Source organism: Micromonospora sp. D93 (assembly GCF_018070365.1).
Lineage (GTDB): Bacteria > Actinomycetota > Actinomycetes > Mycobacteriales > Micromonosporaceae > Micromonospora > Micromonospora ureilytica.
Window position 1 is genome coordinate 1 of the sequence record NZ_JAGPXW010000033.1, and the last position, 81,619, is coordinate 81,619.

Consider the following 81,619-nt stretch of genomic DNA (forward strand, 5'->3'; position numbering starts at 1 on the left):
GTGAAGTGCGGGGGGGGGCGCCCCCTGGGGGGCGCGCCCCCACCACTCAGAAGATCAGGGTCAGACGCGGGTGAGGCGTACGGCGTCGGCGATGACCAGGCCTGTGGTGTTGCTCCACCGGCTCACGCCGACCCGGTTGGCGTCGCCCGACGGCAGCGTGAACGTGCCGAGGACCCGCCACTGCCCGCCGGTGGCCCGCTGGTCGACCCGGACGGTCTGGTTCCCGGCGCTGGTGGCGACGATGTACGGCGCCGCGCTGTTGTAGCCCGAGTTCGCCGGCCACCAGGCCTCGACCCGGTAGCTGGCGGTGGCCGGGACGTTGAACCGGTACCACGCGACATCGCTGGCGGCGACCGGGTCCGCGTAGCGGTAGTCGGCGCCGTACCGCTGCCCGGAGTACGACGACACGCCCCAGTTGGCGCCGGCGGTGAACCGACCGCTCGTCGTGTTGTCCACGGTGGAGGACCACGCCGTGCCGCCGGCCATCTTCGCCGCCACGTCGGCGCGCATCACGTTCAGGTCGATGAACGACGGGTCGATCTTGCCGGTGGTGCTGGTTTCCCGGTGCCCCCGGGCATAGCTGCTGTCCCGGCCCAGGCGGGTGAGCACGGCGGCGGTGGCGGCCAGCGACGCGCTGTACTGCGCGCTTGTCATCTCCTGGCTGACGCCGTTGTAGTCGATCTCCCACCCGATCATCAGTGTGTTGCCGTCCCCGGCCGGGATCGGCCCGCTGCCGCCGCTGACCCCGGCGTGGTTGCACCGGCCGGCGGAGATGACGTGGAAGACGCCGTTGTAGTCGACGAGAGCCTGGCACAGCGGGCCCGGCAGGTCGGACCGGCCGTTGATGCAGATGCCGAGCGCCGGGTGCGGGTTGCCGGCGCTGGAGGTCGAGGCGGTGTGGTGCCAGAGCACCCCGATCGGGTCGAAGGAGCCGGGTCGCATCCGGTTGAGCCAGTCCCCCTCGACCACGACCTGGACCCCGGCGGCGCGCAGCACGTCCACCAACCAGGGAATCGTCGCCATCAGGCGTCCTGAAGCAGATCGGCGAGGCACTCGGCCTTCGGCGCGGCGCTCGCCGGGGCGGGTCGGGCGACGACAGTCAGCGCGGCGGCCACCAGGGCGGGAATGCCGAGCACCCCGCGACGGCGCAGACGGATGGATGGGGAACGGGCCATGACGATCCTCCAGCGAGGGCGGGTACGAACGGATCGACGATCGTGATGACGGGCACGCTATACCGTCACAAGCGTCGATGTCGATACCCTTCAATCCCAAGTCACGAGCTGAAGGAAACTACCGGTTCAGGCATTCCTGCGCACCCAGACCAGCACGTCCCGGTCGATCTGAACCTTCACGCCGCCGCACCGTCGGCCCGATCGGCCAGCAGCGCCTCCACCTCACGAGGATCGACCCCGAGCGCCTCCAGCGCCGCCGACAGCGGCACGAACTGGCCCTCGGCACGGGAATGGGCGATCACCGCCGAGTCCCGGCCGTCCCGAAATGCCTCGATCTCTTCCCACTCGTCGATGCCGACGAGCACGGCGACAGGCTGTTCGTACTTGGTGATGATGACCGGCTCACCGGTGGAGCAGCTGCGCCGTTGTGCTTATCACTGCCGGCCCGCAGTCGCTCCTTGATCAGAACCGGGAAGGTGGTTTGATTCGCCTCGCTATAATGCTGTCCCGCGCTACCAATTTCGGACAAACCGAAACCCATCCTTGTCGTCACCTTCTTCGTAACCCATGGCCTGGATCGTCTTGTCCTCCGACGACCTCCGCAGGAAGTCAAGCAAGCCACTAGCACGACCTCCGGAGAGGTCATTTGCCGCAGCAAACTCCAAATTGGGATCGTGGCCAATCATCTCAGATGCTCGATATAGCAATGAAAGCGCAGCCACCGACTCCCGTGGATCGCCTGCAATTGCCTGAGTAATCGCCGCAGCTAGAATGCCGGCACGAAGCTCACGTGCATCCTGATGACGAACCGCGATGGAAGCGGCTCGCTCCGCGAACGCATTGAGAACCCGGTCAGCACCACGCGGCACAAGCCGATTGAACTGCTCAAATGCGGCGCCGTCTGCCGCACCGAGTAGCAGGTCTCGAATCTGGCCATCCCTGGCAGACGGCAGTTTATCGCGGCCGTAGTTCACGTTCTTGTTCAGCTCAAGAATTGAAAGTGACTGTGCGTCGAGGCTCATAACGATCAACTCCCTTTATGGACCAACGCCGATGCGCTGCCGGCGAACAGCTCGTGGCGGAGTTCACCGGCGCCCGGATCTCGCTGATGCTGCACCTGTCGGCGTACCTGGTCCAGGCGTGTGAGGACCTGCCGCACACCCTGTCGGGGGTCCTGCACGCACGGTTCCTGGCCTGGCCCCGCTCGGCGGCGCTGCGAAACGAGTGGCGCGCCTCGGACTGCTGAAGGAAACCGTCGTTCAGACCTCGCCGAGCGCGTCGATGTCGCGCATCTCCTCGGCCGTGAGGGAGAAGTGGAAGACGTCGAAGTTGGCGGTGATCCGCTCCGGGGTCACCGACTTCGGGATCACCACGATCTCGTGGTCGATGTGCCAACGCAGCACCACCTGTGCCGGGGAGACGCCGTGCGCGCTGGCGATCCTGGTCAGCACCGGGTCACTGAGGTCGCTGGTCTTGAACGGGCTGTACCCCTCCAGCACCACGCCCCGGTCCCGGTGCTCGGCGTGCCGCTGCCTGTCGTACAGCGACGGGCTCCACCGGATCTGGTTGACCGCCGGGTTCTCCTCGGTGGACTGGATCAGCTCGTCGATCTCCGCGGTGCTGTAGTTGCTCACCCCGACCGCGCGGGCGAGGTTCTCGTCGCGGGCGGCGAGCAACTCGCGCCAGAGCGGGATGCTGTCCCCCGGCGACGACGGCGGCCAGTGGATCAGCCAGAGGTCGACGTGCTCGACGCCGAGCGCCTCCAGGCTGGCCTCCAGCGTCGCGCGCTCCCGGCCCACCCGGTCCGGCGGGAGCTTGGTGGTGATGAAGAGGTCCTCCCGACGCAGCCCGCTCTCCCGCACCGCCCGGCCGACCTCCCGCTCGTTGCCGTACATCGTGGCGGTGTCGAGGTGTCGGTAGCCGGTGTCGAGCGCGGCCAGCACGGCGTCGTAGCCGGCCTGGCCGGTGGCCTGCCAGGTGCCGAAGCCGAGCAGGGGCATCCGCACGTCACCGGGGAGCAGGGCGGTGGGCTGGTCGGTGAGGTCCATGAGGTCCGTTCTACCCCGCCGCAGCCCCGACCGCCGAGCGAACCGGACACTCCGGCACCCAGCGGCTGGTCTTGGCCGGTACGCACTGGCAGACTCCGCATCGACGCGGTGTGACGGCGAGGAGCGACGTGTACCTGACCCACCTGGACTGCCCGCGCTGCGGCAAGGAGCACGCCGCCGACCGGTTACAGAACCTCTGCGAGTGCGGTTCGCCGCTGCTGGCCCGCTACGACCTGCCGGCCGTGGCGAAGGCGGTCACCCCGGAACGCTTTCCGCTGCGCCCGGCCGACCTGTGGCGCTACCGGGAGCTGCTGCCGGTCGCCGACCCTCGGCACGTCACGACGCTGGGCGAGGGCTGGACGCCGCTGTTGCGCGCCCCGGCGTACGGCGCCGAGATCGGCATCGCGGACCTGATGGTCAAGGACGAGGGGCTGATCCCGACCGGCTCCTTCAAGGCCCGGGGCGCGGCGGTCGGGGTGAGCCGGGCCCGCGAGCTGGGGGTCGAGCGGATCGCGATGCCCACCAACGGCAACGCCGGGTCGGCCTGGGCCACGTACGCCGCGCGGGCCGGGATGGGCGCGACAATCGTCATGCCGCTGGAGGCGCCGAGCATCTGCCGGCGCGAGTGCGTCGCCGCCGGCGCCGACCTGCGTCTGATCGACGGGCTGATCGGCGACGCCGGACGGAGGGTGGCCGAGCTGATCGCGGAGTCGAACGGGGCGATCTTCGACGCCGGCACGCTGCGCGAGCCCTACCGGCTGGAGGGCAAGAAGACGATGGGGTACGAGATCGTCGAGCAGCTCGGCTGGCAGACGCCGGACGTGATCATCTATCCGACCGGCGGCGGCGTCGGCCTGATCGGCATCCACAAGGCGCTGCACGAGCTGCGCGAGCTGGGCTGGATCGGTGACAAGCTGCCCCGGCTGGTGGCGGTGCAGTCCACCGGCTGCGCGCCGATCGTGCGGGCGTTCGCCGCAGGCGAGGATCGGGCGCAGCCGTGGGCGGACGCGCACACAGTGGCGTTCGGCATCACCGTGCCGGCCCCGCTGGGCGACGAGCTGATCCTGGCGGCGCTGCGGGAGTCCTCCGGCACGGCCGTCGCCGTCGACGACGCGGACATCCTGGCCGACCTGCGGGACTTCGCCGCCCGGGAGGGGTTGCTGCTCTGCCCGGAGGGGGCGGCCTGCCTCACGGCGGCACGGCAACTGCGCGCCGGCGGGTGGATCCGGGCCGGCGAGCGGGTGGTGGTGCTCAACACCGGCGCCGGGCTGAAGTATCCGGACACCGTCGACGTCTCCGGCGTACCCCTGATGGTGTGACGTGGCGGCACCCCGCGGACCGGGCGGTCCGCGGGGTGCCGCAGTGCCGGCCTACTGGTAGGTGATGTCCGAGGGCGAGTAGAGGCAGTTGACGCCGTCGGCGCCCTCGCCGATCTCGGTCGGCTCGCTGCCCTTCGGCACGCCCTTGTACTTCACGCAGATCGAGGTCTCCCGGTCCGGGTCGCCGACGATGGTGATCCGGCTGAACCGGGCGGTGTCGCCCCAGTTGGTGTTGATGCCGGCGATCGCGTCGGTGTTCTGGACGGTCACGTTGTCGATCACCACATGCCGCTGGTACGAGGTGGAGCAGTTACCGCAGGCGCGGTAGAGCTTGCCGGCGTTCTCCACCCGGAAGTTCTTGATGTGGACGGTGCCCGAGCCGTTGTGCTGGAAGACCTTGTCACTGGCGGAGCGGGCCCCGCCGCCGTCGACGGTGTACGTGGTGCCGCCGCGGAAGGTCGCCGCGTCCTCGCCGACGTCCTCCCACCAGACGTTGATCAGGGTGCAGTTGCCCTCGCAGTGCACACCGTCGCCGGCCGGGGCCCCGATGATGACGTTGCGCAGGGTGGCGCCGGCGGCCAGCTCGAACATCGGGTCCTGGCTCTCGCTCTGCCCGCCGTCACCGATGCCGTAGTAGCGCTTGAGCCCACCGTCGAACGTGCCGGAGACCGGGATCGTGGCGTCCACCTTCTGGCTGCCGGTGGGCGTCGGCCAACCAGCCGGCGGAGGTGTGGTGGTCGGCGGCGGCGTGGTGGGTGGCGGAGTGGTCGTCGGTGGCGGTGTGGTCGGGGTGCCGCCGCCGGACGAGTCGACCACCACGTCGTCGAAGCCGCCGCTGGCGTACGCGGTGACCAGGCCGATCCGGCCGGCGCCGGCCAGGCTGTTGCTGCCGGACGCGATCTGGGTGCCGTTGACGAAGCCGCGGATGGTGCTGCCGCTGGTCTCGATACGCAGGGTGTACCAGGTGCCGGCGCCGATACCGAGCGAGGCGGAACCGATCGCCGTGACGGAGCTGCCGTTGACCGCCTGGAGTTCGGCCCGGCCGGAGCCGAGCAGGGCCAACCGGTACATCTTGGTGCTGCTGGTGGAGCGGGCGGCCAGCCCGACCAGGGCGCTGGACGAGCCGAAGCTCGTCGGCCGGACCCGGGCCTGCACGGAGTAGTTGGTCCAACTGGTCTGGCCGGCGAACTGCCGGGCCAGCTCGCTGCCGGCGTTGGACTGGTTGAGCACGCCCGACCCGTCGACGGTCCAGGTGCCGCCGGACTTGGACCAGCCGGAGGTGTCGCCGTCGGTGAAGTCGTCGCTGAAGACGGTGGCCGCGAATGCCGAGGTCATGCCGGCGGCGAGGGCGGCCACGGTCACGCCGGCACCCACCGCCAGCAGGAGTGGTCGGCGGCCGGAGAGTCGTCTTTTCTGCACAGGTGTCCTCCTTGACGCATGTGGTGGTGATCCCTCGGCGGCCGTACCGAGGCGTGCCGGCACGGCGTGCTGCGCTGAACGGGATCGGTGTGCGCCCCCGCCGGACGCCCGGATCCGAAGCGGGGTGAAGCGGGACCAAAACCCTGGGGAAAGGGCTTTCCCGATACTTCGAGGCTAGGACTGCACAACCATCAACGTCAATGCCTGGCGTTTGCAGGTCTGTTGCAGGATTCCGGCCCTGACGGAAACGCCGACCGATCAGTAGCTGTCCGGCGCGGTGATCCGCCAGGCCGCGTTGATCAACCCGATGTGTGAGAGCGCCTGCGGCGTGTTGCCGAGTTGCATCCCGGTGGTCAGGTCGATCTGCTCGCTGAACAGCCCCAGGTCGTTGGAGTACCCGACGACCCGCTCGAAGAGCGCCTCGGCCCGCTGCTGCTCGCCCGTCATCACCAGGCACTCCACCAGCCAGAACGAGCACAGCAGGAAGCCGGCCGGGTCCGTCGTCCAGCGCCGCAGCAGACCGTCCTCGGTGCCCAACTCGCGCTCGACCATCGCGATGGTCGAGCGCATCCGCGGGTCGGTGGCCGGCAGGAAGTGCGTGACCGGCAGGGCCAGCACCGAGGCGTCCAGCTCCGCCGATCCGAACGCGCCGGTGAACGCCCCGATCCGGTCGTTCCACCCCTCGCGCAGCACCGTGTCGCGGATTTCGTCGCGCACCCGGGCCCAGCGGCCCGGGTCGGCCCGGTCGCCGAGCCGGTCGGCGAGCCCCACCGCCCGGTCCATGGTCAGCCAGCAGGACACCTTGGACGAGACGTAGTGGCGCTCCTCGTCGCGGGTCTCCCAGATGCCCCGGTCCGGCAGGTGCCACGTCGCGGCCACCTGCTCGGTCAGCCCGAGCACCATCTCCCGCAACTCGTCCTCGAACCTCACGCCGAGGTAGTCGCGCAACCGCCACACCGCCGACATCACCTCACCCGGCACGTCGAGCTGCCGCTGCCGCCAGGCGTCGTTGCCGACCCGCACGGGCCGGCTGTCGCGGTAGCCGCGCAGGTGGTTGCAGTGGTGCTCGGAAATGTCGCGCTCGCCCTCCACCCCGAAGAGCACCGGGACTGGCTCATCGCCGAACCGGCCGATCGAGCGGGTCGCCCAGGCGAACAGCCGGGACGTCTCGTCGGGGCAGGCCGCCACCCAGAGCGCCCGCATCGTCAACGAGAAGTCCCGCAGCCAGGAGTAGCGGTAGTCGTAGTTCCGGTCGCCACCGATCTGCTCCGGCAGCGAGGACGTCAGCGCGGCGACGACCGCGCCACTGCGGGCGTACGTGAGGCCGGTCAGGACCGTCGAGCTGTGCTTGACGAGTTCGGGGTAGCGGCCGGAGTACCCGTGCGTCTCCCGGAACGCCCGCCACGCCTCCGTGGTCTCGGCCAGAGTGGTCAACGGGTCCACCCGGGCCGGCGGATCGCCGTACGCCTCACCGAACGCGAGGTCCATCCCGATCACCTGACCGGCGGAGACCTCGAACTCGTGGGTCACCCGGTCCTTGCCCGCCCGCAGGTGCAGACCCCCGGCGCGCAACATCAGCACCACCGGGCCGGCGCCGGCCAGCACCCCGCCGTCCGCCTGCTCATGCAGGTACGGCGTGAGCAGGCCGTATTCCGGGCGGGGCGCGAAGTCCAGCGCCATCCGGACCCGGCCGGACAGCCCCTTGACCACCCGGATCAGCACGGCGGGTGAGTTCTTGCCCAACTCGTGAGCGCGGGCGCCGACCTCCGCGGCCAGCGCGTCGGTGACCGCCACGCTGCCGTGCGGCGTGTGGTGCACCGTCCGCAGCACCAACGTGTCCGGCAGGTACGCGCGCTCCACCCGGTAACCCGGGCCGCCGACCCCTACCGGCGCCAGCCGGAAGTGGCCGGCTCCCGGGTCGAGCAACCGCGCGAACACGGACGCCCCGTCGAACCGGTGCGGGCACCACCAGTCGATCGAGCCGTCCTTGCCGACCAGGGCACCCGAACGAGAGTCCGAGAGGAACCCGTAGTCGGAGATCTGCGGCTGCTGCTCCACCCGCCGGGGGTACCCGCATCGGCCCGGATCAGGCGGGCGCGATCACTCGGTCGGTGGCTCGTCCTCGCCCGCCGCCTCGGCCGCGTCGGCCTCTTCCTTGGTCTTGTGCACGGCCTTGTCGGCGTGCTCCGGTGGCCCGTAGACCGTGTACAGCACCAGCGGGTTGGGGCCGGTGTTGACGAAGTTGTGCTTGGTGCCGGCCGGCACCACGACCAGGTCGCCCGCGACGACCTTCCGCTTGGCGCCGGCAACCCGGGCCTCGCCGACGCCGCTGACGAAGGTCAGGATCTGGTCGATGTCCTCGTGCACCTCCTCGCCGATCTCCCCATCGGCGGGGATGGTCATGATGACCAGCTGGGTGTGCTCACCGGTCCACAGCACCCGCCGGAAATCCGGGCTCTTCTCGGCGACAGTCGCGATAGTGAAATGCTCCATGTCCACGCTCATACCCCGTTGGGCGGCGTGCCACGCCGGGACGATGTTGATCCCGCCAGATCGCTGACGTCGGGCTGTCGAGGCGCGGTTGACACCGCGATATCAAGGATGCCGAGTAGATCAACGCGCGACGCCCAGGACCACACTTTCCCGAGGTCCGCGGGTTTGGATCCGCGCGGATCGGGGATCGACAACCAGGACCGGCACGAACGGCCGGTCGAGCCAGGTCCCCGCCGGCGTACCGCCGAACGGCTGCGATGGTGGGAGACGGCCAGAGCGCGGCGACGTTGCGACCACGGTCCAGCGGCGCCGCGCGCTCATGTCCACCCCGCCCCGCTCCCGTCGATCATGGAGTTGTGGTGGGGGACGAATCACCATTACACTCCTAAATCAGGCACCACAACTCCATGATCGACGAGGGCTCACCACGATCTTGCACTTACTGTCCCGACATCACGGGTCATTCCGTGCATATCGGCGACAGTAACTGCAAGATCGGCGCGGATCGGCGCGGCGGCGGCGATGTTCTGGCTGGAGCGCCTTCAGCGGTGCAGCCAGGTGAGCAGGTCGGGCGGGGCCAGCGTCGCCGCCCTCGCCTCATACCGGGCCCGCGCGGCGTCGTCCAGCAGGTCGCGGCCCTGCCCCGAGCCTCCCCGGCGAAAGAACGCCTGCCGGTCCCGCAGCACGCCGAGCGTGTCCGGTGCGAGCCGGTCGGCGCGCTCCCGCATCCGACCGAAGGTGGCGGCCTCCACCAACTCCGGCGCCGGGCTCGGGAGTTTCCACCGGTCGGCGAGCCGGCGCATCTCACCGCCCAGATCAGCCAGCAGGTCGTCGTAGTGCACCAGCTCGACGTTCGGCTCGTGCCGGCGGGCCCACGCGTCGCTCAGGTGCATCAGCACCCCGGGCAGCGAATCCAGCTCGGCGCGGGGATCCACCTCCCGGTCGACCCAGCTCGGCAACCAATCCCGCACCGCGGGCCGCTCTCGGGGTGGCCCGGTCGGGGCGGGTTGGCCGGTCAGCTCGGCGATGCGTGCCCGGTCCAGGTTGGCGCTCTGGTGATAGAGGGAGACCGCCATGTCCAACGGGTGCCGGGCCACCACCACGTAGTGCACCCGGGGGTGGAGCGGCACGCCGTCCAGCGGTGTGTGCGTCTTGATGAACCGCCGGTGCGGCTGCGCGGCCAGCCGGTCGTACACCGTGCCCTGCGGCTCACCCAGCCAGTCCAGCCACGGCGACAGGACGGTCAGCGGCGCCGGCAGCTCCGGGGTGCCCAGCACCAGGAGCGCACAGATCATCTGCATCCAGGTGGTGCCGCTCTTGGAACGGGTGCTGATCACGATGTCGCCGTCGCGGAACGGAAAACCGGTCCACCGCGCGCTGTCCTCTTCGTCGGATTGGTAACGGTGAATCGGTGTGGGCATCGGTGGATGGTAGTCGCCGAACCGACAGTCGAGCAGCCGAATTCCGGCTTACATTCCTGGGGCATGTGCGCACGCCTGGCTAGATTGAAGTATGGTGCCCGCCCACGGGGGCCGGGCGGCGGCACCGGTCTACCGCCCCATCCTCGCCAACCGACGCGGCGAGCTTGAGGCCCTGATCCACCTCGATCCCGCGTACGCCGCACTGGTCGCCCCGATCCTGGAGGTCGGCGCGATCGATCGGTCCATGATGGGCGCCATTCGCCGACTGCCAGCCGGGCTGCTGCCCGCCATCGACGTCAGCGCGCTGCCCGACATCCCCGAGGCGGAGCTGACCCGCTGGGGCGTACCTGTGGTGCCGGTTATCGGGCTCACGGAGCGCGACCACCGGCTGGTCGCGCACGGGGCGGCGGCGCGGGCGTGCGGCCGGCGCGCGCTCATCCGGCTGCGGGCCGGCCAGGACCGGGCCGGGCCGGACGCGAGCACCACCGCCGTGGAACGGATCTGGCGGTTCACCGACCTCGCTCCCGAGGAGTGCGACCTGCTGGTGGACGCGGGGGATGTGTGCTGCCCAGCGGACGTGCGGACCGCCGAGCCGCGGGTACGCCACCTGCTGGACTGGGCGCGCCGACACGCCTGGCAGTCGGTGACGGTCGCGGCGGGCGGCATGCCACCGACGCTGTCCCGGTTGCCCACCGACGAGCCGGTCCAGCTGGACCGTTGGGACTGGCAGCTGTGGCGACGACTGGCCGACGCCGGGGTCGACTACGGCGACTACGGCGTCCACCCGGCAGCGCCGGGCACCGGCGACCCCGGAGACCGGTTGCCGACAGTGCGATACACCGACGACGGCAGTTGGTGGGTCTACCGCTGGGCGCGACGCGGCGGCCGGGGCGACGACCGGTTCGCCGACCTGTGTCGCACGCTGGTGTCGGCGTCACACTGGCCAACGACCGGGGCGGCCTTCTCCTGGGGTGACCATGAGCTGCTGCGCCGGGCTCGCCGGGGCGCCGGCGCCGGCTCGGCCGCCAACTGGGCGGCGTGGAGCACCTCGCACCACCTGGCCCACGTGCTCACCACGCTGTTGCATCCGGCCGGTGACGGCGCGCCGAGGTGGCACCCCGGGCAGGGTCCGCCGCAGCGGGGGCGACCGCTGCGGTGAGGGCGGGGTCTACGGCTTCTCGGTGAAGCCGAACTGGATGATGCCCTCGTCGTCGACCGTGGCGTCCACCGACGCGTCACCGAGCAGCTCGGCGGCGTCCTCGTCCAGGAAGATCCGGGCGCCCTGGTTGTCGACCACACGATCGCCCTGCGCCGGCTCGGGGACCAACTCGACGGTGAGCGAGCCGGCCTCGGTGTCGGCGGCGATACGCACCCCACCGTCCTGGGCGACGTCCTGTTGGTTGGCGAGGTCACGAATGACGAGCACGGCGTTATCGGTCATGGTGAGCATTGATGGAACTCCTCGTGGATTCTCGGCTCGCGGTCGGATACCGCACGGACCGGACAGTCGGCCCGCGTACGAGCACACGCGGGAGGCGACAGAGGGGCGAACGGTCGTCGCCGTCGCATCGGATCGGGGCAGCTGACGGCCCCGTCACTCCCACCGTGCCCGTTGGCCGACCATCCGTCAAATAGAGCCAGGTCACTGGAGAACGGCGGCCGGGGCAAGCCAGGCGCGAATCTCGTTGACCACCGCGCGCCCGGCCCGGTTGGCCCCGATCGTGCTGGCCGAGGGGCCGTACCCGACCAGGTGAACCCGCGCGTCGGCGACCACCCGGGTGCCGTCCATCGTGATACCGCCGCCCGGCGCGCGCAGGCCCAGCGGGGCGAGATGGTCGATGGCCGCCCGGAAGCCGGTGCACCAGAGGATCACGTCCGCCGGCACGAAACGCCCGTCCGACCAGGCCACCCCGTCGGGTGTGATCCGGTCGAACACGGGTAGCCGGTCGAGGACGCCGCGCTCGCGCAGTCGGCGTACCTCCGGGGTGACCGGCAGCCCGGTCACGCCCACCACGCTGCCGGGCGGTCGGCCGGCCCGGACCGCCTCGTCCACCCGCGCCACCGCGGCACGGCCCAGCTCCGGGCCGAACTCGTCGTCGTTGAACGCCGGTGGTCGGCGGGTCACCCAGGTGGTGGCCGCCGCGACTGTGGAAACCTCGCCGAGCAGTTGCACGGCCGAGGTGCCACCACCGACCACCACCACGCGAAGACCTGTGAACTCGGCCGGCCCTCGGTAGTCGGCGGTGTGCAGCTGCCGTCCGAGAAACGTCGACCGGCCCGGGTAGTGCGGCCAGAACGGGCGCGTCCAGGTGCCTGCGGCGTTGATCAGAGCCCGGGCGGTCCACGTGTCCCGGTCGGTGTGCACATCCAGACGTCCGTCGGGGCGGGAACGCACCGCCCGGACTCGCACCGGCCGCCGTACCGGCAGGTCGAAGGCCCTTTCGTACGCGGCGAAGTAGGCGCTGACCTGCTCGGATGCCGGGCGTTGCGGCTCGGCGGGCGGGAGCGGCAGCCCGGGCAGGTCGTGGAAGCCGTGCACCCGGTCGAAGACAAGCGTCGGCCAGCGGTGCTGCCAGGCGCCGCCAGGCCCGTTGTCGCCGTCGAGGATGACGAAGCCGCTGCCGGGCGCGAAGCCGGTGCGGTGCAGGTGATAGCCGGCGCTCAGGCCGGCCTGCCCGGCGCCGACCACGACGACGTCCGCGGAGTGGGTATCCACATGGGCTACAACGCCAGGAACGGCGCAGCCGTGCCCGTCCCCGACCGTCGCGCCGATCACAGACGGCAATTCCAGCTTCGACCACCTGACCTGCACTTACGCTGAGTCAATGAGCGACTTCCGTCGGTACGCGGCCGAATTCCTCGGCACCCTGCTGCTGGTGTTCTTCGGAGTGGGCAGCGCGGTCGCCGCGCGGGTCCAGGGCGGCGTGGTGGTGGTGGCGCTGGCCTTCGGGTTCGTGATGGTGGCCCTCGTCTACACGATCGGCCCGCTCTCCGGCAGCCACGTCAACCCGGCGGTGACGCTCGGTGTGCTGCTCTCCGGGAAGATCTCGGTCCTCGGGGCGGTGGCGTACTGGGTCGCGCAGTTCGTCGGCGCGACCGTCGCGGGCTTCATACTCTGGGCGCTCACCCGATGGGGTGACGTCGCGGACCAGACCGGGGCCCTGGGCACGAACGGCTACGGCGCGCACATCAACCGGGGCGGCGCCGCCGTGCTGGAAGTCGTGCTGACCTTCCTCTTCGTGCTGGTCGTGCTGGTGGTGACCAGTCGGAGCGAGAATCCGGGCACCGCCGGGTTGGCCATCGGGTTGGCCCTCGCCGCTACCCAACTGGTGGGCGTGACGCTGACCGGCGCGGCGGTCAACCCGGCCCGCGCGTTCGGCCCGGCGGTCTTCGAGGGCGGTGTGGCCCTGCGGCAGCTCTGGGTGTTCATCGTCTTCCCGTTGCTCGGCGGGGCGCTCGCCGCGCTTGTCGCACCGATGGTCATGGGGGCGCAGCGGCACTACTGGGGTGGTCACGAGAAGTCGGTCGGCGGGCCGAAATAGCCCAGACGGCAATATCTTTCGCCCGAGGGCCTTCTCGGGCGAATATCTCCATGGCAGCATCAGCGGATGCATCGCCGTCACTTTCCCCGGGCCCTCGCGCTGCTCGCGCTGGTCGCCACCGCGGCCACCGCCGGCGCGCCCGGCGCCACGGCCGAGTCGCCCACGCCCGCGACGACCCAGCTGCGCGCCACCATCGACACGATCCTCGCCGACGCCCTGCTGACCGGCGCGCAGGCGTCGGTGGTGGTGGTCGACACCAGCACCGGACAGACGCTCTACGACCGCAACGGTGACCGCCGGCTGGTTCCGGCGTCCAACACCAAGCTGCTGACCTCGACCGCAGCCCTTGAGCTACTCGGACCGGGCCACCGCTTCACCACCGACGTACGCGCCAGCGGCAAGCGCCGCGCGGGTCTGCTCTCCGGCAACCTCTACCTGCACGGCGGGGGCGACCCGACCATGCTCGCCGCCGACTACGACGCGCTCGCCGCGCGGGTCGCCGCCGACGGCGTGCGGGTGGTCACCGGGAACCTGGTCGCCGACGACACCCGCTACGACGGCACCCGACTCGGCCCCGACTGGACCTGGGACGACGAGCCCTACTACTACGCCGCCCAGGTCTCCGCGCTGACCGTCGCCCCGGACACCGACTACGACGCGGGCACCGTGATCGTGCACGCCGCGCCGGCCGACCGGGCCGGCGCCCCGCCGGTGGTCACCACCACCCCCGCCACCGGGTACGTCCGCGTCGACAACCGCGCCCAGACGGTCAGCGACGGCGAGACCTCCATCTCGATCGAGCGCGAGCACGGCGGCAACACAGTCGTGGTGACCGGTCAGATCGCCGTCGGTGACGAGCCCACCAGCGACTGGGTCACCGTCTGGGAACCCACCGGCTACGCGGCCGACGTGTTCCGGACGGCGCTGCACCGACACGGCGTCCGGGTGCTCGGCCGGACCGTGCTCGGTCAGCCCACCCCGGAGACGGCCCAGCCGGTGGCGCGACACGACTCGATGAGCCTGGGTGAGCTGATGACGCCATTCCTCAAGCTGTCCAACAACGGGCACGCCGAGGTGTTGACCAAGGAGATCGGTCGGGTCCTCTCCGGCTCGGGCACGTGGACGGCCGGAATCACAGCGATCAGCGAGTACGTCGCCGACACCGGCATGGACACCGGGAGACTGCGCCAACGCGACGGCTCAGGATTGTCCCGGCGCAACCTGGTCCCAGCGGCGGAGTTCGTCGACCTGCTGAGCGCCGTCCGCGCCGAACCGTGGTTCGCGACCTGGTACGCGGCGCTACCGATCGCCGGCCAGCCCGAGCGATTCGTCGGCGGCACCCTGCGCAGCCGGATGGCCGGCACGCCGGCGGCGGGCAACGTACACGCCAAGACCGGCAGCCTGACCGGTGTCTCCGGGCTCTCCGGTTACGTCACCAGCGCCGATGGTCGACTGCTGGCGTTCTCCATCCTGCTCAACAACTACCTGACGGCGTCGGTGAAGTCGCTGGAGGACCAGATCGCCGTGGCGCTTGCCGGTTTCCGCGAGGGTGGTGCGTCGGCGGCGCGGGTGGCACCGCCGGCGGCGCCGGAGACACCGCGCACCCCGGAGGGCGTCGAGTGCTCCTGGGTCAAGCCGATCACCTGCTGAGCGGCGGCCGGGAGGCGCGAACACGCCTCCCGGCCCGGCGAGCGCTCAGGCCGGACGGTCCGGTGGGGGGACCACCGCCGTCGGGTCGCCACGCTCGATGAGCGCGGCGATCTCAGCGGCCCGCAACCCGCGCAGCGCCAGCACCTGCGTGCCCCAGCGGTGCAGGCGGCACGGGTGCGGGCTGGCATCGTTGCGACAGACCACACCCCCGGACCACCGCCGGGGGGCGTGCACCACCACCGCCCGTACGGCGAACTGGGTGTCCTCGCCCGTCACGTACGGCGGCAGGGGAATGTCGCGAAGAACCTCCCCGGACGCTTCACCGGTGCCGGACGAAGCGGCACGACGGACGCGGTGGGCGGTGCTGCTACTCATCTCCGCTGCCTCCACACTGGATGGTCGGATGGGGACAGCAGAAAGTTACGACGCGTTCGACGGTCCGCGACGGACAAACTGTCCCGCGGTGGCGACGCGCAGCGATCGATCAGTCAGTCAGCGCACCGCCACGGCCTGGAGGCCGACGTTGCCGCAGTGCGTCGTGAAGACCTTCTCGACGGTCCAGTTCAGCAGCAACCGAGCGCCCTTCGGCACTGTGAAGCGGATGGTGAACTGGGCACTCTGACTGGTGTAGGGGTCTTCCAGTCGGGCGGTGCTGGCGGGCCCGCCGGTGGACAGCCGCGCTTCCAGTCGCCCCCGAGCCATCCAGATGCCGCCGTAGAGCTGAACCGTGCGCGGCTCGCCGGTGCCGGCGATGGCGAGGCTGAACCCGTTCCCGGCACCGCAGGTGTAGACACCGTTGGAGCTGCCGTTCGTTGACCGCTCCGGCGTGCCGTCGGACCAGCGCACGTACTCCTGGTTGCCGTCCCAACCGACCCGTCGGCCGGCGCCACCCCCGTCGATGATCTCGCCGGAGCCGGAGCGCTTGCGGATCGTCGACCTGCCGCCACGCTCCCCCCAGTGCACCCAGTCCTTGGTGCCCACCGCGGTGAGGTCGACGGCGGCGGGCATCTCCCCCCGGCTCACCGACAGCGCCGGCGAATCGGGCTTGGCCGGCGGCGGGGCTGGCGCGCTTGTCGACGGCGTCGGTTCCGGCGAGGGTGGGCGCTGGCGCGGACGCAGACCGGGAGTCGCCGGCCCCGCCTCACCGGTGCGCCCAACGGCGGCGGGCAGACCGGGGGTCCGGGCGACCCCGGCGGGCACGCCGCCCGGACCAGCCCGGTCGTCGTCCGGCTCCGGACCGGACCGGGTGCTGAGGTACGAGATCAACACCACCAGGCAGACGAGTACGGCGACTCCCTCCACCGCCCAGCGTCGCCGCTGTCGGGCCCGGCGCAGCACGCTGCGGATCACACCGGTGGTAATGGCAGGCGGACGGTGCCTCGGCGGCGAGTCGCCAGCCCTCGAACCAGCCCGCGTGCGGTCTTCGTCCGCCACCGACCCCTCCAACTCCGCCGCCCGGCCGTTCTGGACCGCCGCGGACCACACCATCCACTGTGGGCCGATTCACGTTTATCCGGGCGTGGACGACACGCTAGATCCGGACTGCCGGACGTGTCCAGCCCACAACGGGACGCTGTCGGACAACCTGGCCCGCCCGGACGGACACTTCGGCAGACCACCAGCGCCTTTCGCGTCAACCGATCCGGAAGCCCAGCAGCTGCGCGATGACCACGGCCTGCTCGACGTCGATGACGGCGCCGGCCCGCTCGACGACCGTCGGGTCCAGCGCGGTGAGATCGCTGCCCCGCAGGTCTGCGCCGCCCAGCCGGACGTTGGTCAGCTGCGCGCCGGAAAGATCGACACCAGTGACGGTAGCACCGGTGAGGTTGGCCCTCGTGAGGTCCACCTCGCGCATCCGCACGCCGGTCAGCCGGACGCCGCGCAGGTCGGCGCCGGGCAGCGCGGCGAAGGACCAGTCGCCGCCGTCCACCGCCAACGGACGCATGTCGCACTCGCTGAAGGTGCTGCCGACCAGCTTGCAGCCGGTGAACTCGGCCTCGAAGAAGTTGCACCGCCGAAAGACGCACCGGGTGAAGGCGGAGTCGACGTGTCGGGAGGCGTTGAACGCCACGTTGCCGAACGTGCACCCGGTGAAGACCGCACCTCTGGTCACCGCCTCGGTCAGGTCCACCCCGAAGAACTCGCAACCCACGAAGTGCCGGTCGGTCAACTCCTCGCCGTACCAGTCCTCGTTGCGGAAGGTCACGTCCTCGGTCAACTCCGGCATCCGGCCAGGCTAGTGGGCGGCGCCGACAGCCGGCGGCCGGCGTGGCCGGTGCCGGCCCCCTTCCGCTGTCGAGGTACCGGCGAGTAGGTTCGGCGGCGTGAGTGTGGCTCGGAGCAAGGACCCCGATCAGATCGGTTTCGACAGGGCGCGACTGGCACGGATCGACGAGCACTTCGGTCGGTACGTCGATGACGGCCGGCTCGCCGGCTGGCAGCTGGTGGTCACCCGTGGCGGCGAGGTGGCGCACTCCTCGACGTACGGGCTGCGCGACCGGGAGTCGGGCGCACCGGTCGAGCCCGACACGCTCTGGCGGATCTACTCGATGACCAAGCCGGTCACCTCGGTCGCGGCGATGATGCTGTGGGAGGAAGGCCGGTTCGAGCTGACCGACGAGATCAGCCGCTGGCTGCCCGAGTTCGCCGACCTGCGCGTCTACTCCAAGGGGTCGGTGCTCAAGCCGTACACCGTGCCGGCGGTCGAGCCGATCCGGGTCTGGCACCTGCTCACCCACACGGCCGGCCTGACGTACGGCTTCATGCAGACCTCGGTGGTCGACGGGCTCTACCGGGCCGCCGGCTACGACCTGTACCCGCCGGCGGACGTCGACCTCGCCAGCGCCTGCGCGGCCTACGGCGAGCTGCCGCTGCTGTTCCAGCCCGGCTCGGCGTGGGGCTACTCCGTCGCCACCGACGTGCTCGGCCGGCTCGTCGAGGTGATCTCGGGGCAGAGCCTCGACGCGTTCTTCGCCGACCGGATCTTCGGCCCGCTGGGCATGACCGACACCCGCTGGTGGGCGGAGGGAGACGAGGCCGACCGGCTGGCCGCACTCTACGTACCGGAACCGCGCAGCGGCCGGGCCGTCCGCTACGACAGCCTCGGGTCGCTCGCGTTCAGCAAGCCGACGCTGCTCTCCGGCGGCGGTGGCCTGATCTCCAGCGCGGCCGACTACCACCGCTTCACGCAGGTGCTGCTGCGCGGCGGCGAGCTGGACGGCGTCCGGCTGCTCGGGCCGCGCACGGTGCGGTTCATGACCCGCAACCACCTGCCCGGTGGTCAGGACCTGGGCAGCCTGTCCACCGGCGGCTTCGCCGAGAGCACCCTGGACGGGATCGGCTTCGGCCTCGGCTTCGCGGTGGTCGACGACCCGATCCCCAGCCGGGTGCCGAGCAGCGTCGGCGAGTACTACTGGGGTGGGGTGGCCAGCACCGCGTTCTGGGTCGACCCGGCCGAGGAGATCACCGCGCTGCTGTTCACGCAGCTGATGCCGTCGAGCACCTACCCGCTCCGCTCCCAACTGCGCCAGCTCGTCTACGCCGCCCTGGTCGACTGAGTTCGGCCCGGCGTCGGTCGGTCGAAGCGGGTCAGTCGGCGAGGCGGGCGGGGAAGCCACCGGTGGCGATCGGACCCCAGGCATCGATGGTGACCCGGATCAGTGACTTGCCCTGGCGCACCATGGCCGCCCGGTAGTCGTCCCAGTCCGGGTGCTCGCCGGAGATGCTGCGGAAGTAGTCGACAAGCGGCTCCAGGGCGGCGGGCAGGTCGAGCACCTCGGCGGTGCCGTCGATCTGCACCCAGGGGCCGTTCCAGTCGTCGCTGAGCACGCAGGCCGAGACCCGGGGGTCGCGACGCAGGTTGGTCACCTTGGCCCGCTCGGGGTAGGTGGAGACGACCAGCCGCCCCTGCCCGTCGACCCCGGCGGAGACCGGAGAGGACTGCGGGCGTCCGTCGGCCCGGGTGGTGATCAGCAGGACGTGGTGTCGCGGACGGAGGAAGTCGAGCAGGCCGTCCCGGTCGATCCGAGTGTTCCTTGCGATGCTGCGTACCATTCCCCGTTCCTACCAGGGCGCGGGCGCAGCCGCAGCGGCGGGTCAGCTGGGTCGGGCCGCTGCCCGGTGCACCGACTGGGTGGGCACGCGGGGGCGGCCGGACGGCCGCCAGGCCCGACCGTTGGCGTAGATCACCCGAAAACCGAGGTACGACGCGAGCGGCGCCCAGTGCGCGGAGCCCATCCGCAACTCGGCGGCGTTGTGTCGTTGGCCGTTGGCGAGCACGTCGAGAAGGACGGTTTCGAAGGCCGCCGATTCGACCCAGTCGACTTCGCGGGTGAAACCGCAGATCAGAGCCGCTCCGGTGACTTCCAGGAACTCGCGCAGCACCGCGTCCGAGGCGCGCAGCACCGAGCAGCTGCCGAAATAGAGTCGTCGCCCCTCGGCGCGGCCGGCCATCAACTCGGCCACCTCGTTCAACTCGACCGACTGCCAGTCGGTGAGGCAGAGCCGGCTCGGCTCGCCGTGCATGGCGAAGAAGCCGACGCGGTGGTCGGCGTACTGCTTGAGCAGCCAACGGTCCAGGAAGTAGAACAACTCGTCGCGGGTGGCCGCGTCCTTGTGGATGAAGCGGATCTTGCCCAGCCGCTCCAGCAGCTCCAGGGTGGGCAGCACCGAGCCCCGCTCGTTGAGGTCACGGTGCCACTGACCCTCGACACAGAAGACGCCACCGCGTGCCACGCGCACCTCCGCCAGTCCGCCCATCCGAGGCTGACGTTACCGGCCGCCGCTGCCCCGGGAACATCACCCTCCGTGTGGCAGATTGCGACGTTCGGTGTGCTTGCCCGCAGGAGGGTCGATCGGCGGGAAATGACTGTTTCGCAAATCAGCCGAATTCCCAGGCAATACCCAGGGATAGCGGATTGTGAGCACGATTCTCGTTAACCGCCTCCAACCGCACGGATCGGTGCGAGGGTGGAAATCGCAGGACTTCTCGGTCGATGTCCTGGAGCCACCCCATTCGCTCTCCTATCGGGAGGACTTCTGTGCGCGTAAACACCTTGAAGCGGGTCGCCGTCGCATTCGCCCTGGCGCTGCCCGGGGCCGCAATCGCCACGGTGATCGCCGCACCGGCGGCGCACGCGGACGGCTGTTACACCTGGAACCGCACCCTGACCCAGGGGCGTTCCGGAGACGACGTCCGCCAGTTGCAGATCCGGGTCGCCGGGTGGGCCGGCTACCGGGACATCGTGGAGAACGACGGGCGCTACGGGCCGAAGACCGCCGCTGCGGTCAAGCGGTTCCAGCAGGCGTACGGGCTGCGCGCCGACGGCATCGCCGGCCCACAGACCTTCGCCAAGCTGTACCAACTCCAGGACAACGACTGCACGCCCGCGCACTTCAGCTACAGCGAGCTGGACAACGGGTGCGGCGGGAGCGGGTGGAGCGGCGGCCCGCTGTCGGCGAACCAGACCAAGCAGAACGCGCTGCGCACCATGTGGAAGCTGGAGGCGCTGCGCAAGGGCCTCGGCGACAAGCCGCTCTACGTGTCGAGTGGATACCGCAGCCGCGCCTGCAACAACCAGGTCGGCGGCGCGTCCGACAGCCAACACCTCTACGGCAACGCGGCCGACGTGACCTCACGGACGTCCTCGCTGTGCCAGGTCGCCCGCGGCGCCCGCAACAACGGCTTCAGTGGGATCTACGGGCCGGGCTACCCCGACCACGACGACCACGTGCACGTCGACTCGCGGCGGGAGAACAACAGCGACAACAGCTCGAACACGACGAGCTGGTCCGCCCCGGACTGCGGGGTCGGTAACTGAGCCGCACGCTCAGAGCGACGTCGGCCCGACGCGGAGGGGGAATCTTCGCGCCGGGCCGACGTCGTGTCGCCCCGGGTCGGGTGGGCGGAGGGGTAGCGCGCTCAGCTCGCCCGGGGCCAGCGCGGCGCGGTGACGGGGGGAGTCACCGGCCGGCCAGCAACGGTGGGCCGTATCCCCTGGGGGACGGCCCGCGCGGCCTGTTGCCGCGACGGCCCGGTCGCCGTGAACGGGAACGGCACGTGCACGAACGGATTACCGTGCCGGATCAACGCCTCGATCTGCCGCTCGTTGAGCCCGTGTGCCTCCAACACCCGTCGCCCCCAGCGGTGCAGCCGGCACGGGTAGGAGGCGCCGTCGTTGCGGCACAGCGGCCCGGTGGGCCACTCCTCGGCGGTGTGCACAACCACCGCCCGGACCGCGAGCCGGACATCCTCCGGGGTCAGGGGTGCCGGCATTGGCACCTCACCCAGTACCTGATCGATGGGATCCGTCGACTGCTCACCAACTCGCACGGCAGGCCTCCCGCAGTTCGGCAGCGGTACGGCGGACCCACCGCACCGACATCCTCGGCCATGGGTACGGCGGACACTGGACGAAAGTTCAATTCCGGTACGCGGTAAGCAGATCCGCCGCCGACAACACCCGTCAGACGAGCCCGGCGTCGTGCACGAGCAGCGCCACCTGGACCCGGTTGTTCAGCTCCAGTCGGGTCAGCAGCCGGGAGACGTACGCCTTCACCGTCGCCACGCTCATGAACAACTCCCCCGCGATCTCCGCGTTGGTGTGGCCCCGCCCCAGCGCGACCGCCACCTGCCGCTCCCGCTCACTGAGCCCGCTGAGCAGCCGCAGTGCCCGCTCCCGGCGTGGGTCGGGACCGGCAGGTCCGGGAGTGGCGGCGGTCACGTGGGCGATCAGCGTTCGGGTCACCGTCGGGGAGAGCGTGGCCTCGCCGGCCGCCACCCGTCGTACGGCGTGCACGATCTCCGCCGGCGGAGTGTCCTTGAGCAGGAATCCGGCCGCCCCGGCGCGCAGCGCCCGCAGCACCTGCTCGTCGGCGTCGAAGGTGGTCAGCACCAACACCTCCGGCGGGTGCGGCTGGGCGCGCAGCGCCTCGGTGGCGGTCAGCCCGTCGACCCGGGGCATCCGGATGTCCATCAGCACCACGTCCGGGGCGTACGCGGCGACCGCGGCGGGCACCTCGCCGCCGTCGGCTGCCTCGCCGACCACTGTCAGGTCCCGCAGACCGCCGAGGATCATGGAGAGCCCGGCCCGGACCAACGCGTCGTCGTCCACGATCAGCACGCGCACCGGCGGCCCGGCCACGTCGGCAGGCCCGGTCACGCTGGCCACGGCAGCCAGGCGGCCAGCCGGAAGTCGCCGGCGTCGTCCCGGCCGTAGGCCAGCCGGCCGCCGGCCAGGGTGACCCGTTCGCTGATGCCGACCAGGCCGGTGCCGGCGCCCGGCAGCGTGCCGCCGGGCGGTGCGCCGACCGGCCACCGGTTGCCGATCGCCACGGTCAGCCCGGTGCCCGGCCCGCCGGCCACGTCCACGGTGACGGCCGCGCCGGCCGCGTGCTTGCGGGCGTTGGTCAGCCCCTCCTGCACGATCCGGTACGCGGCCCGGCCCAGCGCCGCCGGCACCGCCCCCGGGCTGGCGACGCTGTCGCTGACGTTCACTCGCACCCCGGCCGACCGCGACTCGGCGATCAGCGCCGGCAGGTCGGCGAGGGTGGGCTGCGGCGGCTCGGGGGCGTCGCCGGCACCGTCGTCCTCGGCCCGGAGCACCCCGATCACCTCCCGCAGGTCCTGCAGGGCGGCGTGCGCGCTGCCCCGGATCACCCCGGCGGCCCGGGCCACCTCGTCGGCCGGCGCGTCCGGGCGGAATTCCAACGCCCCGGCGTGCAGGCTGAGCAGGGAGATCCGGTGGGCCAGCACGTCGTGCATCTCCCGGGCGATCCGGGTGCGTTCGAGGTGGCGGGCCTGGGTGACCCGCAACTGCTGCTCCGCCTCGGCACGCTCGGCACGTTCCCGCAACGACACGATCAACTGCCGGCGGGCCCGGACGAACATCCCCCAGGCCAGCACCGCGAAACTGAGCACCACACCCCAGGACGCGGTCTCCCAGTACGACATGTGTGGATCCGGACGCACCCAACTGAAGACCATGTTGGTGAGAAGGCCGGCGCCGGTGACCGCGATCGCGATGGCGGTCCGCCGGTGCACCACCACCGTGAAGTAGAAGATCAACAGTGGGATGGCGGCGGCCAGCGAGAACAGGGTCAGCGGTGTCGTGGCCACGATCAGCCCGAGCGGCCACCGTCTGCGCAGCCAGAGCAGCCCGCAGCAGACCAGACCGAGCAGCGCGTCCACGCCGGTCATCCAGTCGTGCGGCAGCGGGATCGCCATCGCCGGATCCGGCGACAGGGCGTCCGCGGTGACGAACAGCACCCAGAGCAGGGCGGCCAGGAACGCGAGGCTGTCCACGATCCAGTCGCGGGTCGTGCGGCGCGGGTGGGTGCGCCCCTGGTCGGCCGGCACCACCAGCGCCCCTGGCAGCAGCCAGGGGTGCTCCGGGACGGCGAGGCTGGTCACCGCCCCATGCTAGGCAGCCGACAGGCACCGCGACCAGCTACCAAAGTCGCTACCCAAACGTCGACCAAGGTCGACGTGGCGCCGACCGGTGGCCGCAGCGGATGGCCGGGCGGCGCGGGCAGGCTCAATCGCATGATCAGCGTGGAGAACCTCACCAAGCGATACGGGCCACACCCGGCCGTGGACGACGTCTCGTTCCAGTGCGAGCCGGGCACCGTCACCGGCTTCCTCGGCCCCAACGGCGCCGGCAAGTCCACCACCATGCGGATGATCTGCGGGCTCACCGCCCCGACCGCGGGCCGTGCCACCGTCTCCGGTCACCCGTACAGGGAACTGCCCAACCCGGGGCGGGAGGTCGGGGTGCTGCTGGACGCCTCCGCCCAGCACGCCGGGCGCACCGGCCGCGAGGCGTTGACGCTGTCCGCGTACACCATGGGTTTGGACCGGCGCGAGGTCGCCGCGAAGCTCGACCTGGTCGGGTTGAACGCGGTGGCGGCGAAGCGTCGGGTACGGGCGTACTCGTTGGGCATGCGCCAGCGGCTCGGCCTGGCGCAGGCGCTGCTCGGCGACCCGCGGGTGTTGATCCTCGACGAGCCGGCGAACGGCCTGGACCCGGAGGGGATCTTCTGGATGCGCGGTTTGCTGCGCGACTTCGCCGACCGGGGCGGCACAGTGCTGCTCTCCTCCCACCTGCTGCGCGAGGTGGAGGCGGTCGCGGACCGGCTGGTGGTGATCGGGGGTGGCCGGATCGTGGCCCAGGGCAACAAGAACGAGTTGCTGGCCGGTGGCGGCACTGTGGTCCGGGCCCGCGACGGCGCGGCGCTGCGCCGGGCGCTGGAGGTAGCCAACCTGAGCGCCGCCGACAGCTCCGAGGGCCTGCTCGTGCAGGCCGACGCCGAGGCGGTCGGCCAGGCCGCCGCCGATGCCCGCGTCGCGTTGGCCGAGCTGCGGCCCGCCAGCGGCGGTGGCCTCGAACAGCTCTTCCTCACCCTGACCGCCGGCGAATCCACCAAGGAGGCCGTCCGATGACCACCACCACCGCGCCCGCCGCCGGCGCCGTCGCGCCCCGGCAGCACTCTTCGGTACGCCGTCCGTCGCTGCTCCGGCTCTCCGCCGTGGAGGTGCGCAAGCTCGTCGACACCCGGGCCGGCCGTTGGCTGCTGATCACCATCGGCCTGGTCACCGCCCTGATCGTCACCCTGCAACTGATCTACTCGAAGGAGGCCGACCAGACCTTCCCCAACTTCTTCGTCCCGTCGCTGCTGCCGGTGTCGGTGCTGCTGCCGGTGCTCGGCATCCTGTCGATCACCAGCGAGTGGTCGCAGCGGACAGCCCTCACCACGTACGCCCTCGTGCCCCGCCGGGAACGGGTGGTCGTCGCCAAACTGATCGCCGTGATGCTGACCGCGCTCGCCTCGGTGCTGGCCAGCCTCGTCTTCGCCGCAGTCGGCACGCTTGTGGCCTCGGCCACCGGTGGCGCGGGCACCTGGACTTTCGACTGGTCACTGCTGCTGAACGCGGTGATCCTCCAGGTCACCGGTGTGCTGACGGGTGCCGCCTTCGGTCTGCTGCTGCTCAACCCGCCGCTGGCCATCGTCGGCTATTTCCTCCTGCCCACCCTGTGGGGAGTGCTCGGTGAGATGGTCAAGCCTCTGCGTGGCCCGTCCGAGTGGTTGGACACCAGCAAGACCATGGAACCGTTGTTCAGCAGCGACGCCGTCACCGGCGGGCAGTGGGGGCGGATAGTGGTGTCCCTGCTGGTCTGGATGGTCCTTCCGCTGGCCGCCGGTCTGTTCCGGACGCTGCGCCGCGAGGTGTCCTGACCATGGACCTGGCCGGCGATCGACCACGCACAGTCGTCAGCGGTGGCGCGACAGAGCTGGCCGTCATGTGGGGTGGCTTCCCGCTGGTCGGCGCGGGCCTCGGATGGCTCCTCGCGGCGACGACCGGTTGGCTGGCCCGGCTGCCCTGGGTGCCGTTCGGTGACCTGGTCGAGTGGCTGGACCGGCTGCCCGAGCCGCAGGCCACCGCCGGCGCGGTCGCGGTGGGCGTCCTGGGCGGCCTGGTCGTCGCGGGGATCGGCACCGCCGAACGGCTGATCGTCACCGTGGACGCGGCGCAGGTCCGGCTGCGCCGCGCCGACCAGGACCGGGCGGTCGCACGGGCCGACGCCCGGGTGGTCTTCCTCGCCGACAAGCACCTGGTGCTGCTCGACGCCGACGGCGCGGAACTGGTGCGGGAGTCCACGGACCTGCCGGCCGCGAAACTGGCGGCGGCGTTCCGGGCGCACGGCTGGGGTTGGGCGGACGACGACCCGCACCGATCGGCGTACCGGCTGTGGGTTCCGGACCTGCCCGGGTTGCCCGCCGGCGCGGACGCGCTGCTGCGCGCCCGGCAACGAGCGGTCGAGCGGGACCGCCGCGACGACGCCCGTGAGCTGCGCCGCGAGCTGGGTCTGCTCGGGGTGGTGCTGCGCGACGAGGGCAAGCGGCAGTACTGGCGGTTGACCGCGCGGGCCCTCGCCTCCGGGCCGGAGCAGCCGACTTCGGCCGAGCGGGAGCCGGACGGGCGGTAGCGTCTGTCCCAGCAGACCCTGGGAGCCGCGTGATGACCGAACAGCAGCCGTACCGGGTGGTGTCCCGACACCCCGGCTTCGAGCTGCGTCGGTACCCCGCCCACCTGGTGGCCGAGATGCAGATCCAGGCGTCGTTCACCCGGGCGCCGATCGAGGCGTTCCGGCCGCTTGCCGCGTACATCGGTGGCGCCAATCGGGCCCGGCACCCGATTGGTTCCGCCGCTCCGGCGATGGCGGCGGCCGGCGACTCGGAGAAGATCGCCATGACCGTGCCGGTGGTCCAGATCGAGGGCGAGTGGCCGGGCGCGTACCTGATCCAGTTCGTCATGCCGGCCACCTTCACCACCGCCGCCCTGCCCGAGCCGGTGGATCCCCGGGTGCGGATCCATGCGGTTCCGGCGCGACTGGCGGCGGCGATGCGGTTCTCCGGACGGTGGACGGAGCAGGCGTTCAGCCAGCGGGCCACCATGCTCGGCCGGTCGGTGACCGCCGCCGGGCTGCAACCGACGGGCGCCATCCGGTACGCGCGCTTCGACCTGCCGTGGAAGCCGTGGTTCCTGCGCCGCAACGAGGTAGTGCTGCCGGTCGTCGAGTGAGCTACCTGAGCTGCCGGCGGTCCTCGACGGTCGGTCGCGCCAGCAGCACTGCCATTCCGAGCCCGGGGACCCCACCCGACGCCCGACCGGGGCCTGGTCGGGCCGGGCGGCCTACGCTGAGCCGGTCGGCCGCGAACCCAGGAGGAGCCATGACCCGGTACGTCGCCCTGCTGCGCGGGGTCAATGTCGGCACCACCCGGCTGGCGATGGCCGACCTGCGCCGGATCGTCACCGACCTCGGGCACGAGGACGCCAAGACGTACCTGCAGAGCGGCAACGTGGCCTTCGGCAGCACGGTGCGCGACGCGGAGAAGGTGGCCGCCGGGATCGCGCGGGCGCTCACCGACGAGCTGGCGTTGACGGTGCCGGTGCTGGTGCGCAGCGGTCGGGAGTTGGCGGCGATCGCCGGCGGCAACCCGTACGCCGATCGGGAGGACGACCCGACGCGACTGCTGGTGGCCTTCCTCGCCACCGCACCGAAGAAGTCCACTGTGGATGCGCTCGCCGTGCCCGGTGGTGAGAACGTGTCGTTCACGGTGACCGGCCGGGAGGTGTTCCTGCACTACGTCGACGGCGGTTACGGGCGGTCGAAGTTCACGAACGCGTACCTGGAGAAGAAGCTCGGCGTGGTGGCCACCACCCGCAACTGGAAGTCGGTGCGGGCCCTGGCGGAGATGACCGCCCCCTGACCGGGGGTGGGGGCCGCTGCTCGGCGACCCCCACCGACGCCGCTCAGAAGTGGTACGCGGTCTCGTACTCGGGCACCAGCACCCGGCTGCGCGGCGAGATCCGGCGCACCGCCGCGATCATCTCGTTCAACCGGGTGCGGTCGGTCGGGGCGACCGGCGGCGGGTTCTGCAACGCCGTCTCGAAGTTGTCGTAGTGCACCGGCACCACGACCTTCGGGTAGTCGAGGCCGGCCAGCAGCCGGGGCAGGTAGTCGCCGGTGGTGGTGGCGTTCTGCATGGCCACCATCGCCACGTCGGGTGCGAGGCCGGTGAGATTCCGCTCGGCGACGTCGCTGGCCCCGGTGAAGTAGACCGACGGGCCGCCGTCGACCCGCAGCAGGTAGCCGAGCGTGTCGCCCTCCGGCAGGTCCGCGATGGTGGCCGGCTGCGGCGGCGGGGTCACCCGCACCCCGGGAAAGGCCACCGAATACGACGGGTTGCGGCTGTGCAGCGAGCCGACCACCTCGACACTGTGGTCGCCGAAGTCCAGCACCTCCCCACCCTTCACGGCGCTGAGCTGCGTCGACGGCACCTCGTAGGCCAACCCCAGGTGGTACGCGGTGAGCGTGCCGAACACCCGCGCGCCGGTGCGCTTGGCGATGTACGGCACGTCCATGAAGTGGTCCCAGTGGGTGTGCGTGACCAGCACCGTCATGGCCCGGTCGACGCGCGGATCGATCATGTCGGTGCGCACTGTCAACGGGGTCTCCGTCTTGAAGGCGCCGGTGAACAGCCCGGTGTCGATCCGGCTGAGGAACGGGTCGACGAGGACGGTGCGGTCGCCGATGTCGACGCGCCAGCCGGCCGTACCCCACCAGCGGAAGCTGACCGCGCCCTTGCGGCGGGCGGTCGGCGCGGCTGCGGCGGTCGGCGTGGGCGCGGCGTGGGCCGGGGTGGCGACGCCGGCGGCGAGGCCACCGGCGGAGACCAGGGCTGTGGTGGCGGCGGCGTCGCGCAGGAAGCGTCGGCGGTCGAGACTGGGCATGCGGATCTACTCCCCGTGGTCGGGCGATGTGTCGACCACGAGCCAACCAGCGCCACCGGGCCGCGGTCCAAGATCGAAGGCCGCCGGCTCCGATACGTCAGTGGATATCGGTGCTGGTCAGCGGGGGTGCGGCGGCGCTCGGACGGGCGCGAAATCAGTAGCCGCGCAGCGCCTCGACGGCCGTCCGGGCGGCCTCCCCCATCGCCAGGTCCACGTCGATGCGACGCGGGGTCAACTGTTCGGCGCGGGCGAAGACGGCGATCGCGTACCGGCCGCCGTCGGGGTATTCGGCGACCCCTGCCTCCAGGTGGAACCCGGGCAGGGTGCCGGTCTTTCCGGACACCCGGATTCCCGGCGGAAAACCGGCCGCCAGCCGGGTCCAGAAGATCTGCCGGGCCATCCAGGTGCGGACCATCGCGCAGGCCGCGGCCGGCCCGGCCTCGTCCCGCCAGATCAGCGTGAGGAGCCGGGTGATCTCCCGGGCGGTGCTGGACGTGGTGTGCGCGGGGTCGAAGACCCGCATGGCCCGGACCCGGTCCACCGGCAGCGTGGGGAAGATCCGGGCGAACTCCGCCTCGGTCCGGGCGCCCACGTCGGCGAGCATCATCTCGACCAGCTCTCGAGGACCACCGAGCACACGGGTACGGGTCAGACCCAGTTCGACGGCGAGCATCGGCAACAGGTCCGGGCCGACCCGGCGCAGCAGCAGGTCGGCGGCCGTGTTGTCGGTGACCGACATGGCGAAGTACGCGAGGTCGCGCAGCGACACCTCGACGTCGTCGGTGCAGCCGGCTAGACCCCACCCACCGAGGCGGTCGGCGGCGGTGACCACTACCCGCTCGGTCGGATCCAGCTGACCGGCCTCGACCTGCCGGGCGAACTCCAGCACCAGCAGGATCTTGAAGATCGAGGCGATCACCACCTGCTCGTCGGCCCGCACCCCGACCTCGCGAAGGCCGCCGCCGGCCGGGTCGCCACCGTCGACGGCGCTCAGGTCGACGGCGTCCAGGTCCACGACGTGCAGGCTGGCCGTCACCCCGACGGCGGCGAAGATGGCCTCGATGCGTTCCTCCACGTCCACGACAGCACGGTATCCAGCGGCGGCGTGGCGGCGCTGGCGTAGGGTCCCGGCCGTGGATCTGCTCCGGCACCTGCGGCACTTCGTGGTGGTCGCGCACGAACTGCACTTCGGGCGGGCCGCGGAGCTGCTCGGGATGGCCCAGCCGCCGCTGAGCCAGTCGATCCAGCGGCTGGAACGGGAGCTGACTGTCGAGCTGTTCGACAGGTCCCGCCGCCAGGTACGCCTCACCACCGCCGGTGAGCTACTGCTCGGCGAGGCGGAGGAGCTACTCGCCGGCGAGGGTCGACTCCGCAGCCTGATGGGGCAGATCCGCGCCGGTGAGCTGGGCGTACTCCGGGCCGGGGTGCCACCGGAGACGCCCGCCGTGACGCTGCGCTCGCTGCTGGACGGGCTCACCACCCGGGCGCCCGGCCTGGACGTGGAACTGCACGAGCTGACCACTGCCGAGCAGGTGCGGATGCTCGCCGAGCGGACCCTGGACGTGGGGCTCGTGCATCACCCGGTGGCGGCGGAGGGGTTGCGTTTCGGCGCCCCTGTCGACGTACCCCTGGGGGTGCTGCTGCCGCGCACCTCGCCGCTGGCCCGCGGCCGTGCGGTGACGCTCGCGTCGCTCTCCGACCTGGATCTGGTGGCCGCGCCCCGCGCCACCGCCCCCGGCTGGCACGACCACCTGCTGGCGGTGTGCCGACAACACGGTTGGCGCCCGGCCCGGGTGCGCCCGGCCCGCAACCCGGAGTTCCTCTTCGGGCTGGTGCTGTCCGGAGGCGGGGTGGCCGTGGAACCGGCGGCGGTGGCCCGCCGGGAACCCCGGATGGCCTGGCGGCCGATCACCGACGCGCCGCTGGCCAAGCGCACCTCGGCGGCCTGGCCGGACCGGTCGGCACACCCGGCGGCCGCGATGTTCGGCCAACTCGCCGCGGAGGTGCTGGCCGATGCCGAGCCCACCGCGCCCGCGCCGCCCGCGACGTCGGTGCCGGCGGAACGGCCGTGGCCGGTGCTGTTCGACACGACCGGGTGAACAGATCCGTCGTTGCGCTCGTCACCCCCGGTTGGGCGGTGAATCGTCCACCCACCCGGGTATGGATGACAGGTAACGAAGACGCGAAGGAGCCGCAGTGGCAATCACGATTCCCGACATCAGCCTGAACGACGGCACCACCATTCCGCAGCTCGGCTTCGGGGTGTTCCAGATCGAGCCGAAGGACACCGTCGCGGCGGTGACCACCGCGTTCGAGGCGGGCTACCGGCACATCGACACCGCCCAGATGTACGGCAACGAGGCCGAGGTCGGCGAGGCGGTACGCGTGTCCGGCCTCGACCGGGGCTCGGTCTACGTGACCAGCAAGCTGAGCAACGCCTTCCACCGCCCGGACGACGCCCGCAGGGCATTCGACTCCACGCTCGCGGCGCTGAAGATGGACCACATCGACCTGTTCCTGATCCACTGGCCGCTGCCGACCCTGTACGACGGCGACTACGTCTCGACCTGGAAGGTGCTGGAGGAGCTTCAGCGCGACGGCCGGGCCCGCTCGATCGGCGTGTCGAACTTCCAGGTGTCGCACCTGGAGCGGCTGGCCGACGAGACGAGCGTCGTGCCGGTGGTCAACCAGGTCGAGGCGCACCCGTACTTCGGCAACGACGAGGTCCGCGCCTACGGCCGTGCGCACAACATCCTCACCGAGGCGTGGTCGCCCATCGCCCAGGGCAAGGTGCTCGGCGACCCGACGGTGGTCGACATCGCCGAGCAGCTCGACCGGACCCCGGCGCAGGTGGTGCTCCGCTGGCACGTGCAGCGCGGCGACATCATCTTCCCGAAGTCGACCACCCCGAAGCGGATCGAGGAGAACACCCGGATCTTCGACTTCGAGCTGGACGACGCGGCGATGGAGCGGATCACCTCGCTGGACAAGGGCGAGGCCGGCCGGCAGGGCGCGAACCCGGACACCTTCGCCTACCTGCCCAACTGACCTGGGCCGCCGGCCACCCGGCGGATGACGTCCCGAAGAGCGCTGTACCTCAGAGGTACAGCGCTCTTCCGCGAGGTCAGGAGCCGACGCGCTCGGCGAGCCGGCGGAACACCGCCTGAGTGGGCGAGCCGGGCTCGGGGACGTAGACGATCAGCCGCTGCTCGGTCTCCGGTACCAGCAGCACCCGGCACTCGAACTCCAACGACCCCAGGTGGGGATGCGGCACCCGCTTGATCACGGGACGGCGTTCCTCCACCTCGTGTTCCGCCCACAGTCGGGCAAACGAGGGCGAGGTGCCGAGCAGCTCGGTGACCAGCTCGCGGATCGCCGGGTCGCCCGGGTAGCGACCGTAGGCGGCCCGCAGGTCCGCCACCGTGCTGTGCACGAACCGGCGGGCGTCGGCATCGGTCCAGTGGCCCTCGGTCACCGAGTGCCGGAACGTCCAGCGGATCATGTTGCGCTCCGCGTCCGGCACGGCCGAGAGGTCGCCCATGAAGTACGTGGCCAGCCGGTTCCAGGCCAACACCTGGTACGCGGCGTCGACGAGGTACGCCGGAGTCTCGATCATCGCGTCGATCAGGTGCCGCACCCCGGGGGTCACCTCCCGGCTCGGCCCGCCGGCCGGAAGCGGATTCTCCCCGGCGATCCGGAACAGATACTCGCGCTCGTCCCGACTGAGCAGCAGCGCCCGGGCCATCGCGGCAAGCACCTGCCGCGACGGGTGCGGCCCGCGGCCCTGCTCCAGCCGGATGTAGTAGTCGATCGACATGCCGGCGAGCTGGGCGACCTCCTGCCGGCGCAGCCCGGGGGTACGTCGGCGTTCACCCTCGGGGAGCCCGACCTCGGCGGGGCGCAACCGGGCACGGCGGGTACGCAGGAACGCCGCCAGTTCGTCACGCCGCAGGCCGCTGCTCGTCATGCCCCCAGCATGCCTCTGTCCGGGCCGGCCAGGGTGGTACCGCCGGTCCCAGCCTCCGCCCGTCTCTCCCCGGGCGCGGCCAGCCCGGCGAGGCTCGACGGCATGACGAACATGACCGCCCTGATCACCGGGGCCAACAAGGGGATCGGCTTCGCCACCGCCCGGCAGCTCGGCGCCCTCGGGATGACAGTGCTGGTGGGTGCGCGGGACGCCGAGCGGGGCCGGGCGGCGGAGCGGGAGCTGCGCGACGGTGGCGCGGACGCGGTGTTCGTGCCGCTCGACATCACCGACGCCGAGTCGGTGACGGCCGCCGCGAAGCGGGTCGAGACGGAGTACGGCCGGCTGGACGTGCTGGTCAACAACGCCGGCATCATCCTCGCCGACGGCGCTCGTGGGTTGCCCAGCGAGACGACAGTGGCGACGCTGCGTCGGCTGTACGAGACGAACGTCTTCGGGGTGGTGACTGTGACGAACGCGCTGCTGCCGCTGCTGCGCCGGGCACCCGCCGCCCGGATCGTCAACGTATCGAGCGAGGTCGGCTCGATCGCGGTGATGACCGACCCCAACGGCGCCCTGTTCGAGCTGACCTCGGTGCCGTACCCGTCGTCGAAGGCGGCGCTGAACATGCTCACCGCGATGTACGCCAAGGAGCTGCGGGACACCCCGATCACTGTGAACGCTGCCAACCCGGGCTACTGCGCCACCGACCTGAACGGCAACAGCGGCTTCCGCACAGCCGAGCAGGGTGCCGAGGTGAGCGTGCACCTGGCGACCCTGCCCCTTGACGGGCCGAGCGGCCTGCTCTGGGGCTTCCAGATGGACGCCGGCGGCGGGTACGGCGTGCTGCCCTGGTGAGGCGGCACGATCGGCGCCGACCCGGCGACCCGGCGCGAGGTCGGCGTGCTCAGCCTCGGCGCTGACCAGCCGCCCCGCCGACCTCAGCTCCCGGTCGGTGGGGCGGTCAGGTCGAGCTGCCAGTCGTTGGCACGCATCATCTGCCCCGGCGGGTATTCGAAGCCGGTCTCGCCGAGCAGCGTGAAGCCGGCCTTGCGACACACCGCGTTCGAGGCCGGGTTGTCGACCGAGGGGTAGGCGTGGGCGTAGTGCCGGTCCCGTCGGGCGCGGGCGACGCCCAGCACCGCGCGCACCGCCGCCGTGGCCAGCCCTTTCCCCCGGTACGCGGGCAGCACCGCCCAGCCCAGCTCGTACACCTGTCGCTCGCGCCACTCGCGGGCCCAGTAGCCGACGCTGCCCGCCCGTGCCCCGTCGGGCAGCACCAGCGTGAACATGCACCCCTGCTCGGTGCCGGAGAAGTGCACGTACCTGTCGTGTCGGGCGAGCACCTTCTCGTCGGTCTCCGGGCCGCCGGTGTGCTTGCGGGTGTCCGGTGAGTTGAGCTGCCGCAGCAGGTCGAGGTCGTTCTCGTGCCACGGCTCAATGCGTACCTGTGCCATCCCGCCCCCCGTTCGTCGACCCCAGTCAAGCCGATCCCACCGACATTTCGCCCCGAACCGCGCCCGCTAGATCGGATCTAGCGGGTGCCTGTCGTCACCTCGCGCCTTCACTGTGGAAGGGGGGTGGCCATGACACAGTTGCGGATCGCCGTGATCGTCGGCAGCACCCGGGAGGGGCGGGTCGGCGACCGGCTCGCCCACTGGTTCGTCGAGCAGGCCGAGCGGCACGACGACCTGACGGTGACGGTCGTTGACCTGACCGAGTACGACTTCCCGGCCACCTACCCCGTCGAGCCGACCGCGTCCATCCGGGCGTTCGTCCGCGAGGTGGGCCGGGCGGACGCGTTCGTCGTGGTCACCCCCGAGTACAACCACAGTTTCCCGGCACCCTTGAAACAAGCCATCGACTACGCGTACGACGAGTGGCAGGCCAAACCGGTCGGCTTCGTGTCGTACGGCTGTCGGTCGACCGGCCTGCACGCTGTCGACCAGCTCCGTACCGTCTTCACCGCACTGCACGCGATGACGGTGCGCGACGTCGTCGGGATCGACCTGCTCGCCGGCGAGCCGACCGCCCAGAGCACCGACGAGCTGCGCCGCGACGTCGGCGTCCTGCTCGACCAGCTGCGCTGGTGGGGTCTGGCACTGCGCGAGGGCCGGGCGGCTCGACCCTACGTCTCCTGAACACGTCAAACACGAAAGGCAAGGATCATGAGTAGACGCACCACCGGTCTGGCCATCGAGGCCGAGGGGCTCACCCGCTCGTTCGGGGACACCCGGGCGCTGGCCGGCATCGACCTGCAGGTGCCCGCCGGCACCGTCTACGGCCTGCTCGGCCCGAACGGCGCGGGCAAGACCACAGCGGTCCGGGTGCTCGCCACGCTGCTGCGACCCGACGGCGGCTCGGCCCGGGTCTTCGGGCACGACGTGGTCACCGAGGCCGACAAGGTCCGGTCCCGGGTCAGCCTCACCGGCCAGTACGCCTCGGTCGACGAGGACCTGACCGGTACGGAGAACCTGGTGCTCCTGGCCCGCCTGCTCGGCCTGCGCAAGCCTGCCGCTCGGGAGCGCGCGGCGGCACTGCTGGCCGCGTTCGGTCTGACCGAGGCGAGCGACCGCCAGGTGAAGAAGTACTCGGGCGGGATGCGGCGACGCATCGACATCGCCGCCAGCATCCTGAACACCCCTGATCTGCTCTTCCTCGACGAGCCGACGACCGGTCTGGACCCGCGGAGCCGCAACCAGGTGTGGGAGATCATCCGGGCGGTGGTGTCGCACGGCACGACCGTGCTGCTGACCACCCAGTACCTCGACGAGGCCGACCAGCTCGCCGGGCGGATCGCGGTCGTCGACCACGGCCGGGTGATCGCGGAGGGCACCCCGGGTGAGTTGAAGTCGTCGATCGGCTCCGGCACCGTCCACCTGCGGCTGCGCGACCCGGGGCAGCGACCCGAGGCGGAACGGGTGCTCCGGGAGGCGCTCGACGTGCCTGTGCAACTCGCCGCCGACCCGGCGGCGTTGACCGCCCGTGTCGGTGAGGCCGGCACCGACCTCGACGCCAGCGCCCAGGCCGCTCGCGCGCTCAACGACCTGGCCCGCGCCGGCATCGTCGTCGACAACTTCTCCCTCGGCCAGCCGAGCCTGGACGAGGTCTTCCTGGCCCTGACCGACCACCCCGCCGTGCCGACCGACGAGCGCGACGACGAGCTGGAGGCAGCCCGATGAGCGACACCACGACCACCACTACCGAACGGGCGCCGTCCGTTTACGTTCCGTCCGCCGAGGCGCTGGCGACAGTGCTCGCGCCAGGTGCCCGACCGCCCCGGCCGAGCGCGCTGGGCGCGTCGCTCACCTTCGGCTGGCGGGCCATGCTGAAGATCAAGCACGTGCCGGAGCAGCTCTTCGACGTGACCGCGTTCCCGATCATCATGGTGCTGATGTTCACGTATCTGTTCGGTGGCGCCCTCGCCGGCAGCCCGCGCGACTACCTGCAGTTCTTCCTGCCCGGCATCATGGTGACAAGCGTCGTCATGATCACCATGTACACGGGCGTCGGGCTCAACACCGACATCGAGAAGGGCATCTTCGACAGGTTCCGGACGCTGCCCGTCTGGCGCCCGTCCGCCCTGGTCGGCATGATCTTCGGCGACGTGCTGCGCTACATCCTCGCCGCAGTGGTGATCCTGAGCCTCGGGCTGGTGCTCGGGTTCCGGCCCGAAGGCGGGGTGGTCGGGGTTGCCGCCGGGATCGGCCTGCTGGTGGTCTTCTCGTTCGCGTTCTCCTGGGTCTGGACGTTCTTCGGGCTGGTCCTGCGCAGCGAGAAGTCGGTGATGGGGGTCAGCATGATGGTGCTGTTCCCGCTGACGTTCCTCAGCAACGTCTTCGTCGAGCCGAGCACCATGCCCGGCTGGCTCCAGGCGTTCGTGAAGGTCAACCCGGTGACGCAGCTGGTAGCCGCGATCCGGGGCACGATGAGCGGCGAGTCGGACCCGTCGGCCACGATGTGGCTGCTGCTGTGGAGCGCCGGCTTCGTACTCGTCTTCGGCACCCTGACCATGCACAGGTACAACCGCCGCTAACCCCTTGCAACCCCTCGCTCCCGCGATCTTGCACTTTCTGTCCCGACAAGGGTGGCAAATCCACCTGAATCGACGACTGAAAGTGCAAGATCGCGGAGGGCTGGGGGTGGGGTTAAAGCCTCCAGGGCAGCGGTCCGGGCGGTAGGTAGCGGCAGGTGGTTCCGGTGGAGACGGAGTCGCGCAGGTGGCTCGCCAGTGCCGGGTGTCGGTCGTCGAGCTTGCGTAGCGTGTCGCGGATTCGCGCGGTCACCGTCTTGCGGGCCCGCTCGGCCTCGTCCCCCAGGCGGCGGCTCCGGCCGGCGAGGCCCGCCGCGGCACGCAACTCGTCGAGTAACGCACCCCGCTCGGCGTCCAGCTTGGACACCTTCCGGTCGTCATCGCGGGCGGCTGCCCGGTCGATCTCCTCGTCGAGACGGGCCAGGTGCCGCCGGTAACGGGCCTTCGCCTCGTCGTCGAGGACCGGGTCGGCCCCCATCCGGCGGGCGGCGACCAGCTCCGGCCCGGCCGCCGGGTCGAGCAGTTCGACCGCCGGCACGTCGGTCCCCGGGCGGCTGAGCAGCAGGTGCAGGTCGTGCAGGCCCTTGGCGTCGGGCAGGTGCACCACCACACCGTCGTACGCGAGCTGCCAGACCGGCCCGTCGCGCCGAAACTCGTACCCCTCGATCGCAGGCGCAATCGGCGCGGCCCGGCCGGGAGCAGCAACCCGGCCCGACCCGGCGGCCTGACCCGACCCGACAACCTGACCCCACCCGGCAACCCGGACCGGCTCGGCGGCCTGGTCTGGGCGGTCGGCGTCGGCGGCCGTCGGGGCGGCGAGGCGGTGGAGCACCTGCGTCATGCCGAGAGCGGTCGCCTCCTGGACGGTGGCGGCGCGCAGCGCGGTCGACGTCGCGGTGTCGCCCGGGTGGCCTCGGCCGACGAGGGCGTTGACGAGGCCGGTGCGGGCGAGCAGTGACCAGGGGCGGGAGCCCAACCGATCGGCGGAGTCCCGGGCGGCGCTGAAGCCGGCGATGGCGTCGTCCCAGCGTTCCTGGGCGGCGTCGATCAGCGCCAGCCAGTGGTCGACGGGCCCGCTGATGTCGCAGCCGAACAGCCCCACCGTCCACTCTCCACGGTGTGGGGCGAGCGCGGCCCGCGCGGCGTCGCAGCGCTGCGGGTCGGCGGACGCGGCGGCGGCCTGCGCGCGTAGCCGTAGCCAGAGTGGTGACACCGGGCGCGGGTACCGCGTGGCGGCGGCCTCGATGCCGGCGGTCAGCCGGACCGCCGTCTCGCCGTCGCCACGCTCGGCCGCGGTGATAGCCCGCAGCAGCTCCCGGTAGGGGTAGTCGATCGGGGCCAGCCCGTCCACGAGCGCGGCGGCCTCGGCGATCCGGCCCTGGAGCAGCAGCCGGGACCAGTGCAGGTGGTGGCCCATGAACCCGAACTCGGCGTGGTTCGGGTCGGCGTCGTCGCTGAGGACGGCGAACCGCTCGTCAGCCATGGCGAAGTCGCCCCGGAACGCCGCGATGATCCCGCTGTCGACGGCCGCGGCCATCCGGTGCCGGGCGAAGCCGCCATGCCGTTCGGCGTCGACGAAGGTGGTGAACTCCTCGGCGAAGCGCGGGTCGCCCAGCTCCAGCAGGGCCACCCAGCGCAGCGAGGTGGCCCACAGTTCGGTTTCCCGGTCGCCCGTCCGGCGGGCCACGTCCCGGATCTCGGCCGTGAGCGCGGCTCGGGTCGCGGCGGTGCCGAGCCCCCAGGTCGTGTCGTGGCGGGCCCAGAGGCTGAAGGTGAGCGCCTCGTCGTCCTGCCCTCGACGGGCGATCGTCTCGCTGGCGGTGATCAGGTCGGCGACCAGAGCGCCGATCGTCGAGGTGGCGTCCGGCTCGCCGATCAACCGGCGGTACGCCTCGCGCACCAACTCTGCCGCCTCGATCGACTGGGCGGTCTCCACCTGGCGGGAGCGGTTCACTGTGAGCGCGACACGGGCCAGCAGCACCGGGTCGTCGAGTGAACGGGCCAGCCGGGCGGCCTCGGCCAGCAGTCGCATGACCTCTTCCCGGCCGGCGTGGTGATAGTGCGCCTCGGCGAACTCGACGAGGATCCGTACTCGTTGTGCCCGGTCTTCGACGACCTCGAGGGCTCGGTGAAAGTGCACCGACGCCTCGTCGCCGGCCAACCGGGCGAACGCGTCCCGCCCGGCGGCGACCAGCAGCGTGGCCACCCGGGCCCGGTCGAGCGCGGGGCCGGCGAGGTAGGCGTGCCGGGCGAGGTCGGCCGGGATCAGCCGATCGGTGAGTTCCCGCAGGTCGTCGACCGCCCGGACCACCGCGCCGTGCCGGGCCCGCCGGTCGTCGTCGGTCAGCCCGTCGTAGAGCGTTTCGCGGACCAGATCGTGGGCGAAGGCGAAGCGGCCACCGCCCCGGGCCACCACCAGTCGGGCGGTCACCGCCCGGTCGAGCAGCCGGTCGACCTGCGCCGCTGGTGCGGCCACGCAGGCCGCGAGGACCTGACGGTGGAACTCGCGACCCAGTACGGCGGCGACGGTCAGCGCCTCGACCACGGCGGCGGGCAGTTGGGCCAGGCGACGGCGCACCGCTTCCCGTACGCCGGGTGCGATCGCGCCGACCGTGTCGTCGGCGTGCCACAGCCGCGCGGTCTGCTCGACGAAGAACGGGTTGCCGCCGGTGCGCCGGTGCACCTCGTCGACCAGGCCGGCCCCGGGCTCCCGGCCGGCGGTCCGGGCCATCAGCTTGGCCACCTCGTCGCGGGAGAAACCGGTGAGGGTGATCGTGGTGGCCTTCGCGACCATCGGCATCAGCAGCGGACGCAGCGGATGTTCGCCGGATTCGACCTCGGCGTCCCGGTAGGTGCCGACCAGCAGGAGCCGCTCGAACCAGGTGTGTTGCGCGGTGAAGCTCAGCAACCGTAGTGAGGCCGGGTCGGCCCAGTGCAGGTCGTCGAGGACGACCACGACCGGCCGGCGTTGGGAGACGGCGACCAGTGCGGCGGTCACCGCGTCGTACAGAGCGAACGCCTCCTGGTCGGCGGCGTCCGGGCCCGGGTCGACGCCGGCCCAGCTGACGAGGCGACCGGCCTGCTCGCCGCCGGTGCCGGACTGGCCCAGCAGGGCTGCGAGGGCCGGCTCCGCGGACTGCCGCGCCACTGCCCAGTCGTCGGCGGAGCGCCGCAGGCCGCGCAGCACCTGCACCCACGGCCAGTAGCCGGGGGCGCTGTCGGAATCCCAGCAGGCGGCGCCGAGCACCAGCGCGCCTCGCTGCCGGGCCTCCCGGGCTGCCGACGTGACGAGGGTCGTCTTGCCGATGCCCGGCTCGCCGGTGACCAGGACGAGACCGCCGTGGCTGCTGGTGGCGCGGTCCAACTCGGCGCGCAGCAGGCCCGCGGGGTGAGCCCGCCCGATGATGGCGTCGCCGAGCGCGTCCATGGTCCCCAGACGGTACTGGACCGGTCCGACGCTAAGCGTCGAGATTTGACAGTGTCATAGCTAGCGGTTATCTATTAGCGGTCGATTCGGGAGGTGCGCCGGGGTGCAGGACGTGGTGCTGGCCATGCTGGCCAAGGAGCCGGCGCACGGGTACGAGTTGCGCGGCCGGATGCGGAACGCGCTCGGCCCACTCGGCGAGGCGATGAACGCGGGGCAGGTCTACGTGACGCTGGCCAGGTTGGCGAAGGCCGGTCTGGTGACCTCGGAGCGGGCCGACGGCCTGCCGGACCGGCCCGACCGACGGGTCTACGCGTTGACCCCGGCCGGGCAGCAACGGGTCGCCGGCTGGCTGACCGAGGTGAGCTGGCCGAAGCCGGACCTCACCGAGTTTCACCTGAAACTGGTGGCGGCCGCGGCTGCCCGGTTGGCCGACCCGGTGGCGTTGGTGGACGCGCAGCGGCGTGAGGTGCTGCGCCGACTACGCGACGCGCAACGCGCGGCGTTGGAGCGGTCGGTGGATCCGGTTGCCGGGTTGCTGTTGGAGGGTGTCGTGTTGCGGTTGCGGGCTGATCTGGAGTGGCTGGAGGCGTGCGAGCGCATGTGGTCCGAGCGTGGTCGAGCGGGACGGAAGGCGGAGGCGTGACCGGGTCGATGGTCGTGCGGGCGCGCGGGTTGAGCAGGTGGTACGGCTGGGACAACGCGCTGGTCCGCGCGGTCGACGAGGTCGACCTGGACGTGCCCGCCGGCCAGACGTTGGCGATCATGGGGCCGAGTGGTTGCGGCAAGTCCACCCTGCTGCACCTGCTGGGCGGGCTGCAACGCCCCACCGAGGGCGAGGTGTGGCTGGCCGACCGTCGGATCGACACGATGAGCGAGCGCGCCCTCGCCCGGCTGCGGCGCGACACCATCGGTCTGGTCTTCCAGTCCTTCCATCTCATGGACGAACTCACCGCTGTGGAGAACGTCGAGATGGCCGCCCTGCTGGCCGGGTGGTCGCCGGGTCGCGCTCGGCGGCGTGCCCTGCACCTGCTCGACCAGGTCGGGCTGGCCGACCGCGCCACGCACCTGCCCTCGGCCCTATCCGGTGGCCAGCGCCAGCGCGTCGCCATCGCCCGCGCGTTGTGTAACGAGCCGCAGGTCGTGCTGGCCGACGAACCGACCGGCAATCTGGACAGCGCCGCCACCCTGGAGGTGCTGCGACTGTTCGAGGAGTTGCACACCACCGGGCAGACCCTCGTGGTGGTCACGCACGACGCCCGCATCGCGGCGGTCGCCGATCGGGTGATCTCCATGCGGGACGGCGCCTTCGCCGACGACAGCCTGCTCACCGACAGCGTCAACAGCGGGGTGCGCTGACGTGGCGGGCCGTCTGTTGCTCATCTGGCGACTGCTGATCCGGGGCCTACGTCGACACCGGACCGAGAACGTGCTGCTGCTGGTCGCCATCACCGCCGCGACAGCGACCCTGACCCTCGGCCTCACCCTCAACGAACTCGTCAGCCGGCCGTACGAGCGAACCCGAGCCGCCACCGCCGGCCCCGACCTCGTGGTGGAGCCGGGCGGCGCCGGCCCGCAGGCCCTGGACGCGCTCGCCCCGTTGACGACGATGCCCGGCGTGACCGCGCACAGCGGGCCGTTTCCGCTGGCCTTCCTCGCGCTGACCGCCCGCGACACCACCGTCCGGGTCGTCGCCGAGGGCCGTGACAGCGCGCCGGCCGCTGTGGACCGGCCCGCCGTGACCGACGGCACCTGGGTACGTCCCGGCGGCGTCGTGGTCGAACGCACCTTCGCCGACGCCCTCGCCATTCACGTCGGCGACACGGTCACCGTCGACGGCCACCCGTTGGACGTGACCGGGATCGCGATCACCGCCGCCAGACCGGCGTATCCGCGTCCCGGGTGGCACCTCCCGGGCAGCGTCCTGACCGAAGGCGCCGGCCTGGTCTGGGTCGACCGTGGCGACATCACTCCGCTCGCCGGTGAGCAACCACTGTCGTACACGGTGAACCTCAGGCTGACCCAGCCGGGGCGCGGCGTCGCCGCGATCGAACCGTCGCTCGGCGACATCGAGCACGATCCGAGATTTCGCGGTTGGCGCTTCAGCACCGAGCGGCAGATCGCCGAGGCCAACAGCAGGTTGAACGGCCCGGCACAGCAGGCTCTGCTGATCGGTAGTTGGCTGCTGACCGCCCTCGCGGTGACCGGCGTCGCCGGCATCGTCGCGGGCCGGGCCATCGGCCAGCGCCGTCGGGTGGGGCTGCTCAAAGCCGTCGGGGCAGGGCCAACCATGATCGCCATCAGCCACCTGGTCGAGTACCTGGTGATCGGGCTCGCCGCCGCCGGCACCGGTCTGGCCGCCGGTTGGCTCGCCGCGCCCGCGCTGTTCGACCCGGCTGCCGGGCTCATCGGCTCGGTCGGCGTCCACCCGCCGCCGCTTCGCATAGTTCTCGCGGCGACCGCGCTCGCCCTCGGCATCTCGGTCGCGGCGACCCTGGGGTCGGTGGTCCGCGCCGCCACTACCAGCACCATGCACGCGTTGGCAGACTCCGCGACGCCACCGCGGCGCCGCGGGTGGGCGATCTGGTTGTCGCGTCGGCTGCCCACCGCACTACTGATCGGGGTACGCATCAACGCGCGCCGGCCGCGCCGCGCGCGGCTCGTCACTGTGAACACCCTGATCGCCACGACTGCGATCGCCGTCGTGTTGATGGCGCTGGCGCAGGATCGCGACCCGTTGGATCTCGGCTACTCGGCGCTTCCCGACGCCCGCGACGAGCGCACCACCCAGGCGATGCTCCTCGTGGTCGGCGTGGTGTGCGTCCTGGCGCTGCTCAACACCGTGGTGAGCACCTGGACCGCGGTCCTCGACTCCCGGCATCCGCTGGCGGTCGCCCGTGCGCTCGGTGCGACACCCGGGCAGGCCGGGCTGGGTCTGGCGATGGCCCAGCTCCTTCCCGCGATACCGGGCGTCGCCGGTGGAGTCCTCGTCGGACTGGTCACTTACTTCGCCGGTGACGACAACCGGTACGCACCCGCCTCCTGGATGCTCGGAGCGGCGTGCGGCGTGCTGCTCGCCGTCGTCGCGCTCACCGCGGTCCCGGCCCTGGCCGCCGCACGCCGTCCGGTAGCCGAGACGCTCCAGTCCGCGGCGACCTGACCACTGCCGACGGCCGGTGCTCGCATGACATGAAGCTCCTTTGGAGCTGATGTCGTAAACGAGTCGGGCCCATCGCTCCCTATGCTTCCCTACTCGGGGTAACGTAGGGAGCGATGACGGAAGAAATGTACTCGGTTGAGCAGGTGGCCGACCGGCTCAACCTGCACGTGCGTACCGTGCGCGGCTACATCCGCTCGGGCCGGCTCCGGGCCGTGCGGATCGGCAAGCAGTACCGGATCGCCGCCAGCGACCTCGACGCCCTCACCGGGCAGGCCCCGGCCGCCACTCCCCTGAGGGGCCAGGCGGAGGTGTCGAGCATCGTGCAGATCGACGGCGTCGACCGGGCCGCCGCCGACCGGCTCGGCACGCTCGTGCTCACCAGCGCCAACACCGCCCACGACCAGGCCCACCCGCTGCGGGTGCAGACGGTGCACGACGAGGAACGCCAGCGCATGAAGATCATCATCCTGGGCGACCCGGCCGCCACCGCCGAACTGCTGCACCTGCTCGACGCCGTCCTCAACGCCGACAACGGCCTGCTCAACCGGGAGGTTCGCGATGTCTGACCAGATCCAGGAACGCGCCGGAGTGCCGGTGCTGGTCTGCGATCCGGCAGGGCCGCCGGTGGCCACCGAGCAGGACGCGCTGGACCTGATCGGCGCGGCGTTCCTCGGCGCCCAGGTGGTCGCCGTGCCGGCCAACCGGCTCGACGAACGCTTCTTCTCGTTGGGCACCCGCTTCGCGGGCGACGTGATGCAGAAGTTCGTCAACTACCGGGTGCGACTGGCCGTCGTCGGCGACATCTCGGCGCAGCTCGCGGAGAGTTCCGCCTTGCGCGCACTGGTGCACGAGTCGAACCAGGGCGGGCAGATCTGGTTCGTCCCCGATCTCGACGCGCTGGACAACCGTCTACGCGCCGCCCGATAGCCACCTCACCGTTCGGGCACAACAGCCATCTCCACCGCGTCCGGCTCCACTCCCCTGATCCGAGCCTGCTCGGCCGCCCACCGCAGGTAGGCCAGCCACTCCTCGGACGACCACCCGTTGCTGCGGCCGACACCCGCCTCGGCGGGAAGCAGACCGGCCACGACACGGTCGAGGATCAGGGGCTGCACGCCGCCCACCCCGCGCCGGTAGCCGACGAAGTAGAGGACCTTCGTGAACAGGCCCGGCCCCAACCAGGGCAGACGAGCGTGATCGGGTTCGCGGAAGCGGCGGTACGCCGTTGACAACGCCTCCTCGTCGGGCGCCGGTGTGGACACCTCTTCCAGCGCGTACGCCAGGCGTTTGCCGAACGGATCGGCGTCGAGCGACCTGGCGGCGCGCCACGGGCCGTACCCGATGGGTCCGTAAGCCCAGACCAGCACGGCGGTCAGTAGTTGTCGTGTGCTCGCGGACCCGGCCCGGTACGCGTCGGCCACCGTGAAGACGTCGCGCCGCCAGAGCTCACCGTTCGCTGGCAGGGAGTCGGGCCACGCGTCGGGCGGCAGCCCCGCCCGCCATCGGTCGACGTTCACGGTGACCGGGGCCCGCTCGCCCGGTAACACCACACCTTCGGTCGTCTGCATGGTCGCCTCCCACAGATCGCGCGCTCGCGGAACTCCGTGGTTCGGACGCTATGGCCGGCCGCTGCTACCTGCCGCCCGCCGACAGCAAATCGCGGTATCGACCGCAGGGGCGCCTGCCTTCCGGGCGGCCGTCATCCGGCGGGGTCGTGAACGTCGGACGGTTGACCTACGGTGCTCCCGTGCATCCCCGAAACGTGAAAATCATCGATCAGGTCCGCACCGAGGCGCTGCGCCGCGACATCCCCGCCGCCGACGTGGAGCGCTGGCTGGAACTCGCCCGCCCGTCTGCCCTCCTGACACAGGGGGGTGACGGGCCGGTCGTGGGCGCCATCCGTGGGCCCGTGATGCTTCCGGCCGACGCCAAGGACCCGACGTTCCCCCTGATCGCCACCATCGACTGCGCTGCCCTCCCGGCAGACGTGACCGACCTTCCGCTACCGGCCGACGGCCAACTGCTGCTGTTCGGTTGGCCCGAAGAGCACGGTTGCGGCCAGGTGATGTACGTGCCGGCGGGCGTGGCCGTCGAGGAGCGAGAACGGTATCCGCCGGGCTTCTCTCCGGACGACGAGGAGTGCGCCGAGGTCTACGGGGAAATCCCGCCGGGCGACCTGCACCTCACTGTCGACATCTCTCTGCCCTACGTCAAGACGATCCCGGGGCCCCCGTGGTCTCCGCCGCTGCCGGGAGATCCCCCGTTCGAAGAGCTGACCAAGGTGTGGCAGGACGTTCTGGACAAGGTGCCGGACGGCGCCTTCTCTTTTGGAGGCTGGACGACGCCGCTGCTGGTGGGCGGCTATGGCACCGACTGCAACGGCTTCAACCCCGCGTGGTTGGGCGCCAACCCCTCGGGCCGGTCCGGCCACGACGAGTCGGACCATGGTGACTGGGTTGTGCTGGCCGAGTTCCACGGCGGCAGACAAGGCGGCGCATCCATCCACTGGGTGATACAGCGTGCCGACCTGAAGGAGCGACGCTTCGACCAGGCCAGCGTCCTCGTCTACTGGAATCCGTGACTCCGCTCGCTCCCGTGAGCTGATGGGGGCTCAGGACTAGCCGCACAGTGACCGGCTACGCGCGATCCATGGGTAGCCACAAGCAGAACAAACACGACAATGGCGGCGAATCGGCGCGAGGCCGGCGGCATCCGGGCAGCGGCGCCCGGGGCCGTCAGGGCTCGCCCGTGGAGCACTCGCCCGACCAACGGCACCGCCGTACCGCGACCGGCCCGGCCGGCACCGAACGCGACCTGGGTCGGGCCAAGGTCTCGGGCGACGGGCGGATCCAGCGCCAAGGCGGCTCCTGAGCCGAGAACTCAGCCGGTGCAGCGGCTCGCACGTTCGCAGGGCTGCTGCACCGGCTGAGAGGTTTCTACGGCAAGGCGCAGATGGCGTACGCCGTGTCGGACCAGTTCCCGGCGAACGCGTCCTCCTCGTACGCGCCGGACGCGGCGGAGGTCGGGGCGGTCGCGGGGCCGCCGTTGGGGCGGAAGTCGTCGACGATGCCCTCGCCGGTCACCCCGTTCAGCTCGTAGCCGGCACCGGTCAGCACCTTCCCGACCGGGCACGTGGCAGTGACGCTGCGGAAGTCGAGGGAGTTGCTGGCCCCCAGGGCCGAGGTGCGCACCATGCCCGCGAGCGGGTTGGCGCAGATGGCGTACGCGGTGGCGGACCAGTTCAGGGCCGTGGCGTCCGACTCGTACGCGCCGACGGTGACAGCCGTCGGCGCCGTGGCGACGCCGCCGTTGGGGCGGAAGTCGTCGACGACACCTTCACCGGTGAGGCCGTTCAGCTCGTAGCCGGTGCCGGTCAGCACCTTCCCCACCGGGCAGGTCGCCGTGACGCTGCGGAAGTCGGTCGAGTTGCTGACGCTGGCCGTGGAGACCCGGACCAGGCCGGCCAGCGGGTTGGCGCAGATCGCGTACGCCGTCACCGACCAGTTCCCCGCGAACGCCTCGGTCTCGTAGGCGCCGACGGTGACCGCTGTCGGTGCCGTGGCGACGCCGCCGTTGGGGCGCAGGTCGTCGACGATGCCTTCACCGGTGACGCCGTTGAGTTCGTAGCCGGTGCCGGTGAGCACCTTCCCGGCCGGGCAGGTCGCCGTGACGCTGTGGTAGTCGGTCGAGTTGCTGACGCTGGTCGCGGCGACCCGCACCAGACCGGGGACCGCGGCGGACGCCGGGCTCGCCGGGACGAGCACCGCTCCGGTCGCGACAAGACCGAGCACGAGTACGGACGCTCGGGCACCGAGCCGCCGGCTTTTGTTCTGAGTACGCATGTATTTCTCCCGTCTGAGGCCGGACGGGGCGGCAGGTGCGACGCCGACGTCGAGGCCGTTCGTGATGACGGGTTCACGCTAGGTAGCCGCGTGACCAGGCATTATCTCCAAGCCGACTACGTCGCGTAGCGGACTGGATTCGTCGTCGGGGCCACTGGACTGACGGACGATGCTCAGGCATCGATGTTTGTGCATACCATTCGCCTATGCCTGCTCGCCGTGTCGCCGCCACCGTCGCCCTCGCCGCGCTGGCGAGCCTGCTCGCCGTCAACGCCGCCCGCGCCGACGGGCCGGCGATCAGCACCCCGGGCACCCCCACTGTGGTGGCCAACGAACCACATCAGCTCACTCTCAGCTGGGCGCCCTCCGCCTGGGTCGAGCCCGGCGCGGAGCAGCCGATCAACTACGAGGTGCAGGTGCCGCTGGGCCCGAACACGTACCGCTTCCTGGGCTCCACCACCGATACCACGATCACGCTGACCGACCTCGCGCCCGGCACGACGTACCGGATCGCGGTTGCCGCCCGCGCGCTCGGCGGCTACTCCGACACCTCGCCCACCACCACAGTGCGCACCGCGTCCGGCCGCGCGACGGTCAGCTACCTCAATCTGGACTGGTCCCCCACGAACAACCAGATCCAGCACCTCCTGAAGGTGACAAACACCGGCACCGGGCCGCTCGACTTGAGCACGGTGCGGGTGCGCTACCACCTGCGCTTCGAGGGCGCGAACACCTCGCTGGTGCCGAACTGCGACTGGGCCGCGCTGGGTTGTGACCGGATCCAGCAGGCCGTGCAGTTCTTCGTCCCGCCGGGCGGGTCGCCCGGCGCGATGACGACGCCAGCGCCGCCGGGTTACCCGATCCCGGGAACGCCGGTTCCCGGCTGGGTGGAGCTGACCTTCACCGACGGCACGCTCGCGCCGGGTCAGTCGACCGGACCGATTCAGCTACGGCATCACCGGCGCAGCTGGAGCGACATCGACGAACGCGACGACCCGAGCTGGGCCGCCGCCACCGGCAAGTGGACCGAGAACGACCGGATCACGCTGGACGTCGACGAGGTACGCGAATTCGGCGACACCTACTCCTGACCACTGCCGACCAGGCGCCGGCGACCGGCGTGCCCCAGGTCCGGCCGGCCTTGTCCCGACGAACGTGATGCCTGTGGGTCATCATGATGACTCACAGGCATCACGCTTCAAGGGGAACTACTCCCGGCCGTCCTGCGCCCTGGGTCTGGCTCGTGGCCTTCTACGACGTCATGGAACCCATGCCACGCGCGTCGGTGCCGAAGCAGCGCCTCCGGGTCTGGCAGGTCTTCCGCCCTCTCCGGTAGGCGCATTCGCTGGCCGTGGTAGCTGGAGTAGTGCGCGATGCCCGCCACCACATGCAAGACGTACGACTCGTCAATCCAGATCAACCCTCGGTCGAGCAGGTTGTGCAGGTCCGCGCGGAGCAGGAGGCCGTTGTTGACCTGGTTGGTGCCCGGCCCGTCGTACGGGTCGATGTGTGCAGCCTGGAGCGCGGCCTCGGTATCACAGCCGGTGATCGCGCAGCGGTTGCCATACGCCTTCATGAGTCGCCGGCGGAAGTCCGCCTGCCCCTGCCGCGCGGTGACCTCGGCCAGTCTCCTGCGCCGTCCCTCGGACGCGGCCTCCGGCTCAATCGCCCTGCTGTCGTCCGGGAAGTTCGCCAGGTTGTCGACCTTCAACACCTGCTCGGCGAGTTGGTCGTTGTGTCCTGCGGCATGCAGCGTTCGGACTTTCAGCAGCGGCTCAGTGAGATCACGCACGGCCGCGGCGAAGCGGTCATCGCGGAAAGCGGTCATCAGGTGGTGGTGCCAGCCGTCGACCCGGGCCTGGTCCGGCCCCGGATCCGCGTAATCGGAGTGGTGGATGGTCAGATCGGGGAAGGCGTCAGTGAACGCCTGGAACGTCGGCCAGTGCTGACGCAGGGCAGACCATCTGACAATGACAAAGCCGGTGATCAGCGAGTGTTTGTTCGGCTCGGCGGGCTCGGCCAGAACGAAGGTCTCCATCCGCTTCATGCTGACTGCGGCGAACCTTCCCGCGAACGTCGCCGGCATGCAGGACAGCGCCCAGTATTCCCGCTCCTTGTCAGCGGCATCAGGCACGGCGACGCGCAAGTACGCGCGGACCGCGTCGAGCACCCCGCCGTAGTATCGGCTGGACTTCAGTCGATCGAACTGGCGCTGCTTTGCGGAGACCTCGGTCAGCCCCGACTCCTTCGGCACATGCCTGTTGAATCGAGGCCCAAGGGCCGCGACCAGTGCCTCCTTCACTCCCTGCGCATCGTCGGTCCTGAGCCAGCGGAGGTCGCAGTGACCCAACCAGTCGGCGATGTCAGCAGCAGCCGCCGGGGCACCGCGCTGGTCTAGCAGCCGGCCGACCTGGTCGTGCAGGACCGATGAGCCACGGTTGCCGGTCAGGTGCTGGCGGAGACGCCGACCTAGATCCCTGGTCGAACCGACGTAAACGACCACGCCGTTCTCGCCAACCACGTGCACGCCGGACGTTCGGGGAGCGTCGCCGGCGGCGTCGCGTGTGTAGGGACGCGCAGGACTGAATCCGGACAGCGGATCGCCGGAGGGAGTGTCGGGCACGCCCAGACGCTACTGACCTGAATCATTTTTCGCGGTCCCACGAAGCTGTCATCGTGCTCTTGGGACTGGCAGGTCTTCGACGTGGCCCCACTTGAGTTCGGTGCCACCAAGCAGAGCCGCCTCACCCCACGAGACCCGGAGCAGGCCTTCGTCGGAGTTGCACGCGAACCCGACGAGCAGCACCCTCGGCTCGTCGGTCAACTGCTCCACGGCCTCCCGAAGAGCTGAGCGGTCGCGGGCTTCCTCCGGCGTGAGCGGCATCAACGGCAGAGTGACCTCCTCATGGCCCGGCTCAGGCCCAAAGAGGATCAACAGGTCTCGGATCAGCCGGTTGAGGTCACGCCCGGGGCGGGCGTCGCGCATGTCCAGGTCGCTCCGGGTCGTGTATCGCCAGGGCAACAGAAGATGCCCCCTGCAAATGGTGACCCGCACCTGGGCGCCCGGTGGGTGCACGTCAGCCACGTCGGGGAGGTCACGTAGGTACTCGTGCAACACCTCGTACTGCTGCTTCCATCGGACAGGGCCGAAGGCGTGATCGGTGTCCAACTCCGAGGCCTCGCGAGCATCCTGGGCGAGCTCGACCGCACGGCGCAGCGCCGCCGGGACAAGAGTGCGGAGATTGGTTGCCAGCGGCAGCCCAAACTTCTCGATCGACCACCGGGACGGACCGTCAACAACCTCCACGCCGCTTACCCCCCGCACTGAGACGAACACGCTCAGGCGTTCAAGCCTCTCATGGTGATCGATCAATGAGAAGGCGCGTCCGTCAGTGGGTGAAGCCGTTGGGCAGGTGGATGCGGGCGGCGGGGATGCCGGTGGCGCGCAGCAGTGGCCGCGCGCCGGCCAGCATCGCGGGTGGGCCGCAGAGGTAGATGTCCTGGCCGGGCTGGTGATGGTCGAGGGCGATGGTCAGGGCGTCGCCCTGCTCGGCCGGCTCCGCGCAGGGGTCGTCGGAGAGGGCCGGCACGATGGTCAGCCAGTCGTGGGCGCACTGCAGCTTGTCGAGGGAGATCGAGTCGTACAGGTCGGTGAAGGTGCGGGCGCCGACGATCAGCGTTACCCGCCGGCCGTCCGGCGCGGCGGCGACCTGTTCGACCAGGGCGCGCAGCGGCGCCAGGCCGGTGCCACCGGCGACGAGCAGCAGATTATTCGTGCTCACCGGGTCGAGGCTCAGGCCGCTGTCGGCGGGTGGGCCGAGCCAGAGCAGTTCGCCGGGGCGTACCTCATGGACCAGGCGGTGGGAGACGGTGCCGGCGGGTACGGCGTGGACGTGCAGCTCGACGGTGCCGTCCGCGCGTGGGGCGTTGGCTGGCGAGAGCCAGCGCCAGTGGCCGGGCAGGCGTGGCGTGCAGACCGGCACGGCCTGACCTGGCTGGAAGGGCAGTCGCCGCCAGGGACGTACCGTCAGGATGGCGATGTCGGGCGACGGCCGGTCATGGCCGATGACCTGGACGTGCCACCAGGCAGGGCCGTTGTCGGCCTGCGCGGCGACGCGGCGGATGGCGTGCGTGGCGCGGCACAGGGCGCGCGCGGCGGCCGTGGTGAGCTGCGGCGTCCACAGTGGCTGCGCGTGGCGGGCCACCGTGACGAGTAGCGCGTCGCCGATGCTGGTGGCGTGTGGGAGCAGGTCGAAATGACGGTACGCGCGGCCGAGCACCTGGAGCAGCGCCGCCCGGCTCGCCGGGGCGTCGCCGCCGACCAGGAGGCGGCCCAGCGCGGTGAAGAACAGCGGCGCGTCGCGGTGTGAGAGCAACCCGGTTCGGCGGTCTTCGACTGTGCACCAGAAGTCGCCGGCGGCCGGCGCGTCGACCGACTCCCAGGCGGCGGCAAGGCTCACGCGGGCCGGGTGGTCGTCGTCGAACACGGTGGGCATGCCGGCTCCAAGTCGTTGATTCATGGGCTGGCACCGGGGCGGGCGGGAGGAGCTGCGCCGTTGAGGGCCGGCGCAGTTCCGGGACAAGGCACCCGCCCCGGGCCATGCGTTGACTGTGGCGGCTGACCAGGTACAACGGCATGTCACGGTGATCATTGGCGGCATGCGCGATCGGTATGCGGTCGACGTCGCGGCTGTCGAATCGGGCAGACTGCGGGCATGACGGAACGCCCGGTGCTGTATCTGGTCGTCTGTGCCGCGGGCCCGGCGGAACACATCGACGAGCTGGTCGACCTCCTGATCGCCGACGGGTGGCGGGTGTGCATGATCGTCAGCCCGACCGCGGCGCCGTGGCTCGACCGGGCGGCGTTGCAAGACAAGACCGGCTATCTCGTACGCGTGGAGTGGCGGATGCCCGGCGACCCGGAGCCCCACCCGCCAGCTGATGTGGTGGTGGCCGCGCCGGTCACGTTCAACACGGTGACGAAGTGGGCGCTGGGCATCAACGACACGCTGGCGCTCGGCGTCCTGAACGAGTCACTGGGAGCGGGGTTGCCGATCATCGCGTTTCCGCATGTCAAGGATGAGCTGGCTGCCCATCCGGCGTACGGCGGTCACCTGGCGGTGCTGCGCGCTGCCGGCGTGGTCGTGGCGGACGGGAAGCCGCTGAACTCGATGAACGGGCCGGGGCGTTGGGGCGTGGTCATCGACGGGGTGCGCTCGGCTCGGCGGTCTTGAGGGTGGTCCCCGTCGGCGCTGTTGGGCCGCCGGACCGATGCGCGCGTTTTCGGTAGGCCGACCACCGCTGAGCCGCATCGAGGAGCGGGCCGTGGTGGGGTGCCGACGCGGCAAGCTGTTTGCGTTGCCAGAGCCGCGTCAGGGCGTCGACGAAGCCAGTCACCGACTGTTCGGGTGCGGAGGCGTACACGGGGATCTGCATGGCCCAAGCCTCGGCCGCAGCCGGCGTGTGACCAGCGCGAACGAGTCGAAGCAGGAGGAACGCAGCGTCGATCCAAGCCGCGCCACGAGCCGGGCTGGACCAGTCGACGAGTCGAAATCGCATCGCTGCCCCTGCTCTCCCCTCGGGCACCAGGAAGTTCCGGGGCGTCATGTCGGTATGCAGGAGAGCGTCGCCGTCGACCCACTTCGGATCGATGAGGGTGTGCCAACGGTCGGCGAAGGGGCGCACAGCTAACGGCGGGACAGGCGCGAGCTGGCCGCTCAGCTCGGTGAGCAGTGCCGCCAGCAGTGGCAGGTCGGGTGATCCGGGGGCCAGGTCGGGGTGCCTCCCCGCGACGTGCTCGAAGCCTAGGAGTAGCCAGCCGTCGCGCTCGACGGTCCAGAGCAGACGGGGTGCCGCTTCCGGCAGCCACGGGTTGACGCGAGCCTCGTTGCGATAGAGCCACGCGGCCGGGCTGCTCGACTCCCCGCCCTTGCAAAAGAGTCGACCGGTGGCGGTATCGAGGGTGACTGCCACCTCGCAGGAGGCCCCGGTAGGAATCGTCCTGGTCGAACGGATCGGGCCGGTGCGCCGCTCGACTTCGGCTCGTACCGGCTCGGGAAGCTCGTGCCAGTGGCGACGGCGTGGCATACGGCGGCCCTCCGAACGGCGAGCGGTCCCGGGCAGTCTATGCCCGGGACCGCTGGTCAGCCGCTCTATCCGGTTGGGCTGTCGGTGCATCCGGCGTGGCACTGGGTGCACTCGGCCGCACCCTCAATCGTCCAGACCGCGGCGTCGACGATGAAGCCGGCGGCTCGGATCGCGTCGATTGTCCGCGAGATCGGGGCGCCGAGCGGATGCGGGACGTCATCGTCGGGTGACGGCTCGGGCTCGTGGTGGATGAAGCGGCCGGCAATGCGGTGGCAGAACTCCGCGTAGTCGTGGGTGTGAAGGATGAACGTGTGCCAGCCGATGTCGACCAGGACGCTCGGACCGATCGGCTCGGCGGTAACGGCGCAGGTGCCGAGGAAGGCCAGCGCCTGGTCCAGGATCCTGGGCGGCAGGTCGGTGGCCAGGTCGGGATGGTCGTGGGCGATGCGGGCGGACAGCCGGGCGAAGAGTTCGTCGGAGACGAGTGCCCTCCCCGTGCTCCGTTGAGACGTGGTCAGCAGCATGGCGCTCCTTCCGGTGGCTTTCACCCACCGTGCGGCCCGGCGGCCTGACACCGGATGACGGCGCGAGCATCATCTATATGCGCGCTGCGTATACCGCTCCTCAACGCAGCGGGTTCAATGGATAGGCTCGATGAAGCTGGATGGACGGAGCCGCCGGTGACCCACTCGAACTGCCCCCGCTGCGGCGGACGGCTGGCCCGGGACAACGACAGCGGACGGTGTACGCCGTGCCAGGCTGCCGAACGGGACCGGTTGAGCGCGCCGCCGCCGGTGCCGGCGAGCTTCTGGGACCACGAGCCGGTGCGGCGGGCGCTCATCGAGCGGCATCTGGGGCGGGTGATTCGGGCGTACCGGTGCCATCCGTACCACGGGCGGGTCGCGTTGCCGCAGACCGTGGTGGCGGGATGGCTGGGGATCACGCAGGCGCAGTTGAGCCGGGTGGAGAACGGGCCGCCGCTCGTGTACCTAGACCGACTGGCGCACTGGGCGAAGCTCCTTCAGATGCCGGCTAGAAGCCTTTGGTTCCGCCTACCTGGGCAGCATTGCTGGACCGACGCAAGCCCGGTGGGTGACAAAACAATCAGCGCACTTGCCGACGATCAGGTGGTCGAGCGAGGCGATCAGGCAGCCGTGGCGGTTAACGTGGAGCAGGCAGCAAGCCAAGGGGGTGGCGTTACGGATCGCCGACGCTTCAACGTAATGGCCGCACTCGCCGGACTCGCTGCGGGCGGCCACACGTACCTGCTCCCCGGACCGACTGCTGAGTTGCCGGGAAACATTGGCATGGAGCAGGTACGGCTAGCGAGTTCCCTGGTTGACGATCTCCGGCGGGCTGATGCGGCAGCAGGCGCTGACCTGCTCTGCGACGTCGCCATGCAGGCGCATGTCAGGCTGTCGGCCTGGGCGGCAAAGGCAAGCTACAGCAGAGAGGTCGGCGACGCGCTCCAAAGCGCACTGGCTGATCTATCCATCGAGGCCGCCTGGCTCGCCATCGACGCCGATCGCCGGTCTGAGGCGAGGCCCTACCTTCATGAAGCGATCACTCGTGCCCGAATCGCGGACGACCCACAGGTGGAGGTCCGCGCCCTCACGCACCTGTCCCTGTTGATCCGCGAGAGTCAACCTGGCGAGTCGCTGCACTGCGCTGAAGCGGCCCTACGGATCTCTGCCGGATGGGCAACACCTCGACTCACCACGTTGCTGCACCTACGAAGGGCACCTGCCTACGCAGTTCTTGGGGATGCCGGTGGATTCAGTCGCGAGATGACGAAGGCCCGTCGAGAGTTGGACCGCGGCACTCACGAGGATGACCAGGGTTTCGTTCACTTCGTGAACGCCCAAGAGCTCAACGGGATCGAAGGGCTCTCCTACCTTGCCCTCGGCAGGTCCGAGCGCGCTGTTCGCTCATTGCGCGCGATCACTGTCAATCCCTCGCCTAGTCATCGACGGAACCAGGTCTACTACACGGTGCGTCTCTCCGAGGCGGCGTACCAGCAGGGCGACGTCAACGAGGCGGCACGTATCGCTCTAGACGTCCTGCCTACGGTAAACCAGATCAACTCGAAGCGGGTAAGTCAGCATCTTGCGCAGGTACGTAGGGATATGGCAGCGCCACGGCAAGCAACGACGACAACCCGCCAGTTCGTCGACGCATACGACCAGGCGGTGAGTGTGTGATCAAGGGTCTGCAACTAGACCATCACTGCGCTGACGAGGCCAAGGAGATCCTTGATCAGCTGGTGGACCTCTACCTGGAGGTCTACGCGGGCGGCGGCGATTTCTACAGCGAGGACCGCTACCGGCGTCAGCTCGAGCTGCATTTGCAGAGGGCTGGGTGGGAGTTAGTTACCGCGACGGTTCACGGGGCCTTGGTTGGCTACATCTATGGGTTCCCGCTACCTCCGCAGACGAGATGGTGGGAAGGCATCCACGAGCCGGTGCCGGCCGGGTTCACGGAGGAAGACGGAACGCGGACGTTTGCGCTCAGCGAACTGCTGGTATGCCCTGCTTGGCGCCGTCGGGGCATTGCGGCGGCGCTACACGACAAGCTGATCGAAGGCCGGGCTGAGCCGAGAACCACGCTTTTGGTGCGCCCTGACAACGCCGTTGCCCAAATGGCGTACAGCTCCTGGGGGTGGAGCAAGGTCACGAAGCTGCAGCCAAACTGGGACAGGGCGCCAACCTTCGATGTCTTGATTCGCGCCGCAGACGCCCACCCCGCGTCCGGCCAGCTAGCTAGCTAGCTGCGATGGCCGACACGACCAAAGCTGTTCTGAACCGGCAGACCAAGTTCGTAGATATGGCAGCGGTTCGGCCGATGCCTCTCGGGGTTGTCGCTTGACTTCGAACTCACGACTGCCGGGGTTCCTTCTGGTCCGAGGACTGCTCTAGCTGGAGTTCGCGCTTCCGCTGCTCATCCTTAAGCTCCTCGACGGCTTGAGCAAAGACCCGAAGAGCTTCCTCTTCAGTTTTTCCAGCATACTCCCGAATTCCCAGCTCTAGCGCCTTCTGATGTTTCTCCATAGCATCCGCCGTCTGCTGCTGATTGAACCCACGCTCTCTAAACTTGAAGAACCCAGTTACACCCGCCGCAACACTAACGACAGCACTCACTCCAGCCGCAACCCAGCGCACCCACTCAGCACTGGCCGCAGCAGCTCCGGCCGTAATGCTAGTCAAGCTTGTAGCGGCAACCGAACCGACGATGATTGCCCACTGCAGGAGATTGCTGTAACGTCGGCTAACTTTAGCCTTAGCCCTATATTGGTCGATGTCGTCTAGCGCGCCGATTCGATATACGCGAAGGGAGGCCCTTGTGTCAGATGCCGCCTCTGCAGCCAGGCGTAGGCGGTCTGACTGAAGCTGGACTAAATCGTATTTCTTTTCATCAACGTCAGGTTGACTCTGTAGCAGAAAGTACGCCGCAGCCACGGTCGAAACCATGGCCGCGACCGTTCCTATCACACTAAACGGACCCTTGTAACTCGTCCATATGCCTATAAACATGGCCCAGCCAAGGAAGCCAACGCAAAGGATGCTAGCAATTAGCCAAGCAATGCGAAGTCGCTGGAGAGTCTGCAGAGCACGGAGGCGTGTTTCACGAAGATCAAGCTCCTTGGCATTTTCCCGACGCTCGCCATCGTTGGACTTCAAAGAACTAGTCTGCATCTAATCCCCAAAATATTGCCCTGACGTCACCAAGAAAATCTCGTTCCAGGTGCAGCAGCCTCAGCTGACCCTCGCCAGCCAGTCGGCTCCGCCCTCCGAGCCACTCCGCGGCTCCCACATCCTGCCGGGACATTACCGGCAGAACCCTGACCGGCGGGACCCCGTGATTGTGGCCTAACGACGAAGGCTGGGCTATTGCTAGCCCAGCAGGCAACAGCACGAAGACTCATCGAGGCACCTGCCACCAACTCAGGGCCGAATATCTGCAGGTCATGGCCACAGGCAACAGGAGGCCCTTGGGGCGAGAGGCCGCTCGACATATATATGGCAGCAGCACGATCCGTTTCCACCTGTCGGAGACCCGACAGGTCGAGGGGGAACTCAGAGATGGTTCCTATCTAGATCCCGCTTTACTGCCCGCGCGGTGGCTAGTCGAACGTTGAGCTGTCCCGGGGTCCGCTGGACTTCCCGAAACGCGCCGACAGCACGCGCGCCGCACATCAATAGACGGCTACGGTGTTCGGATGACGGATCTTGAGCGGGGTGTTTACGAGCACCTGATCACTCGTGAGCTGGCCACGCGCCTCCAGCACGTCGATCCCGCCCTGATCCAGCACCACAAACTCGACCCCGCCGACGCGCACCACACCCTCGCTCGGCACATCGCCGCCCTGGCCGCCCGAGCCCTCCAGTCCGTCCCCAACGGCGACGACAAGCTCCACCACCAGGTCGCAATGGCGAACCAGATCGCCGAAGCCATCGCCACCCTCAGCCCAAGGGCGGCCACGGAGCAGGACCAGGTCACCGACGCCAAGCACCTGCTCCACGCCATCGCCGCCCCACCAACCCCACCGGCGCTGCCGGCCTTCCCGCAACGCCCCACCACTCCCCTCTCCACCGGCGCACTGCTGGTCAACGGCCGTCACCAGCCCCGCATCGGCCACGAGGTCAACCACGAGATGGCGTCGGCCGAGAGCGTCGATCTGCTCTGCGCGTTCATCAAGTGGTACGGCCTCCGCATCGTCGAGCCAGCCATCCGCGAGCTGATCGCCAGAGGCGGCAAGGTCCGCGTCATCACCACCACCTACCTCGGGGCGACCGATCAGCGAGCGCTAGACCGGCTCGCCGAGCTGGGCGCCGAGGTCAAGGTGTCGTACGAAACGAGGACCACGCGCCTGCACGCCAAGGCGTGGCTGTTCCGCCGCAACAACGGCACCACCACCGCGTACGTCGGCTCGTCGAACCTGTCGAAGACCGCGCTGGTGGACGGCGTCGAGTGGAACGTGCGCATCTCGAACATGGAGCAGCCGCACGTCATCGACACGTTCACGGCGACGTTCGAGGACTACTGGAACGATCCGGCGTTCGAGGCGTACGACGCGACCAGGGATTCCGAGCGCCTGCGGCATGCGTTGAGCGGGGAGCGCCGCGACGATGCACCGACCGCGATCTCGAACCTGGACGTGCGCCCGTACCCGTATCAGGCCGAGATCCTCGCCGACCTGGACGCCGAGCGACTGGTGCACGGTCGGTGGCGCAACCTGGTGGTGATGGCGACTGGCACCGGCAAGACCGTGGTCGCCGCCCTCGACTACCGCCGGCTGCACCGCAGCAAGAAGGCGGACTCGCTGCTGTTCGTTGCTCATCAGGAGCAGATCCTGCGGCAGAGCCTGTCGACGTTCCGGCAGGTCATGGGCGACGGCAGCTTCGGCGAGACACTGGTCGCGGGCGAGAAGCCGAACGGTTGGAAGCACGTCTTCGCCTCCATCCAGTCGCTGCACCGCCGGGAGGTCGACCCCGAGGCGTACGACATGGTGATCGTCGACGAGTTCCACCACGCGGAAGCGCCGACGTACACGCGGCTGTTGGAGCGTCTGCGTCCCCGCGTACTCCTGGGACTGACCGCGACCCCCGACCGGGCCGACGGCGGCGACGTGCGCCGGTGGTTCGACGGGCGTGCGGCCGTTGAGCTGCACCTGTGGGATGCGTTGGAGCGGCAGTTGTTGGCACCGTTCCAGTATTTCGGGCTACACGACGACGTGGACCTGTCGCACGTCGCCTGGAAGCGCGGCCAGGGCTACGACCCGACGCAGCTGAACACCATCTACACCGGCAACGATGCTCGGGCCCGGACGGTGCTGCGGGCGGTCCGTGACAAGGTGGACGTCGGGCGGATGCGGGCGCTTGGGTTCTGCGTGAGCATCGGGCACGCCGAGTTCATGGCCGCCTGGTTCAGTGAGCGCGGCGTACCGTCAGCGGCGGTGACCTCGCGGGCCGGCACCGATCGGGCAGGGCTGTTGCGGGACTTCAAGGCCGGCAAGCTGCGGGTGCTCTTCACGGTGGACCTGTTCAACGAGGGCGTCGACCTGCCGATGGTCGACACGATCCTGATGCTGCGACCCACCGAAAGCGCCACGATCTTCCTGCAACAGCTCGGCCGTGGCCTGCGCCTCGACGACGACAAGCCCTGCCTCACGGTGCTCGACTTCATCGGCGGGCAGCACGCCAACTTCCGGTTCGACCTGCGCTGGCGTGCCCTGACCGGGGTGAGCCGACGGGCAATCACCGAGGCGGTCCGCGACGACTTCCCGAGCCTGCCGAGCGGCTGCCACGTCGAGCTGGACCGGGTGGCGAAGGAGGTCGTACTCGCCAACCTGCGATCGGCGCTGCCCACCTCGAAAGCCGGCCTCGTGTCTGAGCTGCGGCAACTCGGCGACGTCAGCCTCGCGACGTTCCTCCGCGAGACGGGCCTGGAGATCGAGGACGTGTACCGATCCGCCAGCGTCGGCGGCTGGACCGGGCTGCGGCGGCTCGCCGGCACCGAGACGTCCGCACCCGGCCCGGATGACCGGGAGTTGGGCCGGGCCATCGGTCGCATGCTGCACACCGACGACATCGACCGGCTGGAGCTGCTGACCCGGGTCGCGGCCGGACCGTCCGCGCCAGGCCAGCAGGTGTACGCAGGCAGCAGCCGACTGCTGGACATGCTGCATTTCAGCCTCTGGGGGCCGAACGCCCCGCTCGCGATGCGCGACGAACGGCTGGCGCGGCTGTGGAAGGAACCGGCCCGCTGCGTCGAGCTGCGGCAGGTCGCCGAGGTGCTGCGGGACCGCATTCACCGGGTCACGCCGAGCGTCGCGCCGGGTGTGGTGCCGCTGCGGGTGCACGCCCGCTACAGCCGCAACGAGGCATGCGCCGCCTTCGGGATGACGAACCCGGGATCGCTACGCGAGGGCGTGAAGTGGCTGCCCGACGCCCAGGCCGACCTGTTCTTCGTCACCCTGGTCAAGTCCGAGGCGCATTACTCCCCCACCACCATGTACGCCGACCGGGCCATCACCGACACGCTGTTCCAGTGGGAGTCGCAGAGCACCACGTCTGCGACGTCGACGACCGGGCAGCGTTACACGTCGGGCGGCTCGACCGTGCACCTCTTCGTCCGGGAAACCCGCATCGCCGACCGCGACCTGGGCGCGCCGCCGTATCTCTACGCCGGCACCATGACGTACGACTCGCACACCGGCGACCGACCCATGCGCGTCCTGTGGCAGCTCCACCACGCCCTACCCGCCGACGTGTACGCCACCGCTCGGACGATCGCCGCCTAAGCCTGGGGAAAACCGTAGACCACGCGCGCCACCGCTCAGCGGGATTGGCACGCTCTGCGACAGTTGTCGGATGCGGTCAAGCCGCATCAGCGTTCGAGGCGAACCTGACGTCCAGCCTCCGATCCAAGGCACGGGCCAAGCGCTCCAGGACCGGCAGGGTCGGCACGGTCCCGCCCGCCTCAAAACGGGCAACTGCGGACTGGGTCATGCCGGCGGCGCTGGCCAACTGGCTCTGACTCCAGCCGTGCCCTTCGCGCAGGTGGCGCACCTCTTGGCCAAGCTCGAAGGCGATCCGGGTGGCCTCGTAGGTCTCGGCCGCTCCTGGCTCCGCCATCCGGCGCTCACGCAGGTCGTTCCAGTCCAGGCGATCACTCATCGCTCTGCCCCCCTCGTTCACAATGTGCCGCTCCGCCACGCACCGCTCAAATGCGCGGCGAGCCCGCTCGACTTCCCGGTCCTCCCGCATTCGCGTCTTGCGAAACACCGTGAGCAGGATGATCCTCCGGTCAGAGGCTATCCAGTACGTCACGCGGACCGCGTCGCGCTCTAGATAAAACCGCAGCTCACGCAACTTGCCGTCGAGCTGTCTGCAGTGCGGCTCTCCGAGCAACACACCTCGGCCAGCCAATAGATCGATGCAGAACGCCGCTCGGGCGAAGTCGGCAGTTGGCAGTTCCTCCAGCCAGTCTCGAACCTCTGGTTCCAGCTCCGCGCTACCCCAACCCATAGCATCGATGCTATGGGTTGAATCGTTCCCACCGAACTTCATCGAACGCGTGTCGGCGATGACTTCGGCGGTGCTCTTGCCGCGCCTAAAGCGGCAACAGCGTCGAGGCCGCCTACGGCGCCCCGCGTGATTGCGCGTTAGGTTGAAGACCATGGAACAACGCATCAGCCTCATCACTCTGGGAGTCGCGGACGTAGCCCGCGCCAAGGCGTTCTACGAGCAGCTCGGCTGGCAGGGCCAGGAGGTCGAGGAGACGGTCTTCTTCCAGGCCGGCGGCCTGGCGGTCGTCCTCTGGGGCCGCGACAAGCTCGCCGCCGACGCCGGCATCGAAGAGCTGGGCACCTGTGCGATGACCCTCGCTCAGAACGTCCGCTCGCGGGCCGAGGTCGACGAGGTGATCGCCGCCGCAACCGCCGCCGGTGCCACGGTGACCAAGCCAGCCAGGGAGACGTTCTACGGCGGATACGCCGGCTACTTCGCCGACCCGGACGGTCATCTCTGGGAGATCGCCTGGAACCCCGGCTTCACCCTCGCGGAGGACGGCTCCCTCACCGTCCCGGACTTCAGCGCCATGAGCTGAGCCACGCCGGCAAAAACGCTGGTCAGGGTGCCGGAGACGGACAGAGCAGCGGGTCCAGCAGCGGCAGTTGAAGAGGATCCAGGCAGATCGCCAGCAGCCCCGGATCCGGCGAAGGCGAAGGCGTAGGCGTAGCCGTCGCCGTGACAGTCGGGTTCGGGGTCGGCGAGGCCGACGCGACGGGCGGCGTCGGCAGGGCCGACGCGGGCGGGTCCGTGGTGGGGACCGGACCGGGCGTCGGCACCGAACTGGCCGACGGGGCCGGGGCGACAGACGGCGCCGGAGCCGGCGGCAGGGCCACTGCGACAGCAGGTGCCACCACTGTCGAGACAGCTGCCGGCCGGACAGCCGCGACATACGGCGGGCTCCATACGGCACGGTCGGCCGAGCCGACCCGTGACCTGGGTACCACCGGCCCGACGGGACCGTTCGGAACGAGGACACTCCCGGCCCTCGGCACGTCCATGGCGACGATCTTCGCCGAGGGCACCGACCCGCGAGGGCCCCACGCGCCAGGACCCAGAGCGCCAGGACCGAGCGTCACGAACACCACGGCAGCGACGGCGGCAGCACCGACCGCCCGCCGGTCGGGGCGTACGGCCGTCAGCGGTGCGTCGTCGGGTTCCACCAACCGGAGAGGCGCAGGCCGGGCATCCTGATGCGCGGCCAGCAGCGCGTCGACCTGTGCGATGACGTCGGCGCGATCGCCGGCAGCCGCGACTGTGAGATAGAAGCGGAAGTTCACCACGGCGTTGGCCGGGACCAGCAGCCCCTGCAGTCGACAGCGATCGGGCAGCAGGGTGACCGGCACGTCAGGGTGGTGGGCCGGGCCGACGAGGTCCGCGTACCGCCACTCGCGCCGGTGCTCAGGGCCACCAAAGGCGACCCGTCGGCTGGTCACGACGGCCATCCCGGTGTCGACGACACGCAGGCCCGCCGGCAGCGCCTGGGAAGAAGTCTCAGCAAAGGAACAGAAGCCGCCCGGGGTGGGCAGGCCGGGGACGTGCCGCGCCTCGGCCTCGACGAGCTGAGCGGCGGGGAGGACGCGGAAGACGAGTTCGTCGTCGTCGAGGTCCACAGGTAGGCCGGTGCGGGGCTGCGTACACCCGAGGAAGCTGGCGGCTTCGATGCGGAGCCGGGCCAGGTGGTCGTCGCGGTGCCGCCAGGCGTCGGTGGCGTCGCGGTACGCGCGCTGCCGGCGCTCGTTCTCGCGCTCGGCCCAGGCGATCCGCCAGGGGGCGCAGGCCACAGAGGTCACGGTCACACGCGGTACAACCGCTCACGTACGTGACAGGCAACGCGGGCTCGATCGATGCATCCCGTTGCGCCCGAAAGGAGAGTATTGACGGGCACCAGAGTTGGCGCGGCGAAGCTAGCCTGCCCAGGACCCCGGCGGCCGAGGAGCTTCCCGATGCTTGATGACCTGCCCGTGCTGCGGGACGCGGTACGCGACTATCGCCTCGCGGCGACGGCCGCCGGCCTCGACTGGCCCGACCAGGGCGAGTCGCCGACCGGGCAACCGCCGGACGTGGTCCACCGGATCTTCGGCGTGGATCACATCGCGGAGCAGCTGACCTGGTTGCAGTCGCAGCGCTGGCCCGACCGGCAGGTGTTGCCCAACGTCGGATGGCGGATGCCATGGCCGGAGGGCGGGGACGCGCTGGACTATCTGGGGTTGGCGATCGGCACGCCGTTTCCCTGGCGGCAACAACTGCCCCTGTTCTTCTTCGATGTCACCCTCTACACGTTCGTGCTGGCCGGCGACCACGAGGGTGAGATCTGGCGCTACGAGATCTCACCCGACGCCTGGGACTCGGTCCGTGCCGCCACCAGCCTGGCCGCGCTTTTCGATCAGTGGACCAGGGGAATCGCCGCCGGGGTGGTCGTCTACGACGAGCAGAGCAGGTGGCTCCTGGTCGAAGACTTGGGCTCCGCGCCAGGTCTCGACCCGCTGGCCTTCCCGGTAGCCCCGGTGGAGGAGACGTTGCTGCGAGCGCGGCAGCGCGCATGCGGGGTCGACATGGCCATCGTCGAGGACGGCTTCCCGTACACCGAGGAACTGTCCGACGCCATCGACGCCGCCAAGGCATCGCTAAGCCGGTGACGCAGGTGATCAGCCGGCCTGCCGCCGGTACGGCTGCGGGGCGTGGGTCGGGAACCGCGACTGGGTACGCGGTGGGTACGCCTCGCAGTGCTCGGCCCAGTGTTCGGCGGCGGTGGCGAGGGCGTCCGCGGAGACGGTGAGGATCAGCGGGTAGATCGCTGTGGACGGGCGGCGCATCCACGGTGGCAGGGACTCGGCGGAGAACTCCACGATCAGTTCCAGCCGGCGGCGGCGCAGCACCCGGCTGCGAAGGGCCAGGTTGGGTTCGGTGAAGCTGACCATCGCCGGTGGCGCGCTGAGCCCGAGGGCGGCGGTGGCCTGCCCGTGCAGCCAGCCGCCGAGCGCGCGGGCCTCCTCGACCATGAGGCTCGGGTAGTGGTGTGACCAGGTCTGACCGTCGGCGGTGCGGGCGTCCACCTCGATGAGCAGCCAGTCGTGCCAGCCGGGCGTGGCCCCGTCGGCGTCGTCGGGCGGGTCGATGCCGGGCTGGTAGCCGACGGGGCGTACCCGCACCCGAGCGCCATCGTCAGACCGGATCTCCACTCGATCATTCTCGCCGAGCGAAGCGGACTTTTGACCCCGAATCGGTCACTTGGTGATGGTCCGCCGCACACCCTGGTGGTTGGCGCAGGCCTTGGACCCGCCGCCGGCCAGGCTGACCGAGCCGTCGCGGCACTGCACGAGGTAACCGCGACCCGCCCAGAACTGCGGTACGCAGTCGAACCAGTCGCACACCTCGGCGGCCGGCTTGCGGATCCGCGTGCCGCCGCAGAAGTCGTACCCCAGCGGGTTCTCCGGCGCCCCACAGCGCGGGCCCTGGGTCGTGCCCGGCGACGGGCGTGGTGACTTCGTCGGCTTCGGCGGCGGGGGTTTCAGGGCAAGCGCCGGGCCGATCCGCGCCGGCGCCACGCTGGGAGTGGTCGCCGGGGTGGCTGCGGCCGCGACCTCCGCGCCACCGGTCGGGTCGGACGGGTCCGACTCGATCAGCGCCGCCGGCACCAGCAGCGCGACAGCCGCCGCCACCGCGATGGTCCGCCGACCACCCGGCACCAGCGCGGAGACCCGCGCCTGCGCCGGAGTGTTCACGGCCGGTCGGAACGGTTTGAGCTGGGCGTGCTCGGCGATCAGCTCGTCGAGTTGGGCGATCACCGCGGCGCGCTGTTCGATCGCGTCGGCGAAGGCCAGCGTGAGCTTGAACCGGAAGTCCGGCGCCGCGTCGGTGGGCAGCAACAACCCGGAGGTACGCCGCCGGTCCAGCACCTGGATCACTGTGACCGGCGCCGCCGGGTCGTGGGCCAGCCCGGTTATCCGGCCGTACGCCCAGTCGCGCCGGCCCCGCCCGCCGAGCAGCACGAGTCGACGGCTGGTGATCACGGCCATGCCGGCGTCGGTGACGCGTACGCCGTCCGGGCGGCGCGGGCGCAGCGGCTCGGCTCGCGGGGCGACGGTGAGGTCCGGCGCGGGCAGCACTGTGGTGTGCCGCACCTCGACCAGTTGCGCCGCGGGCAGTGCCCAGAGCACCACCTCGTCGGCGGCCAACTCCAACGCCAGACCGGAGCCGGCGGCCGCCGAGCCCTGGAAGTCGGCGGCCAGGGCGCGCAGCCGCCGTAACTCGTCGTCGCGTCGCTGCCACGCCGCCTCAGCGCCGCGGTACGTGTTGACCCGCCGCACGTTCTGCCGGTGCGCCCACCGGTACCGCCAAGTGGAACCCGTCGATTCAGTCTTTGCCACGCCGACTCCTTCGCCGCGTAGGCCACCAATCTGGGGTGTCACACGGTTTAACAGGCGCGGCGCGGCGCCCGGACACGCCGAAACGGGCGAAGTACCCGATCGGCGGAGCAACCCACACGATAGGGCGATAGTGTTGCGTCGATTCACGTTTCGGAAAGGGGTGACGGTCGTGCCGCAAGTCACGCTGTCCGGGGTCGTGATCGGGGTCGACATCGGCACCACAAGCACCAAGGCCGTCGCGTACGACACCGAGGGGCGGCAGCTCGGCAGCCACCTGGTGGGCTACCCGCTGAACAACCCGCAACCCGGCTACGCCGAGCAGGACCCGCAACTCATCCTCGAAGCGGTGTTCAGGTCGATCAGCATGGTCGTGGCCGAGCTGGTCCAGCCGGTCGCCGGGCTGTCGTTCGGCTCGGCCATGCACAGCCTGATCGGGTTGGACCGGGACGGCAATCCGCTCACCCCGTCGGTGACCTGGGCCGACTCGCGATCGACCCGGCAGGCCGAGCGGTTGCGGGCGGTGCCGTCGGGGCTGGCCCTGCACCGGCGCACCGGCACGCCGATGCATCCGATGTCGCCGCTGCCCAAGTTGCTCTGGTTCGCCGAGCAGGAGCCGAAACTCTTCGAGCGGGTGACGCACTGGGTGGGCATCAAGGAATGGGTGCTGCTGCGGCTCTGCGGCACGCTGGTCATCGACCACTCGATCGCCTCGGCCACCGGCCTGCTCGACATCCACACGCTGGAGTGGGACCCGGAGGCGCTGGGCATCGCCGGCATCACCGAGGAACAGCTCCCGCAGCTCGTCGCGACCACCGCCGTGCTGCCCAATCTGATCCCGCAGGCCGCAGCCGAGACCGGCCTGCCGGAGCGCACCCCGGTGGTGGTCGGCGCGGGCGACGGACCGCTGGCGAACCTGGGCCTGGGCGCGGTGCACCCCGGCATGGTGGCCTGCTCGATCGGCACCAGCGGCGCGATGCGGGTGATGGTCGAGCGGCCCGCCGTGGACCCGCTCGGCGGGGTGTTCTGCTACGCGCTGACCGAGCAGCGCTGGGCGGTCGGTGGCGCGATCAACAACGGCGGCATCGTGCTCAAGTGGGCCGGCGCGGCGCTCGCCCCGGATCTGGGTGAGCACTCCGAGGAGGACCTGGTCGCCCTGGCGGCCCGTGCGCCGGTCGGTTCGGGTGGGCTCATCATGCTGCCGTACCTGCACAGCGAACGGGCACCGCACTGGAGCGCCCTGCCGCGCGGCGCGTACGTGGGGTTGACCCACGCACATCGCCGCGAGCACCTGGTGCGGGCCGCGCTGGAGGGCGTCTGCCAACAGTTGGCGCTGGTGCTCAGCTCGGTGCGCGCGGCCGGCAACGAGGTCCGCGAGGTCCGGGCCGGTGGCGGCTTCGCCCGCAGCGGGCTGTGGCGGCAGATGCTCGCCGACGTGCTCGGCCTGCCGGTGAGCTTCCCGGCCGCGCACGAGGGGTCGAGCTTCGGCGCGGCGCTGCTCGGCATGGAGGCGCTCGGGCTGATCCCCAGCATCGACGTCGCCGCCGAGCTGGTGCGGATCGAGGAGACCGTCCGCCCCGACCCGGCCGCCGCCGCCACCTACGCGTCGCTGCTGCCGCTCTTCGCCGAGCTGTACGACGCCCTCACGCCCACCTTCGCCTCGATCCGCCGGATGGCGCCCGGCCTGCCCACCGACCCCTTACCGTCGGCCTGAACGGTGCCGGCCCGCCCTCGGGTCAGGGCGCCTCGACGCCGGCGATCAGGTAGCGCTGCACGTCGGCGCCGAGGATGGCCGCTTCCTGCGCGTCGTCCAGGCCGGAGCCACGGAACGCGGCCAACTGCTCCGCCGACTCCCAGCGTTCGTAGACGTGGATCCGGCCGGGCTCCAACGGGTCGGCCGCCAACAGGAAGTCGAGGCAGCCGGCGGTCGCGCGGGCCTGCGCGATGACCGGGCCGCAGCCGGACAGGTAGGCGTCGCGGGTTTCCGGTTCGACACGCAAGCTGCCTGCGATGATCAACATGGTGGACCTCCAGGAGTCGAGGTTGCTGATGAGCATGATGCCTGTGAGTCATCGTGATGTCTCTGGGTCATCACGCTCGTCAGGACATCGCCGCCCAGACGGGTGACACCGGTCCCGCCGGCCTCACCCGCCACCAGCGCTCCATATCGTGCAAACGTGAGAAAAAGCGACAAGAGGCGCTCATCTTCCCTACTCGGGAACTCTGCCCGCGTACCCCTGAAGTGGCTGTCGGCGGCGGTCGCGCTCGCGGTGGTCGCGACGACCGGGCCGGCCACCGCGGACGGCTCGGGCCGCGTGCCCGCCGCGGAGAGCCACGAACCCGGGGTGGACCCGACGCCGGAGCGCCCGCCGACCAGCGAGGTGTCCTGGCTGTCGTTCCCCGGCGGGGTCTTCGCGGTGGACTCGCTCGGGCACACAGTGCGCTACCGCGCCTGCGACGGCGACACCGGTCGGGTCGCCGACCCGGCCATGCGGGTCGCCGCCGGGGTGGCCAGCGGTGCGGTCGTCGTCGGCGGCACGGCCTACCGCTACCGGGTGCCGCTGGTCGGGCGCAGCGAGGGCACGCTGGAGGTGATCCAACGGCACCGCCCGCCGACGACGCTGACCGGCGTGGTGGTCACCAGCCCGCAGCCGCCCACCGACCCGGTCGAAGGGGCCCGGCTGTTCCCCCTCAGCGGGCAGCTCGCCCGGGTGGTCGCCGACGCGAGCCTCAACCCGGCCGGGGCCACCGTCCGCGACCTGTCCGGCCGCTACGGCGACCAGCAGATCGCCGTCAACGGATCGCTGCGGCCCAAGGCGGCAAGCGTCATCAAACTGTGGATCCTCGTCGAGCTGCTGCGGCGGGTCGACTGTGGACAGGTTTCCCTCGACGACGGGGTGCTGGTCACCCCGGAGGACGTGGTCGGCGGCACCGGTCAACTCCAGTTCGAGACGTTCCCGCAGGTGGTCACAGTGCATCGGCTCGCCCAGTACCTGATCAAGTACAGCGACAACGTGGCCGCGAACGTGCTGATCACCTACCTGGGTGGGTTCGCCCCGGTCAACGCGCTCATCGACTCGATGAACCAACGCTCCACCATCCTGGCCCGCCGGATGCTCGACAGCGCGGCGGCGCAACGCGGCGAGGAGAACTACACAAGCCCGGACGACGTGGTGTCACTGCTCGGCGCGGTGTGGGACGGCGAGATCCTCACCCCCGCCTCCCGCGACCTGATGATCGGTTTCATGCGGGAGCAGACCCTGAACACGAAGATCCCGGCGGCGTTACCACAGGGCGTCCCGGTGGCCCACAAGACAGGTGACCTGCCGGACGCCTCACACGACGTCGGCTACTACCTGATCCCCGGCACCGAGACCGCCGTCGCGTTCCTCACCGCCGGACCGATGGCCACCGGCGACGAGACGGTCCGGCGGATGGCCCGGACCGTCTACGACTTCCTGGTCACCCCGGTGGACGGGGCGGTCGAGGAGTGAACCGACGTCAGGCGCCCGGAATGTTCGCCGGCGGGTCCTCGCCGACCAGGTCGGCCGCCGGCGGGTCCGCCGACACCGACAGCCCGAAGTCCGAGTACGTCAGGTCGAGCTGGGCGGTCTGCGACTGCTCGCTGGCCAACTCGATGCGGTAACGGACCAACCGCCCCTGCTCGTCGACGGCCGCGGTGAACGGCACCGCGCCGGCCCGGTCACCGAGCACGCTACCGACACCGCTGCCCAGCACCGCGCCGCTCTGGCGCAGGTCCAGCGTGCCCGCGTACTCCCGCTCGGCGGTCTGCCGAACCCCCGCCGGCGCGCCCAACGTGCTGGCCAGCCGGGTGTTGTCCAGGCCCTGTTTGGCCGCCGGGGCGCCCGGAGCGCCGACGTGCCACCAGGTCTTGCCGTCCCACACCGGCACGCGGCGGTCCGGGGCGGTGACCCGCACGTACACGTCCGGCCCGGTGGTCAACCGCTCGATCTTCACCACACCGGTGGGCACCTTCAGCGACGTGGTCTCCAGACCACGCTTCGCCTTCGGGTCCCAGAGCAGCACCGTGGCGTCCCCGTCCGCGCCGCCGGTGCCCACGGTCAGCCGGTACGGCTGCTCGTCGGCCTTCCCGGCGGCTGCCTTCAGCACACCGGCAGGGTCGGCCGGGCCCGCCGACGCCGCCGGGCGACCCGCGTCCGGTTCGTCGTCGCCGGCGGCGACCAGCGCCCACGCCCCGGCGCCGACCGCCACCACGAAAACGGCGACAGCGGCGATCAGCTTCGGTTTCTGCACTGTCATCTCCCCCGGGCGGTGCGGTCCGGCCAGACTAGCCGGACCGCACCCCGTCAGGCCCGGCTGATCGCGTTGGCGTGGATCGCCTCGTGCAGATAGGCGGCCAGCCCTGGCGCGATGTTCTCGTAGTACGCGGTGAACCGCTCGTCGGCCAGGTACATGTCGGCCAACCCGGTCTGCATCTCGTACGAGCACTCGTAGAACCAGCGGCTGATCAGCTGCCGGTGCTCCTCGGCCAGGTCCATCGCCTCCGGGCCGTCCGCCGGCGCGCCCGAGGCCAGCACGGCGACGATCCGCCGACCCCAGTCCTCGTTCTCCGCCTTGATCCGCAGCCAGTCGTCCTTGCCATAGCGGGAGGCCCGGCGGTTCGACTCCCGGTACGCGTCGGTGTCACCCCACCGCTGCTCCGCCTCGGCCTCGTGCGCCTCCGGGCTGAAGTCACCGAAGACCTCGAACCGCTCCTCCGGCGTGAGTTGGATGTTCATCTTGCTCGCCTCCATCGCGAACTCGATCGCCGTGACCATCTCCTGCAACCGCCTGAGCCGTGCCGTCAGCAGTTCGTGCTGTCGGCGCAGGTGCGCGGCCGGATCGGCCGCCGGGTCGTCGATGATCGCGGTGATCTCCTCAAGCGGGAAACCAAGCTCCCGGTAGTACCGGACGAGTTGCAGCCGTTGCAGGTCCGCGTCATCGTAGCGGCGGTAACCGGCCGAGGTACGCCCGCTGGGCGAGAGCAGCCCGATCTCGTCGTAGTGGTGCAGCGTCCGCACCGTCACGCCGGCCACCTTCGCCACCTGACCCACCGTGTACGCCATGGTCCCCCTCCCTTCCGGGAACCAGGCTCCTGCCTGCCGTTACGTGAGAGTCAACTCCGATTCTGGCCCACCATGGCGGGGGCGTCCGGCCGCCCGTACAGATAGCCCTGGCCGCGTGGGCAACCGATCGCGGTGACCGCCTCGTGCTGCCGTTCGGTCTCCACTCCCTCGGCCACCACCGCCAGGTCGAACGCGCCGGCCAGGCGGGTGACCATCTCCACAGTCGCGTACGCCCGGTCGTCGGTGCCCAGCCGGGCCACGAACGACCTGTCGATCTTCAGCTCGGTGGCCGGGATGCGGTGCAGGTAGCTCAGCGACGAGTAGCCGGTGCCGAAGTCGTCGATGGCGATCTTGATGCCCAGCTCCCGGAGTTGGTGCAGCCGCTCCAGCACCGCCTCGGTGCCCTCGATCAGCGCCGACTCGGTCAACTCCAGCGTCAACGCCCGCGGTGCCAGCCCGGCGGCGCTGGTGGCCGCCGTGACAGTGGCGATCAGATCCGGCCGACGCAGGTGCGCGGCGGCGATGTTCACAGCGACTGTCGCCTCCGGTGCCCGGCCCCGCCAGGTCGCGGCGGCCCGGCACGCCTCGTGGATCACCCAGCGGTCGATCGGCAGGATCAGCCCGGTCTCCTCGGCCAGCGGCAGGAACTTCGACGGCGGCAACATCCCCAGCCGAGGGTGCCGCCAGCGCACCAACGCCTCGGCGCTGCGCACCGCACCGGTGGCCAGGTCGACGATGGGTTGGAACTCCAGGTGCAGCTGGTCCTCGTCGACAGCGCGGCGCAGGTCGGCGATCAGCTCGGCGCGGGAGACGGCCGACTCGCGCAACACAGGCGTACACGTCCGGTACGCGGACTTCCCGGCCGCCTTGGCCGCGTACATCGCGATGTCGGCGTCGCGCAACAGGTCGGTGTGGGAGGCGTGCTGCGGGCCGTACTCGGCGATGCCGATGCTCGCCGACGGGTGCACCCCGACGTCCTCCTCGTCGTCGGAGGGCCGCAACGCGTCCAGCAGCCGCTCGGCGAGCCGCTCGGGTGACACCGGCCGCTCACCGTCGACAAGCACCGCGAACTCGTCACCGCCGAGCCGGGCGATGGTGCCGTCACCGTCGACGGCAGCGTGCATCCGGGCCGCGAGCCCGGTCAGCAGGGTGTCGCCGGTGGCGTGCCCGAACCGGTCGTTGACCTGCTTGAACCCGTCCAGGTCGAGCAGCAGCACGGCCACCGGTCGCCCGTCGCGCAGGGCCACGCGCAGCCGCCTGTTGAACAACAACCGGTTGGGCAGCCCGGTGAGCTGGTCGCCGTACGCGAGCCGACGCAACCGGACCACCAACCGGAGGTTCTCGTTGGCGGCCAACCCCTGACGGACGGCGAGGGCCGCCAGCAACACCATCATGGCCACGAACACCAGCTGCGGGGTCTGCCCGGTGGGCCGACGCGCCAACACCACAGCGATGATCGCTCCACCCACCGGCAGGTACGGCAACGCCACCCGCCACCACGGCGGCAGCGGCGACTCGGCGGTGTCGTCGGTGCCGTCGAAGTCCGGTGGCGGCGGGTTCCGGGTGGCCAGGCCGATCAGCAGGTAACTCAACGGCCAGCACAGGTCGATCGGGTGACCGGCGGCGTAGTCGGCGCGGGCGACAAGCGACACGTAGACGACGTCGGCGACGACCCGCAGGGTGAGGCTCGCCGCGAGGATGCTCATCGGCCGCCACATCGGCCGGGCCGGGCCGGACACCGCGACCAGGATGGTGAGCTGCATCAGGTCGAACATCGGGAAGAGCAGCCCCAGCGTGCGCGCCGGATCGGCCAGCTCGGCGGCGGCAACCCCACGGAAGACCAGCACCCAACCGATCGGCACCAGGGCCAGGGCGACGATCACCCCGTCCAGCAACGTACGGGCCCGCCCGACCGCGGTCCGTGGTGCGGACGGCGAACTGAGCAGCGCGGCCGTGCCGGTGAGAATGCCGGCGGTGAAGACCACCCCGACCACCGGCGTGTGCGGCAGGTCACCGCCGACGAGCCGCTGCGCAGTCCAGATCGCCCGGCCGATCGCGGCGAGCGCCATGGTGAGGGCGAGCAGCGTCCAGAACCGGCGCAGCGGCACCGGATGTCGACGGGCCACCCCTGCACAGGCGAGCGTCGCCCAGCCGGCGACAAGCATCGCGCCGATGTCACTGACCAGCGCGGCGCCCGGCAACCCGGCGACCAGCCAGCAGGCCTCCAGCAGGATGACCGCAGCCGCGACGAACGCGCCGGCGGGGTTGAGTGCCCCCGCAGCCTGCGTTCCGTCCTGTCGGGACACGGTCGCTCCGGCCCTTTCGTCGTGCGTGCACCCTCGGCAGGACCGGTCCACGGCAAACCCCGAAAGCCTAACCAGCGCTCAGAAATGCCACCAGGGCCGAACGTGCACGCCGTCCCCGCCCCCGGGTCAACGGCCGGCCGATCGGTTCCAGGGTGAACGGGGCAGTGCGGTGCCGGCCAACGGACGGCGTGCGCGGCGGCGTCTGCGCCGACCGGGGGTGCAGGGCGGGCGGGCAACTGTGTGCACGGCCACGTCGACCGGCGGCGTTGGTCGGCCGATCAGCCAGCAGAGGAAACGTTCCATCGTCGGATCAGCCGACCGGGAGACGCTCGGCGTCGGACTTGGAGATCTCGTACTCAGCCGCGCAGAACGTGCACTGCTGCGCGTACCGGGTGCGGATCGGAATGAGGGGGATGAAGAAGAGTGTGAATTTCGTCGAGCGGCGGGTGATCACCTGCGCGGCCTGGTTGCCGCAGTGGCGGCAGACCTGCTGCACGACACCGGACCGGTCGACAGTGGTACGCAGACCAAAGATGAAGAACATCGCCCGCCAGTACCCACTCAACCGCGAAAAGTCACCAGATCCCGCCACCGGATCACTGAGACCTCGGCACGCACGCACGCGATCGAGGCTTCAGCTGGCCGGCGCGGGCTCCAGGCCGGGGATCTCCTCGGAGATCCAGATCGGCTGCCAGTTCGGCACCTCGTGGAAGCGGCGCAGCTCGAACAGCCCGGCAACCGAGCCACTCCAGGCCCCGTACGGGGGGTTGGCCTCGTCGAAGCCGCTCTGCACGAAGGTCAGCGTCGTCCGGCCACCGGACTCGGCCAGCTCCCAGCTCGTCACGCCGGTCGGCCCCCAGTCGATGGACATCCGTCGACCGGGCTCCAGGTCGATCACCTTGGCCGCGTAACCGGTCTCGAAGCCGCCCATGGCGTACCGGCCGCCGACCCAGGGCTCGATGCCGATCGGGTAGCCGAACCAGGCGCTGGCCTGCTCGGAGTCGGTCAGCGACTCCCACACCTTGTCGGCGGGGGCGGCGATGACCAGCTCACCGCGCAGGTCGGCGGAGGTGAAGTCGGTGCGGGGCAGCAGTGGCTTGCCCTCCACGTGGGCGGCCAGGTTGGCGATGGACAGCGCCCAGAACGTCTGGAGCACACCCCGGATGCTGGAGCCGCTCATCGCCTCGGCGAAGTCGAAGTGGCTCTGGGTCAGCGTCAGCACGGTGCTGTCGGTGCCCTCGGCGGTCAACTGGAGCTCGGTGGTGGTCTCCACCCCGTCGAGCAGCCAGCCGAAGCGCAGCGTGTCGTCGTCGGCGTGCAGCAGCCGCTGGTGCGGGGCGTCGCCCTCGGGCGTGTAGCGGCCCCAGAACTCGTACCGCTGGGGCAGCTCGACCTCGGCGTGCTCGGCCAGCCAGAGACGCAGCTCGGCCGGGTCGGTCAGGGCCTGGCGGACGCGCCCGACGGGCGCGGAGAGACGGGCCTGAACCTTCATCGGCTCACTCATTGTCGTTCCCTTTCGGATAGCAGGCGACGGCCAGCTTGAAGGCGTCGCCTTCGCTGCCGCCGTAGCGGGTGAACAACTCCTGAAGTGCGGTTTGCAGGTCGTGCAGGAACTGCTGGCGCTGCTCGGCCGGCACCCGGATCTCGCCGGAGACCCCGATCGAGGGCAGCTCGGGTGCCGCCCGGTCCAGGCCGGCGATGTCGGCCTGGACCTCCTCCATCAGGTCGAGCAGGTAGCCCAGGCTCAGCTCGTCGCGGGCCCGGCGCAGGCCGATCCGGCCGACGAGCCGCGGGGAGAGCCAGTAGGAGCGGGCGGCGGCCTGGTAGATGCCTTCGGTGATGCCGCGGACCTTGCGTTCGTTGACCAGCTCGACGAGGCCAGCCGCGACGAGCTGCTTGACGTGGTAGTAGACGCGCTGTGGCGTCTGGTCGAGTCGGGCCGCGACCTCGGTGCAGGTGCGCGGCTCGGCCAGTTGCCGCAGCACCTCGACGCGCTGCGGCTTGAGCAGGACTTCGGCCTGCTCGATCTGCTCCAGGTACAGGACGTCTCTCATGGCAAAATCAGTTTGTACGTACAAAACTTCTTTGTCAATCACTTCGCGAGAAGCCGCGCCGACTTTCTCGGCGCGGCTTCAGGCAACGGTCAGCAGGTGGTCAGGGCAACCAGTCCGGTCGCAGCGGGTAGCCGCTCACGCCGTTCGGGCCGTTGTGGGTGGCCAACACCTGGTGCAGCTGGATGCCGTTGCGTTCGAACGCCATCCGCGACCCGGCCATGTAGAGCCCCCACACCCGGGCGGTGCCCGCGCCCACCTCCGAGACGCAGAAATCCCAGTGCTCGACCAGGTTGCGACACCACGCGGCCAGCGTCAGCGCGTAGTGCTGGCGCAGGTTCTCCTCGTGGTGCACCTCGAACCCGGCGTCGTGCACCTCGCTGATCAACCGGCCCGGACCGGCCAGCTCACCGTCCGGAAAGACGTACCTGTCGATGAACGCGCCCGAACGGTGCGGCGCGCGGTTGTCGGCGCGGGTGATGCAGTGGTTGAGCAGACGCCCGCCCTGCCGCAGCCGACTGCGCAGCGCCCCGAAGTACATCGGGTAGTTGCGCACCCCGATGTGCTCGGTCAACCCGATCGAGGAGATGGCGTCGAACTGCTCGGCCGGCGCGTCCCGGTAGTCCAGATATCGCACCTCCGCCAGCTCGGTCAGCCCCTCCCGCTCGATCGCGGCCTGCGCCCACTGCGCCTGCGCCTTCGACAGGGTCACACCGAGCGCCTTGACGCCGTACTCGCGCGCGGCGTGGCGCACCATGCCACCCCAGCCGCACCCGACATCCAGCAGCCGCATCCCCTTCTTGAGCGCAAGCTTGCCGGCGACCAGGTCGTACTTCGCCGCCTGGGCCTGCTCCAGCGTGTCGTCCGGAGACCGGAAAACCGCGCAGGTGTACGTCATCGACGGGCCGAGCACCTTCTCGTAGAAGGCGTTGGAGACGTCGTAGTGGTGCGAGATGGCAGTGCTGTCCCGCACCCGCGAGTGCCGCAGCCCGTTCACCACCCGCTTCCAGCGGGGCTGCGCCTCCTGCGGCGGTGCCGGCGGCGGCATCAGCCGCTCCCAGCCCAGCCCACGGACCAGCGCCAGCCCCTCGGCCAGCGACGGTGGACGCAACCGCAGCTCGTCCTTGAGCACCCGCAACGCCTCGTACGGGTCACCCGGGTGCACGCCCTGCAACGCCAGGTCACCACTGACGTACGCCCGGGCCATGCCCAGGTCGCCGGGTGCGGTGAGCAGGTACGACAGCCCACGCTCGGATTGGATCGCCAGGGTGATGCCGGCGTCGGACGGGCCGACGGCGCTGCCGTCGTACCCGGTGATCCGCACCGGCAACGGCCCCGTGGTGACCGCGCGGACGACATCCGCGACGGTCGGACCCGTGTGCCGGCCCCCCGCCGGCGGGGTGGCGGGGACGCTCGCCGCCCCCTGATCTCTGTCGGTCAGGCTCATGCTCGTGCTACCGCCTTTTCGTACAGTCCCGTCAGCCGGTGGTCCGGGTCGTAGCGGTCTTTCACCGCGCGCCACGTGTCGCCGCCGTAGAGGCGATCGAAGGCGTCCCGGTCGTAGTACGCGTCGGAGTAGAGCGACTTGTGGCCGCCCGACTCCGACACCCTGCGTTCGATCGTGCGGTTGACGTCGCCGTCGGCGGCGCCCGGCGCGATCGGCACGCTCCCCCAGAACCCAATGTTGACGTAGTCCTGCCCCGGCCGGAGCGGATACAGCGGCCAGGACCGCGCCGAACCGGGCCCCGCCGGCTCACGCAGTCGCAACGGGCACAGCCACACCGGGTTCATCCCCACCGCGCCGGCGAACCAGCGCAGGAAGTCAGCAGTTCGGTCCAGCGGGATCTCCACGTCCTGCACGACCCGCTCCCGGGCCGGTTGCCCGCGCAGCCGGTCGATCCGGGCCGCCACCTGGTGGCGGTGCTCGAGGCGAACCAGTCGGTGGTAGAAGTCGCTGCGTCGGTAACGCGCCGGCCAGAGCCTGCGCACGACCGGGTGCTGCGCGCCGAACGCCGACGAGCACCAGAACCAGTCGGTGTCCCAGCGCCACAGATAGTCGTACGCGGTGAGCACGTCGCGGGTGCGCTGGCGTAGCGACCGGTAGTAGATCGCCTGACCGGTGTAGTCGCTGGGCGGGTCGGCCACGTCGGTGAACGTGGCGAACACCAGGTACGACTCGCCGGGGCTGAACATCACCCCGTCCATCGCGTCCACCGGCTCGCCGGCCCAGGATCGGGTCGCGCTCACCTCCGCGATCGCGTCGGTCAGCGCCTCCAGTTGGGTGAACCGGACGTTGCGCAACGCCACGTACCGGCCGACCGGTTGCAGCTCGATGCGCAGCCGGGTGGCGTAGCCGAGACTGCCCAGCGAGTTGGGGAACGCGGTGAACAGGTCGGTGTGCTCGCCGTCGGGTCGGGCGGTGACGATCTCGCCGGAGCCGGTGAGGACGTCCAACTCCCGGACCGACTCGTGCGGCAGGCCGTTGCGGAACGAGGTCGACTCTATCCCGAGGCCGGTCACCGCGCCGCCCAGCGTGATGGTGCGCAACTGCGGCACCACCAACGGCATCAACCCGTGCGGCAGCGTCGCGTCGACCAGGTCCTCGTAGGTGCACATGCCCTGCACGTCGGCGGTGCGGCCGGCCGGGTCGACCGACAGCACGCCGTTCAGGCCACTCACGTCGAGCCCCGGAGTCCGTGGAGCGGACCGGGGGCGGAACAGGTTGGAGGTGCGTTTGGCCAGCCGGACAGGCTCGCCCGTGGGCACCGCGGCGTACGACCGCCGCAGCGTGTCCACCGCTTGATCATGGTCAATCGGATGATCCACACGCTCAGCGCGCATGTGATCACCTTACGCTCGCCGTTCGGAAACCGTGGGATGTCGGCGCTGGCAGTTTCCCGTCCGGTAGCAGGCCGGACGGCTACCGTGGCGGGCATGCCATCGCCAGCGATCGTCGCCCTGGACGCCGCCCAACTGCCGTATCGGCTGGTCAGCCACGGTGCGGTCGGCAGTCTCGCGGAGGCCGCCGCCGTCCGGGGCGTGGCCGTCCCCGACGTGGTCAAGACGATAGTGGTCCGCCGCGGTGAAGCCGATCACCTGTTCGTGCTCACCCCCGGCGACCGGGTCGTCTCCTGGCCCAAGCTGCGCGCCCTGCTCGGGGTGCACCGGCTCTCCATGCCGGACGCGGCGGGCGCCCTGGCCGCCACCGGCTACGAACGCGGCACCATCACCCCGTTCGGCGCGAGCACCGCCTGGCCGGTGGTCGCCGACGAGCGACTGCGCGGCCGGGAGATCACGCTGGGTGCCGGCGAGCGTGGTCTCGCCGTCGCGATCGCCGCCGACGCCGCGATCGCCGCCCTCGACGCCACAGTGGCCGACGTCACCGACCCGCAGCCCACCCGCTGAGCGTTGCCGGGGCGGCGGCGCGGCCTACTGTTGGGACATGCCGAAAGCCGTGTGGAACGACCTGGTCGTCGCCGAGAGCGACGACACCGTGCTGGTGGAGGGCAACCACTACTTCCCCCGCTCCGCCCTGCGCGAAGACCTGATTCGCGAGTCCGCGACCCACACCGTCTGCCCGTGGAAGGGCACCGCCTCCTACTACTCCCTCGAACACGAGGGCAGCACCAGCAGGGACGCCGTCTGGTATTACCCGGAGCCCAAACCGGACGCCGAGATGGTGCGTGACCGGGTGGCGTTCTGGAAGGACGTCCGGGTCGTCGACTGACGGCGCCGACTGGCCGTGACCGCCGGCGGTGGGTGAGGATGGCCGGTATGTCCGCGCCCGAGGAACGCCCCGACCCCGCCGGCACCGTCTACGGCGGTCACCGGGCACCGCGCTCCGGCCCGCTGGCCGATCCGCTGCTGCGGGTCGCGGTGGCGGTCGGCGTCGTCGGCGTGCTCCTGGGGGTCGTGTTCGCCACCGGGCTGCTCGACGGTGACGACCAGCCGGCCGTGCCGGCGTCGGTCGGTACGTCGTCCAGCGCGGCCCAACTGCCCAGCGAACCGGCCGGCGAGCCGAGCCCGACCGCCTCGGCCGAGCCGTCACCGACCCCGTCGGCCAGCGCGCCGGCCGTCCCGCCCACCGGGCCCCGGGTGCTGCGCGCCACCTCGGGCCTCTGCCTGGGGCTCGACGGTGACGGCGAGAAGGCCGAGGCCGAGTTGGCCGTGTGCACCGGCGCCCCGGAGCAGCAGTGGGTGGTCAGCCCGGCCGGCGCGGGCGTACAGACGTTGACCAACGCCAAGTACGGGCAGTGCCTCGACGTCGAGGGCGGCAGTGGGGACGACGGCGCACGGTTGCAGCAGTTCCCCTGCCACGGCGAGGCCAACCAGCAGTGGCGGTTCGGCGGGACCGGCACCGGCGCGGTACTGCTCGTCGCCGCGCACAGCAACAAGTGCGCCCAGGCCGACGACGACGCTGTCGAGGCCGGCGAGGACATCCGGCAGCGACAGTGCGACGGCCGGCCGGCCCAGCAGTGGACAGTGAGCTGACCGGCCGACGGGTCACGGTTCAGCCCCGGAAGCTCCACGCCCGGGGCGCGGTCGCGGCGACCAGCACGGCCTCCGGCACCGGCCGGCCCGGTCGCCTGCGCAGCAGCAACGACAGCCCGGCGGCGCCGATCGACAGCGCGCCCGCCACGTACCAGGCCATCGCGTAGTCGCCCAACCGATCCCGGACCAGTCCCGCGCCGGTGGCGGCGACCGCCGCGCCGAGTTGGTGTGCTGCGAACACCCAGCCGAACACCACAGCTCCGGCGCCACCGAAGTACTCCCGGCACAGCGCCACGGTCGGCGGAACGGTGGCCACCCAGTCCAGGCCGTAGAAGACGATGAACACCAGCATGCTCGGCTCGGCCGTGCCGGAGAACAGGCTCGGCAGCACCAGCAGGGACAGTCCCCGCAGCGCGTAGTACATGCCGAGCAGCAAGCGGCTGTCCACCCGGTCGGTGAGCCAGCCGGAGGCGATCGTGCCGACGATGTCGAAGAGCCCCACCAGGGCGAGCAACCCGGCCGCGGTGGTCTGGGCCATGCCGTGGTCGTGTGCGGCCGGCACGAAGTGCGTACCGACCAGGCCGTTGGTGGTCGCCCCGCAGATCGCGAACCCTCCGGCGAGCAGCCAGAACGGTCGGGTCCGGGCCGCGGTGGCCAGCGCGCCGAGCGCCCGGGACGCCGCGCCGCCGGTCGCCGGCGGCGCCGCCACGACCTCGGTCGCCCCGTAGGCGGGCAGGCCGAGGTCCGCCGGGTGCTCGCGCAACAGCCACACCACCAGGGGTACGACCGCCAGCGCCGCCGCGGCCACGACAAGCGCGGCGGTACGCCAGCCGTGGTCGCGTACCAGGATGGCGATCAGTGGCAGGAACACGAGTTGTCCAGCCGCCCCGCCGGCGGTCAGCACTCCGGTGACCAGGCCCCGCCGGTGGACGAACCAGCGTCCGGTGACGGTGGCCACGAACGCCAGCGCCATCGAGCCGGTGCCCAACCCCACCAGCACACCCCAGCAGAGCAGGAGCTGCCAGCTGGCGGTCATGAAGATCGTCAACCCGCTGCCGGCGGCGACCAGCAGCAGCGCCACCGAGACCACTCGGCGGATGCCGAACCGGTCCATCAGGGCGGCCGCGAACGGCGCGGTGAGCCCGTAGAGCAGCAGGTTGACCGAGACGGCCGCGGAGATCGTGGCCAGGGGCCAGCCGAACTCCTCGTGTAGTGGGTGCAGCAGCACCGACGGGGTGGCGCGGAAGCCGGCCGCGCCGACCAGCGCCACGAAGGCGACGGCGGCGACCAGCCAGGCGGGATGCAGACGGCGGCTCTTGGTCACGCAAGAAGTCTGGGGTGGGGCCGCCCACCTCGACGAGTGGCCGGAAAGCCATCATGCGCAATAATCGGGCCATGAGCGCTCGCCCGCACCGGACCGCCGTACTCGCCCTGCACCAGGTGGTCGGCCTGGACCTCGGCACCCCGTCGCAGGTCTTCGGCACCGCTCGAGCCGCCGACGGGACGCCCTTCTACGACGTCCGGGTGTGCACCCCGGGCGGGCAGCCGGTGCGCAGCACCGGCGGCTTCCAGGTGCTCCCCGACCATGGTCTGGAGCTGCTCGACACCGCCGACACGGTGATCGTCCCGGGCATCCACGACAGCTCCACGTTGGCCTCGGGCACCGTCGAGCCGGAGGTGATCGAGGCGCTGCGCGCGGCGTACGAGCGGGGGGCCCGGATCATGTCGATCTGCACCGGGGCGTTCGTGCTCGCCGCCGCCGGGCTCCTCGACGGGCGGCGGGCGACCACCCACTGGGCGTACGCCGAGCGGTTCCGCCGCCTGCACGACCGGGTGGACCTCGACCCGGGCGTGCTCTTCATCGCCGACGACCGGGTGCTCACCTCGGCCGGAGTCGCCGCCGGCATCGACCTCTGCCTGCACGTCATCCGCCTCGACCACGGCAGCGAGGTGGCCAACCGGGCGGCCCGCCGCTGTGTGATGCCACCGTGGCGCGACGGCGGCCAGGCGCAGTACATCGAGCAGCCGGTGCCGAAGGCGACCGACACCAGCACGGCGGGCGCCCGGGAGTGGGCGCGGCAGCGGCTGCACGAGCCGATCGCGCTGCGCGACCTGGCCGAGCAGGCGCGGATGAGCGTGCGCACCTTCACCCGACGCTTCCGGTCCGAGACCGGCCTGAGTCCGGCCCAGTGGCTGCTGCAACAGCGCACCGACCACGCGAGACTGCTGCTGGAGACGACCGACCTCACCGTCGACCAGATCGCCCACCGCTCGGGTTTCGGCACCACCGCCGCCCTACGCCAGCAACTGCACCAACGCATCGGCGTAGCCCCGTCCACCTACCGCCGAACCTTCCACCCCCGCCCAGCCCTAGCCC

At 70.7% G+C, this 81,619-nt stretch carries 83 protein-coding genes and 1 pseudogene; 38 read left to right on the top strand and 46 right to left on the bottom strand.

Going from position 1 to position 81,619, the window contains the following annotated elements; all coding sequences use genetic code 11:
- Nucleotides 1-60: 60 nt before the first annotated feature.
- The 4 genes and pseudogenes from KBX71_RS28020 to KBX71_RS28035 form a co-directional block, all read right to left on the bottom strand.
- Nucleotides 61-1,023, bottom strand: a complete 963-nt coding sequence (locus tag KBX71_RS28020) for an N-acetylmuramoyl-L-alanine amidase (RefSeq protein WP_210820807.1) — start codon at nucleotides 1,021-1,023, stop codon at nucleotides 61-63.
- Nucleotides 1,023-1,175: a hypothetical protein gene (locus KBX71_RS28025; RefSeq protein WP_184181929.1), complete on the bottom strand. Its 153-nt coding sequence runs from the start codon at nucleotides 1,173-1,175 to the stop codon at nucleotides 1,023-1,025. Before KBX71_RS28025 ends, KBX71_RS28020 begins: the two co-directional genes overlap by 1 nt.
- A 176-nt stretch (nucleotides 1,176-1,351) precedes the next feature.
- A pseudogene (locus KBX71_RS28030) lies at nucleotides 1,352-1,585 on the bottom strand (type II toxin-antitoxin system prevent-host-death family antitoxin); the annotation flags it as partial.
- Between the two features lie 102 nt (nucleotides 1,586-1,687).
- Nucleotides 1,688-2,197 (bottom strand): hypothetical protein, encoded by a 510-nt coding sequence (locus KBX71_RS28035; RefSeq protein ID WP_210820808.1) that lies wholly within the window; start codon nucleotides 2,195-2,197, stop codon nucleotides 1,688-1,690.
- Between the two features lie 17 nt (nucleotides 2,198-2,214).
- Here KBX71_RS28035 and KBX71_RS28040 point away from each other — a divergent pair, with 17 nt between their 5' ends.
- The gene (locus KBX71_RS28040; protein WP_210820880.1) at nucleotides 2,215-2,421 is read left to right on the top strand and encodes a hypothetical protein; all 207 of its coding nucleotides are present in this window, start codon (nucleotides 2,215-2,217) and stop codon (nucleotides 2,419-2,421) included.
- 13 nt (nucleotides 2,422-2,434) lie between these two features.
- On the opposite strand, the gene KBX71_RS28045 is transcribed toward KBX71_RS28040, so the two are convergent.
- Complete coding sequence (locus tag KBX71_RS28045) at nucleotides 2,435-3,223, bottom strand: aldo/keto reductase (RefSeq protein WP_210820809.1); 789 nt, start codon at nucleotides 3,221-3,223, stop codon at nucleotides 2,435-2,437.
- Between the two features lie 128 nt (nucleotides 3,224-3,351).
- Here KBX71_RS28045 and KBX71_RS28050 point away from each other — a divergent pair, with 128 nt between their 5' ends.
- The gene (locus tag KBX71_RS28050; protein WP_210820810.1) at nucleotides 3,352-4,542 is read left to right on the top strand and encodes a threonine synthase; all 1,191 of its coding nucleotides are present in this window, start codon (nucleotides 3,352-3,354) and stop codon (nucleotides 4,540-4,542) included.
- A gap of 51 nt (nucleotides 4,543-4,593) precedes the next feature.
- Here the strand turns inward: KBX71_RS28050 and KBX71_RS28055 are convergent, their stop codons facing one another.
- The 4 genes from KBX71_RS28055 to KBX71_RS28070 all read right to left on the bottom strand — a co-directional run bounded on the left by KBX71_RS28055 (nucleotide 4,594) and on the right by KBX71_RS28070 (nucleotide 9,875).
- The gene (locus KBX71_RS28055) at nucleotides 4,594-5,961 is read right to left on the bottom strand and encodes a pectate lyase (protein WP_210820811.1); all 1,368 of its coding nucleotides are present in this window, start codon (nucleotides 5,959-5,961) and stop codon (nucleotides 4,594-4,596) included.
- 258 nt (nucleotides 5,962-6,219) lie between these two features.
- Nucleotides 6,220-8,019, bottom strand: a complete 1,800-nt coding sequence (locus tag KBX71_RS28060; protein ID WP_210820812.1) for a glycoside hydrolase family 15 protein — start codon at nucleotides 8,017-8,019, stop codon at nucleotides 6,220-6,222.
- 42 nt (nucleotides 8,020-8,061) lie between these two features.
- Complete coding sequence (locus KBX71_RS28065) at nucleotides 8,062-8,454, bottom strand: cupin domain-containing protein (protein ID WP_091397116.1); 393 nt, start codon at nucleotides 8,452-8,454, stop codon at nucleotides 8,062-8,064.
- Nucleotides 8,455-8,996: 542 nt separating this feature from the next.
- A complete protein-coding gene (locus KBX71_RS28070; RefSeq protein ID WP_210820813.1) occupies nucleotides 8,997-9,875 on the bottom strand; it encodes a sulfotransferase domain-containing protein in 879 nt (292 codons plus the stop codon).
- Between the two features lie 91 nt (nucleotides 9,876-9,966).
- On the opposite strand from KBX71_RS28070, the gene KBX71_RS28075 reads away from it, so the two are divergent.
- Nucleotides 9,967-11,034 (top strand): beta family protein, encoded by a 1,068-nt coding sequence (locus KBX71_RS28075; RefSeq protein WP_210820814.1) that lies wholly within the window; start codon nucleotides 9,967-9,969, stop codon nucleotides 11,032-11,034.
- A 9-nt stretch (nucleotides 11,035-11,043) separates the two neighbouring features.
- Here KBX71_RS28075 and KBX71_RS28080 read toward each other — a convergent pair whose 3' ends face one another.
- Complete coding sequence (locus KBX71_RS28080; protein ID WP_210820815.1) at nucleotides 11,044-11,325, bottom strand: adhesin; 282 nt, start codon at nucleotides 11,323-11,325, stop codon at nucleotides 11,044-11,046.
- Between the two features lie 192 nt (nucleotides 11,326-11,517).
- Nucleotides 11,518-12,591, bottom strand: a complete 1,074-nt coding sequence (locus KBX71_RS28085) for an NAD(P)-binding domain-containing protein (protein ID WP_210820816.1) — start codon at nucleotides 12,589-12,591, stop codon at nucleotides 11,518-11,520.
- Nucleotides 12,592-12,700: 109 nt separating this feature from the next.
- On the opposite strand from KBX71_RS28085, the gene KBX71_RS28090 reads away from it, so the two are divergent.
- Nucleotides 12,701-13,417: an MIP/aquaporin family protein gene (locus tag KBX71_RS28090; RefSeq protein WP_196928152.1), complete on the top strand. Its 717-nt coding sequence runs from the start codon at nucleotides 12,701-12,703 to the stop codon at nucleotides 13,415-13,417.
- A gap of 66 nt (nucleotides 13,418-13,483) precedes the next feature.
- Nucleotides 13,484-15,067 (top strand): D-alanyl-D-alanine carboxypeptidase/D-alanyl-D-alanine-endopeptidase, encoded by a 1,584-nt coding sequence (gene dacB / locus KBX71_RS28095; RefSeq protein WP_210820817.1) that lies wholly within the window; start codon nucleotides 13,484-13,486, stop codon nucleotides 15,065-15,067.
- A 45-nt stretch (nucleotides 15,068-15,112) separates the two neighbouring features.
- On the opposite strand, the gene KBX71_RS28100 is transcribed toward dacB, so the two are convergent.
- From KBX71_RS28100 to KBX71_RS28110, 3 genes are all read right to left on the bottom strand, one after another.
- Nucleotides 15,113-15,442, bottom strand: a complete 330-nt coding sequence (locus KBX71_RS28100; RefSeq protein ID WP_124820651.1) for a hypothetical protein — start codon at nucleotides 15,440-15,442, stop codon at nucleotides 15,113-15,115.
- 117 nt (nucleotides 15,443-15,559) lie between these two features.
- Nucleotides 15,560-16,417 (bottom strand): hypothetical protein, encoded by an 858-nt coding sequence (locus tag KBX71_RS28105; RefSeq protein ID WP_307847347.1) that lies wholly within the window; start codon nucleotides 16,415-16,417, stop codon nucleotides 15,560-15,562.
- A gap of 283 nt (nucleotides 16,418-16,700) precedes the next feature.
- The gene (locus KBX71_RS28110) at nucleotides 16,701-17,294 is read right to left on the bottom strand and encodes a pentapeptide repeat-containing protein (RefSeq protein ID WP_210820819.1); all 594 of its coding nucleotides are present in this window, start codon (nucleotides 17,292-17,294) and stop codon (nucleotides 16,701-16,703) included.
- 97 nt (nucleotides 17,295-17,391) lie between these two features.
- Between KBX71_RS28110 and KBX71_RS28115 the strand changes: the two genes are divergently transcribed.
- Nucleotides 17,392-18,624, top strand: coding sequence for a serine hydrolase (locus KBX71_RS28115; RefSeq protein WP_210820820.1), 1,233 nt, complete (start codon nucleotides 17,392-17,394; stop codon nucleotides 18,622-18,624).
- 31 nt (nucleotides 18,625-18,655) lie between these two features.
- Here KBX71_RS28115 and KBX71_RS28120 read toward each other — a convergent pair whose 3' ends face one another.
- Together KBX71_RS28120 and KBX71_RS28125 are read right to left on the bottom strand one after the other, a co-directional pair.
- Entirely contained in the window at nucleotides 18,656-19,120 is a 465-nt protein-coding gene (locus KBX71_RS28120; RefSeq protein ID WP_210820821.1) for a PPOX class F420-dependent oxidoreductase, read from the bottom strand.
- A gap of 42 nt (nucleotides 19,121-19,162) precedes the next feature.
- A complete protein-coding gene (locus tag KBX71_RS28125; protein ID WP_124820694.1) occupies nucleotides 19,163-19,801 on the bottom strand; it encodes a DUF6642 family protein in 639 nt (212 codons plus the stop codon).
- A gap of 305 nt (nucleotides 19,802-20,106) precedes the next feature.
- On the opposite strand from KBX71_RS28125, the gene KBX71_RS28130 reads away from it, so the two are divergent.
- Nucleotides 20,107-20,886 carry a D-Ala-D-Ala carboxypeptidase family metallohydrolase gene (locus tag KBX71_RS28130; RefSeq protein WP_210820822.1) on the top strand — a complete coding sequence of 260 codons (780 nt, stop codon included), beginning with the start codon at nucleotides 20,107-20,109 and terminating at the stop codon, nucleotides 20,884-20,886.
- 101 nt (nucleotides 20,887-20,987) lie between these two features.
- Here KBX71_RS28130 and KBX71_RS28135 read toward each other — a convergent pair whose 3' ends face one another.
- The 3 genes from KBX71_RS28135 to KBX71_RS28145 form a co-directional block, all read right to left on the bottom strand.
- On the bottom strand, nucleotides 20,988-21,341 hold the full coding sequence (locus KBX71_RS28135; protein WP_247684246.1) for a hypothetical protein: 354 nt from the start codon (nucleotides 21,339-21,341) through the stop codon (nucleotides 20,988-20,990).
- Nucleotides 21,342-21,531: 190 nt separating this feature from the next.
- Entirely contained in the window at nucleotides 21,532-22,245 is a 714-nt protein-coding gene (locus tag KBX71_RS28140; protein WP_210820874.1) for a response regulator transcription factor, read from the bottom strand.
- Nucleotides 22,224-23,477 (bottom strand): sensor histidine kinase, encoded by a 1,254-nt coding sequence (locus tag KBX71_RS28145; protein ID WP_210820824.1) that lies wholly within the window; start codon nucleotides 23,475-23,477, stop codon nucleotides 22,224-22,226. Before KBX71_RS28145 ends, KBX71_RS28140 begins: the two co-directional genes overlap by 22 nt.
- A 132-nt stretch (nucleotides 23,478-23,609) precedes the next feature.
- Between KBX71_RS28145 and KBX71_RS28150 the strand changes: the two genes are divergently transcribed.
- The 5 genes from KBX71_RS28150 (at nucleotide 23,610) to KBX71_RS28170 (ending at nucleotide 27,337) form a co-directional block, all read left to right on the top strand.
- Nucleotides 23,610-24,506: an ABC transporter ATP-binding protein gene (locus KBX71_RS28150; RefSeq protein WP_210820825.1), complete on the top strand. Its 897-nt coding sequence runs from the start codon at nucleotides 23,610-23,612 to the stop codon at nucleotides 24,504-24,506.
- Nucleotides 24,503-25,300: an ABC transporter permease gene (locus KBX71_RS28155; protein WP_210820826.1), complete on the top strand. Its 798-nt coding sequence runs from the start codon at nucleotides 24,503-24,505 to the stop codon at nucleotides 25,298-25,300. Before KBX71_RS28150 ends, KBX71_RS28155 begins: the two co-directional genes overlap by 4 nt.
- 2 nt (nucleotides 25,301-25,302) lie before the next feature.
- Entirely contained in the window at nucleotides 25,303-26,052 is a 750-nt protein-coding gene (locus KBX71_RS28160; RefSeq protein ID WP_210820827.1) for a hypothetical protein, read from the top strand.
- 32 nt (nucleotides 26,053-26,084) lie between these two features.
- Nucleotides 26,085-26,648 (top strand): heme-binding protein, encoded by a 564-nt coding sequence (locus KBX71_RS28165; protein ID WP_210820828.1) that lies wholly within the window; start codon nucleotides 26,085-26,087, stop codon nucleotides 26,646-26,648.
- A 149-nt stretch (nucleotides 26,649-26,797) separates the two neighbouring features.
- Nucleotides 26,798-27,337: a DUF1697 domain-containing protein gene (locus KBX71_RS28170; RefSeq protein WP_210820829.1), complete on the top strand. Its 540-nt coding sequence runs from the start codon at nucleotides 26,798-26,800 to the stop codon at nucleotides 27,335-27,337.
- A gap of 43 nt (nucleotides 27,338-27,380) precedes the next feature.
- On the opposite strand, the gene KBX71_RS28175 is transcribed toward KBX71_RS28170, so the two are convergent.
- The gene (locus KBX71_RS28175; RefSeq protein ID WP_210820830.1) at nucleotides 27,381-28,361 is read right to left on the bottom strand and encodes an MBL fold metallo-hydrolase; all 981 of its coding nucleotides are present in this window, start codon (nucleotides 28,359-28,361) and stop codon (nucleotides 27,381-27,383) included.
- A 154-nt stretch (nucleotides 28,362-28,515) separates the two neighbouring features.
- Nucleotides 28,516-29,442: a serine hydrolase gene (locus tag KBX71_RS28180; protein ID WP_210820831.1), complete on the bottom strand. Its 927-nt coding sequence runs from the start codon at nucleotides 29,440-29,442 to the stop codon at nucleotides 28,516-28,518.
- Between the two features lie 52 nt (nucleotides 29,443-29,494).
- Between KBX71_RS28180 and KBX71_RS28185 the strand changes: the two genes are divergently transcribed.
- Entirely contained in the window at nucleotides 29,495-30,460 is a 966-nt protein-coding gene (locus tag KBX71_RS28185) for a LysR family transcriptional regulator (protein ID WP_210820832.1), read from the top strand.
- Nucleotides 30,461-30,557: 97 nt separating this feature from the next.
- Complete coding sequence (locus KBX71_RS28190) at nucleotides 30,558-31,409, top strand: aldo/keto reductase (protein WP_210820833.1); 852 nt, start codon at nucleotides 30,558-30,560, stop codon at nucleotides 31,407-31,409.
- 76 nt (nucleotides 31,410-31,485) lie between these two features.
- Here KBX71_RS28190 and KBX71_RS28195 read toward each other — a convergent pair whose 3' ends face one another.
- The gene (locus KBX71_RS28195; RefSeq protein WP_210820834.1) at nucleotides 31,486-32,328 is read right to left on the bottom strand and encodes a helix-turn-helix transcriptional regulator; all 843 of its coding nucleotides are present in this window, start codon (nucleotides 32,326-32,328) and stop codon (nucleotides 31,486-31,488) included.
- A 102-nt stretch (nucleotides 32,329-32,430) separates the two neighbouring features.
- Here KBX71_RS28195 and KBX71_RS28200 point away from each other — a divergent pair, with 102 nt between their 5' ends.
- Nucleotides 32,431-33,183: an SDR family oxidoreductase gene (locus KBX71_RS28200; RefSeq protein ID WP_210820835.1), complete on the top strand. Its 753-nt coding sequence runs from the start codon at nucleotides 32,431-32,433 to the stop codon at nucleotides 33,181-33,183.
- Between the two features lie 83 nt (nucleotides 33,184-33,266).
- Here KBX71_RS28200 and KBX71_RS28205 read toward each other — a convergent pair whose 3' ends face one another.
- Nucleotides 33,267-33,782, bottom strand: coding sequence for a GNAT family N-acetyltransferase (locus tag KBX71_RS28205; RefSeq protein WP_210820836.1), 516 nt, complete (start codon nucleotides 33,780-33,782; stop codon nucleotides 33,267-33,269).
- A 129-nt stretch (nucleotides 33,783-33,911) separates the two neighbouring features.
- On the opposite strand from KBX71_RS28205, the gene KBX71_RS28210 reads away from it, so the two are divergent.
- Genes KBX71_RS28210 through KBX71_RS28220 form a run of 3 tightly spaced genes read left to right on the top strand, consistent with a single transcriptional unit; the run spans nucleotide 33,912 to nucleotide 36,361 of the window.
- Nucleotides 33,912-34,466: an NADPH-dependent FMN reductase gene (locus KBX71_RS28210; protein WP_210820837.1), complete on the top strand. Its 555-nt coding sequence runs from the start codon at nucleotides 33,912-33,914 to the stop codon at nucleotides 34,464-34,466.
- A gap of 27 nt (nucleotides 34,467-34,493) precedes the next feature.
- Nucleotides 34,494-35,507, top strand: a complete 1,014-nt coding sequence (locus KBX71_RS28215) for an ATP-binding cassette domain-containing protein (protein WP_196928177.1) — start codon at nucleotides 34,494-34,496, stop codon at nucleotides 35,505-35,507.
- On the top strand, nucleotides 35,504-36,361 hold the full coding sequence (locus KBX71_RS28220) for an ABC transporter permease (protein WP_210820838.1): 858 nt from the start codon (nucleotides 35,504-35,506) through the stop codon (nucleotides 36,359-36,361). Before KBX71_RS28215 ends, KBX71_RS28220 begins: the two co-directional genes overlap by 4 nt.
- A gap of 112 nt (nucleotides 36,362-36,473) precedes the next feature.
- Here the strand turns inward: KBX71_RS28220 and KBX71_RS28225 are convergent, their stop codons facing one another.
- On the bottom strand, nucleotides 36,474-39,785 hold the full coding sequence (locus KBX71_RS28225; protein ID WP_210820839.1) for an AAA family ATPase: 3,312 nt from the start codon (nucleotides 39,783-39,785) through the stop codon (nucleotides 36,474-36,476).
- Between the two features lie 103 nt (nucleotides 39,786-39,888).
- Between KBX71_RS28225 and KBX71_RS28230 the strand changes: the two genes are divergently transcribed.
- The 5 genes from KBX71_RS28230 to KBX71_RS28250 all read left to right on the top strand — a co-directional run bounded on the left by KBX71_RS28230 (nucleotide 39,889) and on the right by KBX71_RS28250 (nucleotide 43,869).
- Nucleotides 39,889-40,428 (top strand): PadR family transcriptional regulator, encoded by a 540-nt coding sequence (locus KBX71_RS28230; protein ID WP_307847350.1) that lies wholly within the window; start codon nucleotides 39,889-39,891, stop codon nucleotides 40,426-40,428.
- Nucleotides 40,425-41,141 (top strand): ABC transporter ATP-binding protein, encoded by a 717-nt coding sequence (locus KBX71_RS28235; RefSeq protein ID WP_307847352.1) that lies wholly within the window; start codon nucleotides 40,425-40,427, stop codon nucleotides 41,139-41,141. Before KBX71_RS28230 ends, KBX71_RS28235 begins: the two co-directional genes overlap by 4 nt.
- A 1-nt stretch (nucleotide 41,142) precedes the next feature.
- Nucleotides 41,143-42,942: an FtsX-like permease family protein gene (locus KBX71_RS28240; protein WP_210820840.1), complete on the top strand. Its 1,800-nt coding sequence runs from the start codon at nucleotides 41,143-41,145 to the stop codon at nucleotides 42,940-42,942.
- Between the two features lie 113 nt (nucleotides 42,943-43,055).
- Nucleotides 43,056-43,508, top strand: a complete 453-nt coding sequence (locus KBX71_RS28245; RefSeq protein WP_247684247.1) for a helix-turn-helix domain-containing protein — start codon at nucleotides 43,056-43,058, stop codon at nucleotides 43,506-43,508.
- On the top strand, nucleotides 43,501-43,869 hold the full coding sequence (locus KBX71_RS28250) for a DUF4180 domain-containing protein (protein ID WP_210820841.1): 369 nt from the start codon (nucleotides 43,501-43,503) through the stop codon (nucleotides 43,867-43,869). Before KBX71_RS28245 ends, KBX71_RS28250 begins: the two co-directional genes overlap by 8 nt.
- Nucleotides 43,870-43,874: 5 nt before the next feature.
- Here KBX71_RS28250 and KBX71_RS28255 read toward each other — a convergent pair whose 3' ends face one another.
- A complete protein-coding gene (locus KBX71_RS28255; protein WP_210820842.1) occupies nucleotides 43,875-44,510 on the bottom strand; it encodes a hypothetical protein in 636 nt (211 codons plus the stop codon).
- Between the two features lie 50 nt (nucleotides 44,511-44,560).
- On the opposite strand from KBX71_RS28255, the gene KBX71_RS28260 reads away from it, so the two are divergent.
- Together KBX71_RS28260 and KBX71_RS28265 are read left to right on the top strand one after the other, a co-directional pair.
- Nucleotides 44,561-45,523 carry a DUF1963 domain-containing protein gene (locus KBX71_RS28260; protein ID WP_210820843.1) on the top strand — a complete coding sequence of 321 codons (963 nt, stop codon included), beginning with the start codon at nucleotides 44,561-44,563 and terminating at the stop codon, nucleotides 45,521-45,523.
- Between the two features lie 68 nt (nucleotides 45,524-45,591).
- Nucleotides 45,592-45,813, top strand: coding sequence for a hypothetical protein (locus KBX71_RS28265; protein ID WP_145787082.1), 222 nt, complete (start codon nucleotides 45,592-45,594; stop codon nucleotides 45,811-45,813).
- Between the two features lie 65 nt (nucleotides 45,814-45,878).
- Here the strand turns inward: KBX71_RS28265 and KBX71_RS28270 are convergent, their stop codons facing one another.
- On the bottom strand, nucleotides 45,879-46,784 hold the full coding sequence (locus KBX71_RS28270) for a hypothetical protein (protein WP_210820844.1): 906 nt from the start codon (nucleotides 46,782-46,784) through the stop codon (nucleotides 45,879-45,881).
- Between the two features lie 206 nt (nucleotides 46,785-46,990).
- Between KBX71_RS28270 and KBX71_RS28275 the strand changes: the two genes are divergently transcribed.
- On the top strand, nucleotides 46,991-47,875 hold the full coding sequence (locus tag KBX71_RS28275) for a fibronectin type III domain-containing protein (protein ID WP_210820845.1): 885 nt from the start codon (nucleotides 46,991-46,993) through the stop codon (nucleotides 47,873-47,875).
- Nucleotides 47,876-47,982: 107 nt separating this feature from the next.
- Here the strand turns inward: KBX71_RS28275 and KBX71_RS34655 are convergent, their stop codons facing one another.
- The 3 genes from KBX71_RS34655 to KBX71_RS28290 are packed head-to-tail and all read right to left on the bottom strand — an operon-like array spanning nucleotide 47,983 to nucleotide 51,280.
- On the bottom strand, nucleotides 47,983-49,407 hold the full coding sequence (locus tag KBX71_RS34655; protein WP_210820846.1) for an HNH endonuclease: 1,425 nt from the start codon (nucleotides 49,405-49,407) through the stop codon (nucleotides 47,983-47,985).
- Between the two features lie 48 nt (nucleotides 49,408-49,455).
- The gene (locus tag KBX71_RS28285) at nucleotides 49,456-50,157 is read right to left on the bottom strand and encodes a hypothetical protein (protein WP_210820847.1); all 702 of its coding nucleotides are present in this window, start codon (nucleotides 50,155-50,157) and stop codon (nucleotides 49,456-49,458) included.
- 16 nt (nucleotides 50,158-50,173) lie between these two features.
- Nucleotides 50,174-51,280: an FAD-binding oxidoreductase gene (locus tag KBX71_RS28290; protein WP_247684248.1), complete on the bottom strand. Its 1,107-nt coding sequence runs from the start codon at nucleotides 51,278-51,280 to the stop codon at nucleotides 50,174-50,176.
- A gap of 219 nt (nucleotides 51,281-51,499) precedes the next feature.
- Between KBX71_RS28290 and KBX71_RS28295 the strand changes: the two genes are divergently transcribed.
- Nucleotides 51,500-52,018, top strand: coding sequence for a flavoprotein (locus tag KBX71_RS28295; RefSeq protein ID WP_210820848.1), 519 nt, complete (start codon nucleotides 51,500-51,502; stop codon nucleotides 52,016-52,018).
- On the opposite strand, the gene KBX71_RS28300 is transcribed toward KBX71_RS28295, so the two are convergent.
- Nucleotides 51,984-52,871, bottom strand: coding sequence for a hypothetical protein (locus tag KBX71_RS28300; protein ID WP_210820849.1), 888 nt, complete (start codon nucleotides 52,869-52,871; stop codon nucleotides 51,984-51,986). The two genes, KBX71_RS28295 and KBX71_RS28300, sit on opposite strands and share 35 nt — an antisense overlap.
- A gap of 65 nt (nucleotides 52,872-52,936) precedes the next feature.
- Nucleotides 52,937-53,395 (bottom strand): hypothetical protein, encoded by a 459-nt coding sequence (locus KBX71_RS28305; RefSeq protein ID WP_210820850.1) that lies wholly within the window; start codon nucleotides 53,393-53,395, stop codon nucleotides 52,937-52,939.
- 156 nt (nucleotides 53,396-53,551) lie between these two features.
- On the opposite strand from KBX71_RS28305, the gene KBX71_RS34030 reads away from it, so the two are divergent.
- Nucleotides 53,552-55,072, top strand: coding sequence for a hypothetical protein (locus KBX71_RS34030; RefSeq protein WP_307847354.1), 1,521 nt, complete (start codon nucleotides 53,552-53,554; stop codon nucleotides 55,070-55,072).
- The gene (locus KBX71_RS28315; RefSeq protein WP_210820851.1) at nucleotides 55,069-55,638 is read left to right on the top strand and encodes a GNAT family N-acetyltransferase; all 570 of its coding nucleotides are present in this window, start codon (nucleotides 55,069-55,071) and stop codon (nucleotides 55,636-55,638) included. The genes KBX71_RS34030 and KBX71_RS28315 overlap by 4 nt, the downstream gene beginning before the upstream one ends.
- Nucleotides 55,639-55,744: 106 nt before the next feature.
- On the opposite strand, the gene KBX71_RS28320 is transcribed toward KBX71_RS28315, so the two are convergent.
- On the bottom strand, nucleotides 55,745-56,548 hold the full coding sequence (locus tag KBX71_RS28320; RefSeq protein WP_210820852.1) for a DUF4231 domain-containing protein: 804 nt from the start codon (nucleotides 56,546-56,548) through the stop codon (nucleotides 55,745-55,747).
- 539 nt (nucleotides 56,549-57,087) lie between these two features.
- On the opposite strand from KBX71_RS28320, the gene KBX71_RS28325 reads away from it, so the two are divergent.
- Complete coding sequence (locus KBX71_RS28325; RefSeq protein ID WP_210820853.1) at nucleotides 57,088-60,171, top strand: DEAD/DEAH box helicase; 3,084 nt, start codon at nucleotides 57,088-57,090, stop codon at nucleotides 60,169-60,171.
- A gap of 76 nt (nucleotides 60,172-60,247) precedes the next feature.
- On the opposite strand, the gene KBX71_RS34035 is transcribed toward KBX71_RS28325, so the two are convergent.
- The gene (locus KBX71_RS34035) at nucleotides 60,248-60,940 is read right to left on the bottom strand and encodes a helix-turn-helix domain-containing protein (RefSeq protein ID WP_247684249.1); all 693 of its coding nucleotides are present in this window, start codon (nucleotides 60,938-60,940) and stop codon (nucleotides 60,248-60,250) included.
- 109 nt (nucleotides 60,941-61,049) lie between these two features.
- On the opposite strand from KBX71_RS34035, the gene KBX71_RS28340 reads away from it, so the two are divergent.
- Nucleotides 61,050-61,478 (top strand): VOC family protein, encoded by a 429-nt coding sequence (locus KBX71_RS28340; RefSeq protein ID WP_210820854.1) that lies wholly within the window; start codon nucleotides 61,050-61,052, stop codon nucleotides 61,476-61,478.
- A 22-nt stretch (nucleotides 61,479-61,500) separates the two neighbouring features.
- On the opposite strand, the gene KBX71_RS34440 is transcribed toward KBX71_RS28340, so the two are convergent.
- Nucleotides 61,501-62,733 (bottom strand): hypothetical protein, encoded by a 1,233-nt coding sequence (locus KBX71_RS34440; RefSeq protein ID WP_210820855.1) that lies wholly within the window; start codon nucleotides 62,731-62,733, stop codon nucleotides 61,501-61,503.
- Between the two features lie 153 nt (nucleotides 62,734-62,886).
- On the opposite strand from KBX71_RS34440, the gene KBX71_RS28350 reads away from it, so the two are divergent.
- Nucleotides 62,887-63,579, top strand: coding sequence for a hypothetical protein (locus KBX71_RS28350; protein WP_210820856.1), 693 nt, complete (start codon nucleotides 62,887-62,889; stop codon nucleotides 63,577-63,579).
- Nucleotides 63,580-63,588: 9 nt separating this feature from the next.
- On the opposite strand, the gene KBX71_RS28355 is transcribed toward KBX71_RS28350, so the two are convergent.
- A complete protein-coding gene (locus tag KBX71_RS28355; protein ID WP_210820857.1) occupies nucleotides 63,589-64,122 on the bottom strand; it encodes a hypothetical protein in 534 nt (177 codons plus the stop codon).
- A gap of 45 nt (nucleotides 64,123-64,167) precedes the next feature.
- Nucleotides 64,168-65,310: a hypothetical protein gene (locus tag KBX71_RS28360; protein ID WP_210820858.1), complete on the bottom strand. Its 1,143-nt coding sequence runs from the start codon at nucleotides 65,308-65,310 to the stop codon at nucleotides 64,168-64,170.
- 169 nt (nucleotides 65,311-65,479) lie between these two features.
- On the opposite strand from KBX71_RS28360, the gene KBX71_RS28365 reads away from it, so the two are divergent.
- Entirely contained in the window at nucleotides 65,480-67,021 is a 1,542-nt protein-coding gene (locus KBX71_RS28365) for a gluconokinase (protein WP_210820859.1), read from the top strand.
- A gap of 22 nt (nucleotides 67,022-67,043) precedes the next feature.
- Here KBX71_RS28365 and KBX71_RS28370 read toward each other — a convergent pair whose 3' ends face one another.
- Nucleotides 67,044-67,328 (bottom strand): putative quinol monooxygenase, encoded by a 285-nt coding sequence (locus KBX71_RS28370; RefSeq protein ID WP_210820860.1) that lies wholly within the window; start codon nucleotides 67,326-67,328, stop codon nucleotides 67,044-67,046.
- 156 nt (nucleotides 67,329-67,484) lie between these two features.
- On the opposite strand from KBX71_RS28370, the gene KBX71_RS28375 reads away from it, so the two are divergent.
- Nucleotides 67,485-68,801 carry a serine hydrolase gene (locus tag KBX71_RS28375; RefSeq protein ID WP_210820861.1) on the top strand — a complete coding sequence of 439 codons (1,317 nt, stop codon included), beginning with the start codon at nucleotides 67,485-67,487 and terminating at the stop codon, nucleotides 68,799-68,801.
- A 7-nt stretch (nucleotides 68,802-68,808) separates the two neighbouring features.
- Here KBX71_RS28375 and KBX71_RS28380 read toward each other — a convergent pair whose 3' ends face one another.
- The 8 genes from KBX71_RS28380 to KBX71_RS28415 form a co-directional block, all read right to left on the bottom strand.
- Nucleotides 68,809-69,582 (bottom strand): hypothetical protein, encoded by a 774-nt coding sequence (locus KBX71_RS28380; RefSeq protein WP_210820862.1) that lies wholly within the window; start codon nucleotides 69,580-69,582, stop codon nucleotides 68,809-68,811.
- A gap of 53 nt (nucleotides 69,583-69,635) precedes the next feature.
- Entirely contained in the window at nucleotides 69,636-70,394 is a 759-nt protein-coding gene (locus tag KBX71_RS28385; protein ID WP_210820863.1) for a MerR family transcriptional regulator, read from the bottom strand.
- A gap of 50 nt (nucleotides 70,395-70,444) precedes the next feature.
- Nucleotides 70,445-72,700, bottom strand: coding sequence for a bifunctional diguanylate cyclase/phosphodiesterase (locus tag KBX71_RS28390; RefSeq protein ID WP_210820864.1), 2,256 nt, complete (start codon nucleotides 72,698-72,700; stop codon nucleotides 70,445-70,447).
- 310 nt (nucleotides 72,701-73,010) lie between these two features.
- Entirely contained in the window at nucleotides 73,011-73,244 is a 234-nt protein-coding gene (locus tag KBX71_RS28395; protein ID WP_210820865.1) for a zinc-ribbon domain-containing protein, read from the bottom strand.
- A 90-nt stretch (nucleotides 73,245-73,334) separates the two neighbouring features.
- The gene (locus KBX71_RS28400; RefSeq protein WP_210820866.1) at nucleotides 73,335-74,204 is read right to left on the bottom strand and encodes an SRPBCC family protein; all 870 of its coding nucleotides are present in this window, start codon (nucleotides 74,202-74,204) and stop codon (nucleotides 73,335-73,337) included.
- A complete protein-coding gene (locus tag KBX71_RS28405) occupies nucleotides 74,197-74,754 on the bottom strand; it encodes a helix-turn-helix domain-containing protein (protein WP_124820022.1) in 558 nt (185 codons plus the stop codon). The genes KBX71_RS28400 and KBX71_RS28405 overlap by 8 nt, the downstream gene beginning before the upstream one ends.
- Nucleotides 74,755-74,854: 100 nt before the next feature.
- A complete protein-coding gene (locus tag KBX71_RS28410) occupies nucleotides 74,855-76,198 on the bottom strand; it encodes a class I SAM-dependent methyltransferase (RefSeq protein ID WP_196928209.1) in 1,344 nt (447 codons plus the stop codon).
- Nucleotides 76,195-77,592: an FAD-binding oxidoreductase gene (locus KBX71_RS28415; RefSeq protein ID WP_210820867.1), complete on the bottom strand. Its 1,398-nt coding sequence runs from the start codon at nucleotides 77,590-77,592 to the stop codon at nucleotides 76,195-76,197. The genes KBX71_RS28410 and KBX71_RS28415 overlap by 4 nt, the downstream gene beginning before the upstream one ends.
- Before the next feature lie 93 nt (nucleotides 77,593-77,685).
- On the opposite strand from KBX71_RS28415, the gene KBX71_RS28420 reads away from it, so the two are divergent.
- The 3 genes from KBX71_RS28420 to KBX71_RS28430 are packed head-to-tail and all read left to right on the top strand — an operon-like array spanning nucleotide 77,686 to nucleotide 79,242.
- Nucleotides 77,686-78,156 (top strand): aminoacyl-tRNA deacylase, encoded by a 471-nt coding sequence (locus KBX71_RS28420; protein ID WP_210820868.1) that lies wholly within the window; start codon nucleotides 77,686-77,688, stop codon nucleotides 78,154-78,156.
- Between the two features lie 37 nt (nucleotides 78,157-78,193).
- Entirely contained in the window at nucleotides 78,194-78,478 is a 285-nt protein-coding gene (locus KBX71_RS28425; RefSeq protein WP_210820869.1) for a DUF427 domain-containing protein, read from the top strand.
- 47 nt (nucleotides 78,479-78,525) lie between these two features.
- Nucleotides 78,526-79,242: an RICIN domain-containing protein gene (locus KBX71_RS28430; protein ID WP_210820870.1), complete on the top strand. Its 717-nt coding sequence runs from the start codon at nucleotides 78,526-78,528 to the stop codon at nucleotides 79,240-79,242.
- A 19-nt stretch (nucleotides 79,243-79,261) separates the two neighbouring features.
- Here the strand turns inward: KBX71_RS28430 and KBX71_RS28435 are convergent, their stop codons facing one another.
- A complete protein-coding gene (locus tag KBX71_RS28435; protein ID WP_210820871.1) occupies nucleotides 79,262-80,566 on the bottom strand; it encodes an MFS transporter in 1,305 nt (434 codons plus the stop codon).
- 53 nt (nucleotides 80,567-80,619) lie between these two features.
- Between KBX71_RS28435 and KBX71_RS28440 the strand changes: the two genes are divergently transcribed.
- The coding region (locus KBX71_RS28440) for a GlxA family transcriptional regulator (RefSeq protein WP_210820872.1) at nucleotides 80,620-81,619 on the top strand (1,000 nt) is incomplete at its 3' end.

Excerpts from the sequence above, each read along its gene's own strand:
- KBX71_RS28020 (WP_210820807.1), bottom strand. The coding sequence starts at position 1,023 with ATGGCGACGATTCCCTGGTTGGTGGACGTGCTGCGCGCCGCCGGGGTC.
- KBX71_RS28025 (WP_184181929.1), bottom strand. The coding sequence starts at position 1,175 with ATGGCCCGTTCCCCATCCATCCGTCTGCGCCGTCGCGGGGTGCTCGGC.
- KBX71_RS28035 (WP_210820808.1), bottom strand. The coding sequence starts at position 2,197 with ATGAGCCTCGACGCACAGTCACTTTCAATTCTTGAGCTGAACAAGAAC.
- KBX71_RS28040 (WP_210820880.1), top strand. The coding sequence starts at position 2,215 with ATGGACCAACGCCGATGCGCTGCCGGCGAACAGCTCGTGGCGGAGTTC.
- KBX71_RS28045 (WP_210820809.1), bottom strand. The coding sequence starts at position 3,223 with ATGGACCTCACCGACCAGCCCACCGCCCTGCTCCCCGGTGACGTGCGG.
- KBX71_RS28065 (WP_091397116.1), bottom strand. The coding sequence starts at position 8,454 with ATGGAGCATTTCACTATCGCGACTGTCGCCGAGAAGAGCCCGGATTTC.
- KBX71_RS28070 (WP_210820813.1), bottom strand. The coding sequence starts at position 9,875 with ATGCCCACACCGATTCACCGTTACCAATCCGACGAAGAGGACAGCGCG.
- KBX71_RS28075 (WP_210820814.1), top strand. The coding sequence starts at position 9,967 with ATGGTGCCCGCCCACGGGGGCCGGGCGGCGGCACCGGTCTACCGCCCC.
- KBX71_RS28080 (WP_210820815.1), bottom strand. The coding sequence starts at position 11,325 with ATGCTCACCATGACCGATAACGCCGTGCTCGTCATTCGTGACCTCGCC.
- KBX71_RS28090 (WP_196928152.1), top strand. The coding sequence starts at position 12,701 with ATGAGCGACTTCCGTCGGTACGCGGCCGAATTCCTCGGCACCCTGCTG.
- dacB (WP_210820817.1), top strand. The coding sequence starts at position 13,484 with ATGCATCGCCGTCACTTTCCCCGGGCCCTCGCGCTGCTCGCGCTGGTC.
- KBX71_RS28100 (WP_124820651.1), bottom strand. The coding sequence starts at position 15,442 with ATGAGTAGCAGCACCGCCCACCGCGTCCGTCGTGCCGCTTCGTCCGGC.
- KBX71_RS28110 (WP_210820819.1), bottom strand. The coding sequence starts at position 17,294 with ATGCCGGAGTTGACCGAGGACGTGACCTTCCGCAACGAGGACTGGTAC.
- KBX71_RS28120 (WP_210820821.1), bottom strand. The coding sequence starts at position 19,120 with ATGGTACGCAGCATCGCAAGGAACACTCGGATCGACCGGGACGGCCTG.
- KBX71_RS28135 (WP_247684246.1), bottom strand. The coding sequence starts at position 21,341 with ATGCCGGCACCCCTGACCCCGGAGGATGTCCGGCTCGCGGTCCGGGCG.
- KBX71_RS28150 (WP_210820825.1), top strand. The coding sequence starts at position 23,610 with ATGATCAGCGTGGAGAACCTCACCAAGCGATACGGGCCACACCCGGCC.
- KBX71_RS28155 (WP_210820826.1), top strand. The coding sequence starts at position 24,503 with ATGACCACCACCACCGCGCCCGCCGCCGGCGCCGTCGCGCCCCGGCAG.
- KBX71_RS28160 (WP_210820827.1), top strand. The coding sequence starts at position 25,303 with ATGGACCTGGCCGGCGATCGACCACGCACAGTCGTCAGCGGTGGCGCG.
- KBX71_RS28165 (WP_210820828.1), top strand. The coding sequence starts at position 26,085 with ATGACCGAACAGCAGCCGTACCGGGTGGTGTCCCGACACCCCGGCTTC.
- KBX71_RS28170 (WP_210820829.1), top strand. The coding sequence starts at position 26,798 with ATGACCCGGTACGTCGCCCTGCTGCGCGGGGTCAATGTCGGCACCACC.
- KBX71_RS28175 (WP_210820830.1), bottom strand. The coding sequence starts at position 28,361 with ATGCCCAGTCTCGACCGCCGACGCTTCCTGCGCGACGCCGCCGCCACC.
- KBX71_RS28195 (WP_210820834.1), bottom strand. The coding sequence starts at position 32,328 with ATGACGAGCAGCGGCCTGCGGCGTGACGAACTGGCGGCGTTCCTGCGT.
- KBX71_RS28200 (WP_210820835.1), top strand. The coding sequence starts at position 32,431 with ATGACGAACATGACCGCCCTGATCACCGGGGCCAACAAGGGGATCGGC.
- KBX71_RS28205 (WP_210820836.1), bottom strand. The coding sequence starts at position 33,782 with ATGGCACAGGTACGCATTGAGCCGTGGCACGAGAACGACCTCGACCTG.
- KBX71_RS28210 (WP_210820837.1), top strand. The coding sequence starts at position 33,912 with ATGACACAGTTGCGGATCGCCGTGATCGTCGGCAGCACCCGGGAGGGG.
- KBX71_RS28215 (WP_196928177.1), top strand. The coding sequence starts at position 34,494 with ATGAGTAGACGCACCACCGGTCTGGCCATCGAGGCCGAGGGGCTCACC.
- KBX71_RS28220 (WP_210820838.1), top strand. The coding sequence starts at position 35,504 with ATGAGCGACACCACGACCACCACTACCGAACGGGCGCCGTCCGTTTAC.
- KBX71_RS28225 (WP_210820839.1), bottom strand. The coding sequence starts at position 39,785 with ATGGACGCGCTCGGCGACGCCATCATCGGGCGGGCTCACCCCGCGGGC.
- KBX71_RS28245 (WP_247684247.1), top strand. The coding sequence starts at position 43,056 with ATGACGGAAGAAATGTACTCGGTTGAGCAGGTGGCCGACCGGCTCAAC.
- KBX71_RS28250 (WP_210820841.1), top strand. The coding sequence starts at position 43,501 with ATGTCTGACCAGATCCAGGAACGCGCCGGAGTGCCGGTGCTGGTCTGC.
- KBX71_RS28255 (WP_210820842.1), bottom strand. The coding sequence starts at position 44,510 with ATGCAGACGACCGAAGGTGTGGTGTTACCGGGCGAGCGGGCCCCGGTC.
- KBX71_RS28260 (WP_210820843.1), top strand. The coding sequence starts at position 44,561 with ATGGCCGGCCGCTGCTACCTGCCGCCCGCCGACAGCAAATCGCGGTAT.
- KBX71_RS28265 (WP_145787082.1), top strand. The coding sequence starts at position 45,592 with ATGGGTAGCCACAAGCAGAACAAACACGACAATGGCGGCGAATCGGCG.
- KBX71_RS28270 (WP_210820844.1), bottom strand. The coding sequence starts at position 46,784 with ATGCGTACTCAGAACAAAAGCCGGCGGCTCGGTGCCCGAGCGTCCGTA.
- KBX71_RS28275 (WP_210820845.1), top strand. The coding sequence starts at position 46,991 with ATGCCTGCTCGCCGTGTCGCCGCCACCGTCGCCCTCGCCGCGCTGGCG.
- KBX71_RS28290 (WP_247684248.1), bottom strand. The coding sequence starts at position 51,280 with ATGCCCACCGTGTTCGACGACGACCACCCGGCCCGCGTGAGCCTTGCC.
- KBX71_RS28295 (WP_210820848.1), top strand. The coding sequence starts at position 51,500 with ATGACGGAACGCCCGGTGCTGTATCTGGTCGTCTGTGCCGCGGGCCCG.
- KBX71_RS28300 (WP_210820849.1), bottom strand. The coding sequence starts at position 52,871 with ATGCCACGCCGTCGCCACTGGCACGAGCTTCCCGAGCCGGTACGAGCC.
- KBX71_RS28305 (WP_210820850.1), bottom strand. The coding sequence starts at position 53,395 with ATGCTGCTGACCACGTCTCAACGGAGCACGGGGAGGGCACTCGTCTCC.
- KBX71_RS28325 (WP_210820853.1), top strand. The coding sequence starts at position 57,088 with ATGACGGATCTTGAGCGGGGTGTTTACGAGCACCTGATCACTCGTGAG.
- KBX71_RS34035 (WP_247684249.1), bottom strand. The coding sequence starts at position 60,940 with ATGAAGTTCGGTGGGAACGATTCAACCCATAGCATCGATGCTATGGGT.
- KBX71_RS28340 (WP_210820854.1), top strand. The coding sequence starts at position 61,050 with ATGGAACAACGCATCAGCCTCATCACTCTGGGAGTCGCGGACGTAGCC.
- KBX71_RS28350 (WP_210820856.1), top strand. The coding sequence starts at position 62,887 with ATGCTTGATGACCTGCCCGTGCTGCGGGACGCGGTACGCGACTATCGC.
- KBX71_RS28370 (WP_210820860.1), bottom strand. The coding sequence starts at position 67,328 with ATGTTGATCATCGCAGGCAGCTTGCGTGTCGAACCGGAAACCCGCGAC.
- KBX71_RS28385 (WP_210820863.1), bottom strand. The coding sequence starts at position 70,394 with ATGGCGTACACGGTGGGTCAGGTGGCGAAGGTGGCCGGCGTGACGGTG.
- KBX71_RS28395 (WP_210820865.1), bottom strand. The coding sequence starts at position 73,244 with ATGTTCTTCATCTTTGGTCTGCGTACCACTGTCGACCGGTCCGGTGTC.
- KBX71_RS28400 (WP_210820866.1), bottom strand. The coding sequence starts at position 74,204 with ATGAGTGAGCCGATGAAGGTTCAGGCCCGTCTCTCCGCGCCCGTCGGG.
- KBX71_RS28405 (WP_124820022.1), bottom strand. The coding sequence starts at position 74,754 with ATGAGAGACGTCCTGTACCTGGAGCAGATCGAGCAGGCCGAAGTCCTG.
- KBX71_RS28410 (WP_196928209.1), bottom strand. The coding sequence starts at position 76,198 with ATGAGCCTGACCGACAGAGATCAGGGGGCGGCGAGCGTCCCCGCCACC.
- KBX71_RS28415 (WP_210820867.1), bottom strand. The coding sequence starts at position 77,592 with ATGCGCGCTGAGCGTGTGGATCATCCGATTGACCATGATCAAGCGGTG.
- KBX71_RS28420 (WP_210820868.1), top strand. The coding sequence starts at position 77,686 with ATGCCATCGCCAGCGATCGTCGCCCTGGACGCCGCCCAACTGCCGTAT.
- KBX71_RS28425 (WP_210820869.1), top strand. The coding sequence starts at position 78,194 with ATGCCGAAAGCCGTGTGGAACGACCTGGTCGTCGCCGAGAGCGACGAC.
- KBX71_RS28430 (WP_210820870.1), top strand. The coding sequence starts at position 78,526 with ATGTCCGCGCCCGAGGAACGCCCCGACCCCGCCGGCACCGTCTACGGC.